The sequence below is a fragment of the Microbacterium lacticum genome, from assembly GCF_006716815.1.
In the GTDB taxonomy this organism is placed as follows: domain Bacteria; phylum Actinomycetota; class Actinomycetes; order Actinomycetales; family Microbacteriaceae; genus Microbacterium; species Microbacterium lacticum.
In genome coordinates, this window is record NZ_VFPS01000003.1 from 1 (window position 1) to 115,343 (window position 115,343).

A 115,343-nucleotide genomic window follows, 5' to 3' on the forward strand; every position below is an offset into this window, starting at 1 on the left:
TCTCGGCCGCAACGGCGCCGGCAAGACGACACTCATGTCGATCCTCACCGCGCAGAACTTCGCCACGTCGGGCACGGCGCGCGTGTTCGGCGCGGACCCGTATGAGAACGCCGTCGTGCTCCAGCGCATCTGCTTCGTGCGGGAGAGCCAGAAGTACCCCGAGGACGCCCTCCCGACGCACGCGTTCCGCATGGCGAGCCTGTTCTTCCCGAACTGGGATCAGGGCTTCGCCGACGAACTCGTCGCGGCGTTCGAGCTGCCGCTGAAGACCCGCATCAAGAAGCTCTCCCGCGGGCAGCTCTCGGCGGTGGGCGTCATCATCGGGCTCGCCTCGCGGGCCGAGATCACGTTCTTCGACGAGCCGTACCTCGGGCTTGACGCCGTCGCGCGCCAGCTCTTCTACGACCGGCTGATCGAGGACTACGCGGAGCACCCGCGCACCGTCATCCTCTCCAGTCACCTGATCGACGAGGTGTCGAACCTCATCGAGCGGGTCGTCGTCATCGACGGCGGTCGCATCCTCCTCGACGAGGAGACCGACGCGGTGCGCTCGCGCGCCGCCACGATCGTCGGCGACGCGGCGGTCGTCGAGGCGTTCGCCGCCGGCCGCGAGGTCATCCACCGCGAGAGCCTCGGACACGTCACGAGCGTCACGGTGCTCGGCGAGCTCACCGCCGCGGATCGGGCCGCCCTCCAGGCATCCGGGCTCGACCTCGCACCCGTGTCACTGCAACAGCTGATCGTCCGCCTCACCCAGCATGCCGCGCAGCCCGCGGCGGAAGGAGCACTCCGATGAGCCGCACGCTGAACGTCGTCCGCATGCAGCTGGCCAACCGCGAGACCTTCGTGTGGGTGCCGCTGCTCATCCTCGGCAGCTCCTTCGTGATCTCCCTGATCATCTGGGGAATCATCGCCGCCGGCGGCGTCACGACCAACATGTACGGCGGCGGCGCCCAGGCACCGCTGTGGTACTTCATCGCGGTGGGGGTGCAGGCCCTCACGCTGACGTTCCCGTTCTCCCAGGCGCTGAGCGTCACCCGGCGGGAGTTCTTCCTCGGCACGATGCTGACCGCGGCGCTGACGGCGGGCATCCTCGCCCTCATCTTCGTCGTCGGCGGGCTCATCGAGATCGCCACGAACGGCTGGGGCATCGGGGGCTACTTCTTCGCGCTCGACTGGCTGTGGGCGTCGGGGCCGCTCGCGGCGGGGCTGTTCTTCTTCACTCTGACGATGATGGTCTTCACCCTCGGGTTCTGGGCGGCGACCGTGTACAAGCGGTGGGGGTCGTTCCGGCTGACGCTCATCCTCGTGGGCATCGCCCTCGTGCTGCTCGCCGCTATCTGGCTGATCACCGTGACCCGGTCGTGGCCGGAGGTGATGGGGTTCATCGTCGAGTCGGGCGTCTGGGGGCTGACGGTCGTGCTCGCGGTGATCACGATCGCGCAGGCGCTCGGATCGGCCGCGGTCCTCCGAAAGACGACCGTCTGACCCTAGAGTGTGACGCATGGGCGAACCCGAACCGACGCCGTACCGCAGCTCCGCCGACGCGACCGCCGCCAGTGCCGCCACGAGCGCTGGCGGCGAGGCCGTTCCGACGCCCGACGCGACGACGGTCGCGCTCGAGAACCAGACGCCCGCGCGCACGATCTGGGCGAACCTCAACCATCCGTTCGTCATCGGGTTCTTCCTGACGTTCGGCGGCCTCGTGGCCTTCGCCCTCGGCATGGCGATCACGAGCCTCGTCACTATCTGGATCTACATCGCGTTCGCGATGTTCGCCGCGCTCGGACTCGACCCGCTGGTGCGGCGGCTGCAGGCGCGCGGCATGAAGCGTGCGTGGGCGATCACGGTGGTCTACTTCGTGTTCGCGCTCGTGATCATCGCGATCCTCTGGCTCATCGTCCCCACGGTCATCCAGCAGATCGCCCAGTTCATCCGCGACCTGCCCGGCATGATCGGCGACTTCCAGCGCTCCGACCTGTTCGCGTGGCTCGTCACCCAGTTCGGCGACCAGGCGCCCGACCTGCTCGCCGAGCTGCAGAAGTTCCTGACCGACCCGAACAACGTCGCCGCGATCGGCGGCGGCGTGCTCTCGATCGGGCTGAGCATCGGTACGACGATCTCGGGCATCATCATCATCATCGTGCTGAGCCTGTACTTCCTCGCCTCGCTGCCCGAGATCAAGCAGGCGTTCTACCGCCTGTGGCCGGCGCGTCTGCGTTCCACGACCACCGAGATCACCGAGCAGATCACCGAGTCGGTGGGCGGCTACCTCGGCGGCATGGTCGTGCTGGCATTCTTCAACTCGCTCGTCGCGTTCCTGCTGTATCTGTTCCTCGGCCTGCCGTTCCCCGCGCTGATGGCCGTCGTGGCCTTCTCGGTCACGCTTATCCCGCTCGTCGGTGGCGTGCTGTTCTGGGCGATCGGCACGGTGATCGCCCTCATCGCCAGCCCGATCGGCGGTCTCGTCTTCGCGATCGTCTACCTCGTGTACATGCAGATCGAGGCATATGTTCTGACGCCGAAGGTGATGAACAAGGCGATCTCGGTTCCCGGCTCGCTCGTGGTCATCGGCGCGCTCGTCGGCGGCACGCTGATGGGCCTCCTCGGTGCGCTCGTCGCGATCCCCGTGACGGCGTCGATCCTGCTGATCATCAAGAAGGTCTACATCCCGAAGCAGGATGCCGCGGTCTGAGGCTTCTGCGGGGGCGATGGTTCGGGCCGCGCGGGCGCGCGTCACGCGCGCCCGGCGCACCTGGGGTCAGCGGCGTCAGCGGTCGGCGAGCAGGGCCGTCGGCGTCGGGGCCTCGACGCGCCGGCGCACCCGGCCGGGAACGCCGGTGCGCTCGTCGAGGGTGAGCGAGGCGATCTCGGAGCTCCGCTGCCCGGCGACGAGCACGGTGTCGCGCGCGATCACGTGATGGCGCGGCCAGTCGACGCCCGACTCGACGAGGGCGACCGACGCGAGCGACCCGCCGTCGCCGTCGACCCGCAGGGACGCGAGCGTGTTGCTGCCGCGCACGCCGACGACGGCGAAACGGCCGTCGCGCGAGAGGGCGATCTCGGCCGGGAAGTCGACGCCGACCTCGGTGCCGACGAGGGGCGCACCGCCGACGAGCATCCACGCCCCGTCCGATCCGGGGCGCAGCACGAACACCTCGTTCGAGTACTCGGTCACGACGTAGAGGTGGCCGCTCGGATGCCACACCGCGTGGCGCGGGCCCGATCCGCGCGGCAGCGTGACCGTCTGGCGCAGCGCCGGCGCGGCGCGCTCGCCGGCGGACGGCGGAGACCACACCCGCACGCTGTCGAACCCGAGGTCGGTCGAGACGAACCCGCCGGGGACGAACGTCGCCTGGCGGGCGTGCGGTGCGCGCTCCTCGCCGAGCCCGGCGTGGGGGTCGACGGAGGCCGCGCCCGCGGCCGGAGCGCCCGGCGCCGCACCGGCGACGGTCGCGGGGGCGCCCGTGGCATCCACCGCCACGCGCACCACGCGGCCGTCGCCGTAGCACGAGGCGATCAGGCTCGCGCCGCTCGGTGAGACCGCGACGTGGCACACGGAGTCGCCGACCGGCACAGCAGGGCCCAGCGGGGCGAAGGTTCCGGGTCCGGTGCGGCGGAAGGCCTGCACGTCGCCGCGGCCCTCCTGCGCCGCGTAGACGACGTCGAGGGTCGGATGCCACGCGAGCCACGACGGCGATGCCGCGGCCGCGGCCGTGCCCGCCCAGGCCAGCTCGCCGCCGGCGAGGGCGTCATCCGGCGCGCCCGCGTGCAGCACGCCGATGCCGTCGGCGTCACCGCCCATGTCGGCGCCGTAGCCGCCGAGGAAGAAGCGCATCGCCGTCAGTCGACGAGGTCGTGGCGCACGATCACGGCGTCACGGGCGGGGCCCACCCCGATGACCGAGATGCGGGTGCCACTCATCTGCTCGAGTGCGAGCACGTAGTCCTGCGCCTCGAGCGGCAGGTCCTCGAACGTGCGGGCGGTGGAGATGTCCTCGCTCCAGCCGGGGAAGTACTCGAGGATCGGGGTGGCGTGGTGGAAGTCGCTCTGGTTGACCGGCACCTCGTCGAAGCGCTCTCCGTCGACGTCGTACGCGACGCACACGGGGATCTGGTCGAGACCCGTGAGGATGTCGAGCTTGGTCAGCACGAGGTCGGTGATGCCGTTGACGCGCGTCGCGTAGCGCGTGACGGGGGCGTCGTACCAGCCGACGCGGCGCGGGCGCCCCGTCGTCGTGCCGAACTCGAAGCCGCGCTTGCGCAGCCATTCGCCCTGCTCGTCGAACAGCTCGGTCGGGAACGGGCCCGACCCGACGCGCGTCGTGTACGCCTTGACGATGCCGACGATGCGGTCGAGCCGGTTGGGGCCGACGCCGGAGCCCGTCGAGGCGCCGCCGGCCGTCGCCGACGACGACGTCACGAACGGGTAAGTACCGTGGTCGACGTCGAGCATCGTGGCCTGCCCGCCCTCGAAGACGACGACGTCACCGGCATCCAGCGCGTTGTTGAGGAGCAGGCCCGTGTCGCAGACCATGGGGCGCAGGCGCTCGACATAGCTGAGCAGGTCGTCGACGACCTCGTCGACGGTGATGGCGCGGCGGTTGAAGACCTTCACGAGCAGGTGGTTCTTCTGGTCGAGCGCGCCCTCGACCTTCTGGCGCAGGATGTTCTCGTCGAAGAGGTCTTGGATGCGGATGCCGACGCGGTTGATCTTGTCGGCGTAGGTCGGGCCGATGCCGCGCCCCGTCGTGCCGATCATGCGCTTGCCGAGGAAGCGCTCGGTGACCTTGTCGAGCGTGCGGTGGTACTGGGTGATGACGTGCGCGTTGGCGCTGATGCGCAGGCGCGAGGTGTCGACGCCGCGGGCGTTCAGCGCCTCGAGCTCGCCGAAGAGCACCTCGAGGTCGACGACGACGCCGTTGCCGATGACGGCGTTGACGCCGGGGCTGAGGATGCCGGAGGGGAGCAGATGCAGGGCGTACTTCTCGTCGCCGATGACGACCGTGTGCCCGGCGTTGTTGCCGCCGTTGAACTTGACGACCCAGTCGGTGCGCGAGCCGAGCAGATCGGTGGCCTTGCCCTTGCCCTCATCGCCCCACTGGACGCCGACGATCACGATGCCTGGCATGGGTACTCCCCCGTTGTCTCGCGGTCGCACCGAAATGCCGGTGCACCCCATCCTATCGAGCGGGCCCCCGGCGGCGGCGGGGGTGTTGCGCACCCCTCCACCCCGGTTCGAACGCCCTCTCCATGCGCTCACTACAATCGAGACCATGTCGAAGGTCCTCCAGTCCCTGCCCGTCGGCGAGCGCGTCGGCATCGCCTTCTCCGGAGGTCTTGACACCTCGGTCGCCGTCGCGTGGATGCGCGACAAGGGCGCCGTGCCCTGCACCTACACGGGCGACCTCGGCCAGCCGGACGAGACCGACATCGCCGCGATCCCCGGCCGCGCGCTCGAGTACGGCGCCGAGGTCGCGCGGCTCGTCGACTGCAAGACGGCGCTCGTCGAGGAGGGCTTCGTCGCGCTGCAGTGCGGCGCGTTCCACATCCGCTCCGGCGGCAAGACGTACTTCAACACGACGCCACTCGGCCGCGCCGTGACCGGCACCCTGCTCGTGCGCGCCATGAAGGATGACGGCGTCGACATCTGGGGCGACGGGTCGACCTACAAGGGCAACGACATCGAGCGGTTCTACCGCTACGGCCTGCTCGCGAACCCGGCCCTGCGCATCTACAAGCCGTGGCTCGACGCCGACTTCGTCACCGAGCTCGGCGGCCGCCAGGAGATGAGCGAGTGGCTCGTCGCGCACGGCTTCCCCTACCGCGACTCGGCCGAGAAGGCCTACTCGACGGACGCCAACATCTGGGGCGCCACGCACGAGGCGAAAACGCTCGAGCACCTGGATGTCTCGCTCGAGACCGTCGACCCGATCATGGGTGTGAAGTACTGGGACCCGACGGTAGAGATCGCCACCGAAGACGTGACGGTCGAGTTCGAGGCGGGCCGCCCGGTCGCGCTCAACGGCGTGCGCTTCGACGACCCGGTGGAGCTCGTCTTCGAGGCGAACCGCATCGGCGGCCGCCACGGCCTCGGCATGAGCGACCAGATCGAGAACCGCATCATCGAGGCGAAATCGCGCGGCATCTACGAGGCGCCCGGCATGGCGCTGCTGTTCATCGCGTACGAGCGCCTCGTCAACGGCATCCTCAACGAAGACACCCTCGCGACCTACCACGAGCAGGGTCGCCGGCTCGGCCGCCTCATGTACGAGGGTCGCTGGCTCGAGCCGCAATCGCTCATGCTGCGCGAGTCGATCCAGAAGTGGGTCGGGTCGACGATCACCGGCACCGTCACCCTGCGCCTGCGCCGCGGCGACGACTGGACGATCCTCGACACGACCGCGCCGAACCTCTCCTACGCGCCCGAGAAACTCTCGATGGAACGCGTCGGCGACGCCGCCTTCGGCCCGACCGACCGCATCGGGCAGCTCACGATGCGCAACCTCGACATCGCCGACTCGCGCTCGCGCCTCGAGCAGTACGCAGGTCTCGGCCTCATCGGCGGCGCGACCGGCGAGCTCGTCGGCCGCGTGACGGCGGGCGAGGCGGGAGAGATCATCTCGTCGGCCGAGGGGCAGGACGCCGAGTCCGAAGCGCTGGCCGACGCCGTCGAGGCGGCGTCCGAGTCGGCGATGTACGACTTCGGCGCCGACTGACCGGCCGGGCCCGGCCTCAGCCCCCTCACACCGCGACCCACTCGACCCGCACCGCGCCTAACTGTACTGACCCAGATCGTTGTTGACGTAGGAGAGACCTCCGGGGTCGAGTTGGAGCTGTCTAAGTTCTTCAGCTCAAACGCACGGAGGTCTCTCTTGTCTCACGCTAATGCCCGGCTGACTCCGGCCGGCCGGTTGATCATGGTTCAGCGCATCCAGTCGGGGCGTGCGGTCGCGCATGTTGCCGCGGAAATGGGGATCTCCCGCACGACCGCGTGGCGGTGGTGGCGCAGGTTCCGGGAGTGCGGCCCGGCGGGCCTGATCGATCGTTCCAGCGTCGCCCGCTCCCACCCTCGCCAGACCAAAGCGTGCGTGGAGGCGAGGGTGCGGATCATGCGGCACCTCACTCGGCGTGGGCCGGTGTTCATCGCTGACAAGCTCGGCTTGCAGGCCTCAACGGTCGGTAGGGTGTTGCGCCGCCACCACGTGCCGTTGCTGCGGGAGCTGGACCCGGTCACGGGGTCCGTGATCCGCGCGACCCGCCGATCCGCGCAGCGTTACGAGCATGATCATCCCGGGTCCCTGATCCACGTTGATGTGAAGAAACTCGGCCGTATCCCCGACGGCGGCGGATGGCGTCTGCATGGCCGCGGGCAACGTCCTGCGCGCAAGCGGGGCCTGGGTTACGACTACGTGCACACCGTCATCGACGACCATTCCCGAGTTGCTTACGCGGAGATCCACGACGACGAGAAAGGCACCACCGCGGCGGGCGTCCTCGACCGCGCGATCGCGTTCTACGCGCGCCTCGGCGTCACAGTCGAACGCGTCATCAGCGACAACGCGTTCGCTTACCGCCACTCGGCCGCGTTCAAGGCCGTGGTCGACGCGCACGGCATCCGACAGCGGTTCATCAAACCGCACTGCCCCTGGACCAACGGGAAAGTCGAACGCCTCAACCGCACCCTCGCCACCGAGTGGGCCTACGCCCGCCCCTGGAGCTCGAACGACGACCGAAAAGCAGGGTTGACGACCTGGCTCGACTACTACAACCTAGACAGGCACCACCTCGGCATCGGAGGCAAAACCCCCATCGACCGAATCAACAACGGTCGAGGTCAGTACACCTAACCGCCCGCGCCGCGACCCAGTCGGCCGCGCCGCGACCCTCCGCGCGCGGCGTGCGCCGACACGTGCGTGCGCAATGCAGGAGATCCGGACGCGCGCCGCGGCGGTGACCCCGGAAAGACGCGGCACCCGCGCACCGGCGTGCGTGAATCTCCTGCATTGTGCACGGCCGCGCCCCGCGACCCGGCCCCACACCCGCCCACCCGGGACACGCCAGCCCCAATCAACCCCCGCCACCCAAGAACTTGCACACCGGTGTGCAGATTAGATGTACCATAGGTCGGTGCGCAAGAGTTTCCAAGTCTTCCGGCGTGATGTCACGCGGATCTTCCGCGCGCGCCGCACCTGGGTCATCGTGCTCGGGGTGCTGCTCACCCCGGCGCTCTACGCCTGGTTCAACATCACCGCGTTCTGGGACCCGTACGCGAACACCGGCAGCATCGGCGTCGCGGTCGTCAACCTCGACGAGGGCGCCCGCTCCGACCTGACCGGCCCCATCGACGTCGGCTCGCAGGTCGTCGACCAGCTGCACGACGACCACCAGCTCGGCTGGCAGTTCATGGGCGAGGACGAAGCCCGCGAGGCGGTGCGCTCGGGCGAGGTCTACGCCGCGATCATCATTCCGCGAAGCTTCAGCTCCGACCTGCTCAGCATCACGACGGGCACCTTCACCCAGCCCGCGCTGACCTACTACGTCAACGAGAAGGCCAGCGCGATCGCCCCGAAGATCACCGACGTCGGCGCCGCGGGCGTGAAAGACAAGATCAGCAGCGCGTTCATCGAGCAGGTCGCCGAGGCGGCGACGACCGAGCTGAAGGATGCCGGCGACGACGTGCAGCTGAAGCTGCTGAACGCCAAGAACGACGGCCTGAACGCGTTCGACCAGGCCTCCGCCCAGGTCGCCTCGGCCCGCCAGAGCATCACCGACATGAAGGGCGGGCTCGAACGCTCGCGCGGTTCGCTGAGCGGTGCGCAGTCGACCCTGTCCGACGTCGACACCACCCTCGGCGACGTGCAGACCGCGCTCGGCCAGGCGCAGACGATCATCGCGCAGGCGCAGCGCGACGTGCTCTCGTTCACCGACGCCGCCACCTCCGCCTACGTGCAGGGCGCGACGCTGCTGGCGGACGCCTCGGCGCAGGCGCACATCTCGGTCACCCAGGTCACGCAGACCCTCGGTCAGGCCTCGGCCCGCATCGACACCGCGATCGACGACGTCACCGCCGTCGCCGACGCCAACGCGGCGGCGATCGCGCAGCTGCAGACGCTCCTCGATCAGGGCGGACTCGACCCCGCCGTCGCCCAGCAGCTGCAGCAGGTGCTGACGGCCCTCGAGCAGCAGAACCAGGCCGACCAGCAGCTCCTCGCCGACCTGAAGGCGATGAACGACGACACCGCCTCGGCGGTGCAGGCCGTGCAGAAGACGGCGGATGCCGTGAACACGGCCGTCCAGGGCGCGCAGGCCTCGGCGACCGGCCTGCGCGACGCGCTCACCCAGTCGATCCCCGCGCTCACGAGCGCGATGGCGACGCTGTCGACGAGCGCCGGCGGATTCTCGGCCGCGATCGACGCGCAGCGCGCGCAGCTCACCCAGGCCGGCACGCTCCTGGCGGGACTCGACACCCAGCTCGTCGCCACCGGGGCGGCGCTCGACAGCCTCGACGGCACTCTCGGGGGGATCCAGACCGGGCTCGGCGATGCCCGCACCGACGTGCTCGCCCTCGGCTCGGCCTCGGCGTGGAACACCCTCGGCACCGTCACCGGCCTCGACCCGCAGCAGATCGCTCAGTTCATCGCGACCCCGGTCGACGTCGCCGAGCACGTCGTGTTCCCGGTCTCCTCGTACGGGTCGGCGATGGCGGCCCTCTTCACGAACCTCTCGCTGTGGATCGGCGCGTTCGTGATGATGGTCATCTTCAAGGTCGAGGTCGACACCGAGGGCGTCGGCCCGATCCGCGTCGGCGAGGCCTATGTCGGGCGCTTCCTGCTGTTCGCCTCGCTCGGGGTGCTGCAGGCGATCGTCGTGTGCGTCGGCGACCTCATCATCGGCGTGCAGACGGTGAGCGCGGTCGCGTTCGTCGGCACGGGCATCCTCATCTCGCTCGCCTACGTCAGCATCATCTACGCGCTGTGCGTGGCGTTCGGCCATGTCGGGCGGGGCCTGTGCGTGCTGCTCGTGATCATGCAGATCCCGGGCGCCTCGGGGCTCTATCCGATCGAGCTGATGCCGCAGTTCTTCCGCAACATCTACCCGTTCCTGCCGTTCACGTACGGCATCGACGCGATGCGCGAGACGATCGCCGGCTTCTACGGGGCACACTGGTGGCGCTTCATGGGCGCGCTCGCCATCTTCGTGGTGCTGGCCTGGATCGTGGGTCTCGTGCTGCGCCGTCGCCTGGCATACCTCAACCGTCTCTTCAACCGCGAGGTGATCGCGACAGATCTCCTCATCGGCGAGGACGTGCAGGTCGTCGGCCGCGGCTACCGCCTCACCGACGTGATCCACGCCCTCGCCGACCGCGGCGAGTTCCGCAACCGGCTCGACCGCCGCGCACGACCGTTCGTCGAGCGCTACCCGACCCTCCTGCGGATCGCCCTGCTGGCGGGCCTCGCGGGCATGGTCGTGCTCGGCCTCATCGCCTGGCTCCTGCACGAGCAGAGCGCGACGCTCCTCTTCCTCTGGATGCTGTGGTGCCTCATCGTCATCGCCTTCCTCGTCGTGCTCGAATACGTGAGCCACAGCTTCGAGGCCGCCGCCGAGCTCGCCGGCATGGGCGACGCGGAGCTGCGCCGCGCGATGCGCCACGACGGCGTGGCGACCGGCACGGCGACGGTGGTGGACACCGCAGAGGTGGATGCCTCCGCTGTGGATGCCCCGGAGACGGATGCCCCCGCGACGGATGTCTCTGAGACGAGCGAGTCCGCCGAGTCCGACGCGTCCGCGCAGTCCGACGAGCCGGACGGCGACGTGCTCACCCGCCTGTTCAGCCCGGCCGAAGCCGGCGCGGACGCCGTCGCGACGACGGAGCCCACCACCGAAACCGCCGACCCCACCCACACCGACGAACCCACCGACACCCCCGAGACCCGGCGCGAAGGAGGCGAGCAGGTATGAGAGGCATCCTGCATCTGATCCGCCGCGACCTGCGGCACTCGGTGATGAACGTCATGGCGATCATCGTGATGTTCGGGCTCGTGGTGATCCCGTCGCTGTTCACGTGGTTCAACGTGCTCGCCAGCTGGGACCCGTTCGGCAACACGAAGAACCTCACCGTCGCGGTCGCCTCGACCGACGAGGGGTACCAGAGCGATCTCGTGCCGATCCGCGTGAACGTCGGCGAGCAGGTGCTCTCGCAGCTGCGCGCGAACGATCAGCTCAACTGGGTGATCACCTCGGAGGACGACGCGATCGACGGCACCAAGTCGGGCCGGTACTACGCGGCGATCGTGCTGCCGCCCACGTTCAGCGCCGACATGCTGACGTTCTACGCCGACGGCGCCCAGCGCACCGAGCTGGCCTACTACACCAACGAGAAGAAGAACGCCCTCGCCCCGAAGATCACCGGCCAGGGCGCCGAGGGGGTCTCGGCGCAGATCAGCTCGGTGTTCACCGAAACGCTCAGCGATGTCGCTCTGAGCCTCATCTCCTCGCTGTCGGACTACCTGACCGACGCCGACACCCAGGCGGCGCTCGCCCGCGTCGAAGCCCGCGTCGGGTCGCTCGCGACACAGCTGCGCGCCGGCGCGCAGACCGCCGACATGTTCCAGACGCTCGTCCAGGGCACGATCCCGCTCGCGCAGAGCGCCTCGGCTCTCGTCTCGGGTGCGGGCGACGCGTTCGGCGACGCCTCCGACGCCGCGGGCAGCGGCGCGGGCGCCGCCCGGCAGCTGGGCGAGACGCTGCAGTCGGCGACGGGCGCGGTCGCCGACGCCCTCCGCACGACGGCGCAGGGATACGCCGCCGTCGGGACGAGCGTCGACGACCTCTACACGCAGGTCGGCAACCTCACGGGCAGCCAGGCCGACGCGCTCACCACCATCGCCGCGCGGGTGCAGAAGCAGATCGACGACGCGGCCGCTCTCCGCACGACGCTCGTCGACGACGTGCGGCCGCAGCTGCCCCCGGCGGCGCAGCCGGCGCTCGACGACGTGGTCGCCCAGCTCGACCGTGCGATCGCCCGCCAGCAGGCCGTGCACGACTCGCTCGCACAGGCCGCGGCCGACATCACCGCGGGGAACGCCGACGCCCAGGCATCCCATCAGAAGGTGAAGGACCTCATCGCGCAGGCGCAGCAGGCGATCGCGCAGGCGGAGGACTCCTACACGGGCACCCTGAAGCCGCAGCTGGATGCCTTGGGCGACACCCTCTCCGTCATCGACGACGACATCTCGGCGGTGCGCGGCGACCTCGCGCAGGCGGCGTCGGGGCTCTCCGGGGCATCCGATTCGATCGTCGGCGCGCTGCAGGGCGCCGAGCAGGTGACGGGGCGGCTCAGCACGGCCCTCACCGACGCCGCGGCGAAGTTCGACGCCGTGCAGCAGGCGATCGCGAACGCGGCGAAGACCGGCGACCTCGCCGGGCTCAGCGAGATCATCGGGTCGGACCCGAGCGTGCTGGCCACCTCGCTCGCCGAGCCGGTGCGCGTCGACCGGGTCGAGGTGTTCCCCGTGGTGAGCTTCGGCGCGGGCATGGCGCCGCTGTACATCGTGCTGGCCCTCTGGGTCGGGGCGCTCCTCATGACCGTCGCGATCCGCGTCGACGTGAGCCGCGACGCGCTGCCCGACGAGCCCGAGCTGTCGTCGACGCAGAAGTACCTCGGCCGGTACGGCATCTTCGCCGTGACCGGGCTCGCGCAGTCGACCCTCGTGATCCTGGGTCTGATCCTGTTCGTGCGGATCGAGCCCGCGCATCCGTTCCTGCTGCTTCTGGCGGGGTGGGTGACCTCGCTCGTGTTCACGCTCATCATCTACACGTTCGTCGTCGCGTTCGGCAATGCCGGCAAGGCGCTCGCGGTGCTGCTGCTCGTGATCCAGATCTCCGGATCGGGAGGTGCGTATCCGCTGCAGCTGCTGCCGGCGTGGTTCCAGAACGTCAGCCCGTTCCTGCCGGCGACGCACGCGATCTCGGCGATGCGCTCGGCGATCGCGGGCACGTACGGCGCCGACTTCTGGATCTCGATCGGGCTCCTCCTCGCCTTCCTCGTGCCGACGCTGCTGCTCGGGCTCGTGCTGCGGCGACCGCTCGTCTCGTTCAACCGCGGGCTCGTCGACGCGATGGCCTCGACGAAGCTCATGTGAGGGATGCCATGGCCCGAACCATCTCCACCGCACCCGGGCGTCGCCGCGACGCGACGGCGAACCGGGCGGCCCTCCTCGCCGCGGCGCAGACGGTGCTCGCGCGCGACCCGCACGCCTCGCTCGACGCGATCGCGCAGTCGGCGGGGCTCTCGCGCCGGGCGCTGTACGGCCACTTCTCCGATCGGGAGAGCCTCCTTCGCGAGGTGATCGCAATCGGCGCCGGGCGCTTCAACACGATCGCCGAGGCCACCGACGACCCCGACCCGCGGGTCGCGCTCGCGCACATGGCGGCGCAGCTGTGGCGCGAGGCATCCGCCGTGCGCGCCTCGGCGAACATCGCGCTCGACGACGCGCACGTGGCCCAGACGGTGCGCTCGCTCGCGCCGCTGCGCCGGCGGGTGCGCGAGCTGACCCGGGAGGGCGTCGCCTCCGGTGCGTTCCGCGGCGACGTGCCGCCGGAACTGCTGGCATTCCTCATCGAGGAGACCGCCCGCGCGACCCTCCGCGAGCTGCGGCTGACCACCGCGCACGCCGACGCGGCGGTCGTGCGGGTCGTGCTCAGCATCGTCGGTCTGTCGTGGCAGGAGCAGGTCGCCCTGCTCGACGCGCACCCGGAGATCCTCGGCGAGAGCTAAAGCGCCGCGCGCACCCGTGCCCACCAGCAGCGAGGGGTGCGCATAGGATGCCAGGACGGTCTGTTCTCCTGGGGGGCGCGGACCGTGCCGGCGCATCGGGCCCCGAAACCCGCAGCGCCGCGAAGCCCTGCCGCCTCCCGGACCCCGGCTGGAAAGCGCTGCGACGACGATGTCCGATCTCCCCTCCCTCACCGGCGCGAACCGCACGATCGCGCACCCCGCAGACTCCGAGCACGCGCCCACGCGGCGGCGCCGGATCGGCCGCCGCATCGGCATCATCGCCTACTCGGTGGTCGCGGGGCTCACCGTCATCGCCCTGATCGCGGCCGGTTTCGTCGTCTGGACGATCCAGCGCTCGTTCCCCCAGTTGGACGGCACCGTCACCGCGCCCGGCCTCGAGACGGACGTCTCGGTGTACCGCGACGACCTCGGCATCCCGACGATCGAGGCCGACTCGACCCACGACCTCTTCTACGCGCAGGGGTACGTGCAGGCCCAGGACCGGTTCTGGGAGATGGACTTCCGCCGTCACGTGACGAGCGGCCGGCTCGCCGAGCTCTTCGGCGCCTCGCAGCTGCCGACCGACCAGTTCCTGCGGACGCTCGGCTGGCGCCACGTCGCCGAGCAGGAGGTCGCCGCCCTCGACGACACCACCCGCGGCTACTACGAGGCCTACGCCGACGGGGTGAACGCGTACCTCGCCGACCATGACGGCGCCGCCGTCTCGCTCGAGTACGCCGTGCTGGGACTGCAGAACAGCGACTACGAGATCGAGCCCTGGTCGCCGGCCGATTCGGTCGCCTGGCTCAAGGCGATGGCGTGGGATCTCCGCAGCAACATCGAGGAGGAGACCGACCGGGCCCTTCTCGCGTCCCACCTCACGCCCGCGCAGATCGCCGACCTCTACCCCGCCTACCCGTACGCCGATCACCCCGTGATCGTGCCGACGATCACCGCCGATCCGCCCGCGGTGGCCGGAATGGATGCCACGGCCGCCGCCGGTGCCGTCACGGCGGGCGCCGCCACGTCCGGCGCCCCTGGCTCCGAAGCCGTCGGCGTGTCGTGGACCGAGGTCGGCTCGGTCGTCGAGGCCGCCTCCGCCCTGCTCGGCGATGTCGGCGAAGGCGTCGGATCGAACTCGTGGGTGGTCTCGGGCGCTCTCACCGAGAGCGGACTGCCGCTCCTCAGCAACGACCCGCACCTCGGGGCATCCCTCCCGAGCGTGTGGCACCAGATCGGGCTGCGCTGCCGCACCGTGAACGACGCGTGCGCGTTCGACGTCGCCGGGTTCGGGTTCTCGGGTGTGCCGGGCGTCGTCATCGGGCACAACGCCGAGATCGCCTGGGGGTTCACGAACCTCACCGCCGACGTCACCGACCTCTACCTCGAGCGCGTCGACGGCGACCAGTACTGGCGCGACGGCGCCCTCGTCCCGCTCGAGACCCGCACCGAGACGTTCCACGTCGCGGGCGGCGACGACGTCAGCCTCGAGGTGCGCTCGACGGTGCACGGCCCGATCGTGTCGGGCCTCACCGACGACTTCACCGCGATCGCGGACGACCCCGCCACCGGGTCGACCGACGACGTGCGAACCCTCGACGACGAGGCATCCACCACCGGCGGCGCGGACAGTGCCGACGCGACCACTGGCGCCACCGAGACCACCGTGCCGCCGGGCGAGTACGCGGTGTCGCTGCGCTGGACCGCGCTCGACGCGGGCACGACCGCCGCCGCCATCTTCGCGCTGAACACGGCGACCGATTTCGCGCAGTTCCGCGCCGCGGCGAGCCTCTTCGACGTGCCGGCGCAGAACCTCGTCTACGCCGACCGCGCGGGCAACATCGGCTACCAGGCGCCGGGCAGGCTGCCGATCCGCGGCGCCGGCGACGGCACCATGCCCCAGCCCGGCTGGGACTCGGCGTACGACTGGCGGGGCTTCATCCCCTTCACCGAACTGCCCGTCGTCTACAACCCCGACGAGGGCTACATCGTCACCGCGAACAACGCCGTGATCGGCACCGACTATCCGTACTTCCTCGGCTCCGACTGGGACTACGGCTGGCGGGCGGCGCGCATCGTCGACCTGATCGAGCGTGCCGCCGCACGCGGCCCGCTCACCGCCGACGACATGACCGCGATCCAGGCCGATCAGGAGTTCTGGATGGGCAAGCGCCTGATCGGCGCCTACGCCGACATCACCCTGCCGGACGAGAAGGCCCAGCGGGGCCTCGACCTGCTCGCCGGGTGGGATGCCCAGAACGGGGCCGACTCGTCGGCCGCCGCCTTCGCGAACGTGCTGTGGGACGAGCTCGCCTCCGACCTGTTCGCCCGGCGTGCGCACCCGGTCGGCCTGTCGGGGCAGAGCCGGCTGTTCGTCGTCGTCGACCGGCTGCTCGACGAGCCCGACTCGGACTGGTGGACCAACGACACGATCGGCGTCGACGGTCAGCGCGAGATGCTCGAACGGGCCGCGACCGACGCGTCCGCGCGGCTCGTCGCGCTGCAGGGCGACGACCCGGATGCCTGGAACTGGGGCTCGCTGCACGCGATCACCCTCACCAGCGGCACGTTCGGCAAGAGCGGCATCGCGCCGATCGAGGCCCTGTTCAACCGCGGGCCGTTCCCCGTCGGCGGCGGCGCCTCCGTCGTCGATGCGACCGGGTGGATGCTCGGCAGCGGCTCGTTCGCGACGACGACCGTGCCCTCCATGCGCATGACGATCGACCTCTCCGATCTCGACGCGTCGCGGTGGAACCACCTCACCGGCACGAGCGGTCACGCCTTCCACCCGAACGACGACGACCAGTTCGACGCGTGGCAGCACGGCCGCCAGACGCCGTGGCTGTTCACGCGCGAGCGCGTCGAGGCATCCGCGGTCGACACGCTCGTGCTGACACCGGGAGACTGACGCCCCGCGCGGCCGCGTCAACCCCCGCTCGGATTCCGGGTCCGCCCCGTAGCATCGAGAGGGACCGCCCCACCCGAGGAGGCCCCATGGCGACCGCCAGCGTGAGACTGTTCGACTGCACCCCTGACGACGTGTTCGCCGTGCTCGGCGACGGCTGGCTCTATCCGGTCTGGGTGGTGGGTGCCGCGCGTATGCGCGACGTCGATCCGGAGTGGCCGGCCGAGGGCGCGCACATCCACCATTCGCTGGGCGGGTGGCCGATCCTGCTGGACGACGACACCCAGATCGTGGAGTGGTCGCCGCCGCACCGGATGAAGCTGCGCGCGAAGGCGGGACCGCTCGGCCGCGGGGTCGTGGTCATCGAGGTGAAGCCCCGCGGCACCGGATGCGTCGTGCGGCTGGGCGAGGAACCCGTCGCGGGCACCGCGGCGAAGTTGCCGCGGTTCGTGTGGGCGCCGATGCTGCACCTGCGCAACGAGGAGACGCTGCGGCGCCTCGCCTTCCTCAGCGAGGGCCGACGGCGCGAGCGCGAGGCCGGGGAGAACTCGGCGCGCACGACGGTGCCGGATCCGGCCGAGGGCACGCCCGACGCCGAAGCCGCGGCAGACGTCGCCGCCGCCACGGATGCCGCCGCGGCGGCGTCGGGTGAGGGCCCCGCCGCATGACCGACGTCGAGATCGTCGGCTCCGGGCCGAACGGGCTCGCGGCGGCCGTGACCCTCGCGCGGGCGGGGCTCTCGGTGCGCGTGTACGAGCGGATGGCGCGGATCGGAGGCGGGGCGAGCACGCGCGAGGCCGTGGCGCCCGGCTTCTGGCACGACTCGTGCTCGGCGGTGCATCCGCTGGCCCTGGCATCCCCGTTCTTCCGCGCGTTCGGGCTCGCATCGCGCGTCGAGTTCGTCACCCCCGAGGTCTCGTTCGCCCATCCCCTCCCCGCCGCGGTCGGCGGCTCGGGCATCGCCTACCGCGATCTCGACCGCACGGTCGACGCGCTCGGCGCCGACGGCCCCGCCTACCGACGCCTGCTCGAACCCCTCGCCGCGCACGCGCGCGAGATCGCCCGGTTCACCGGCTCGTCGCTGCTGCGCGTGCCGCCTCATCCGGTCGTCGAGGCCCGGTTCGGTCTGCGCACGCTCGCGCAGGGCGGGCCGCTCTGGAACGCGGGCTTCCACGGCCGCGTCGCCCCGGCGATGATCACGGGCGTCGCGGCGCACGCGATCGTGCCGCAGCCGAGCCCGGTCGCCGCGGCGGCGGGGCTCGCCCTGCAGACGCACGCCCACGCCGGCGGCTGGCCGATCCCGATCGGCGGATCGCAGGCGATCTCGGACGCCCTCACCGCCGACCTCCTCGCCCACGGCGGCGAGATCGTCACGGATCACGAGGTGGGTTCGCTCGACGAGCTCACCGCGCGCGCGACCGTGCTCGATGTCACCCCGCGCGCGCTCATCCGACTCGCCGGAGGGCGGATGCCCGGGCGCTACCGGCGACGCCTCGAGCGATTCCGTTACGGCAGCGGCGCCTCGACGGTGCAGTTCGCGCTGTCCGGTCCGGTGCCGTGGTCCGACGAGCGCATCGCGCGCGCCGGCACGGTGCACATCGGCGGCACGCGCGAGCAGATCGCCGCCGCCGAGCGCGACGTCCTGGCCGGGCGGCACGCGGCATCCCCGTATGTGCTCGTCTCGCAGCCCTCGGTGTTCGACGCGAGCCGCGCCCCCGCGGGTGGGCACGCGCTCTGGACGTACACGCACGTGCCGACCGGGTCGACCCTCGATCAGACCGAGGCCGTCACCCGGGCGATCGAGCAGCATGCGCCGGGCTTCCGCGACCTCATCGTGGCGAGTCGTGCGCGCACCGCCGCCGAGCTGGCCGAGTACAACCCGAACTACGTCGGCGGCGACATCGCCGCGGGCGCCGCGACGCTCGGGCAGCTGCTCGCGCGGCCCGTGCTGAGCCTCGATCCGTGGCGCACTCCGATGCCGGGCGTCTACCTCACCGGCGCCTCGACCGTGCCCGGTCCCGGCGTCCACGGCCAGTCGGGCTGGTTCGCCGCCCGCAGCGTGCTGCAGCGCGAGTTCGGCATCCGCCGCACCCCGTCCGTCGCCCCCTGATCCCCCGGGCCGCCCAGCGTCGGCCGCGCCCGGCTTAGCCGCCGGCGGCGGGCGGGGTGCCGCGGGGCTCGGCGAGCTCGTCGACGTAGAGCGAGCGCTCGTCGATCGTGCCGTTGCGATACGCCTGGCGACCGACCATGTGCGCCGACAGGGGCGCGGATGCCAGCTGGATCAGCACGATCGGCACGAGGAAGGCGACCACGGGCCACGACCGCAGCGCCAGCGCGATCGCGATGCAGATGAGGATGAGCCCGAGCACCTGCGGCTTCGTCGCCGCGTGCAGGCGGGTGGGCACGTCGTGGAAGCGCAGCAGGCCGATCGCCGCCGTGATGCACAGCAGCCCGCCGATCAGCACGAGGACGAGCGCGACGGTGTCGAGGATCTCGTTCATGGGTCGGTGTTGTCCCTTCTCGCCACGAAACGGGCGATCGCGATCGAGCCGAACACGCCGACCGCCGCGATGATGAGCAGCGCCGGCAGCGACCGGGTGTGGTGGTTGATCACCATGTCGGCGCCGAGCATGCACATCACGAGGGTGAGCAGCACATCGGATGCCACGGCGCGGTCGAGGATCGACGGGCCGACGATGATCCGCCACAGCGTCAGCAGCGCCGCGACGGCGAACACCACGTAGATGACGACGATCAGCACACCGTTCATGACGCCGCCCCCTCTCCGCGCGGCAGGCGGGGATCGATGCCGCGGATCGCCGCCAGCTGCGCGCGCGATCCGACGGCGCGGACGATCCGCGCCTCCCAGACCTGCACCGCGCGCCGCTGCTTCTCGACGTCGGCGGCGGAGGACACCCTCAGCACGTGGAGGTACAGGATCCGCCGGTCGCGATCGATGTCGATGATGAGCGATCCGGGGATGAGCGACGCCGTGACGCCCACGTGGGCGAGGATCAGGTCGTCGTCGGTGCGCAGCGGCACCGCGATGATCGCCGTTCCCGGGTAGTGCCGCAGGTCGAGGGTCTGCCACGCCACGAGGAGCGAACCGCGCACCAGGGCGCCGAGAAAGGTGACGATGAAGAGGAAGCCGTACCAGAGGTTGACCCGGCCCGACAGCTCCACCGGCGGCAGCCGGAAGATCCGCGTGACGAACACCGCGACGATGAGCCCGGTGAGAGCAGCGAGCACCGTGAACTGGCCCCACAGCAGCATCCACAGGGCGATGAGCCACACGAGGAACGGCAGCTGACGCCACACGGCGCCCGCGATCGAGGTGGCCGGGCTCATGGCTGCGCCTCCTGGTCGAGCTGCACGAGGGTCACGGGCGTCAGCAGCGCGTCGCCGATGCTCGCGCAGAGCCGGTACAGCGGCCCGGCGAACACGGTCAGCGCGATCGTGACCGCGACCATGCCGGCGGTCGTGGCGGTCATGATGCGGGGGATGACCCGCCGGTCGCCCTGCTCGTCGGCGGCCGGCGCGTCGCTGAGGTACGAGATGCGCTCCACGACGGCGGGCTCCTCCGCGTGGTCGTCGTCCTCGCGCCAGAACGCGAGGTTCCACGCGCGCATGAGCGTGTAGAGCGTCAGCAGCGACGTCACCACGCCGCCCACGATCAGCACGTACATGAGCGGCGTGCCCACCTCGGCGGCGGCGTCGAACAGCGCGAACTTGCCGATGAAGCCCGAGAACGGCGGGATGCCCCCGAGGTTGATCGCCGGGATGAAGTAGAGCACCGCGATCACCGGCGCCGCGCGCATCAGCCCCTTGACCTTGAGGATCGACGTCGACCCGGCGCGGCGCTCGATGAGCCCCACCGCGAGGAACAGCGTCGTCTGCACGATGATGTGGTGCACCATGTAGTAGATCGTGGCGCCGAGGGCGAGCGGGGTCGCGATGCCGAGGCCGAACACGAGATAGCCGACGTGGCTGACGAGCGTGAACGACAGGATCCGTTTGAGCTCGGCCTGCGCGAGCGCGCCGAGCACGCCGACGATCATCGTCGCGAGCGCCACGATGAGCAGCAGCGTGTTCACGTCGTTGTCGCGGAAGATCTGCGTCTCGGTGCGGATCATCGCGTAGACGCCGACCTTGGTCAGCAGGCCCGCGAACACCGCCGTCACCGGCGTCGGCGCGGTCGGGTACGAGTCCGGCAGCCAGAACGACAGCGGGAAGACCGCCGCCTTGATGCTGAACGCGAGCAGCAGCATGAGGTGCAGCACCAGCTGCGTCGACTGCGGCAGCTGGGTCATCCGTTCGGCGAGCTGCGCGATGTTCACCGTGCCCAGTGCCCCGTAGATCGCGGCGATCGCGGCGAGGAAGAGGATGGATGACACCAGCGAGACGACGATGTAGAAGACGCCGGTGCGGATGCGCGACTCGGTCGATCCGAGCGTGATCAGCACGTACGAGGCGACGAGGAGGATCTCGAACCCGACGTAGAGGTTGAACAGGTCGCCCGCGATGAACGCGTTGAAGATGCCCGCCGCGAGGATCAGGTAGGTCGGGTGGAAGATCGTGACGGGGGTGTCGTCGTCGCCGTCAGCGGCGCCCTGGCCGACCGAGAAGAGGAGGACGCCGAGCAGCACGATCGCCGAGATCACGACGAGGAGCGCCGCGAGCCGGTCGACGTAGAGCACGATGCCGAACGGGATCGGCCAGCCGCCCACCGACACCGCGATCGCCTGCCCCGACGAGTCGACGGCGTACAGCAGCACGGCCGCGATCACCATGACGAGCGTGAGCGTCACGATCGAGACGCCGACCTGCACCCGGCGGCGGCGGCCGAAGATCAGCGCGACGCCCGCACCGAGCAGCGGCAACGTGACGAGCAGGGGGACGAGCGCGCTCATCGGGCGTCACCCCCGTCGCGGTCCTCAGATCGGCGGTCGGTGGGGGCGTCGTCGCGGATGCCGTCGACGTCGCGGTGGCGCAGCACGGTGATGGGGGCGGTATCCGTTCCGATGAAGTCGGTGGTGGCGTCGTCGTCCTCGTCCTCGATCGAGGTCTCATCGTCCATCTGCTCCTCGTCGTCCTCGGTGCGGGAGCGGACGGCGAGGTCGACCTCGTCGTCGTGCACCGTGTCGGCCTGGCCGAGCTGCCACGAGCGGTAGATGAGGGCGAGGAGGAACGCCGAGACGGCGAAGGTGATGACGATGGCGGTGAGGGTGAGGGCCTGCGGGAGCGGGTCGCTCATGTCTTCGGGATCGGCGGCGCCGTAGAACGGGGCGACGCCCGGCCGGCCCATCACGATCAGCAGGAACAGGTTCGCGGCGTTGCCGAGCAGCAGGAATCCGATCAGCACGCGGGTGAGGCTGCGCTCGAGCATCGCGTAGACGCCGGCGGCGAAGAGCACGCCCATGATGATGACGAGAACGAGGGAGACGGTCACGACGCGCTCACCCCCGGCATCCCGTGGGCCTGGCCGCCGCCCGGCGCTTCGCGCAGCGCCTGCGCCTGCCGGTCGACCTCGCCGCCGAGCGAGCGCAGCACGTCGAGCACGAGCCCGATCACCACGAGGTACACCCCGATGTCGAACAGCGTCGAGGTGACGAACTCGACGTGCCCGATGACGGGGATATCGGCCTCCCAGAAGTAGCTCGTGAGCGGCGCCGCGCCGAACAGCAGCGGCACGACGGCGCAGGCGATGGCGAGCGTCATCCCGGCGCCGAGCAGCCGCCCGGCATCCGTCGGCGCCGCCGCACCCAGCTCGTACCGGCCGCCCGCGATGTAGCGCATGACGAGCGCCATGCCGGCCACGAGGCCGCCCGCGAAGCCGCCGCCGGGCAGGTTGTGCCCCGCGAACAGCAGGTAGATCGACACGACGATGATGGTGTGGAAGAGCACCCGCACGATCACCTCGAGCATGATCGACCGGTTCTCGGGCCGCATGCGCTGTCCGCCGACGAGCCACGCCTGCCGCGAGTTGCTCGAGGTGCTCGTGCGCGTGCGCAGGCCCTCGGATGTCTCGATGAGCGGCCGCCGGGCGCGGGTGGTTCCGGTGGGGAGGGCCGAGATCGCGCTCGAGATGAGGTCGGAGCGGTGCGTCACGAACACGAGGGAGGCGACTCCGGTGGCGGCGAGGATGAGCACCGACAGCTCGCCCATCGTGTCCCAGCCGCGGAGGTCGACGAGCGCGACGTTGACGACGTTCTTGCCGTGCCCGAGGTCGTAGGCGAGGTCGGCGAAGGCGGTCGAGATGGGCTCGGCGACCCGCGCGCCGGTCGCCACGAGCGCGATCATCGACATCGTCGCGCCGACGGCGACGGCGAGCACCGTGCGCGCGACCGGCCACACCGACGCGTTGTGCTCGCCCATGCGGGCGGGGGTGCGCCGCAGCACCAGGGCGAAGGTGACGAGGGTCACCGTCTCGACGAGGATCTGGGTGAGCGCGAGGTCGGGTGCACCGCTCGTCGCGAACAGCGCGACCATGCCGAGCCCGGTCGCCGAGACGAGCACCACGCCGGTGTACCGCTTCTGCGCGCGCACGGCGACGATGCCCGCGATGATCATGATGGGCGCGACCACCAGCTGCATGGGCGTCTGCCAGGCGTCGAACGAGAGCCGCCACTCGGGGCTCGCGAGCAGCGCGGTGCCCTCGGCGGCGACGAAGACGACGAAGATCGTGCCGACGTAGACCGGCAGCGATCCGCGCTGGGTGAGGGTCGTCGTCCAGACCGCGACGCGGGCGATGCCGCGCAGGCACGCGTTGTAGACGTCGGCCGCGGTGAACGGCAGGATGCGGCGCGGGATGCTGCGCGTGCGCTGCGCGAACCAGAACAGGCCCGCGCCGAGCGCGATGCTCGCGAGCGACAGGAAGAGGGCCGGCTCCCACCCGTGCCAGAGCGCGAGGTGGTACGGATGCCCCTCATCGCCCGCGCTCGGCAGCGTGTCGGCGTATCCCGAGAACGCCACGTCGAGAAGCGGCGCCGCGAACCCCGCGATGAGCGTGAGGGCGGACAGCATGACCGGAGAGGCGATGAACCCCATCGGCGGATCGGGCCACGGCGTCTGCGGCATCTTCTCGCCCGACGCGTCGCGCTTGGTCCAGAACGCTCCCCAGATGAAACGCAGACCGTAGGCGGTGGTCAGCACCGACCCCAGCACGATGCCGATGAGCGGGATCACGGCATCCGGTCGCGAACCCCCCTCGATGAGCGAGGCGAGCACCGCCTCCTTCGCGACGAAGCCGACCGTGGGGGCGAGCCCGACCATCGAGCCGACCGCGACCATCGAGGCGATCGCGAGGGTGGGCGCCTGTCTGCCGACGCCGGAGAGCTCGCCGATGTCACGGGTGGACAGCTGCCGGTCGATCACGCCGACGACGAGGAACAGCGCCGACTTGAACAGCGCGTGTCCGACGAGCAGGGCGAGGCCGGCGAGCGCGGAGTTGCGCTCCCCGTAGCCGAGCACGACGGTGAGCATGCCGAGCTGGCTGACCGTGCCGAAGGCGAGGATGCGCTTGAGGTCGGATTCGCGCAGCGCCTGCAGCCCGCCGAGGAGCATCGTGAACAGGCCCAGGCCGATCACGATCGGCCGCCAGGGCTCGCTGTGCGCGAAGGCCGGCGCGAGGCGGGCGATCAGATAGATGCCCGCCTTGACCATCGCCGCCGCGTGCAGGTAAGCGCTGACCGGGGTGGGCGCGGCCATCGCGCCCGGCAGCCAGAAGTGGAACGGGAAGATGGCCGACTTGCTCAGCGCGCCCACGAGCAGCAGCACGATCGCCGTGTTGATCAGGGCGCTGCCGGCGAGCGCCGACCCGGCGGCCGTGTACGCGGCGAGGATCTCCGACAGGCTCGTCGTGCCGGCCTGCACGACGAGGATGACCGCGCCGACGAACATCGCGAGCCCGCCGAGCGTCGTCACCAGGAGCGCCTGCAGGGCGGCTCGGCGGCTCGCGCCACGCGCGTGGTAGAAGCCGATGAGCAGGTAGGACAGGATGCTCGTGATCTCCCAGAACATCACGAGCACGATGAGGTCGTCGGTGAGGACGAGGCCGTACATGGCGCCCGCGAAGGCGAGCAGGCTCGCGGCGAACATGCCGACGCCGGGCTTGACCCGCTTCTTCCGCGCGCTGCCCGCGGTGGCCGTGGCGCCGGCGGTGCCCTGGGAACTCTTGGCGCCCTTGGAGCTCTTGGCGCCGGCATCCTTCGTCGTGTCGGCGAAGTACCAGCGGCAGTAGATCATGACGAGCGCGCCGACGCCGGTGACGATGAGCGCCATCAGCCAGCCGAGCGTGTCCATGCGCATCGACAGCGAGAGCCCGAGCGACGGGATCCAGGCGTACGACTCGGTGAGCACCTCGCCCGAGACGACCCGCGGCGTCTGCAGCGCGGTGTACACGAACGCGATGATCGGCACGAGCGCGGCGACGAAGAAGCCGCGCGGTCCGAGCCTGCCCATCAGCCACGGCAGCGCCAGCGGCAAGACCGCGAACGCCACCAGAAGCACCAGCAAGCAGGCCTCCTGACTGTCACGGGGGGTCGGACTCCCAGTCTACCGGGGTCGGGACAGCGGTCCGGTCATCGGACCCGCTACGGCCGGAGCATCCCGTGCGCCCGGGCGTGCGAGACGGCGGCCGTCCGCGAGGTCACGCCGAGCTTCGTGAACACGTGCACGAGGTGCGACTTCACGGTCGCCTCGGTGATGTGCAGCCGCGCGGCGATCGCGCTGTTGGTCGCCCCGTCGGCGACGAGCTGCAGCACCTCGAGCTCGCGCCCCGACAGGGCCGCCTGCGGGCTCCGCATCCGCGACAGCAGCCGGCCGGCGATGGCGGGGGCCAGGGCACTCCCGCCCGCAGCCGCGGCGCGCACGGCGGCGAGCAGCTCGTGCGGCGGGGCATCCTTCAGCAGGTATCCGCTCGCCCCCGCCTCGACGGCGCTGAGGATGTCGCCGTCGCTGTCGTAGTTCGTCAGCACGAGCACGGGCGGGGCCAGGTCTGCGGCGCGGATGCGCGTGGTGGCGTCGGCACCGGTCGTCGCCTGCCCGAACTGCAGGTCCATCAGCACCAGGTCGGGAGTCAGCTCCGCGGCGGCCGCGACCGCCTCGTCGGGGGTCGTCGCCTCGCCGACGACGACGATGTCTTCGGCGGCTTCGAGCAGAGCGCGAAGGCCGGCGCGCACGACCGGATGGTCGTCGGCGATGACAATGCGGATCATGCGGAGCCTCCGTGCAGAGTGACGGTGAGGGTCGTGCCCTGGCCGGGGGCGCTGTCGATCGTGAGCTCGCCGCCGAGCTGCTCGACCCGCTCGGCGATCGCGCGCAGACCGAACGACCCGGCGGCCGCCGCCCCGGCTCGCACCTCCGCGGGGTCGAACCCGACGCCGTCGTCGCGGACGACGAGGATGGTACCTTCAGGCGCGGCGTCGAGGACGAGCTCGATCGTGTCGGCGTGGGCGTGCTGCCCGATGTTGGCGATCGCCCCCTGCGCGATGCGCAGAAGCGCGGTCTGCTCGTCCATCCGCAGCACGGACTCATCGCCGGTGACCTCGACGCACACCGTGCGGCCCGCCTGCGCTCCCTGCGCGCCGAGCCGCTGCAGTGCCGCGGCGAGGCCACCTTCGAGGGTAGGCGGGACGAGTTCCCGGATGAAGCGGCGCGTGTCGGCCAGTCCCTCGGCCGCCGTCTCGCGGGCGAGGCGGATGTGCTCGATGCCGGGCCGGTCGCCGTCGGCCGCCTCGGCCGCGTGCAGCAGCATCTGGATGCTCGACAGGCCCTGCGCGACGGTGTCGTGGATGTCGCGCGCGAGACGCCCCCGCTCGGCGAGCACGCCCTGCTCGCGCTCGGCTGCCGCAAGCCGGTCGCGCGTGCGAATGAGCTCACTGAGCAGCGCCTCGCGTTCGGCCGCCTCACGCGCGAGTGCGCGGTAGCCGAGGCCGATCAGCAGAGCCACCCCCGCCCCGACGAGCGGCCCGACGACCCCGCCCATCGTGAAGCCGCCGTGCAGACCCAGGGCGACCACGGCGATGAGGGTCGTGACGACGACCGCGATCGGTCCGGCGGCACCCCGCAACACGTGCAGATAGAGGAAGAACAGCGGGAAGACCAGGTACGCCGCTTCGGGCACGAGGATCAGCAGCGCGACCCAGCACACGGTCAGCGCGACGATCCACGCGGCTCCCGCCGCCGCTCGGCGGCGCGGCGCCAGAGCGGTGATGCGCGCTCCGAGCAGGTACAGCACGGCGAAGCATCCCGCGAGCGCCAGCGCCGCGCCCATCGTGCTCGGCCGGACGATGAGCACGCGCACGACGACCACCGCGAGCAGGGCCGCCGACAAGAGGTGCAGACCTGTGCGCAACCCGACGAAGACGGGGGTGAGGGTGCGGTGCGCCATGTCGGTCTCAGCGTACGTGCGGAGCCCCGCGCGCGTGATCCATCGAAAGTCGGATCGACACCGTGAACTATGCGGCGATGACCGGGCGCGACGAGATGACGAGGCTGGATGTCGGCGGCGGGAGATCCCCGATCGCAGAAGGGAGACACCGTGTTCGTCGCTTGGCGAGACCTGCGCGTCGCGCGCGGACGCTTCGTGCTGATCGGTTCCGTCGTCGCGCTCATCACTCTGCTCGTCGGCTTCCTCGCCGGCCTGACCGGTGGCCTGGCGGCGCAGAACGTGTCGGCGGTGCTCGCACTACCCGGTGATCGACTCGTGCTGCAGGCACCCGACGCGGGCACGCGGGCGTCGTTCTCGCAGTCGGCGCTCGATGACGAGACCGTGTCGGCATGGCAGCACGCCGAGGGCGTCGCCCAGGTCACTCCGATCGGGATCGTGCAGGGGCGGGCGGCGCGCGCGGATGCCTCCGACGCGGGCGGGTCCGCGGCGGGCGTCGCGCTCTTCGGCATCCCGGGCGATGCGGCGCCGTCGACCGTGACCGCGCTGGCTCCCCGTGCCGACGACCACGCGGGCCTGTCGGCCGGCGCGGCGAAGGCGCTCGATGTCGCCGTCGGCGACCACATCACCGTCGCCGGCACGAGCTTCGTCGTCGACACCATCGGCGGGGATGCGTGGTACAGCCACACGCCGGTCGTCGCGCTCACCCCGGTGGCGTGGGCCGACACCGACCGCCGCCTGGGCGGCGACGGCGACGCTACCGTGCTCGCCGTGTCGGGATCGCCCGACTGGGATGCCACGGTGGCGCGCACGCACACCACCGCCGCTCCTGCTGTGCAGAGCCTCACCGCACTGGAGACGTTCACGTCGGAGGTCGGATCGCTGGCCCTGATGATCGCGATGCTGTTCGGCGTCTCGGCGCTCGTCGTGGGCGCGTTCTTCACGGTGTGGACCATGCAGCGCGCCGGCGACATCGCCGTGCTGAAGGCGCTCGGCGCGTCGACCGGCTCGCTCGTGCGCGATGCGCTCGGCCAGGCCCTCGTCGTCCTCGTCGTCGGGATCGGTGTCGGCATCGGCGTCGTCGCGGTGCTCGGCTCTCTCGCCGGCGGCGCGCTCCCCTTCCTGCTCAGCCCCCTCACCACCGTGCTGCCCGCGACGATCATGGCCGCGCTCGGCCTCGCTGGCGCCACGGTCGCCCTCCGCACCGTCACCCATGCCGACCCCCTCACCGCGCTCGGGAGCAGCCGATGATCACCCTCGACGACGTCACCCTCACCTTCCCCGATGGCGATTCGCGCATCACCGCGGTCGATCACGTGTCGCTGAGCGTTGCGGCGGGTCGGGTCACCGGGATCACCGGCCCCTCCGGTTCGGGGAAGTCCTCGCTGCTCGCGGTGGCGGCGACCCTCATCCACCCCGACTCGGGGAGCGTGCGCATCGGCGGGATCGAAGCGGCGACACTGAGCCGCGGCGAGGCGACGGCGCTCCGACGCGAGCGCATCGGCATCGTCTTCCAACAGTCGAACCTGCTCCCCTCGCTCACCGCGCGCGAGCAGCTGCTCGTCATGGGTGAGCTCGGCGGTTCGGCGGCCGGCCGCCGGGCCGCGATCCGCGAGCGAGCCGACGAGCTGCTCGACGCCGTGGGGCTCGCGGCGCACGCCGGCAAGCGCCCCGCGCAGTTGTCGGGCGGTCAGCGTCAGCGAGTCGCGATCGCGCGCGCTCTCGTGCACGGACCCGACGTGCTCCTCGTCGACGAGCCGACGAGCGCGCTCGATCAGGAGCGGGGCGCCGACATCATGGACCTCATCGCCCGGCTCACCCACGAGCGCGGCACGGCGACCATGCTGGTCACCCACGACCTCGTCCACCGCGAGTCGCTCGACGACCTGGTCACGGTGGTCGACGGAGCGATCACCGCACCGGCCGCGCCCCGGCACCCGACGGACGCGGTCGCCGTCGGGTGACGCGCCGGCATCGGACCGGCGAAGTCGCGCTCAGCGGGGGAGCGGTCCGGTCGTATTCCCCTCGCGGAACGTGCACGTGAAGAGCACGGATGCCGGGGCGCGGCCGTCGAGCATCGCCGCGACGGCGGCGCCCGCCGCGCGGCCCTTGTCGGTCGGCGCCTGCACGAGCGTCGTGAGCTCGTAGGGCGACAGACCGTCGACGGGCACCCCGTCGAAACCGGTCACGCTGACGTCCTCGGGGACGCGGAGGCCCGCCTCTTCGGCGGCGCGGATGACGCCCGCGGCGAGCAGGTCGCTCTGGGCGATCACAGCGGTCGGGCGGCGCTCCGGGTCGGCGAACAGCACCCGCCCCGCGAAGACGCCCTGGTCGATCGAGCTTCCCGCCGTCGCCAGCGCGGGGGCATCCGGGTAGACATCGCGCGCGCCGTCGAGCCGTTCACGGGTGACGTCGATCGTGATCTCCGCGTCGGGCTCGATCCATCCGCCCGCGACCGCCGCGCTCGTGCGCAGGGTGACGACCGCCACGTCGGTGTGGCCGAGGCCCCGCAGGTGCGCGGCGGCGGTGCGCTGCGCCTCGCGGTTGTCGAGCAGGATGCGGGGCACGTCGTCGCCCGCGTCGCCCTCGATCACGACGATCGGCAGCCCGCGCAGGTGTGCGGTCTCGAGCGAGGCGCGCAGCGGTGCATCGCAGCCGATCAGCACCGCGGCATCCACCGGCACGGTGAGCAGAGTCGGCGCGTTCTCGATCTCGGGCGATGAGCGCAGCAGCAACAGACCGGCGCCGAACGGCGCGACCGCCTCGGCGAGGCCGTCCATCATGAGCCGTTGCACGGGGTCGAGGAACAGGTGGTTGAGGGTCGATCCGACGACGACGCCGACGATGCCGCTGCGTCCGCGCCGGAGGGATGCCGCGCGGGGGTCGGGCCCCGTGTACCCCAGCCGGGTCGCCGCCTCGGTGACGCGTCGACGCGTGGCATCCGAGACGGGGGTCTTTCCGCTGAACACCACGGATGCCGTCGAGGGCGAGACCGCCGCCTCGCGCGCGACGTCGGCGATGGTGGCTCGACGACTCGTCACCCTTGAATGGTAACCCGCCCACGCGCCGGGGCGTCGAATCGATTCGGTAGACTGTGTCGGTGACCGCTTCCTCCACCCTCGGCCGCCCGCAGCTGGTGCACTGGCGCACGGCGATCTTCACGCTGTTCCTCCTGTGCGGGCTCACCTTCGCCTCGTGGGCGTCGCGGCTGCCGGCGGTCAAGCAGAATCTCGGCATCGACGACTTCGAGGTCGGCGTGCTGCTGTTCGCGATGGGGGCGGGCTCGCTCATCGGCGTCATGTCGGCGAACGTCATCGTCGCGCGCTGGGGTGCGCGGCGCGGGCTCTCGGTCACCCTCGTCGGCGTCGCGATCGGCCTGTTCGTCGCCGCGCTCGGGGTCGACGCGCTGGGGTCGTACCCGGTCGCGGTCGTCGGGCTCGCCCTGATGGGGCTGTCGTTCGGAGCCACCGACGTGATGATCAACGTCGAGGCCGCCTCGGTCGAGCAGCCCTTCGGCCGCACCCTGATGCCGCTCTTCCACGCGTTCTTCAGCCTCGGCACGGTCGCCGGCGCCGGCATCGGCGTCGCGATGGCGGCGTGGGGCGTCGGGGTCACGTGGCACCTCGGCGTCGTCGCCGTCGTGTGGTTCGTGATCACGGGCGTCGCTCTGCGCTTCGTTCCGGCGTCCGAGCGGATCGCCGAGAAGGCGGTCGGCGCCATGTCGCCGCGGCGCGAGCGGATGCACGCGGCGCTCGAGGTGTGGCGCGACCCGCGCACCTACGCGATCGGCGCGATCATCCTTGGCATGGCCTTCGCCGAGGGCAGCGCCAACGACTGGCTGACGATCGCCGTCGTCGACGGCCACGGCGAGACCGAGGCGACGGGCGCGATCTTCCTCACGGTGTTCTCGGTGTCGATGACGGTGTTCCGCGCGATCGGCGGACCGCTGGTCGACCGGATCGGCCGGGTGTGGACGCTGCGCGCCCTCTCGATCGCCGCCGGGATCGGCCTCGTGATCTTCATCCTCGCGCCGAACCTGCCGATCGCGTTCGTCGGCGTCGCCCTGTGGGGCGCCGGCGCCTCGCTCGGGTTCCCGCTCGGCATGTCGGCCGCGGCGGACGATCCCACCAAGGCCGCGGCATCCGTCTCGGCGGCGGCGACCATCGGCTACGTCGCGTTCCTCTGCGGCCCGCCCGTGCTCGGCTGGATAAGCCACCAGATCGGCATCCTCAACACCCTCTGGATCATCGTCGCCCTCATCGCGATGAGCGGCCTCGCCTCCGGCGCCGCCAAGCCGATCGCCGGGTCGAAGGTCGGCACCGGCCACCACTGACCCCGTCGCGCGTCGCGGCCCGGCGGCTCGCCCGCGCCCGCGCCCGCGCCCATGCCGCCCGTGCCCGCCCCCGCCCGTGCCGTTTGCAGGAGTTTCACGCCGCCGCGGTCCCCAGAACCCGGCTCGCCCGGCGTGTCGTGTGGTCTGATCCTGCAAACGGCACGCCCGGTCGCCGCAAGTCCCACCGCAACCCGCCCCCGCGCGGCAAAGCCGGGCCGGGGAACTGCGAGACTTGTCGGGTGCGTCTCATCGTTGCCCGCTGCTCCGTCGACTACTCCGGGCGGCTGAACACCCACCTCCCCCTCGCGACGCGGCTCATCATGATCAAGGCCGACGGCACGGTCGCGTTCCACCGCGACATCCAGCACGCGCCGCTCAACTGGATGAGCCCGCCGTGCACGCTGACCGTCGAGCAGCCCGATGAAGAGTCGGCGTCGGCCGGCGTCATCGAGCACTGGCGCGTGACGCACGCGAAGACGGGGGATGCCCTGCTCGTGCGCATCTATGAGGTGCTGCACGACTCGGCGCACGAGCTCGGCGTCGACCCGGGGCTGCAGAAGGACGGCGTCGAGGCCGATCTGCAGCGGCTGCTGGCCGAGCAGGTGGATGTCATCGATCCGCGCGCGACCCTCGTCAGGAGGGAGTTCCCGACCGCGATCGGCCCGGTCGACCTGCTGCTGCGAAACCCCGACGGCGGCACGATCGCCGTCGAGGTGAAGCGGCGCGGCGACATCGACGGCGTCGAGCAGCTGACCCGCTACCTCGAGCTACTCAACCGCGACCCGCACCTCGCGCCGGTGGCCGGCGTCTTCGCCGCGCAGGAGATCAAGCCGCAGGCGAAGGTGCTGGCCGGCGACCGTGGCATCCGGTGCGTCATCCTCGACTACGAGGGCATGAAGGGCACCGAGTCGGGTGCCCCGCGCCTGTTCTGATCCGGGCACCGCGGGGCTGGATAGGCTGGATGCCATGACGTTGCGATCGCCCTGGACCTGTGTGCTGTGGGATGTCGACGGCACGGTGGTGGATGCCTCGGAGGGAATCCTGCGCCGCCTCGCGATCGCGCTCGAGCACTTCGGCAAGCCGGCCGCGACCCGTGAGGAGCTCGTGCACTGGATCGGGCCGCCGATGTTCGAGTCGTTTCAGACGAACGTCGGCATGACCCCCGACGAGGCCTCGGAGGCGGTGGCCTACTACCGTATGATCGGCAAGGCCGACGGATACACGACCGGCGCGAAGCTGTACCCGGGCATCGGCGAGCTGATCTCCGATCTCGATGCGGCCGGCGTCGCGCAGGCGACGGCGAGCTCGAAGCCCGAGAACCAGGTGTCGGCGCTCGTCGATCATTTCGACCTCGCGCCGCATCTGCAGGCCGTGGTCGGGGCGACGCCCGACGAGAAGACGTTGGCCTCGAAGTCCGACATCGTGGCCGAGGCGCTGCGGCGGCTGCAGGCCGCCGGCGCCGACACCTCGCGCCCGGTCCTGATCGGTGATCGCCACCACGATGTCGAGGGCGGGGCGACGCAGGGCGTTCCGGTGATCTTCGTGCGCTGGGGCTTCAGCTGGCCGCACGAGAGCGAGGGTGCGGCCGCAGCCGTCGACACCCCCGAAGAGCTGCGCGCGCTGCTCCTCATCGAGGACTGAGAAGCTCGCCCCCAGGCCCGGCCCAGGCCCCGGCACCAGCCCCGGGCGCCGGGTACGCGAAAGGCGCCGCGGTCCGGGTGGACCACGACGCCTTCAGCGATCGTTGAGAGCTCGCGCTGGCGCGAGCCGTCACAAGATCAGAGGGGTCGGATGTTCTCCGCCTGCAGGCCCTTGGGGCCCTGGGCGATCTCGAACTCGACGCGCTGGTTTTCCTCGAGGGAGCGGTAGCCGCTCGACTCGATGGCGGAGTAGTGAGCGAAGACGTCTGCGCCGCCCTCATCGGGAGCGATGAACCCGAAGCCCTTCTCCGAGTTGAACCACTTGACGGTGCCCTGCGTTGCCATGAACTGCCTTACTGACGTGCGATGACGACGCGATTGCGCCGACACCGACAAACCTAGCCGTGGGAGGCACTTTCCGCGTCATCCTTTTGTCTAAGGTGACACAAACGTTGCAACATCCCGTCACGTTCGACCCGCTCGCCACGCCCGGAAACCATTCGACGCCCGGGCGCATCGCGCTTGGCGCGTCGCCCGGGCGTCGACGGATCCCCCCGGATCGGTCACGCTCAGCGTGACATGGCCCAGACTACTGATATATCGGGGCGGTCAGGAGGTCCTGTGGGTGGGAATCCGCCCAGAGATCGTGCAGGAGTCGCGCCATAACGCGACCGGATTGCACGGCCGGCGACACGGCGTTTCAGCTCCGGCACTCGTAAACTGTCGGGCGATGAGAGCAACGCTTGACCCGATCCGCCTGAACGGCGGCACGATCCTCAGCGACGAGGTCTACGCGCGCATCGGGGCGGCTATTCTCGACGGCACGCTTCCGGCCGGAGCGCGGCTGCGCGACGTCGAGCTCGCCGAACAGCTCGGGGTCTCCCGCACGCCGGTACGCGAGGCGCTGCAGCGCTTGGAGCGCTTCGGCCTGGTCGAGGTGGCCGTCGGCCGGTACACGCGGGTGTCGGAGCCGAGCGATCGGCTGCGCGAAGAGACCGTCGAGTTCACCGCCTACTTCATGGGCAACGCCCTGCGCATCGCGCTGCAGCGGTGCAGCGACGATCAGATCGCCGCGATCGTCGAAGCGGCGGATGCCGTGGTCGCAGCCGCCCGGCGCGAAGACGGGCTGTCGCTGTTCGAGGCATCCACGACGATGTTCCAGCAGGTGACGCGGGGCACCGGAAACTCGGTGTTCATCGGGTTCATCCGCGAGGCCGCGCTCGCGATCGAACGGAATCTGCGCGGCTGGCAGCCGTTCATCGGATGCCCGATCGCGCCTGCCGACGGATATCAGGAGCTGCGCACGTGCATCGCGGAGCGCGACGCCGACGGCGCCGAACGGATGCTGCGCCACCTGCACGGCCTGGCCTGAGCGCGCCCAGGCTGATCGAGCCGCGCGTCATCGGAGTGAACGCGCGGATCACGGGCGATGTTCTCGTCCTGAGCCGCGACTCGTTCATCGACGATGTCGCGACTCAGGACCTGTGGTGCGCGAGGGGGGACTTGAACTCTTGCCCCCGCCCGGACAGGCACCCACGCTAGGACGCAGAAACCCGCATGAAAGCAACGGTTTCCGGGGTAGCGAAGGCATGCGCCTACCTCTCGATACGCGCAGAAACGTACTTGGTGCCCCATCGTTTGCCCCATGAGCACAGCCCCCGCGTGACGATGGTCCTCCTCGTCGCAGGTATCGTCCTTCAGAAACGTTTCAGTCTGAGAACGCGTCAGAGAAGTAGCCCAAGTTCGGGTCATCCAGAGTGCCGATCACGAGACCTCGATCGAGGAACCGATTGAATTCCTCACAGCTGGTCTCGGGGAGGAGCCCACAGGCGTGACACGCCGCAAGGTTGCAGGAGTCCGGCCCCTGCCCCTTCTCGCCTGCATCCATACACACCGGATCAGTCGAGCACCAGTGAGCGTCCGCCAGTGCAGAGGCAAAAACTTGCCGTAGGTTGTCCGGGCGTGCCATGCGAACAAGTCCACCCATCGTCCCTTCTGAGTCGCCCGCCGCTGTGTAGATCAGTACGCCGGCCATGTTCCGACCAGCCGAGTCAGAGACGTAGAGACGCTCCCGGAGCGAAGCCGAGCTGTAGCCGCAGGCGAAGATGAATTCGTTGATCAAAAGATGCGACAGCGTATGCAGCAGCACGAACCTTGGGCTAATCGTCCGCCCCTGCAACCCACGCTGGCTTGCCACTGATCCGTAGTGATCGGTGATCCGCTGAGCGCGCGCCTGAACCTCCGCACGCCCCTCCCAGCCTGCAAGGCGTGCCCCATCGAGTTCGAAGTAGATTCCTTCACCCTTGACCACATAGGCCGGCAGCCAATCCTGTGCAGGGGTCAAGCTGGCACGCCTGAGCATCGCTTTCCCCTCCGTCAGCTTCAGCTCGCCGTCGCGAACCCGCGTAAACCCCCGCAACGCGCGCGTCTCCCGAAGCACATCGATCGACCTCACGCGAGAGAGGTGGCTTGCTAGATCAGCGTGAACACCCGGGTCGGATGCCGCGAGGAAGTCATCTTTCGGTGTCTCGCGAATCTTCACGTATTCCGGATGCCGCCAGATGTCGTCGCTCGTCAGGCTCTCCGCGTCGACCGGAGTCTCGGCTGGCTCCTCCCCGCTGCTCGTGCCGCCCTACTCGACCGGTGGAACACGCCGAGGAACACCTCCGATCAGTTCCCCGAATCACCTTCCGCATGCAGACCCCGACGAACCCTCTCCCGGACGACGCCCGAAGAACTCCCCCCGCGACCTCCCTACCGTCCAAGGCCTCTCCGACACTCTCGACCTCCTCCTCCTACCTCCTATCCCTCCCCAGAGAATGGACGTATGTTACCATGGTAGATACATAGGGCGTGCTACTAGACACAGAGGTGTATCATGAAGGGCGGTGTGATCCTGTTCCGGGGCACCGGGGCGGATGCGCTGCGCTATCTGGAGTCCGACCGCACCAGGGCTGACGAGTATTACCTGGAGGCGGGCACCGCGCTGGCGGAGTTCACCTCTGTCGATGCCGAGGGGCGGGTGATCGGTGAGGTCGCGCTGTCGGCGGACGAGTACCGCCAGTGGGTCGATTGGGTAAACGCGCTCACCGGGAGTCAATGGGCAAGCCTCGACTGCCGGGCGATGGGCGGCGTGGGTCGCCTCGGTTCGCGGAGATGGTCGTGAACGTCTCCAAGTCCCTCTCCGTCGCCGCCGCGCTGCATCCCGAGGTGTCGGAGGCGCTGGACGCGGCGCAACGCGACGCTGTGGCCGGGATTCGCTCCTGGCTCGGACAGCACTCCGTCACGAGGGTCGGACCGCGCGGCGCCCAGGAGGTCGTGCCAGTCGAGCAGTTGGAGACGGTGGCCGTCTCGCACAAGACGAGCCGAGCGGGTGATCCGCACCGGCATATCCATTTCCAGATCGGCACCCGCGTCTGGACGGATGGTGCGTGGCGGGGTCTGGATACGGCGGCGTTGTTTCGGCAGCAGGGCGCGATCCGCGCGCTCGGCACCGCGGTCATCGCGGCGCACCCGCAACTCGCCGCCATGCTCGATACGCACGGACTCACCCTCGATCCCGTGGCTGGGGAGGTCGCGGAGCTGGAGCCGTGGAATGCGCTCATGTCGAAGCGCGGCGCCCAGGTGGCGAGCAACCTGGCGAAGTTCACCGCCGAGTGGGAGGCGGCGCGTCCCGGCGAGGAGCCGGGGCCAGTGGTGCGCGCCAGGCTGCACGCGAAGGCATGGGACCACGAACGGCCGAACAAGAAGCCGTCGCAGCTCGGCTCCGAAGCAGGCTGGCGGCGCGAGCTGCAGGACGCCGGCTACACGCCGGACCTGCCGCGCGCCACCGTGCAACCCGCGCGCACGCTCGATGAGCTGGCCGTGCAGCAGATCGCGTCCCGAGCGCTCGACCGGGCCGCGGCTGCTGCATCGGCCTGGACAGTGCATGACGTGCAGGAGCAGGTGACGCGCATCGTCACCGAAGCCGGCGTGCGCGCCACCCCGGACGAACTGCGTGAGTTCATCGGCATCACGACGCGGCTGGCGACGGGCGACTGCCTCTCGATCCTTCCGCCCGGCGCACCGACGCCGGAGCATGTGGCGCACCTGACGACGTTGCACGTCGTCACGGTCGAGACAGAGCTGCGCGACCGGCTCGTTGCACGCGCCACGGCGCGCGCGTCCGGCACAACCCCGTCCGTGCGCGAGCCGGGATTGGACGCGGACCAGGCGCGCGCCGCTGCCGCGGTCTCCTCATCCCGGCCGCTGGTCGTGGTCGAGGGCGCGGCCGGTGCAGGCAAGACCACCATGCTCGGCGCGGCGACCCGCACCGCCGAGCGCGACGGCCGGAGCGTGCGGGTCATGACGCCGACGAAGAAGGCCGCCGAGGTCGCCGCGGTCGAGCTCGGCGTGCCGACCGACTCGGTTGCCGCGCTCGTTCACGCGTACGGATTCCGGTGGAACACCGATGGAGTCTGGACACGACTCGCGCCCGGTGACGCCGACCCGGAGACGGGCGCGGCCTACCGCGGCCCGGCGAAGGAGAACCGCCTGGCTCATGGCGAACGGATCGTGGTGGACGAAGCCGGGATGCTCGACCAGGACACCGCCCTCGCCCTCCTGACCGTCACGGACGAAGCCGGCGCGACGCTCGCCCTGGTCGGGGACCGGGCACAGCTCCCCGCGGTCGGACGCGGGGGGCGTGTTCGACATCGCCGCCGCGCTCGTGCCGCGAGTGTTCGACCTGACGAGCCTGCACCGTTTCACCGATCCCGAGTACGCGCAGCTCACCCTCGACCTCCGAACCGGCCGTGACCCGCCAGGCTGTTCGACCGGCTGCATGCGCTCGGCCTGGTCGTGCTGCACGAGGACACCGAAACGCTACGCGCCGCGGTCGCAGCCGACCGGATCGACGAGGCCGCGATCACCGCGGCGACGAACGACGAGGCCCGTGAACTGAATGCCCTGATCCGAGAGAACCGGGTACGCGCCGGGTTGGTCGACGACGCCCGCACCGTCGAAGGCTCCGACGGGTTGAGCATCGGGCGGGGCGACCTAATCCAGACCCGCCGCAACGACTCGGAAGCGGGCGTGACGAACCGGCAGACCTGGATCGTCCAGCAGGTCGGCAGAGACGGCGACCTGTGGGTACGGGACACCGCCTCCGACCGGAAGCAGCAGCGCACGGTGCGACTGCCCGTGGAGTACGTCGCGGAGCACGCGCACCTGGCCTACGCTGCGACCGCCTACGGCGTCCAGGGCCTCACAGCGCCGGAGTCCCACACGATCCTCTCCGACGCCCTCAGCGCGGCCGGCGTCTACGTCGGCCTCACCCGCGGGCGGGAGACGAACCGCCTGCACGTCGTCGCCGCCGACCTCGGGGACGCCCGCGAGCAGTTCACGGCCTCACTCGAGCGGGACCGCGCCGACCGTGGACTTGTCGAGGCGACGCAGCGGGCACAGGTCGCAGTGTCCGGGCTCACCGACGACGGGCCAGTGCAGGAGGTGAACGCCGAGCGTGCTCGCCTCAGCAAGCAAATCGAGAAGGCCGAACGCCTCGCCGCGAGATGGGAGCAGGCAGCCGCGGCCTTCACCGACCTGGCGAAACGACACAAGGCCGAGGAGGACGAGCAGACCACGATCCTCGCTACGGTCGAGAACGAGGCACAACGAGTGCGGGCGGAAGTCTTCGGACCGCTCGTCGTCCAGGCGGCAGATGATGGCACGGCCGTCGTAACCGCGCAGTCGCGACTGTGGCAAGCGTCGCGCGCGAAGGACGCAGCACGGGGGTTCCGCAAGCGCAGCGCCGCCCGTGCGCTATACGCCGCGACCAGGGAACGCGAGACCGTCGAGATGACCGCCCGGCGCAGGTGGGGCAGCATCCCCGCCGCAGCCACGAGTGTCGAGCCGTGGGCCGAGTCCGTCACCAGCCGCGAGGCTGACGCGCACCCACGCGTGATCGAGCAGCGGCAGCTCGTAGACGCGGCCCGGAAAGCACAGCGGGAACTCACCGCCCAGCACATGGAGGAACGGCGCAGGCTCATCCACGACGTGTTCGGAGACCTCCGCCTGGGCAATCCACGCGAGTACGCCGCGACGTGGCGACAGCACGCCGAACGCCGCACGCCGCACCCTCGACACCATCGAGGCCCTGCCCGTCACTGAGGCCGCGCAGCTCATCCGCGACCGCGCCGCGCAAGATCAGGCACGACGCGACGCTGCGGAGCGCGCCGAGACCGCACGGAAGGCACGCGCTGCGAAGCTCCACGACTTCACCAAGCGGCCCTCCCGCTCCGGCCCGACACCGCCCAGCCGGGGGCTTGGGCTTTAGTCGGGAGTGTGTCGTCTACTCGGGCTTCGTCCAGGTCAGGGTGTAGCGGTACCAGAACCGACGGCGCACCCGACTGGCTGGCAGTACCTTGCTGGAGATGCGCCTGATCTCGGCGAGTGATTCCGAAGGACGCGCGACAGCCATGCCGGGGTAACCCGATTCACCGCGGAGCTTGCTCAGCAATCGGATGGGGAGCACGTGCACCCCGGACACGATCCAGTCCCAGGCAGTCTTGTTCGCTGACAAGCCGACGATGCAGAGACCGCCCCCCGGCTTGAGCTTCGCGTTCATCTGTTCGAGAGCGGCGAACAGGGGCATGTGGTGGAGCGTGGCGACGCAGGTGATGAGGTCGAAGCTTTGCCCATCCAGCTCCGGTGCGGTCAGGAATGAGCCGAGGACGACCTGGGCGTTCGGCGTCTCGGTCAGGCGTCGTCGTGCTTGGTTGATCGCGCGTGGATCAGGGTCCAGGCCGATCACCCTCGTGGCTTTGGTTGCGAGCTTCTCGACCAGGAGGCCGTCTCCGCAGCCGATGTCGAGCACATCCCCGCCTGATGGCGGCACGGCGTCCAGCAGCTCCGCGTGGTAGGCGGTGTTGTGGTTCCAGTAGTCGACCATCGGTCTCGTCGCCTTACAGGCCGGGCGCGTCGCGTCGCGTGGTGGACACCTGGCGTCGTGCGCCGAACTGGCTCACGTCCGGCAGCGCGGGCCCGAGTCGCGGTTTGCGCCCCTGGGTGTCCCCACCGCCGACGCGATTGCTGCGCTCGGTGAGCGCGACGAGGGCCAGGTGGCGGTCTGCGGTCCAGCAGACCAGACGTCCGCGCTGATCCTTTGTGCGGCCGAGAATGCCCGCCTCGGACAGCTCGGTCAGTGCCCGGTGCGCTGCGGCCGGTGAGACAGACAGGCGTGTGCTGACGAATTCGGCGGTGAGCACCGGATCGGAGGCGAGCGTGTCGAGGATACGCAGCACGACCGCATCCCGCCGCGGCACCGCGGGGTTCAGGCCCCGGTCACGACGGAAGGCTACGAGTCGGTCGTACACGTCCCGGTCCAGCGCGGCGATGTCCTCCGCGAGCCTCACCGCGTTCCCGGCTGCCTTCTCCGCGGCCTGCGCGAAGCCGATCACCCATTCATCGAGCGCGGGCGGATCGGAACGGTAGTCGGTGAGGCCCGCGATGTAGGCGTCAGTGTCGCCGGCGAAGACGGTACTGATCGGGATGAGCGCGTTCCGCAGCGCGTCGCCGCGGCGCAGAACCGTGTGGATGAGTGCGCGCCCGGTACGGCCGTTGCCGTCGATGAACGGGTGGATCGTCTCGAACTGCGCATGCGCGATCGCCGCCCGCACCACCGGGTTTCCGGCGGTGTCGGTGACGAACCGCGCCAGGTCCGCCACGAGGCGGGGCACCTCGGTCTCCGGCGGCGGGACGAATGCGGCTCGTAGTGGCGACCAGCCGGGCCCGCCGACCCAGTTCTGCTCCTGCCGCACCCCACGCTCAAGTCGGGGCTCGATGACGTGCTGGAGGTCCACGATGTCGGAGGTCTCGATGGTGCGTGTATGGTCGGCCAGCTCAGCGATAGCTGACTCGGTCGCGCGTACGTTCGCCACGACGTCGAGCGCCTGACGCGGTCCCTGGTGCAGCAGCTCCGCGATCGCCAGGCGCTTGGGCGTGACCCGGTTTCCCTCGATCCACGAGGACGAGATGGACTCCGAACGGATCAGCAGGTGATTCAGGTAACGGCCCCGCGCTCCGATCCGCTCATCCGCGCGGGCAAGGACCGCCAGTGCGTCCTCCGCCGCTCCCTGCGCCTCGGCGCCCAGCATCGGGAGGCTGTCGCCCAGTTCGTCGGGCACGTAAGCGAGGTAACGACCGGGCGCGCGATCCTTGCGGCTCAGACCGCCCGCATCCTCGGGATGCCACAGACGCTCGACGTACCCACCCATCACAGCCTCCCTTCCGTCGTCGCTATTTCTACTTTAAGTGCACTAGCCGAGAAATAGCAGGCACCGAGCCGCGGTTAGTCAGTCGGCAGTCGTGTCGTCCGCGAACCGGGCGAGGAACTTCTCTCGCGGGATGACGACGCGGCGGCCGATCTTCACCGAGGGGATGGTGCCGTCCTCGATGCCAACCGTGATCGTGCGGGGATCGACGCCGAGGGCTTCGGCGGCCTCCTGACGGGTGATGACGAGGCTGCGAAGGCGGCGAAGGTCGTCGATGCCGAGAGTGCTCTGCCGCATATCGCACCATCCGTTTCGTTGCCGCGCGAGAGAAGAAGGGTGCAATCCACGGTAGAAGCCCAGAGTTGCGTTGTCAAGTACAGCGTTGTATGTTCTCACTATGGAAACAGAGCGAGTGAGGGGCAACCCTCCCGGCATCACCAATGCACACGTCGCCGCGAACATCCGCGCCGCCCGTCAGGCGATCGGCATGGACCTGCGCACCATGTCCGACGCTCTCGGCGCCGCAGGCCGAAAGCTGTCACCGTCGGGCATCAGCAAGCTGGAGAACGGGGATCGCCGCGTGGACGTGGACGACCTCACCGTGATCGCCTACCTGCTGCGCACCAGCCCCGCCGCACTCCTGACGCCCCCAGATGAGCAGACGACGCTGACCGGGGTACCGGAGACGTACCTGCCGGAGGAAATCGAGAAGTGGGCGCGCGGAGAACTCGTCCTCACCAGCGACGGACTGCTGGCCTACTGGCAGCAGGAATGGGTGCAGAACCTCAACCGCATCCAATACTTCGAGAGCGCGCTGCGCCACGGCAGCCCGAACCAGGCCAGCCACGACGACTACACGAAGCGCCTCGCGGACTTGAAGGAACGCCAGCGGCTCATCCGGGAACGGGGCGTGCAGATCGACCCGACCGGGCGCGTGTTCGACGCCGCCGACTACCTCGACCGCTTCGGCCCCGCCGAGTAGCCGAGCCGCAGAGAGGAAGGAGCCGGAATCATGGCACCACGCGGAACGCCAGCGGAACGAGCAGCCGACGCTGCCGAGACGTCGCAGAAAGCGCAGGCACGTCGCTCGCGAACCCGGCGTCGTGGCCGCGGGTCGATCCAGTCGTACCAGACCGCCGCAGGGAAGCGGTGGCGGTATCAGATCTGGGTGCCCGTCGACCCGGAGCAGCCCGACCTCGGGGAGAAGAAGTTCAGCCGGGGCGGATTCTCAACCGCCGCCGATGCGGACGCCGCGTTGCAGGACGCCCTCAAGCAGCGGGATCAGCAGGAGAAGTTCGGCGGGAAAGTACCCACTCTCGGCGTCTACGCCGACGCCTGGGTGGAAGGGCTCAAGCTCGCGGACTCCACGATCGCCGGGTACAACAAGATCATCCGCAATCACCTCCGCCCGCAGCTCGGGCACTATCCGCTCGACAAGCTCACCCCTACCCGGATCGCCCGCCACTACCGCGACCTGGAACAGCACGGACGGAAGGACGAGCAGGACAAGGGCGGGCCGCTGTCGGCCAACACCGTCCACAAGGCTCACGTCGTGCTCGGCGCGATCCTCGACGCCGCGATCGAGGACGGGCATATCGCCACCAACCCCGCCAAGCGGAAGGCGGCAAAAGCGCCGACCACGAACCAGATGCGGGCAGAGAAGCCCGAGCTGGTGACGTGGACGGCCGATCAGCTCGCCGCGTTCCTCGCGTGGGATCGCGACGAGCTACAGGACGAGTTGTTCGCGCTGTGGTGGGTGATCGCGAACACCGGGATGCGGCGCAGCGAAGCCCTCGCGCTCAAATGGGGCGACCTGAACACGAAGACATCGCAGGTCAGCATCCGGCGTGCGATCAACACCGAGGACTGGACGAAGACGAAGACCACCAAGACCGGCAACGCTCGCGTCATCGACGTCGACGCCGCGACCTTGAAAGCGATCGCCTCCTACAAGGTCGCTCGCGCCGAGCTGTCTTTCGAGCTGGCGAGGGCCGATGCCTACATCTTCGGAGACGACGATGGCCAGCCCCGCTCACCCGACGCGATGACCAGCCGCTGGGATCGCCGCCTCAAGTGGGCCGTCAAGGTCAAGAGGTTCGAGCACCTGCCCCGCGTCACGCTCAAGGGCTTGCGGCACACGCATGCGACGATCCTCATGGAACTCGGCGTGCCGCCCAAGGTCGTGCAGGAACGCCTCGGGCACTCCACGATCACCACGACGATGAACATCTACAGCCACGTCACCCCGACGATGCAGAAGAACGCCGTCGACCGGTTCGCCAGCCGCCTCGCCGGGACATGAGCCTCGCGATGGGGCACGCCGAGGCGCTTGCCCCATATCTCGCCCCATGATAACGAAATAGCCCCTCACCTGGATCATAAAATCCCTGGTGAGGAGCCACTTTCGTTCTGTGCGCGAGGGGGGACTTGAACCCCCACGCCCTTGCGGGCACTGGCACCTGAAGCCAGCGCGTCTACCTATTCCGCCACTCGCGCGTGTCGATGCAGGCATCGACCCAACTTCCCGAGAATATCACGTCGCCGAGGGCGCATCGAACCCGTCTACCGGGTGTTTGCCGCGTCCGCTCAGACTCTGCAACTAGCATGTACGCACCGGTCGCCAGCCTGAGGAGCCCCGTGGGACTACTTGACAGCTTCGAGAAGGGACTCGAGCGCGCTGTGAACAGCGCGTTCGCCAAGTCCTTCCGCAGCGGCATCCAACCGGTCGAGATCGCGGCGGCGCTGCGCACCGAATTGGATGCCAAGGCCGCCGTCGTCAGCCGCGACCGCATCCTCGCCCCGAACGCGTTCGAGGTGCGCATGTCGCCCGCCGACGCCGAGCGGATGCGCTCGATCGGCAGCACCCTCGACACCGAGCTGCACACCCTCGTCGAGAAGCACGCCGCGGCGCAGGGCTTCAGCTTCGCCGGGCCCGTGACGATCGCCCTCTCCGCCGACGAGCAGCTGCCCACCGGCACCCTGCGCGTGCTGTCGCAGACCGCCGCCGGAACCGTCTCCTGGCGCGGCGTCGTCGAGATCGCGGGAACGAGGCATCCACTCGTCGCGAGCCGCACGGTCATCGGCCGCGGCAGCGACGCCGACATCACGATCGCCGACGCGGGAACGAGTCGCCGGCACGTCGAGATCCTGTGGGACGGCGAGCGCGCCATGGTGCGCGACCTGGGCTCCACCAACGGCACGCAGCTCGACGGGCGCAAGATCACCGAGGCCCCGCTTCCGCCCGACGGCATCATCACGATCGGCCGCACCGACATCACCTTCCGCGTCATCGCGCAGGCGAGCCCGCCGCGGCCGACGACCTCGGCCGCCGACGCCACGCGCACGTTCGGGATCGGCGGGCTGTCGTGAGCGAACTGACCCTGCTGCTGCTGCAGGTCGGCTTCCTGATCCTGCTCTGGTTCTTCGTCTTCGCCGTCGTCTACTCGCTGCGCGCCGACCTGTTCGGCGTGAAGGTGCGAAAGCTCGCCGACCCCGCCGCAGCCGCCGCGACACCCGCCCCCGCGCCCGCCGCGGCGAGCGCCGCGACCGCCCCGGTCACCCCGCGACCCTCGCGATCCGCCGACGCACCCGCGCGGAACGACACCCGCGGCAACACCCGCCCGGCCGGCCCGCAGCAGGCCACCCGCGACAGCGTCAGCCGCATCGTCATCACAAGCGGCCCGAAGGCGGGCCTCGAGCTCCCCCTCACCGGCGAGCCGCTCACGATCGGCCGCTCCAGCGAATCGGGCCTCGTCATCCGCGACGACTACACGTCCAGCCACCACGCCCGACTCCTCCTGTGGGGCGAGCAGTGGATGCTGCAGGATCTCGACTCGACCAACGGCACCTGGCACGACGGGGCGCGCGTCGCGACGCCCGTGCCCGTGCGGATCGGCGCCCCGATCAAGGTCGGCGCGACGACGTTCGAGCTGCGGAAGTAAGCGGACGCGGTCATGGTCTTCGAGGGGTCGAGCGTCGCCATCTCCCATACCGGGAAGGTGCGCTCCAACAACCAGGATTCGGGGTACGCCGGCTCGAACCTGTTCGTCGTCGCCGACGGCATGGGCGGCCACGCCGGCGGCGACGTGGCCTCGAGCATCGCCGTGCACCGGCTGAAAGACCTCGACCACCCCTTCGCCACGCCCACCGAGGCGGAGGTCGCCCTGCAGCAGGCGATATCGGTGACGGCGACCGTGCTTATCGACACCGTCTCCGAGCGCCCCGAGCTCGCCGGCATGGGCACCACCGTCAGCGCCCTCGTCATGGTCGACGACTACGCGGTCATCGCCCACATCGGCGACTCGCGCATCTACCTGTACCGCGACGACGCGCTCACCCAGATCACGACCGACCACACGTTCGTGCAGCGCCTCGTCGACTCGGGCCGCATCACCCCGGAGGAGGCCCGCTACCACCCGCGCCGCTCCGTGCTGATGCGCGTGCTCGGCGACATGGATCCCGATCCGCAGATCGACACGTTCATCATGCCGACCCAGCCGGGCGACCGCTGGCTGCTGTGCTCCGATGGCCTGTGCGGCGTCGTCGACGACGCGCACATCTCGAAGACCCTCGGCCAGGGCCTGCCCCCCGGGCGCACCGCCGACCTGCTGCTCAAGCAGGCGCTCGACGCGGGCGCGCCCGACAACGTCACGGTCGTGATCGTCGACGTCGGCGGCAGCCACCCGATGTTCAGCGGCGCCGGCACGATCGTCGGGTCGGCCTCGAACCCCCGCGGCGTCGAGGTGCCCGCCGCCCGCCCCGGCCGCACCAGCTGGCTGCACCCCGGCCGCCAGGCCGCGAACGAGCCCACCCACTTCGAGCCGGCCGCCGAGTTCCTCGAAGAGCTCATCGAAGAAGACCGCCGCCGCGCCCGTCGCCGGCGGGTCTGGTGGATCGTCGGTCTCGCCGTGATCCTCGCGGTGCTCGCCGCGGCGACGCTCGGCGCCTACTCGTGGACCCAGTCGCGCTACTTCGTGGGCGCCGACGACGACACGGTCGTCATCTTCCGTGGCATCCAACAGGACCTCGGCCCCATCTCGCTGTCATCGCCCTATGAGGACACCGGCATCGAGCTCGTCGACCTGCCGTTCTATCAGCGCCTCGCCGTGCAGCAGACGATCTCGGCGCGCTCCCTCGCCAACGCCGAGGCGATCGTCGAGACGATGCGCCGAACGCTGGAGGATGCCCCGTGACCGCCACCGCCGGGGCGGTCACGACCGACACGACCGTCGTGAAGGCGCTGCGCAGAATCCGGATGCCGCAGACCCAGCGCAACCGCGAGCTCGGGCTGCTGCTGTTCGCGTTTCTCATCAATGGCGCGGCCGTCGCCCTCGTGCAGCTCGGGGCCACCGGACACATCGACTGGACGTTCCTCTACTACTGCGGCGGGCTCACCGTGCTCGTGCTCGGGCTGCACATCGTGCTGCGCTACCGCGCGCCGCAGGCCGATCCGTTCGTCGTACCGATCGCGACGGTGCTGTCGGGTCTCGGCCTCGCGATGATCTACCGCATCGACATCGAAGACGGCGACACCGGCTGGGCGGCGCTGTCGACCCGCCAGCTGGTGTGGCTCGTGATCGCGATCGGCGCGGCCGTCGCGATCGTCGTGCTACTGCGCAACTACCGCGTGCTGCTGCGCTACACGTACGTATTCGGCCTGGCCGGCATCGTGCTGCTGCTGCTGCCGTTCATCCCGGGCCTCGGCACCGACGCGGGCGCGGACGTCTGGATCTCCATCGGCGGCATCTTCTCGTTCCAGCCGGGCGAGCTCGCCAAGATCTGCCTCGCGATCTTCTTCGCCGGCTACCTCGTGCGCACCCGCGAGTCGCTGACCTCGGTCGGCACCCGGTTCCTCGGCATCACGTGGCCGCGCGCCCGCGAGCTCGGGCCGCTCCTGCTGCTCTGGGCCGGCGCCATGGCGATCATCGTGCTGCAGCGCGACCTCGGCACCGGGATGCTCATCTTCGGCATGTTCGTCGCGATGCTCTACGTCGCCACCGGCAAGACGAGCTGGGTCGTGATCGGCCTCACCCTCGTCGGGATCGGCGTCGCCCTCGCGACCACCGTGCTGCCCTACGTGCAGGCGCGGTTCACGAACTGGCTGCACCCGTTCGACCCCGACACGATCAACGACTCGAGCTATCAGCTCGCCAGCGGCATCTTCGGCCTCGCCCACGGCGGCCTCATCGGCACGGGTCTCGGCCACGGCCGGCCGGGCCTCACCCCGCTCTCGCAGAGCGACTACATCTTCCCGAGCCTCGGCGAAGAGCTCGGGCTCATCGGGGTGTTCGCGATCCTCTGCCTCTACATGGTGTTCACGAGCCGTGGCATCCGCATCGGCATGGCGGGGCAGGATGACTTCGGCAAGCTGCTCGCCACGGGCCTGTCGTTCACCCTCGCGCTGCAGGTGTTCATCATGGTCGGCGGCGTGACGGGGCTCATCCCGCTCACCGGACTCACCACCCCGTTCCTCGCCGCGGGCGGCTCGTCGCTCATCGCGAACTGGATCATCGTCGCGCTGCTGCTGCGCATCTCCGACGCGGTGCGCTCCCGGCCCCGGGTGGTGATCGGATGACTCGCGAGCTCAGGCGCCTCAGCATCATCATGGTGGTGATGTTCTTCGGCCTGTTCGGTGCCACCAGCTGGATCCAGGTGGTGCAGGCGCAGACCCTCGCCGAGAACCCCGAGAACCGCCGCACGCTGTACGACTCGTTCGAGGTGCAGCGCGGCTCGATCATCGCGGGCGACGAGGTCATCGCCTCGTCGGTGCCCTCCGACGACATCTACAGCTGGCAGCGGCAGTACGCGGATGCCCCGATGTGGGCCCCCGTCACCGGCTACATCAACCCGGTGCTGCAGTCGGCCACCGGCATCGAGCAGGCGATGAACCGGGAGCTGTCCGGCGCGGCGAGCTCGCAGTTCCTCTCCCGCGTCGACCAGATCATCACGGGCCAGCCGCCCCGCGGCTCGAACGTGCTGCTGACTCTCGACCCCGCGCTGCAGCGCGTCGCGACCGAGGCGCTCGGGTCGTACCAGGGCGCCGTCGTCGCGATCGAGCCGTCCACCGGCCGTGTTCTCGCGATGGTGACGAGCCCGAGCTATGACACGAACACCCTCGCGGTGCACGACTCGGCGGCGGTCAACACGACCTACGACGAGCTGCTGAACGCCGCGGTCGATCCGCTCGCCAACCGCACGATCGACACGCTGAACCCGCCCGGGTCGACCTTCAAGCTCGTCGTCGCCTCCGCCGCGCTCGCGTCGGGCAAGTTCACTCCCGACTCGACGTTCGCGAACCCGTCGAGCTACGTGCTCCCGGGCACCTCGACCGCGATCCACAATTTCGACGGCAACACGTGCGGCCCGGGCGACCAGGTGTCGCTCGCGACGGCGCTCCGCCTCAGCTGCAACATCCCGATGGCCCAGCTCGCCGTCGCGCTCGGCGACGACGCGATCCGCGACGAGGCGAAGAAGTACGGGTTCAACACGCGCTTCGACATCCCGCTCGCCGTCTCCGCCTCGAACTACCCCGAGGGGTCGCTCTCCGACGACCAGACCGCGCAGACCGGTTACGGCCAGCTCGACGTGAAGGCGACGCCGCTGCAGATCGCGATGGTGTCGGCGGGCATCGCCAACCACGGCATCGTGATGAACCCGCGCATGGTCGACCGGGTCGTGGCGCCCGACCTGACCGTGCAGCAGACCTTCGAGAACACCGAGTTCGGCCGCGCGCTGAGCGAGCAGGACGCCGCCACCATGACGAGCCTCATGATCGCCAATGTCAGCAACGGCGCAGCGAGCGGTGCAAGAATAGAGGGCGTCGACGTGGCCGGGAAGACCGGCACGGCCGAGCACGGTCCCGGTGATCCGTACACCCTCTGGTTCACCGGCTTCGCTCCGGCCGACGACCCCACAGTGGCCGTCGCGGTGATGATCGAGGACGGCGGAGGGCTCGGGCAGTCCGGGACGAGCAACGGGATCGCGGCCCCCATCGCGAAGAAAGTTATAGAGGCGGTACTGAGCAGATGAGACCGACGCAGGGTGTGAGCTTCGGCGGGCGCTACGAGCTGGTTTCGCGGATCGCGATCGGTGGCATGGGCGAGGTCTGGGAGGCGACCGACCACGTCATCGGACGTACGGTCGCGATCAAGATCCTCAAAGACGAGTACATGGGCGACCCCGGGTTCCTCGAGCGCTTCCGCGCCGAGGCCCGTCACGCCGCGCTCGTCAACCACGAGGGCATCGCGAGCGTGTTCGACTACGGCGAGGAGAACGGCTCCGCCTTCCTCGTGATGGAGCTCGTGCCCGGTGAGGCGCTGTCGACCATCCTCGAGCGCGAGGGGTCGCTGTCGACCGACAAGACCCTCGACATCGTCGCCCAGACCGCCTCGGCCCTGCAGGCTGCGCACGCGGCGGGCCTCGTACACCGCGACATCAAGCCCGGGAATCTCCTGATCACCCCCGACGGCCGGGTGAAGATCACCGACTTCGGCATCGCCCGCATCGCCGACCAGGTGCCGCTGACCGCGACCGGTCAGGTGATGGGCACCGTGCAGTACCTCTCGCCCGAGCAGGCGTCGGGCCACCCGGCATCCCCGGCGACCGACATCTACTCGCTCGGCATCGTCGCCTACGAGTGCCTCGCCGGAAAGCGTCCCTTCACCGGCGAGTCGCAGGTGGCGATCGCGATGGCGCAGATCAACGACGCGCCGCCGCCGCTGCCGGCGACGATCGCCGAGCCGGTGCGCAACTTCGTGATGTCGATGATCGCCAAGAAGCCCGAAGACCGCCCCGCGACCACCTCGGCGGTCGCCCGTGCGGCCACGGCGCTTCGCCGCGGCGACGTCGCCGGCGCGGTGGCGATCATGCCCGCGATCGCCGGGTCGGGATCGGACGACGCGACGCGTCTGCTCACCTCGACGGGCGACGACGGCACGACCCGGATCATGGAGACCACGACGGTCGTCGGCCCCGGCGACGAGGTCGAGGCGCTCGTGGGCGACAAGCCGAAGAAGAAGCAGAGCCCGTGGACGTGGCCGCTGATCGCGCTGATCGTGCTGCTGCTGCTCGTGCTCGGCGGCACGCTGTTCGCCCTGTTCGCGAACCAGGGCGCGAGCCCCGCGCCGACCTCGAGCAGCGCGACCGCGGCCCCCACGCACACGACCGCGCCGCCCTCCCCGACGCCGTCGGCCACGACGCCGTCGGCCACGACGGTCGCACTCGCCGACCTCGGCTTCGTCGGCAAGACGTGCGACGAGGCGCTGCAGATCGCGAACGACCACGGGCTGACCGGCGTGACCTGCGAACGCGGCACGGCCGCCCCGTCGCCCGACCAGGTGGGCCTGATCTACCAGACCAACCCGACCGCCGGAAACGTGCGACTCGACCAGCAGATCGTGCTGACGTTCTACGACGAGCAGACGCCTATGGAGACGCCTGCCGCGCCGACCGTCACGAACGACCCGGCCGGTTCGCAGACCTTCACGATCACGTGGGACGCGTTCTCGTGCCCCGCGGGCTCGTCGGTCACGGCGTACAACTTCACGGTGATCAACGGCACCTTCGACGCGAACCGCGGCACGACGTACCAGGCGCCGGCGAGCCCGCGGAGCCTCAAGGTCACCGCCGACCCCGGTGCGCCGCCCGGCTCGCTCATCCGCGTCAAGTACACCGCTCAGTGCGGCGACCGCGAGAGCGCCCCGTCGAACGAGGGCCAGGCGCCGATCCCCAGCCAGTCCACGTCGACGCCGACCACCGCGCCGTAACGGGCGGTCGATTAGGCTGGCTGTCGAGCCGGTCCAGGGAGAGATGTGTCTGCAGAACGTCGTGTGCTGTCCGATCGCTATGAGGTCGGCGAGGTCATCGGCCGCGGCGGCATGGCGTCGGTCTACCGAGGCCGCGACCTGACGCTCGGCCGCGAGGTCGCGATCAAGATCCTCGAGAGCGATCTGGCCGCCGACGCGACGTTCCGCACCCGGTTCCGCCTCGAGGCGCAGGCCGCCTCTCGCATGTCGCACCCGACGATCGTGCGCGTCTACGACGCCGGCGAAGACGTCGAGACCGACGCCGACGGCACGACGCGCGCCGTGCCGTACATCGTCATGGAGCTCGTCTCGGGCCAGACGCTCAAGGAGATCATCGCGGCCGGTCCGGTCTCGATCGACGACGCCATCCACTACACCGACGGCATCCTCGAGGCCCTCGAGTACTCGCACCGCGCCGGCGTCGTCCACCGCGACATCAAGCCGGGCAACGTCATGGTCACCTCGGCCGGCCAGGTGAAGGTGATGGACTTCGGCATCGCCCGCGCCGTCTCCGACTCGTCGTCGACCGTCGCCGAGACGACGCAGATCCTCGGCACGGCCGCGTACTTCTCGCCCGAGCAAGCCAAGGGCGAACCGGTCGACTCGCGCGCCGACGTGTACTCCGCCGGCGTCGTGCTCTACGAGCTGCTCACCGGCCGCCCGCCGTTCCGTGGGGAGTCGCCCGTCGCGGTGGCCTACCAGCACGTCAGCGAGACGCCCGTCGCACCGTCGGAGATCGTCGACACCGTGCCGCGGTCGTTGGATGCCGTGGTGCTGCGCGCTCTCGCCAAGGACCCGTATCAGCGGTATCAGGATGCGGGCTCGTTCCGCGCCGCACTCGACGCGACCCGCGACGGTCGCACGCCGAGCCGCAAGCAGGTCGGGGCGTTGACGAGCGAGCTGTACGGCGCGAACCCGCGGCAGGCCGCCGAGACGGCGCGCTCACTGCGTCAGCTCTCGACCGACACGACCATGCGGCGCACGCAGGCCGGCCCTCCGGCCGCCTGGATCTGGGCGGGCATCGCGGTGATCGCCGTCGTGCTCATCTCGGTGCTCTTCTGGGTGCTGAACAACCGCCCCGGGACCACCGTGCCGGACAACGCGCGTGTCGTGCCCGACGTCGTCACGATGACGTGGGACCGCGCCAACGAGCTGATGTTCGAGCAGGACCTCGACACCGAGCGCCTCGACGAGCGCAACGACCAGATCGCCGAAGGCAACGTCATCCGCACCGACCCCGCGGCCGGCACGACGGTCGCACCGGGCCAGCTCGTGAAGGTGTACGTGTCGACCGGCCAGAAGATGAGCACCGTGCCCACCCTCGCCGGGCTCAGCACCGATGCGGCCACGACCGCGCTGACGAGCGCCGGTCTCACGCTCGGCGCGGTCACGACCCGCAACGATCCCGACCTCACCGCCGACACCGTCATCTCGGCCGATCCGGCGGAGGGCTCGGAGATCGCGGTCGGCAGCGCGGTGAACCTCGTCGTCGCGAGCGGAAAGGTGACGCTCGTCGACGTCGTCGGCTACACCGCCGAGGCCGCGCAGCGCGCCCTCTCCGCCGACACGCTGAAGCTCGTTCCGACGATCGTGGAAGATCCCGGATGCCCCGCGAACCCGGGCCGTCCGACGGTCGCCGCCCAGTCGCTCGCGCCCGGCGATGTGCCGATCCACTCCACCGTTGAGCTGACGGTCTGCACCGGCCGCTGACCCGCGCAGACGAGGCGCGCGCGCTAGGGGCGCCGGTGCGGTGACAGCGCCGCGCCGCGCGCGGCCGCACCGGGGCATCCGACCCGCTCGAGCCAGTTGCCGAGCAGCCGGTACCCGCCCTCGGTCAGCACCGCCTCGGGGTGGAACTGCACGCCCGCAAGCGGCAGCGTGCGGTGCGCGAGCCCCATGACGACGCCCGACGCCGTCGCCGCGGTCGCGACGAGTGGCGTACCGCGCAGAGAGGCGGGTTCGACGGCGAGCGAGTGGTAGCGCGTCGCGGTGAAGGGGGAGGGCAGCCCCGCGAACAGGTCGTCGCCGTCGTGGCGCACCTCGCTCGTGAGTCCGTGCATGAGCTCGGGAGCCTCCGACACCCGCGCGCCGAAGGCGACGGCGAGCGCCTGGTGGCCGAGGCACACACCGAGCAGGGGTGTGCCTCGCCGCGCCGCCGCACGGACGATGTCGATCGACGCGCCGGCGCGCTCCGGCGTGCCCGGCCCGGGGGAGACGAGCACGCCCGCGAAGCCCGCGATGGCGGCGTCGGCGTCATCGACGGCATCCGCCTCGATCATCACCGTCTCGGCGCCGAGCTCGTGCAGGTATCCCACGAGGGTGTGCACGAAGCTGTCGTGGTTGTCGACGACGACGACCCGCTCAGCCACCGACGGTGGACTCCTGCGGGGTGACGAACTGCGAGATCCACGGGAAGACGTACCAGAACAGCCCGTACAGGATCGCGGCGACGAGGATCAGCAGGATCAGCACGCGCACCCACGCGGGGCCGGGCAGAACGCGCCAGAGTGCGGCGTACATCAGGCGGAGGCTCCTTGCGTCGGCGCCGCGAGCGAGGCAGGGGGTCCGGATGCCGCGGGGGTGAAGTCCTCGAACACGGCGTAGGCGATGATCCGTTCGAGCATGTTGAGCTTGGGGGCGCAGCTGGTGAGGGTCAGGTAGCGTCCGTTCGCCGCGACGCCGACCTGCTGCGGCACGGGCAGCAGCACCTCGACCTGGGTGTCCTGCACGTACTCCAGGGTGCGGAACCGGTAGGTGTACCAGCCGTCCGGGGTCTGGATGACGATCGCGTCGCCGATGACGAGCTTGTCGATCGGGTCGAAGGGGGCGCCCGAGGTCCATCGGTGCGCGGCGTAGACGGTGTTGCCCACCCCGCCGGGCATGGCGGTGTCGTTGTAGTGGCCGATCTCGCCCTGGTCGAGGATGTCGGTGCGCGAGGTGCCCGACGCGATCGTGAACTGCCACTCCGGGCCGAATCGCGGCACGAACATCACCCCGAACTGCGTGCCGTGCTCCTGCTGATCCTGCACCGGGATGACCGGGTCGGCCGGCGCCGTCGGGGAGTCGCTCGGGGCGGGGGTGGGGGAGTCGGATGCCTCGGGAGTCGCCGGCGCCGGGCTCGGGGTCATCCAGCTCTGCGAGAGGGCACTGGCCTCCTTGTGCTTCTCGGCGCCGATGATCCAGTCGCCGATCCACATCTGCCAGCTGACATAGAGCAGCGCGACGACGCCGGCTGTGATGAGCACTTCGCCGAGCACTCCGAGGATCGAGACCCGGCGCCGCGGTGCCGCGGCTGCGGCGGAACTCCCGGCTTCGCGGTGCACGCGTCGCGTGCGCGGCTGAGTGTCCCCCATAGTCGGATTCTCGCACAGCACGGCTGGGGCGCGGCTGGCAGGTAGAATCACCGCATGGCACGTTCTGGCAACGACGACGAGCAACTCATCGGGCGCAGCGAGGGTGAAGCGACCCCCAACCCGGTGTGGTTCAAGCCCATCATGCTGGGGCTGATGATCCTGGGGCTGCTCTGGGTCATCGTCTTCTACCTCAGCGGCCAGGCTCTGCCCATCCCCGGCATCGGCGGCTGGAACCTCGTGATCGGCTTCGGCATCGCGTTCATCGGGTTCTTGATGACCACCCGCTGGCGCTGATCTTTGTCCACCGCCCTCTCCCGAGGGTGTGAATTACACCGGTGTGATTCATCCCCATCTGTGGAGAGAGGTGTGGATAACTCGCGCTCTCCCCAGCCGTCCTAGCGGTAGACGAGGAGCGGAACGCCGAGCAGGGCGAGGAGCCCGACGGCCACCGCGATGAGCAGCCAGATCTGGGTGCGGCGCTGACGCACCGCCCGCGTGCGGGCGAAGATGAACCCGATGAGCGCGCCGACGAGGCCGCCGCCGATGTGCGCCTGCCAGGCGATGTTCGACTCCGGCAGGAACGTGATCGCGAGGTTCAGACCGAGGATCACCGCGATGGCGGTGACGTTCGCGCCCAGGTGCCGCCCGATGACGAACATCGCGCCGAGCAGTCCCCACACCGCCCCCGATGCGCCGGCGACGACCGCCGTCGGCGCCAGCAGTGCGGTGAGCACCGAGCCGCCGAGCGCGCTCAGCAGGTACAGCGCGAGGAAGCGCCACCTGCCGAGGAGGGGCTCGAGGCTGCGACCGAGCGCCCACAGCGCCAGCATGTTCAGCGCGACATGCCAGATGCCCTGGTGCACGAGCGTCACCGTCACGAGCCGCCACGGCTGCGTGTACGTCAGCGGCAGGTAGAACACCAGCATGCTGCGCAGCGCATCGCCGAACCCCGGGATCATCCCCAGCAGGTAGAAGAAGATCGTGACGCCCATGATCGTGTACGTCACGACCGGCGTGCCGCTGGAGACGCGCGCGGATGCCCCGCCGCGCGACGACCCGCGCCGACGAGGCATCCGCGTCACCGTCGCCTGCTGCTGCTTCTGCTGCTCGGCCAGGCACTCCGGACAGATCACGCCGACCGGCATCTGCGTCTGGCACTCGGGGCAGATGGTGCGCAGGCACCGCTGGCAGAGCACGAAGCTCTGCCGGTCGGGATGCCGGTAGCAGAAGTTGTTCGGATTGGCCTGGAACGAGGTGTCGGTCACGGGTCGGGTCGGTCTGTCAGCCTGTCGAGGGCGTCAGACCTGCGCGATGTCGATCGAGCTGATGACGACGGGCTCGACCGGACGGTCACCGGCGCCGGTGCGGACGGCCGCGATCTCGTCGACGACGGCCTTGGAGGAGTCGTCGGCGACGGCGCCGAAGATGGTGTGCTTGCCCTGCAGCCACGGGGTCGGGTCGGTGGTGATGAAGAACTGCGAGCCGTTCGTGCCCTCGGCCTTGCCGGTGATGGCGTTGTGGCGCAGGCCCGCGTTGGCCATCGCGAGGATGTAGGGGTCGTTGAAGTTCAGCTCGGGGCTGATCTCGTCGTCGAAGTTGTAGCCGGGGCCGCCGACGCCCTGACCGAGCGGGTCGCCGCCCTGGATCATGAAGTTCGGGATGATGCGGTGGAAGATGACGTCGGAGTAGAGCGGGCCCTCGCCGGGCTTGCCGGTGGCCGGGTCGGTCCACGCCTGCGAGCCGTCGGCGAGGCCGACGAAGTTCGCCACGGTGCGCGGTGCCTGGTCTCCGAAGAGGTTGACGACGATGTCGCCGTGGTTCGTGTGGATGGTCGCTACGGCGGTGTGGATCGTCATGCTCATTATTCTGCCACCTGTCAAGGCCTTCCGTACCCCGTGGGGTCTGGCAAGATGGGGACAAACGACCCGGATATCAGGGAGGGCCCCGTGAGCCTCAGCCGCAAGCGCAAGAAGGAACTCCGCAAGCTTCAGGACCAGGCGACCACGCTGTGGGAGTCGCAGCAGGTGCTGCTCGGCCAGGCCGGCAACGTCGCCCGTGAGGCCAGCCGCCAGTTGGGCAACTACAAGCGCGAGCAGGTGGTGCCGACGGTGCAGCACACGTACGAGAAGTACGCGGCGCCGTATGTCGACCAGTCGGTGCAGACCTCGAAGAAGGTCTACAACGACAAGATCGTGCCCGCGGTCGGCGCCGTCATCGGCTCCGCGCTGTCGGTGTGGGATGCCGCGAAAGAGAAGCGCGACGACCTCGCGGCCGGTCGGGGGTTCACGCCTCTGAACGTCGGCAAGTACCAGAAGAAGGCCGAGAAGTACGGCAAGCAGGCCTCGAAGCACCTCGCGGTGAGCACGGCTCCCGCGCGTAAGGGCATCGGCGCCGGCGGTGTGATCGCCATCCTTCTGGGTGTCGCCGCCGCGGCGGGCGTGCTGTACGCCGCCTGGCAGACGCTTCGCGCCGACGACGAGCTGTGGGTGGCCGACGACCCGCTGCGCGCCCCGGATGCCTGATCCGCTGGATCGCGTTCGTACCGCCGCGGCCGCCCGGGGGCTCGAGATCGAGCTCCGCGAGCGGCCGTCGGCGTCGAGCCTCGACGAGGCGGCGGCGCTTCTCGGTCTGCAGCCGACCGACATCGTCAAGACGCTCGTGGTCAAGCGCGCGGACGACACGTATCTGTTCGCGCTGATCCCCGGCGACCTGGCGATCTCGTGGCCGAAGCTGCGGGCGCTCGTCGGTGTGAACAAGCTGCGCCTGCCGGAGCCCGAGCTGGCGCTCGCGGCGACCGGCTACGAGCGGGGCACGATCACGCCGATCGGCAGCTCGACCGACTGGCCGGTCTACGCCGACGCGTCGATCGTCGGTCGCCGCATCGCGATGGGTGCCGGGGCGCACGGCTACAGCCTGTTCGTCGACGCCGACGAGCTGATCGCCGCCTACGACGCGACAGTCGCCGACATCTCGCAGCCAGCCGCGGCTCGCTGAGCGGGGCCGGTCGCTGAGCGGGTCGCGGGCCGGGCCTCAGAGCCCGGCCATCTCGATCCCGATGTCGACGAGCTGCACGTGCTGCACCGCCGGCAGCTCGCCGAGCGCGAACCAGTCGGCCTCGTCGGTCGAGCCGCCGACCTCGTTGCGCAGCCGTCCGCCGGTGACGTGGGCGCGGTAGACGATGCGCAGCGTGTGCAGCGGGGCATCCGCGTCGGGAGTGATGCGCTGGCGCACCGGAATCACGCGGGAATGGATGCCGAGCAGCTCGTCGATCTCGACGCGGAAGCCGGTCTCTTCGCGCACCTCGCGCCGCACAGCGTCGGCCGGGTCTTCCCCGTCCTCGAGTCCGCCGCCGGGGAGGGTCCAGGCGGCGCGGCGCCCCTCGTGCCAGTGGGCGAGCAGGATGCCCCGCTCTTCATCGAAGACGACGGCGTATGCCGCGACACGCAGGTCCATCCGGTCAGCCTAACGGGCGGGCATCCACCGGCCGTCTGTCGAAAGCTGAGGAGATGGCGGATGCTGAGGATGAACTGTGGAGCCTAGGAGATTCGAACTCCTGACATCCTGCTTGCAAAGCAGGCGCTCTACCAACTGAGCTAAGGCCCCCGGTGCGGTGAAGGTGGGGTGGTGGGGCTACCAGGACTTGAACCTGGGACCTCTTCATTATCAGTGAAGCGCTCTAACCGCCTGAGCTATAGCCCCGTCTGGAGACCGGCGTCGCCGCCGTCAACCTCCAAGACTTTACCCGACTCGCGGGCAATCCGAAAATCGGATCAGTTCGAGGTGAAGCCGACGAGCAGTCCGCCGGTGACCTTCACCATCAGGTTGTAGATGCCGGCAACGACCGCGCCCAGCACGGTCACGACGATGAGGTTCAAGATCGCGACGATCGCGGCGAAGGCCATCACCTGCGGCAGGTTGATGTAATCGCTCAGCGTGAAGTTGCCGTCGAACGCCTTGAACAGGTCATCCAGACGGGTGATCATGCCGGTCGTCTGCAGCACCATGTAGACGAGGAACGTCGCCACGACTGTGACGATCGCGAGAGCGACCGCGGCCAGGAAGGACAGCTTCACGGCCGACCAGAAGTCGACGTAGACGAGGCGCAGGCGCACCTGCTTCGCGCTGGTCTTGCTGGAGGACTTCTTCGCCAGCTTGTCGGCTACCGTGCTCATGCGTCAGTGTCACTCTCTTCGGGGCTCGCGGGCGTGGTCTCGTCTGCGGCGGCGGGGGGCTCTTCCGTCTCGGGAGCCTGGCCCAGCGTCCGCTCTCCGTTGCGGGCGATCGCGAGGATGCGATCGTCGTCATCGGGACGGGCGAAGACGACACCCATGGTGTCGCGACCCTTCGCTGGGACCTCGGCCACGGCAGAGCGTACCACCTTGCCGCTGGCAAGAACCACCAAGACCTCGTCGTCCTCGGACACCATCAGACCGCCCGCGAGATCACCGCGATCCTCGCTCAGTTTGGCGACCTTGATGCCCAGTCCGCCGCGCCCCTGCAGCCGGTACTCGCCGACGCGGGTGCGCTTGGCGTAGCCGCCCTCGGTGACGACGAAGACGTACGCGTCATCCTTCGCGACGGATGCCGACAGCAACGAGTCGCCCTCGCGGAAGCTCATTCCCTTCACGCCCTCCGTCGCCCGGCCCATCGGGCGCAGCGACTCGTCGGTGGCGGTGAAGCGCAGCGACATGCCGTGCCGGGAGATCAGCAGGATGTCGTCGGTGTCGTCGACGAGGAGCGCGCTGACGAGCTCGTCTCCGCCCTCTTCGTCGTCCTGCCCACGCAGGCGGATTGCGATGATCCCGCCCTGGCGGTTCGTGTCGTACTCGCTCAGGAAGGTCTTCTTCACCTTGCCGTCGCGCGTGGCGAGCACGAGGTGGGTCGCGGCCTTGTAGTCGCGGATGTCGAGGATCTGTGCGATCTCCTCACCCGGCTGCAGCGCGAGGAGGTTCGCGACGTGCTGACCCTTGGCATCCCGCCCGGCCTCGGGCACCTCGTACGCCTTGCAGCGGTAGACGCGACCCTTGGTGGTGAAGAACAGCAGCCAGTGGTGCGTCGTCGTGACGAAGAAGTGCTCGACCACGTCATCGGCGCGCAGCTGCGCGCCCTTCACGCCCTTGCCGCCGCGGTGCTGCGAGCGGTAGTTGTCGCTGCGGGTGCGCTTGATGTAGCCCGCCCGCGTGATGGTGATGACCATCTCCTCTTCGGGGATGAGGTCTTCCATCGACATGTCGCCGTCGAAGCCGTGCAGGATGTTCGTGCGACGGTCGTCGCCGAACTTGTCGACGATGCCCTGCAGCTCTTCCGAGATGATCGTGCGCTGGCGGGCGGGCGTGGCGAGGATGTCGGTCAGGTCGCCGATGCGCTCTTCGAGCTCGGCGGCCTCGTCGATGATCTTCTGGCGCTCCATCGCGGCGAGGCGACGCAGCTGCATCTGCAGGATCGCCTCGGCCTGCACGTCGTCGATCTCGAGGAGCGACTTCAGGCCTTCGCGGGCCTCGTCGACGGTCGGGGAGCGGCGGATGAGCGCGATGACCTCGTCGAGCGCGTCGAGCGCCTTGAGGTAACCGCGCAGGATGTGCATCCGCTTCTCCGCCTCGCGCAGGCGGTATCGCGTGCGGCGGACGATGACCTCGACCTGGTGCTCGATCCAGTACGTGATGAATCCGTCGAGGGCGAGCGTGCGCGGCACGCCGTCGACGATCGCGAGCATGTTCGCGCCGAAGTTCTCCTGCAGCTGCGTGTGCTTGTACAGGTTGTTCAGCACGACCTTCGCCACCGCGTCGCGCTTGAGCACGATCACGAGGCGCTGACCGGTGCGGTCGCTCGTCTCGTCGCGGATGTCGGCGATGCCGGTGAGCTTGCCGTCGCGGGCGAGGTCGCGGATCTTCGCCGCGACGTTGTCGGGGTTCACCTGGTAGGGGAGCTCCGTGACGACGAGGCAGGTGCGACCGTGGATCTCCTCGACGTTCACGACGGCACGCATCGTGATCGATCCGCGGCCGGTGCGCTGCGCCTCGCGGATGCCCTTCGTGCCGAGGATCTGCGCCCCGGTCGGGAAGTCGGGGCCGTGCACCCGCGCCATCAGCGCTTCGAGGAGCTCTTCGCGTGTGGCATCCGGGTGCTCGAGGGCCCACAGGGCGCCGTCGGCGACCTCGCGCATGTTGTGCGGCGGGATGTTCGTGGCCATGCCGACCGCGATGCCGACCGACCCGTTGACGAGCAGGTTCGGGAAGCGCGCCGGCAGCACCGTCGGCTCCTGCGTCTTGCCGTCGTAGTTCGGCTCGAAGTCGACGGTGTCCTCATCGATGTCGCGCACCATCTCCATCGACAGCGGCGCCATCTTGGTCTCGGTGTATCGCGAGGCGGCGGCGCCCATGTTGCCGGGCGTGCCGAAGTTTCCCTGACCCTCGGCCAGCGGGTAGCGCAGCGACCACGGCTGCACGAGACGCACGAGCGCGTCGTAGATCGCGCTGTCGCCGTGCGGGTGGAACTGGCCCATCACGTCGCCGACGATGCGGGCGCACTTGTTGAAGCCCTTGTCGGGGCGGTATCCGCCGTCGTACATGCCGTAGATCACGCGGCGGTGCACGGGCTTGAGGCCGTCGCGCACGTCGGGCAGCGCACGCCCGACGATGACGCTCATCGCGTAGTCGAGGTAGCTGCGCTGCATCTCGACCTGGAGGTCGACCTGGTCGATGTTGCCGTGGTTGTAGTGCGCGTTGGGATCGGGGCGCTCGTCAGTCATGTCGTCGTCTCTCAAATGTCCAGGAACCGGACGTCTTTGGCGTTTCGCTGGATGAACCCGCGGCGCGACTCGACGTCTTCACCCATGAGGATGGAGAAGATCTCGTCGGCCGAGGCCGCATCGTCGATCGTCACCTGGCGAAGCGTGCGCGTGTCGGGGTCCATCGTGGTCTCCCACAGCTCTTTGGCGTTCATCTCGCCGAGACCCTTGTAGCGCTGCACGCCGTTGTCCTTCGGGATGCGCTTGGCGGCGGCGGCGCCCGCCTCCAGCAGCGCGTCGCGCTCGCGGTCGCTGTACACGTACTCGTGCGGGGAGTTCGACCACTTGAGGCGGAACAGCGGCGGCATGGCGAGGTAGACGTAGCCCGCCTCGATGAGCCCCCGCATGTAGCGGAAGAGGAGGGTGAGCAGGAGCGTCGTGATGTGCTGGCCGTCGACGTCGGCATCGGCCATCAGCACGATCTTGTGGTACCGCGCCTTCGTGACGTCGAAGTCTTCGCCGATGCCCGTGCCGAACGCGGAGATCATCGCCTGGATCTCGGTGTTGCCGAGCGCACGGTCGAGGCGCGCCTTCTCGACGTTGAGGATCTTGCCGCGCAGCGACAGGATCGCCTGCCGCTCCGGGTCGCGACCCGACACGGCCGAGCCGCCGGCGGAGTCGCCCTCGACGAGGAAGATCTCCGAGATGGACGGGTCCTTGCTCGTGCAGTCCTTGAGCTTCTCGGGCATCGAGGCCGACTCGAACACGCTCTTGCGACGGGCGGTCTCGCGGGCCTTCCGTGCGGCGAGGCGCGCGGTCGCGGCATCCACCGCCTTCATGATGACGCGCTTGGCCTGCACGGGGTTGCGGTCGAGCCAGTCGGTGAGCTGGTCGCCGACGACCTTCTGCACGAACGCCTTCGCCTCGGTGTTGCCGAGCTTGGTCTTCGTCTGTCCCTCGAACTGCGGCTCCGACAGCTTCACGGAGATGACGGCGGTGAGACCCTCGCGGATGTCATCGCCGGTGAGGTTGTCGTCCTTCTCCTTGAGAAGGCCCTTCTCGCGCGCGTACTTGTTGATGTACGTCGTCATCGCGGCGCGGAAGCCCTCTTCGTGCGTGCCGCCCTCGTGCGTGTTGATCGTGTTCGCGAAGGTGAAGACGTTCTCGGTGTAGCTCGTCGTCCACTGCATGGCGAGCTCGAGCGAGATGTGCCGCACGGTGTCCTCGGCCTCGACCTCGATGATCTCGTCGTTGACGACATCGGCCTTGCGGATCTTGTTGAGGTACTCGACATAGTCGACCAGGCCGCGCTCGTAGTGGAACTCGTCGTGCGGCTGACGCTCGACCGACTGGCCGTCCTCGGTGTCGACCACGTACGCGGACGACGGACGCAGGTCGCTCAGCGTGATGCGCAGGCCCTTGTTCAGGAATGCGGTCTGCTGGAACCGGGTGCGCAGCGTGTCGTAGTCGAAGTCGACCGTCTCGAAGATCTCGGCGTCGGGCCAGAAGGTGATGACGGTGCCCGTCTCGACCGTCTCTTCGCCCTGGGCGAGCGGCGCCTGCGGCTTGCCGCCGCCCGCGAACGATTGGCGCCACACGAAGCCCTGGCGCCGGATCTCGACGTCGAAGCGGGTCGACAGCGCGTTGACCACCGACGAGCCGACGCCGTGCAGGCCGCCCGAGACCGCGTATCCGCCGCCGCCGAACTTGCCGCCGGCGTGCAGCACCGTCAGCACGACCTCGACCGTCGACTTGGTCGGGTCGGACGCGTGCGGGTCGACCGGGATGCCTCGGCCGCGGTCGATCACGCGGATGCCGCCGTCGGGGAGGATCGTCACGTCGACGAGGTCGTTGTGCCCGGCGAGCGCCTCGTCGACGGAGTTGTCGACGATCTCGTACACGAGATGGTGGAGGCCGCGCTCACCGGTCGAACCGATGTACATGCCGGGGCGCTTGCGCACCGCCTCGAGGCCTTCGAGCACCTGGATGGCGTCGGCCCCGTAATCGTTCTCGACTTTGTGTGCGGGCGGCGTGTGCTTCTCGGGAAGCTCTTCGGGAACGCTGTCGGGGGTATCGGACGTCATAGGTTTCGAGCGCTCCCGGGTCGATAGTCAGGGTCGATCAAGTCTATCGTGTTCCGGGCCGCTCCGTCGGCTGAATGGCCCTGTGCCGCGCTGGAATCGCGTCGGATGCCGGTGGACGTGGCTCAGCCATAGGTATCGCGAGGACCGCGCCCTGGAACGGCTCTGGGGCCCCATTTCCAGGAGGGGACGTCGGGGCCGACGAAACGGACGTTCTCGACGCCGGCCTCGGGGAAGCGCCGGATCAGCTGCGTGACGATCTCGCCGCGCATGAGTTGCAGGTTCTTCGCCCATGCCGTCGAGTCGCACTGCACGGTCAGCAGTCCGCCCTCGAGGGCGACGGGGCGGGCGTGCCGGGCGGTCTCGGCGCCGGTCACCTCCTCCCACTGCAGCACGAGGTCTTCGCGGGCGAGCTGCGAGTCCCAGCCGGACTGCCGGGTGAGGTCGCCGAGCACGTCGCCGAGGCCCTTCGGGTCGCGACCGGGCGCGAACGGGAGCTTGTCGTCGTCCTGCTCGGCTCGGCGCCTCCGTCGGCGGGCGGCACGGGGCGATGGGTCGAGGCCGCGCAGGCGCAGGTAGGTGCCGATCGTCTCGGGAACGTCGTCACTCATCGGCATCCTCCGCCTGGATCGTGCCGGCGACGACCCGCACCGTGCGGGCGCGGAGCGCCTCGGGCACGTCGTTCTCGACGGCGGCGGTCACGACGACCTGCTCGAACCCGCCGACGAGGGCGGCGAGGCGCGCCCGGCGGTCGGCGTCGAGCTCGGCGAACACGTCGTCGAGGATGAGGATCGGGTCGCCCAGCTGCGACTGCGCACGCAGCAGCTGCGCCGAGGCGAGCCGCAGCGACAGGGCCACCGACCACGACTCGCCGTGCGAGGCGTAGCCCTTGACCGGCAGCCCGCGCACCCGCAGCAGCAGGTCGTCGCGGTGCGGGCCGACGAGCGTGAGGCCACGGTCGAGCTCGGCGGCGCGCTTGTCGGCGAGGGCGGCGCGGAACTGCGCCTGGATCTCGGCGGTCTCGGTCGACGCGGCGGGGGCGGTCGCCGGGCCGGTGCCCGCAGCGCCGGACGGTGCGTCGGCGTCGTCTTCGGGGTCGCGGCCGCCGATCGAGAGCATCCATTCCAGTTCGGGGCGGTGGTCCTCGCCGGCGATCGCGGTGTACGCGTCGGCGACGGGGCCGGCGAGGTCGGCCGCGAGCGCGAGGCGTGCCCGGATCACCTCGGTGCCGAGCTGGACGAGCTTGTCGTTCCAGACATCCAGCGTCGACAAGGCATCGCCGCGGATGCCTCGCGCTCGCGCCGACTTCAGCAGCGCGGTGCGCTGCTTGACGACCCGGTCGTAGTCGGCGAGCACGCCCGCCATGCGAGGGGCGCGCTGGATCAGGAGCTGATCGGCGAAGCGGCGGCGCGCGGACGGGTCGGCGCGGACGATCTGCAGGTCTTCCGGCGCGAACAGCACCACCTGCGCGTAGCGCGGGAGCTCGGCGGTCTTCACCCCCGCGCCGTTCACCCGTGCCTTGTTGCTGCCGGTGCGGTTCAGCTGCGCCTCGAGCAGCACGCGGCGTTCGCCGTAGGCGAGGCGCATGCGCACGACGGCCGCGTCGGCACCGTCGCGCACCATCGGGGCATCCTGCGACACGCGGTGCGAACCGAGCGTCGCGAAGAAGCCGATGGCCTCGGCGAGGTTCGTCTTGCCCTGACCGTTCCGGCCCACGAACACGTTGGCACCCGCGCCGAGCGCCACGTCGACGGCCGCATAGTTGCGGAAGTCGACGAGACTCAACTGCTCGACGATCACCGAATCAGCCTCCCACGAAGGTCGGACCCGCGACCTCGGTGCGGCCGGCGACGGACGGGTCGTCAGCGGAACGGATCAGCGCAGCAGCAGGTTCGGCTGCAGCAGGTACTTGAAGCTCACCGCGTTGGCGTCGCCGCCCGAGGTCTGCGGCGTGATGAGCACGGGGCTGAGCTTGTTCGCGTTCTCGCTCGAGGTGAACGTGATGCGGGCGAACTCGCTGCGGACGGCGCCGAGCGCCTCGAGGAGGTACTGCGGGTTGAGGCCGAGGGTGACCTCCTCGCCGGCGAGGGTCGCGTCGACCGACTCGGTCGCGCGGGCCTGCTCGGTGCCCGAGGCATCCATCGACACGCCGTCCTCGGTGAACGTGAACCGCAGCGGCGCGGAGCGGTCGAGCACGAGCGACACGCGGCGCACGGCTTCGGCGAGGTCGGACGTCGAGACCACCGCGTAGTGGTCGGTCTGCTCGGGGAAAAGGCGGCGGACCGGGGGAAAGTTGCCCTTGATCAGCAGCGAGGTGACGGTCTTGTTGCCCGAGGTGAAGGCGATGATCTCGCGGTCGCCCGAGCCCGAGAACGCGACCTGGATGTCGCCGGAGTGCGCGAACGTCTTGCCCACCTCGGTGAGCGTGCGCGCCGGCACGAGTGCCGTCGTGGGCTCGTCGCCCGAACCAGTGCCGCCGTGGTCGCCGAAGTCCCACGAGACCTCGCGCAGCGCGACACGGTAGCGGTCGGTCGCGACGAGGCTGAGCTGCGTGCCGGCGACCTCGAGCTGCACGCCCGTGAGCACCGGGGTCACATCGTCGCGGGAGGCGGCGAAGGCGACCTGCGCGATCGCCGTGGCGAACTCCTCGGCGGGAACGAGACCGGATTCGCCGGTGACCTCGGGGATCGCGGGGTATTCCTGCACCGGCATGGACGCGAGCGTGAACCGCGCCGAGCCGCAGGTGAGCACGATCCCGTCGTCCTCGCCGACCTCGATCTGGATCGGGGCGTTCGGCAGCCGGCTCGCGATCTCGGACAGCAGACGCCCGTGCACGAGGATCGTTCCCGGCTCGTCGACCGTCGCCTCGATCGTCGTGCGGGCGGATGCCTCGTAGTCGAACGCGGCGAGCGAGAGTCCTTCGTCGGATGCCTCGATGAGTACACCGGCCAGGATCGGCTGGGGGTTGCGCTGCGGCAGGAGCTTGACGACGAACGACACGGCCTCGCTGAACACGTCGCGATTCACGTGAAACTTCACTGGCGCTCCCTTGAGATCGGCATGGGCGTCTCCATGCTAGTGCCCGACCCGGTGATTCTCGCAGGGCGGGTTCGCCGCGCACCGGTCGCCGTCATGGTGATCGAACCGGGATTTTCTGAGAGAAATATTTGTCATGGTGTTAACGGCTGTGGAAACTGTGGATAACCGGCGCGATGCCGCTCGGGGAGCGGGAACCACACGCGTGTAAGTTGTGGGCGGGCTGCGGATGCCTGTGTTCTCCTGGCCTGGAGCGGGGCGCCATGACATCCGTTCGTCCACAGGATCGGTCGATCCGCTCACAGTTGTCCGACGACGACACGAAGTTATCCACAGCCTGTCCACACTGTGCAGAACGCGCATGATGGGGCAGACGCGGCGCAACTGTCAAGTGGAGCGCGGCGCGCCGCGTCACAGGGGGTCGAAGCGAGGTTGCCGCGACGTCGCCGCGCGGGGGTCAGCGGGACGCGCGACCGAGCTGCGTCGTGATCTCGGAGACCTGGTTGTAGATCGATCGGCGCTCTTTCATCAGCTGCGCGATCTTCTTGCACGCGTACATCACCGTCGTGTGGTCGCGATTGCCGAACAGCTGCCCGATCTTCGGGAGCGAGAGGTTCGTGCGCTCGCGGCACAGGTACATCGCGATCTGCCGCGCTGTCGCGACCGACTGCGAGCGGCTCGAGCCGTAGAGGTCGTCGACCGACAGCCGGAAGTACTGCGCCGTCGCGGCGATGATGTCGGTCGGCATGATGACGTTGGCGTCGTCGGTGTCGACGATGTCGCGCAGCACCGTCTGGGCGAGCGAGATGTCGAGGTTCGAGCGGTTGAGGCTCGCGAAGGCCGACACGCGGATGAGCGCGCCCTCGAGCTCGCGGATGTTGCTGGAGACCTTCGTTGCGATGTACTCGAGCACCTCGTCGGGGACGAGCAGGCGCTCGGACTGCGCCTTCTTGCGCAGGATCGCGATGCGCGTCTCGAGGTCGGGCGCCTGCACATCGGTGATGAGACCCCACTCGAAGCGGCTCCGCATGCGGTCTTCGAACCCGGTGAGGTGGCGAGGCGGCACGTCGCTCGTGATCACGACCTGCTTGTCGTGGTCGTGCAGCGTGTTGAACGTGTGGAAGAACGCCTCCTGCGTCTCGGCTTTGCCCTGCAGGAACTGGATGTCGTCGATCATCAGGATGTCGACGTCGCGGTAGCGGGCCTGGAAGGCGGAGCCGCGGTTGTTCGCGATCGAGTTGATGAAGTCGTTCGTGAACTCTTCGCTCGAGACGTATCGCACGCGGATGCCCGGGAACAGGTCGATCGCGTAGTTGCCGATCGCGTGCAGAAGGTGCGTCTTGCCGAGGCCCGAGTCGCCGTAGATGAACAGCGGGTTGTAGGCCTTGGCGGGGGCCTCGGCGACGGCGACCGCCGCCGCGTGCGCGAACCGGTTGGACTGGCCGATGACGAAGTTGTCGAAGGCGTACTTCGGGTTCAGGCGCGTGTCGCTGCGCGAGGGCGCGGCGACCGGGTCGGGCGTCTCGTCGACCGCGGGCCGCACGATCGGCACCGCGGAGAGGGTCGCCCCCGACTGGATCGGGATCGGCGCCGTCAGATGCGCGTCGATCAGCTCGGGGTTGACGACGACGCGGAAGGTCGTCGCGGCCGGCTCGGCGTCGACGTGCGCGATGGCCTCCATGATGGGGCCGCGCAGGCGCTTGTTGAGCGTGTCGGCGGTGAGCGAGTTCGGCACGTCCAGGTACAGGGTGCCGCCCATCACGCCCTGTGCGACGGCGAGGCTCAGAAACCCCTGCATCTGGGGCGTGACGCGCTCATCGCCGTCGAGGTGCTCCAGCACGGCCGTCCACACCGGGACATCCGGAACATCGTGCTGAGACATCGAACCCCCTGTGGATAACTACCCGAGCCACGGTAACGAGGGACCTCGCCGAGAGCAAAATCCACTGTAGTTCCGGGCCGCGTTTCCCTGCCAGTGTGCATCCACAGGCGGTGGATAATGACTTGTTCGCCGAGCCTCCCGCGTCGCTGGTTTGAGGTCTCGGCCGTCTCGACGTATTCTTAGTCGGTTGACTTATGCCCACACGGGCAGTCCCCTGTACCTGTGTCCCCGGTCTAGAGCGTTCGGGTGACCGCCGATCCGGAGTGATCCTCATGAGCAAGCGCACGTTCCAGCCCAACAACCGTCGCCGCGCCAAGAAGCACGGCTTCCGCGCCCGCATGCGTACGCGTGCCGGTCGCTCGATCCTGTCGGCGCGCCGCGCCAAGGGTCGCACCGAGCTCTCGGCCTGACCTCTTTCACAGTGCTGGCGCGCGGGAATCGCATCACCCGCGGGGCGGAGTACAAAGCCGTCGTCCGTGGGGGTGCCCGGTGCGCCGCCGCACACACGGTGACCTACGTGGTCGCCACCGCCGAAGACCGCCCAGCGCGGTTCGGCTTCATCGTCAGCAAGCAGGTGGGATCGGCCGTGACGCGCAACACCGTGCGGCGCCGGCTCAAGGCGGTCTGCGCCGAGGCACTCCCGCAGGTGCGGCCGGGCGCCGATGTCGTCATCCGCGCTCTGCCGTCGGCGGCCGCGGCCGATTTCGCCGCCCTCCGCACCGAGGTCACCCGCTGCCTCAGCCGGCGAGCAGCCGCGTGAGCGCGGCCACCCTGCCGTCGTACTCCGTCGGCACCGGGCATCTGGAGGCATCCGGCGTTCTCTCCGCCGTGCCGCTCATCCCCCGCAATCTCGGGCTCGCGGTGCTGCAGGCCTATCGCACGGTGGTCTCGCCCCTCTACGGCGACGTCTGCAAGTACTATCCGTCATGCTCGGCCTACGCCGTCGGCGCCGTGCAGCAGCACGGGCTGCTGAAGGGATCGGCGCTCACCGCCGCCCGCCTGGCGCGCTGCCACCCGTGGGCGCGGGGCGGCGTGGATGATGTGCCGCTGCACCGCCACTTCCGACACGAACTGACCCGGTACGGCTTCGTCGTGCCCTCCACTGACGAGGCATCCGTGGGTTCCTCGCCGAGAAAGGACTGATCCGTGCTGGATCTTCTGTACCGCGTGGCCGCCGCCACGCCGACGCCGGTCGTGCCGACGCCGACGACGCCGGCCCCGTCGACGAGCCTCGACTTCTTCAGCACCATCATGTGGCCGTTCAAGTGGATCGTCGAGGCGATCCTCGTGTTCTGGCACTGGATCTTCACGTCGCTGGGCCTGCCGGCCGATGCCGGCCTCACCTGGGTGCTGTCGATCATCGGCCTCGTGGTGGTCGTGCGCTCGGCGCTCATTCCGCTCTTCGTGCGGTACATCAAGGGCCAGCGCAAGATGATGGAAATCACCCCTGAACTGCGAAAAGTTCAGGAGAAGTACCGCGGCAAGAAGGATCAGCTCTCTCGCGAGGCGATGAGGCGCGAGACGATGGCGCTGTACAAGAAGCACGGCACCACCCCGGTCTCGAGCTGCCTGCCGATGCTGGTGCAGATGCCGATCCTGCTCGGCATGTTCTACACGCTCTCCGACGTGAAGAAGCACGCCGAGTGGGGTGTGGGCGGGGTCGGGCTCCTCAACAAGGAGCTCACCTGGCAGTTCTACGAGGCGAAGCTGTTCGGCGTCGCGCCGCTGCACACGAGCCTCATCGAGGCCGTCAACCAGAAGCCCGACGGCTGGGAGGCGACGGTCACGATCCTCGTGATCCTCGTCATCCTGATGATCGCGTCGCAGTTCATCACGCAGCTGCAGATCATCTCGAAGAACCTCTCCCCCGAAGCCAAGACCGGCCAGGCCTACCAGATGCAGCGCATCATGCTGTACATCCTGCCGCTGGCCTTCATCTTCTCGGGTGTGTTCTTCCCGCTGGGTGTCGTGCTCTACTGGTTCACCTCCAACATCTGGACGATGGTGCAGCAGTTCCTCGTCATCCGGAACCTGCCGACGCCCGGTTCCGAGGCCGCAAAGGCTCGTGAGGAGCGGCTCGCGCGCAAGGGCAAGGCGATCGACGCGCAGGGCAAGATCGTGCCCCTCGAGAAGTACCAGGCCGAGCAGCAGCGTCTGTACGAAGAGGCGCAGCGCGCCAAGGAGCAGGCACCGAAGCGTCAGCAGCCCACCGGCAAACAGCGCGCGAAGAAGCAGGCTCAGAAGAACAAGCCGGCGAACGAGCCGAACAAGCCGGGCGCGGCGAACGAGCCCAAGAGGCCGGGGACCGGCGAGGCGAAGCCCGGCGGCGGCGCGAAGCCCGGCGACGCCGAGCCGACCGACAACGCCTGACCGACGAAGCGAGGACGATGATGAGCACCAACGCCGACCAGACCAGCACCGACGTCGCGACCGACGCCCGCGCGGTCGCCACCGTGGAGCAGCTCGAGCAGGAGGGCGACGTCGCCGCCGACTACCTCGAGGGGCTGCTCGACATCGCCGATATCGATGGCGACCTGACCCTCGATGTGCGCGCCGGCCGGGCCTACGTGTCGGTCGAGAACGACGACCAGGACGCCCTTCGACTCCTCTCCGACCCCGACACCGTGCAGGCGCTGCAGGAACTGACCCGCATCGCCGTGCAGACGCAGACCGGTCGGTTCTCGCGGCTGATCCTCGACGTTGGCGGGTCGCGCGATGCGCGCCAGCTCCAGCTGGAGAAGCTCGTCGACCGCGCGATCGCACGACTCGACGAGGGCGCGTCGCAGGCATCCCTGCCGGCGATGTCGAGCTACGAGCGCAAGCTCATCCACGACATCGTCGCCGATCGCGGGCTCGTGTCGGAGTCGTACGGCGAGGGCAGCGACCGTCACACGGTCATTCGTCGCGCCTGACCGCGCCGACGTCACCCCGTCAATGTTTCACGTGAAACATCGCCATGATCGAGACTGAGCCCACCGAGGCCTCCGCCGTCTTCGGAGAGAACCTCGAACGCGCCCGCCGGTTCACGGCGGCGCTGGGCGAGCACGGTGAGGAGCGCGGGCTGATCGGTCCGCTCGAACCGGCGCGACTCTGGTCGCGACACATCCTGAACTCCGCCGTCGCCGCTCCGCTGTTCGCGTCCGGTGCGCGTGTGGGCGACGTGGGATCGGGTGCGGGACTGCCTGGAATCGTGCTGGCGATCACGCGCCCCGACGTTCAGTGGGTGCTGATCGAACCGATGGAACGGCGCGTGACCTGGTTGCAGGAGCAGAAGGATGCCCTGGGGCTGGACAACGTCGAGATCGTGCGCGCTCGCGGCGAGGAGTGGACCGAGGGTGCGGTGCTCGACGCCGTGACCGCACGCGCGGTGAGCGCCTTGAAGACGCTGATCCCCCTGACGGCGCCGCTCGTGCGCGTGGGGGGTGAGTTGGTCCTGTTGAAGGGCGCGAACGCGGCCAACGAGATCGACGCCGCCGCAAAGCAGATCAGGAAGTACGGCCTCGACGACATTCGCGTCGAGGTGGTCGGTGACGGCGTGATCGCCGAGCCGACGCGCGTGGTCCGGGCGACGCGCACGCGCTGACCGGATGTTTCACGTGAAACATCGCGAGGGGCCGCAGTCCTGATGTTTCACGTGAAACATCGCGTGAGCTGGTGGGGGTGGTCTCGACTACAGTGGAGTGGTTGGCGAAAGACAGGAGTTGATGGTGCCGGAATCGGAGAAAGCGACCTCTCCCGCACCCTTCTCTCTCGACGACAGTCCCATCGCCCGTGAACTGGCCGATCTCACCTCGCGCCGCAAGGCGCTCGAGGGCATCTCGTTCGATTTCACCGGCGACACCCGCGTTCTGACGATCTCCAATCAGAAGGGTGGCGTGGGAAAGACCACCACGACCGTGAACATGGCTGCCGCCCTGGCATCCCTCGGTGCACGCGTGCTGGTGATCGACCTCGACCCGCAGGGGAACGCCTCCACGGCGCTCGGTGTGCCGCACACCGCCGGCATCCCCAGCATCTACGATGTGCTGATCGACGAGTTCCCGCTCGCCGACATCATCCAGACGAGCCCGGAGTCGCCGAACCTCTTCTGTGCGCCCAGCACCATCCACCTGGCCGGCGCGGAGATCGAGCTGGTCTCGCAGGTCGCGCGCGAGCATCGCCTGCGCACCGCGCTGGAGGAGTACCTCGCGACCACCGAAGATCGACTCGACTTCGTGCTCATCGACTGCCCACCGTCGCTCGGGCTGCTCACGATCAACGCCTTCACGGCCGCCGGCGAGCTGATGATCCCGATCCAGTGCGAGTATTACGCGCTCGAGGGTCTCAGCCAGCTGCTCGGGAGCATCCGGATGATCCAGAAGCACCTGAATCCGGCGCTGCACCTGTCGACGATCCTGCTCACCATGTACGACGGGCGCACACGCCTCGCACAGCAGGTCGCCGACGAAGTGCGCGCGCACTTCCCGAACGAGGTGCTGCACACCGTCATCCCCCGCTCGGTGCGCGTGTCGGAGGCGCCGAGCTTCGGGCAGACGGTCATCGCGTACGACGGCCAGTCGGTCGGCGCGGTCTCGTACCGCGAGGCCGCGGTGGAACTGGTGCATCGACAGCAGTCGGCAACGAAAGAGGGAGCACTCTGATGGCGAAGCGAACCGGACTGGGCCGGGGGATCGGCGCGCTGATCCCGACCACCGAGACCGCCGAGGCGCGGCCCGTCGACGTCTTCTTCCCGGGCGCTTCGTCGACGGTCCGCACCAGGGCGGGTGCCACGGACGTCGTGGATGCGACAGACACCCCGGATGCCCCGGATGCCGCGACCGCCGACCTCGTCGCGGTTCCCGGGGCGCGGCTCGTCTCCGTCGACCCGAACGAGATCATGCCGAACCCTCGGCAGCCGCGGACGAACTTCGACCCCGACGACCTCGCCGAGCTCGTGCACAGCATCCGCGAGTTCGGTGTGCTCCAGCCGGTCGTCGTCCGCACCAACGAGGACGGCGCCTACGAGCTGATCATGGGCGAGCGGCGCACGCGCGCCGCACGGGAGGCGGGTCTCACCTCGATTCCGGCGATCGTCCGCGACACCGCCGATGAAGACCTCCTGCGCGATGCGCTGCTCGAGAACCTGCACCGCTCGCAGCTGAACCCGCTCGAAGAGGCGTCGGCCTACCAGCAGTTGCTCGACGACTTCGGCATCACCCAGGAGCAGCTCGCGACCCGTATCGGCCGGTCGCGTCCGCAGATCAGCAACACGATCCGCCTGCTCAAGCTGCCCGTCCCGGTGCAGCAGCGCGTCGCGGCGGGGGTGCTGAGCGCCGGGCACGCGCGCGCGATCCTCTCGCTCGACGACGCGACGTCGATGCAGCGCCTGGCCGACAAGATCGTCAACGAAGACCTCTCCGTGCGCGCCGCCGAGGCGGCCGCGAAGACCGCGGATGCCGGTGACCACCGCGCCCTGCGCCCGAAGGCCGGCGCCCGTCGCGCCCACCTCGATGACGTGGCGGAGCGGCTCGGCGACCGGCTCAACACGAAGGTCAAGATCTCGCTCACCGCAAGAAAAGGCCAGATCAACATTGATTTCGCCACGATCCAGGATCTCAACCGGATCCTCGCCGAACTTGGCGAAACGGAGTACGGCGCGCTCTGACCGGCGCGAGCCGACGTAGGCTGGAGGGGTGACCGACCGCCCCGCCCTGCCCCGACGCGCCAGCCTCGAGCTGCTGCGCGCGGAGGCATCCGATGAGCTGTCGGTGCTCATCGAGGAGCGCATCCGCGACGGCGAAGACCCGTGGGACTTCATGGAGGACCTGCCGACGGTCGACGAACTCGTCGTGCTGACCCTGCGTGCGGAGAACATCGCCGCCGACGGCGGCAACCGGCCGACGGTCGCGCGCAACTACCGCGTGCTGCGGCAGATCTCGCTCGACTACCCGGCGCTCACGGGCGCGGTGTGGCGGCTGCTCGGCAGCGAGCCGCACCGCACGTGGGATGCGTCGGTGCGCGTGGAGGCGTCGTAACAGCGCTCCACGCGCACCTGTGCGGTGCAGAGAGGCGGATCGTCAGCCGATGTAGGCGGCGAGGTCCTGCTCGAGCGCGAACTTCGGCTTGGCGCCGATGATCGTCTTCTCGACCTGACCCCTGTTGAACACCTTCATCGCCGGGATCGAGGTGATCTGGTACTCCATGGCGAGGTTCGGGTTCTCGTCGACGTTGAGCTTCAGGACGGTGAGCTTGTCGCCGTTCTCGCTCTGGATCTCGTCGAGGATCGGGCCCACCATGCGACACGGTCCGCACCAGGCGGCCCAGAAGTCGACCAGCACGGGACCGTCGGCGTCGATGACGTCCTGCTGCCAGCTGCTCTCGCTCGTTGCCTTCGCAGTCATGTTCTTCTCCTTACAGAAGCGGTAATCGCTACAACAGGGATGCGCGCGGGATTGTTCCGCGAGGCCCGGTCAGGCCGTGGCGGTGTCCGCGTCGCCGTCGGCGTCGGTGAGGTGGTCGATCTCCGAGGCATCCGGAGCGGGGGCACCGGCGTCGCCCAGAGCGGCGAGGTAGTGCTCCACGTCGAGCGCGGCGGTCGCGCCGCTGCCGGCGGCGGTGACGGCCTGGCGGTAGGTCGGGTCGACGACGTCGCCGGCAGCGAATACGCCAGGCACCGAGGTGCGCGACGAGCGCCCGTCGACCCACACGGTGCCGTGCTCGGTGATGTCGAGCTGGTCGTGCACGAGGTGCGTGCGCGGGTCGTTGCCGATCGCGACGAAAACGCCCGTGACCGGGAGTTCCCGGGTGGATCCGTCGACGGTGTCGCGCAGCAGCAGGCCCGTCACCGCGTCGTCGCCGACCACGTCGACGATCTCGCTGTTCCAGACGAACTCGATCTTCTCGTTGGCGAACGCGCGGTCCTGCATGATCTTCGACGCGCGCAGCTCGTCGCGGCGGTGGATCACGTAGACCCTCGAGGCGAACTTGGTGAGGAAGATCGCCTCCTCCATGGCCGAGTCGCCGCCGCCGACGACGGCGATCTCCTGCTCGCGGAAGAAGAATCCGTCGCAGGTCGCGCAGTACGACACGCCGTGGCCCGACAGGCGCTGCTCGCCGACGACGCCGATCTTGCGCGGCGCCGACCCGGTGGCGAACACCACGGCAGGCGCCTCGTGCACCGCGCCGCTGCCGAGCGTCACCGTCTTCGTCCGACCGGTCAGGTCGAGCGCGGTGACGTCGTCGTAGAGCACCTCGGTGCCGAACTTCTCGGCTTGCTCCTGCATCCTCGCCATGAGGTCGGGGCCCTTGATGCCCTCGGGAAAGCCGGGGAAGTTCTCCACCTCGGTGGTGTTCATCAGTTCGCCGCCGGCTTCGACGGAGCTCGCGATCAGCAACGGGCTGAGGTTCGCCCGCGCCGCGTAGATGGCGGCGGTGAACCCCGCGGGTCCGGAGCCGATGATGATGACCTGTCGCACGTGCTTCCCCTTCATCTGCGGATGCCCAGTGGCGGGCCCCAGCGCATTCAACCCATGGTAGCCGCGGGGCATTCCACGGGCGTGTGGGCGGAAGGGTGTCGGCGCCGTCAGCGGGGCGGTCAGCGTCCGAGCAGGCGGCGGACCGTGCGGGTCGCGATGGCGAGCTCGGGCGCGCGCAGCACCGCGAGCGCGGCGACGTAGACGAGCAGCGTGACGCCGCCCACGAGGGCAGCGCCGATCGCGCCGAGGAGCTTGTCGCTGGCCGCCCAGCCGTCCGTCCCGCCGAGGAGGAGGAACGTCGCCCAGCCGGCGGCGAACGCGGGCACCGCCGCGACGGCGAACCGGCCGAGAGCCCGCCAGGTGCTCCGGAGCGCTCCGGTGTCGGTGTGCCGCCGCAGCAGGCGCACCGCGAACGGCAGCTGCACGAACGTCGCGAGCGACTGCGTGAGCGCGACGCCGACCGCGAGGAAAGCCAGCGGCAGGAGGTCGAGGGCGACGGCCGCGAGGGCGAGCAGCGCGCCGAGCGCGGTGAGCACGGCCTGGGTGACGCCGAAGAAGAACGGCGTGCGGGTGTCTTGGAACGCGAAGAACGCCCGGCGGATCACCATGAGCACCCCGAACGGCACGAGGGCGACCAGGTAGGCGCAGACGACCCACGCGGTCGCGACGGCGCCGTCGGTGGTGTTGCTGAAGACGCGGGAGAGGGGTACGGAGGCCGCGGCGATCGCCGCCGTGAAACCGAACCCGAACACCGAGATCGCCCGGATCGACTCGTCGAGATTTGGGCCGACCGCGTCGAGCCGGCCCTCGGAGACCTCCTCCGCGAGCCGCGTGAAGTACGTGGTGGAGATCGACATCGCGACGATCGAGTGCGGCAGCATGAAGATCAGCCAGGCGTAGCCCATCACCGCGGTGCTCGCTTTGCCCGACGCCGCGCTCACGACCTGCGTCTGCACGATGTAGGCGAGCTGGCCGACGACGACGGCGAGGAACGTCCACCACGCGAGCGTGCCGATGTGGCGGAGACCGATGCCGCGCCAGCCGAAATCGGGGCGGATCCGCAGCTTCGTGCGCTTCCAGAAGAACAGCAGCACGACGGTCTGCAGCGCGATGCCGAGCGTCGCGGTGCCGCCGAGAAGCGCGATCATCGTGGGCGTCCAGTCGGAGATCTGCGTGTGCGGGCCACCGAAGACCACGAGGAAGATCGTGAAGCCGGCGATCGAGACGAGGTTGTTGACCGTGGGAGCCCAGCTGTACGGCCCGAACACCCGTCTCGCGTTCAGCGCTTCACCGAGCAGAGCGTAGAGACCGTAGAACAGCAGCTGCGGCAGCAGCCAGTACGCGAAGGCGACGGCCAGCGCGTGCTGCTCCGGAGGGTACGTCGCGGCGTACATCCAGATCAGCACGGGCGCGAGCGCCATGACGACCGCGGTCGCCCCGACGAGCACGACCGTCCCGAGGGTGAGCAGCTTCGAGACGAACCGCGATCCCCCGTCGGAGTGCGCGGCGGCCTTCACGATCTGCGGCACGATGATGCCCGTGATCACACCGGCCGCGAGCAGCTCGTAGACGTTCGTCGGCAGCGTCGCGGCGATCGCGAAGGCATCCGCCGGCCGGCTCATGTACGAGCCGATCACCGCGACGAGCAGGATCGAGCGGACGAGACCCGTCAGTCGCGAGACCAGCGTTCCCCCCGCGATGATGGCGCTGGCGCGACCGAGACTAGCCATCCGAGTCCTCCTTGCGGCGGCGCATCTTGCGCACCGTGCGCACGATGCCGATCACGATCATCGCGCCGACGAGGGTCGCCATCACGATGAGCCCCACCGACTCCCACTCGGCGCGCACCGTCACGTGCACGGGGACCGTGTCGCCGATCGCGACCATCTCCGGGCTCCGCAGCTGCAGGGAGAGCGTCGACTCGCCGCTGCCGACCCGCGCCTCCACGGGCACCTGCACGCGCGTGTTCTGCTCGGGCCCGGCTTCGACCTCGGTCGTGTTCTGCACGACGAGCCGCGGGTCGTTCGGGGTGGCGATGAGGCGCAGCGAGACCGGCCACGGTAGGTCGTTGCGCACCGAGAAGGTGAGCGGCGCGCTCGTCGCGGCGAGTGTGATGTCGCTCGGCGGCACGACCGCCACCGCCTCGAGCGTCTCCTGCGTCTGAGTGCGGTGGGCCTCGAGGGCGGCCGCGGCCTGCGCCGGCTGGGCGCGCCAGCCGTTGCCGAGGAGCTGCAGGATCGACGCGCGCTCGCGTGCGGTGATGAGCGCGGGGTCGGCGAGGATCGTCGCGAAGTCGGTCAGCTCGTCCTCACCGGCGAGGAGCGCCGTGAGGTCGGCGGCGCGGTCGGTGGGCACCTCGCCACCGGCGATCGAGAGCGTCGCGGCGGGGGCGGCGGTGAGCGTGGCGAGGTCGGTCGCGGCACGGCCGGCGAGATGCGTCCCCGCGACGACGGCGGCGCGGGCGCCCGCTCCCGTGACTTCGCTCGGCCGGTCGAGCGCGACGAGGAGGGGAGCGCTCGGGTCGGCCGCGACGGCGAGGGCGGCGTAGGCGGATGCCTCGGCCAGCGCCTCGGCGCGGGTGAGGGGCGTGTCGGTGGCGGCGGCCGTGGCGAGTGCGCGCGAGGCATCCGCGTCGTAGACGAGCACCTGGGCGCCGTTCGCTGTCCCTCGGGCGCCGGCGGCAGCCTGCGTCTCGGAGCCGGTGACGGTCTCGGAGTCGACGAGGGTGATCGAGGCGATGTCGTCGACGGTGAGCGCGCCGAGGGCGGCGACGACGTCGGCCGTCGCGGTGCCCGAGGCGGGCCAGAACACCGAGCCGGTGCCGGCGCCGATGTCGGTGAGCTGTGCGAGGGTGGGCAGCGTCGGGCCGGTGCCGGTGCCGGTGTTGCCGGTCGGGGTGGGCGTGGGGGCGGGGTCGCCGGTGGGGCCGGGCGTCGGGTCGGCGGTGGGGTCGGCGGAGCCGGAAGGAGCGGGGCTGGGGGTGATGCCGGTGAAGTCGGATTCGGTGAGATAGGGGGCGAGGGTCGACACCGTGAGGGGCGTCGACTGGCCGGCGGCGACCTGCGCGGCGAGGTCGGCGTCGCCGAACTGCAGCGCGAACCGCGAGTTCGGCAGCTGCAGGAGATCGGCGAGCCACCGGGTGGCGCTCGCCGGTGCAGACGTGCCGAGCACACGGATGGCGGCGACGATCGCCGGGTCGACGGCGAGGATGGCGGCGGTGCCGGAGACGGCGTCGAGCTGCGCGCGCAGCTCGCCGTCCGGTGCGGTCAGTTCGGCGAGCTCGGTGCTCGTGAGGAGGCCCGTGGACTGAGCGGGTGCGGTGAGGGGGGCGACGAGCCCGAGGGCGCCGGTGCCGGCGTCGCCGGGCACGACGAACACGCTCACGGCCGTGGTGGTCGACGCTCCGCTGCCGTAGTCGGCGCGCAGCGGGTAGACGCCGGGCGCGAGCGCGGCGAGGGCGGTCGCATCGAGCGAGAGCGTCGCGCTGCCGACACCGAGCGGAACGATCGAGGGCACCTCGCCGTCGGCGACCGCAAGTTCGGTGCGTGCGGCGTCGGCGGCCGGTGCGGCGAGCCACGCTTTCACGTCGGCCCGCGTCGCGAGCGCCTGCGTCGACGTGGTGAGGTGCACCGACGACGCCGGCACGGTCGATCCCGTCGCGTTGCGCGCCGACACCGACACGGCGAGCGGCTGCCCCGCGGTGACGACGCCGTCCGCCGACGGGGCGACCGCGAAGGTCACCGTCGACGCGTCGCCGGTGGCGGCCGGGGCCGTGGTCGCGGTCGCGGTCGCTGGCGACGATGCGCTCGGCGCCGCCGCGGCCGGGCCGGCCAGCGCGAGCGTCAGCAGTGCCGAGAGCATCGCCGGAGCGGCGGCGAGTCGGCGCAGGCGGTGGCGCACAGAAGCGGAGAGGCTGGGGGTCATGACGCGAATCGGGTCGGGTGCGATCCATGCCGCACGATCAGCTGCGATTCTAGGGTGACACCCCTGTGCGCGCCCCGAGACCGGCCGCACGTGCCCGAATGACGACGATGGGATGCCCCGGTGAGCAGTGACCTCGCGCCCGAACCCGACCCGGCGCTCGTCGCCCGGCTGCGCGCCGATCTCTCGGACGCCGGCTACACCGCCGACGCCGTGCGCGAGGCGTGGGGGCCGCTCGCCGACGAGGCCGTGGGGCACGGACTGCACGGTCCGGCGCTGACCGCGCTCGCCCGTCTCGACCCGGATCCGGCCGCCGATCCCGCCCCCGACCCCACCGCTGCTGGCGCGCGCGACGCGGTGGCCGTGCTCGCGCGACTGCTGTTCCTGGGCGTGCCGACGTCACGGGCATCCGTCGACCGCGTGCTCGTGCGCACCGGCGCCGGCGGGCTCGCCGCGCTCGGGCTCGCCGAGATCGACGGCGACGAGGTGCTGCCCCGCGCGCTCGTGCGGCCGCAGGACTTCGCCGACGACGGGGCCGGTGCCGCCGCCGGCGATGACACCGGCGAACGGACGGGCCAGTGGTGGATCGCGAGCGACCTCGACGAGGCCGCCCTGGGTGGGGCGCTGCCGATCGGGCACGTGCTCGGTGTCGGAGGTGCCTCGCTCACCCTCGCCGGGCTGCAGCTGCCGACCCACGCCGAGCGGGTGCTCGACCTGGGCACCGGGTGCGGCATCCAGGCGTTGCGCGCGCGGCGGTTCGCCGAACGGGTCGTCGCGACCGACGTGTCGGAGCGCGCCCTCGCCTTCACCCGCCTGAACGCGCTGTTGAACGGCGTCGACGGCATCGAGACGCGGCTCGGCAGCCTGTTCGAGCCCGTGCGTGGCGAGGTGTTCGATCGCGTCGTCTCGAACCCGCCGTTCGTCATCACGCCGCGGGTCGCCGGGGTGCCCGAGTACGAGTACCGCGATGCGGGGCTCGCCGGCGACGACCTCGTCGCCGCGTTCGTGACCGGTGTCGGCGAGGTGCTCGCGCCCGGCGGCACCGCGCAGTTGCTCGGCAACTGGGAGTACCGCGACGGCGCCGATGGCTTGGGTCGGGTGCGCGCGTGGGTGGATGCCTCGCCGGTGCCGCTCGACGCGTGGATCGTCGAGCGCGAGCAGCTCGACCCGCTCGCCTACGCCGAGCTGTGGGTGCGCGACGGCGGTACCGCGCCGGGAACGCCCGGCTACGGCGCGCTCGTCCAGGCGTGGCTCGCCGACTTCGCCGCGCGCGGCGTCACCGCCGTCGGGTTCGGGTACCTGCTGCTGCGGCGCGTGCCGGAGGGCGCCGACGCGCCCGCGCTCCGCCGCTTCGAACGGCTCACGCAGCCCATCGGCGCGCGTGAGGGCGGCCTCGGCGCACACCTGGCGGCCGCGCTCGAGGCATCCGATGCGCTGTCCGCGCTCGACGACGACGCGCTCGCCGCGGCGCGACTCGTGGTCGCGGGCGACGTGACCGAGGCGCGCCACCACCTGCCCGGGGCCGAGGCGCCGAGCGTCATCGAACTGCGCCAGGGCGGCGGTTTCGCCCGCACGCTCGAGGTCGACCCCGCGCTCGCCGCGCTCGTCGGGGCATCCGACGGCGAGCTGCCCGTCGGTGTGCTCGTCGACGCGATCGCGGATCTGCTCGAGGTGGATGCTGCGGCGCTCCGCGCCGACCTGCTGCCGCGCGTGCGCGAGCTCGCCGTGATGGGGTTCCTGCGCCCGGTCGCGTGAGCTGTCCCCACTCCGGGCGCGCGCGGGCGCCGGGTACGCTGGAATCCATGCTCAACATGGCCGCGGGCCTCGACCGACTGGGGGCGCTCGCGACCTCGCCGATCGTCGCGCGCCTGGGCGCCGCCTTCGCCGAGGCGGGCTTCGAGCTCGCGATCGTCGGCGGCCCGGTGCGCGACGCCCTGCTCGGCCGCCCCGTGAACGACCTCGACTTCGCGACCAACGCACGCCCCGACGAGACCCTGCGGATCGTGAAGCCCCTGGCATCCGCCACCTGGGACATCGGCCGCGCGTTCGGCACGATCGGCGCGAAGGTGCCGGGGCCGGACGGCACGTTCGAGCAGGTCGAGATCACCACCTACCGCGCCGACAGCTACGACGGCGTCACCCGCAAGCCCGTCGTCGCCTTCGGCGACACCCTCGAGGGCGACCTCGCACGACGCGATTTCACCGTCGGCGCGATGGCCCTGCGCCTGCCGGTCCCCGCGCTCGTCGACCCGACCGGCGGGGTCGAGGACCTCATCGGCGGCGTCCTGCGCACGCCCGGCGACCCCGACGTCAGCTTCGGCGACGATCCGCTCCGGATGCTGCGGGCCGCGCGGTTCGCCGGCCAGCTCGGGTTCGACGTCGCCCCCGACACCGTCGAGGCCATGGCGCGGCTGCGCGAGTCGATCCGCATCGTCAGCCCCGAGCGCGTGCAGGGCGAGCTCGTGAAGCTGCTCGCCAGCGACGATCCGGTGCGAGGCATCCGCCTGCTCGTCGACACCGGACTCATGGCCGAGATCGTGCCCGAGGTGCCGGCCCTCCGGCTCGAGATCGACGAGCACCACCACCACAAGGACGTCTACGAGCACTCGCTGACCGTGCTGCGGCAGGCGATCGACCTCGAGCACGAGCGGCACCCCGGCGAGGCCCCCGACGTGACGCTGCGCCTCGCGGCGCTGCTGCACGACATCGGCAAGCCCGCGACCCGCACCCTCGAGCCGGGGGGCGGGGTCAGCTTCCACCACCACGACCTCAAGGGCGCGCGGATGGCACGCAAGCGCCTGCAGGCGCTGCGGTTCGACTCCGACACGATCGGCGCCGTCAGCCAGCTGATCGAGCAGCACCTGCGCTTCTTCGGCTACTCGGAGGGCGCCTGGACCGACTCGGCCGTCCGCCGTTACGTGCGCGACGCGGGGGATCAGCTCGAGCGGCTGCACATCCTCACCCGCGCCGACGTCACGACCCGCAACCGCCGCAAGGCCGCGCGACTCGGCGCGGCCTACGACGACATCGAGCGGCGCATCGCCGAGCTCGCCGCGCAGGAGGAGCTCGACGCGATCCGCCCCGAGCTCGACGGCAACCGCATCCAGGAGGTCCTCGGCATCGGACCGGGTCGCGAGGTCGGTGCGGCGTACCGGTTCCTGCTCGACCTACGCCTCGACGAGGGGATCATCGGCCCGGATGCCGCCGAGGAGCGCCTGCGCGCCTGGTGGACCGCCCGCGCCTGACCGGTACGCGCGCGACCGCCGCGCTCGCCGCGCCGTCGCGTGACGAATGCAGGAGATCCGGCCGCCGGCTGCCCGAAATCGCCCGCCTGCGCCGCCCGCGCCACGAAACTCCTGCAATCGTCACGCGACCCACCTAGACTCGCTGGCATCCCATCACCGCCGATCGGAGGCGCCGTGCCCTCGCCATGGTCGTCGCGGCGCGAGGTCTCGCCCGAGACATCGCGCCTGCTGATCGAGCGCGCACACGACGAGTTCGTCGGCGGGAATGACGCCGACCCGCGGCTGCGGCAGGTGCGCGGGCTCGTGCAGGACTCGTGGCGCCGTTCGTTGGCCCACCTCGTCGGACCCGACGGCACGCCACCGCTCGACCTCACGTCCGAGGAGCTCGAGGCCTACCGCAGCGCGCATCCGCTCGCCGGCGCGATCGACATGATCCGCGCCCTGCTGCTGCCCGGGGGCGACCCCGAGGCCGACGCGGGCGTCGTGGTCGCCGTCGGCGACGCCGAGGGGCGGCTGCTCTGGGTCGAGGGCGATCGGCGCGTGCGCGACCTGACCGGCGCCATGGGCTTCGTCGCCGGGGCGAACTGGTCGGAGGCGGTCGTCGGCACGTCCGCGCCCGGCACCGCCGTCGCCCTCGGGCGGTCGGTGCAGATCCACGGCGCCGAACATTTCAACCGGCACGTCGCTCCGTGGTCGTGCACGGCGGCGCCGGTGCACGATCCCGAGACCCGGCGCCTGCTCGGCGTCATCGACGTGACGGGCGACGCCGAGGCGGCGACGCCGCAGGCGCAGCTGTTGGTGGATGCCACGGCGAGGGCGATCGAGGGCGAGCTGCTCGTCGCGCGCCTGCGCGCTCGGGCCGCCGCGACGGCGGCGCCGATCCCGGTGCGTCGCGGCGGCGCGCGACGAGCGACGCGGGCCCCGCGCGCGCCCGAGACGGCGACCCTGCGCGTGCTCGGACGCGATCGGGGACTGCTGGAGGTGACCGGCGCGGGCGGCGAGACGATCGCCGAGCTGTCGGGTCGGCACGCCGAGATCCTGCTGCTGCTCGCGATCCATCGCCAGGGCCTCTCCGCCGATCGCCTCACCGAGCTCGTCTACGGACCGGGGGGCGGTGACGGCACGCTCCGGCCCGAGATGGTGCGGCTGCGGAAGGTGCTCGAGCGGACGGCCCCGCACCTCGTGCCCTCCTCGCGCCCGTACCGGCTGCAGGCCGAGCTCGACACCGACGCGCACCAGGTCATCTCGCTGCTCGACCGGGGCGCGCACCGCGTCGCCCTCTCGGCGTACCGCGGGCCGGTGCTGCCGGACTCGACCGCGCCCGGCGTCGAGGAGTTCCGCGAGTCGGTGCGCCAGGCGCTGCGCGAGGCGCTCCTCACCGAGGCATCCGTCGACGTGCTCCTCGCCTACGCCGACACCGCCGACGGCCAGGACGATGCGGAAGTGCTGCGGCTCGCCCTCGAGATGCTGCCCGCGCGCTCGCCGCGCCGCGCCGGACTCGTCGCCCGCCTGGAGAAGCTCGAGGCCTGAGGCGCGACTATTTCCGGCCCGCGCCCGTGCCGCGACGCGGCGGTTCCTGGCATGATGGCGGGGACGGAGGCATCCATGACCGATGACAGCCCCACCCCCGACCTCGCCCGGCTCGCCGAGGCGCACGGCATCGCGACGGAGTACTGGTCGTTCTTCGGCGACCGCGTGCAGGTGCCCGCGCCGACGCTGCGCGCGGTGCTGACCGCGATGCACGTCGACACGAGCACGGATGCCGCGGTCGCGGCCGCTCTCGCCGAGGCCGACATCGCGCCGTGGCGGGCGCTCCTGCCGCCCTCGTTCGTCTCGCGCCCCGGCGCCCGCCCGCTGCCGGTGCACGTGCCCGACGGGCACGATGTGCGCCTCGTCGTCGCCCTCGAGGACGGCTCGTGGCGCGACCTGCCGATCCCGAACCAGCAGCCCGTCGCGCGAGAGGTCGACGGCGTGACCGTGTGGCGCATCGAGGTGCCGCTGCCGGGCGACTTCCCCCTCGGGTGGCACACCGTGCACGCCTTCCTCACGCCGTTCGGCTCCGCGGAGGAGACGGCGGCCGCCCACGCAGGCCTGGTCGTCACCCCCGAGCGCATGCCCGACCCGCCGACGCGCCGCGGCCGCTCCCGCGGGTGGGGACTCATGGCGCAGTTGTACTCGGTCCGCTCGCATGCCTCGTGGGGCATGGGCGATTTCGCCGACCTGGGCGACCTCGCCGCGATCGCCGGGCGGGAGGGTGCCGACTTCCTGCTCGTGAACCCCGTGCACGCCGCCGATGTCACGAGCCCGATCGAGCCGTCGCCGTACCGGCCCGCGTCGCGCCGGTTTATCGCACCGCTGTACGTGCGCCCCGAAGACATCCGCGAGGTCGCCTACCTGACCCCCACCGAGCGCGCCGTCGTCGAGGCGGCGCGCACGCCGGTCGCCGCGTCCAACGACGACCCGACCCGGATCGACCGCGACGCCGTATGGGCGGCCAAGCGCGTCGCGCTCGAAGCGATCTTCGTCGTGCCGCTGAGCGCCGGCCGGCAGGCCGAGCTCGACGCGTTCGCCGCGGGCGAGGGGCAGCCGCTGCAGGACTTCGCCCTCTGGTGCGCGCTCGAAGAGCACTACGAGGGCGCCGAGCGGCCCGCCGAGGCGTGGGACATCGACTCGCCGCTCGTCGAGGCGCTCCGCGCTCAGCTCGCCGATCGGGTGCGGTTCCACGTGTGGCTGCAGTGGATCTGCGATCAGCAGCTCGAACGCGCGCAGGCCGCAGCCCAGGCATCCGGCATGCCCATCGGCGTCATGCACGATCTCGCCGTGGGTGTGCATCCGCAGGGGTCGGATGCTTGGTCGCTCCGCCCCATGTACGCGCAGGGGATGGCCGTGGGCGCGCCGCCCGACATGTACAACCAGCAGGGGCAGACCTGGAATCAGCCGCCGTGGCTGCCCGCCGCGCTCGCCGCGAGCGGGTATGCGCCGCTGCGCGACATGATCCGGACGCTCCTGCGGCACGCCGGAGCGCTGCGGATCGATCACGTGATCGGGCTGTTCCGGCTGTGGTGGATTCCCGAGGGCCTCTCACCCGCCGCCGGCACCTACGTGCGCTACGACCACGAGGCGATGATCGGGGTGCTGATGCTCGAGGCGCAGCGCGCCGGGGCGGTGCTCATCGGCGAGGATCTCGGCAACGTCGAGCCAGGGGTGCGCGATTACCTGTCCGATCGGGGGATTCTCGGAACCAGCGTGCTGTGGTTCGAGCGCGAGGGCGACGGCTTCCGTCCGCCCGAGCAGTACCGCCGGTCGGTCCTGGCGACCGTGAACACGCACGACCTGCCGCCGACCGCCGGGTACCTCGCCGACGAGCACGTGGCGCTCCGCGCCCGGCTGGGCCTGCTGACCCGCCCCGTCGAGGAGGAGCTCGCCGACGCGGACGCCGAGCGCACCGCCATGCTCGACCTGCTCCGGCAGCGCGGGCTGATCGGCGATGCGCCGACCGAGGCCGAGGTCATCGAGGCGCTGTACGCCCTCAACACGCAGACCCCGTCGCAGCTGATCGGGGTGGCCCTCGTGGATGCCGTGGGCGAGCGCCGCACGCAGAACCAGCCCGGCACCGACACCGAGTACCCGAACTGGCAGATCCCGCTCGCCGACGGCGAGGGCCGGGCAGTGCTGCTCGACGACCTGGCATCCGATCCGAGGTTCACTCACCTGACCGCCGCCGTCGACGCCGCCTTCTGAGTCGCGCCCCCGCCGGGCGCCGTCGCGAGTCGTCGGACCGGTGGTGCTCGTGTTGCCAGAAAAGCCGCCGTAGGCAACACCAGCACCACCGATCCGACGCCTGATGACGGCCCGCCCCACCCCGCAACGGAATGCAACGTTGCGCGGCGTAGTGTCCCCGGCATCCGAACCGCGGCAAGGGATGCCGCAGATCATGAGCGTCGAAGGAGACAGCATGACCATCGTCGAAGAGGGCGTCTCGAGCGTCTATGCGGCACCCGGCCAGCGGGGCGCCGTCGCCGACTACCGCCCCCGGTACGGCCACTACATCGGCGGCGAGTTCGTCGAGCCCCTCAAGGGCGGCTACTTCGAGAACATCACCCCCGTGACCGGAAAGCCATTCACCGAGGTCGGCCGCGGCACCGTCGAGGACATCGACCGCGCGGTGGATGTCGCCTGGAAGGCGTTCGAGTCGTGGAAGAAGACCACGCCCGCCGAGCGCGCCAACATCCTCAACAAGATCGCCGACCGCATGGAGGCGAACCTCGAGAAGATCGCCGTCGCCGAGACGTGGGAGAACGGCAAGCCCGTCCGCGAGACGCTCGCCGCCGACATCCCGCTCGCGATCGACCACTTCCGCTACTTCGCCGGCGTGCTGCGTGCCCAGGAGGGCACGCTCAGCCAGATCGACGAGAACACCGTCGCTTACCACTTCCACGAGCCGCTGGGCGTCGTCGGCCAGATCATCCCGTGGAACTTCCCGATCCTCATGGCCACGTGGAAGCTCGCCCCGGCGCTCGCCGCGGGCAACTGCGTCGTCCTGAAGCCCGCCGAGCAGACCCCGGCATCCATCCTGTTCCTCTTCGAGATCATCGGCGACCTGCTGCCGGCGGGCGTCGTGAACATCGTCAACGGCTTCGGCATCGAGGCGGGCGCCCCGCTCGCGCAGCACAAGGGCATCCGCAAGGTCGCGTTCACCGGCGAGACGACGACGGGCCGCCTCATCATGCAGTACGCGTCGCAGAACCTCATCCCGGTGACGCTCGAGCTCGGCGGCAAGAGCGCGAACATCTTCTTCGAGGACGTCGCACGCCAGAAGGACTCGTACTACGACAAGGCGCTCGAGGGCTTCTCGTTCTTCGCCTTCGACCAGGGCGAGGTCTGCACCTGCCCGAGCCGCGCACTCATCCAGCGCTCGATCTACGACGGCTTCCTCGCCGACGGCCTCGACCGCGTCGGCAAGATCGTGCAGGGGAACCCGCTCGACCCGGCGACGATGATCGGCGCCCAGGCATCCAACGACCAGCTGGAGAAGATCCTCAGCTACATCGAGATCGGCAAGGCGGAGGGTGCGAAGCTCCTCGCCGGCGGCGAGCGGGTCGACCTCGGCGGCGAGCTGTCGGGCGGCTACTACGTCGCGCCGACGGTCTTCGAGGGGCAGAACTCGATGCGCATCTTCCAGGAGGAGATCTTCGGGCCGGTCGTCTCGGTGACGTCCTTCGACGGGTTCGACGACGCGATCTCGACGGCCAACGACACCCCGTACGGCCTGGGTGCGGGCGTCTGGAGCCGCTCCGCCGACACGATGTACCGCGCGGGTCGCGGCATCGAGGCCGGCCGCGTCTGGACGAACACTTACCACCAGTACCCCGCGCACGCGGCGTTCGGCGGCTACAAGCAGTCGGGCATCGGGCGTGAGAACCACCTGAAAATGCTCGACCACTACCAGCAGACGAAGAACCTGCTGGTGTCGTACGCCGAAGGCGCGATGGGCTTCTTCTGAGATGCACTCCCCCACCAGCAGGGTCGCCGTGACACCAGACGCGGCGGCCCTGCTGCGCCAACTGACGGCGCAGCACGGCCCGCTCATGTTCCACCAGTCGGGGGGATGCTGCGACGGCAGCGCCCCCATGTGCTACCCCGTCGGGATGTTCCTGACGGGGCCCTCCGACGTGCTCCTCGGCACGATCGACGCGGGTCTCGACGACCCGATCGAGGTGTACATGTCGGCGTCGCAGTTCGAGCACTGGAAGTACACCCACCTCACGATCGACGTCGTGCCCGGCCGCGGGGCGGGGTTCAGCGTGGAGGGCCCGACGGGCCTGCGGTTCCTCATCCGCAGCAGGATGCTGGATGCCGCCGAGCTCGAGGCCTTCGGCCTGGCATCCCCCACCGGCGCCGACTGACGGCGGCACGCGTCACCTGCCTCCGTGAGGACGGAGCGAGCCGTCAGAGCCACCCGTTCTCATCGGCGATGCGGGCGGCGTCGGCGCGGTTGCGGCCGAGGGCGGGGTCGACGACGCGCAGCCCCTGCGCGACGCGGCGCACGGCGTCGGCGAGCTGCGCGGCGGGGGTGTCCTTCACGACGAAGCCGGCGGCGCCCGCCTGCATCGCGCGTTTGAGAGAGCCCGGACGGCCGAACGTCGTCACGATGATGACCCGACACGTCGGCACGGCGGTGCGCAATTCCGCCGCGGCCTGGATGCCGTCGATGCCCGGCATCTCGATGTCGACGAGGGCGACATCGGGGAGCGCCGCGCGCGCAGCATCCACGACCTCATCGCCTCGCCCGACCTCGGCGACCACCTCGATGTCCCTCTCGAGACCGAGGAGTGCCGAGAGGGCGCCCCGCACGAGCGCCTGATCGTCCGCGATGAGCAGCCGGATGCCGCCGAGGGCGCCGATGAGCAGCCGGATGCCGCCGAGGGCGCCGCCAGTCACAATCGCACCCGCAGTCGCGCCCCGCCGAGATCGCTTCGCCCGACCGACAGCACGCCGCCCGCCGCCGTCACGCGCTCCCGCAGTCCGGCGAGCCCGTTCCCGCCGCTGCTGACCGCCCGAGCACACGCCGACGAGGCGCTCGGCGATGTCCGTGACGCCGGCGCGCTGCATGACCTCGTCGGTCGGGCGCGTGTCAGCGAACATGCTCCCGGTCAGCGCGAGCGTCTCGCGCACGGTGATGTCCTTCAGCAGCCCTCCGGTCTGGAGCACCGCCGACACGAGTCCGTGCGCGATCGCGGCGCGCGGCGACTGCCCGAACACGGCGACGCGACCGCCGTCCGGTTCAGACAGGCCGAGCAGCATGTCGATCGTGGTCGTCTTGCCCGCGCCGTTCGGTCCTAGGTGTACTGACCTCGACCGTTGTTGATTCGGTCGATGGGGGTTTTGCCTCCGATGCCGAGGTGGTGCCTGTCTAGGTTGTAGTAGTCGAGCCAGGTCGTCAACCCTGCTTTTCGGTCGTCGTTCGAGCTCCAGGGGCGGGCGTAGGCCCACTCGGTGGCGAGGGTGCGGTTGAGGCGTTCGACTTTCCCGTTGGTCCAGGGGCAGTGCGGTTTGATGAACCGCTGTCGGATGCCGTGCGCGTCGACCACGGCCTTGAACGCGGCCGAGTGGCGGTAAGCGAACGCGTTGTCGCTGATGACGCGTTCGACTGTGACGCCGAGGCGCGCGTAGAACGCGATCGCGCGGTCGAGGACGCCCGCCGCGGTGGTGCCTTTCTCGTCGTCGTGGATCTCCGCGTAAGCAACTCGGGAATGGTCGTCGATGACGGTGTGCACGTAGTCGTAACCCAGGCCCCGCTTGCGCGCAGGACGTTGCCCGCGGCCATGCAGACGCCATCCGCCGCCGTCGGGGATACGGCCGAGTTTCTTCACATCAACGTGGATCAGGGACCCGGGATGATCATGCTCGTAACGCTGCGCGGATCGGCGGGTCGCGCGGATCACGGACCCCGTGACCGGGTCCAGCTCCCGCAGCAACGGCACGTGGTGGCGGCGCAACACCCTACCGACCGTTGAGGCCTGCAAGCCGAGCTTGTCAGCGATGAACACCGGCCCACGCCGAGTGAGGTGCCGCATGATCCGCACCCTCGCCTCCACGCACGCTTTGGTCTGGCGAGGGTGGGAGCGGGCGACGCTGGAACGATCGATCAGGCCCGCCGGGCCGCACTCCCGGAACCTGCGCCACCACCGCCACGCGGTCGTGCGGGAGATCCCCATTTCCGCGGCAACATGCGCGACCGCACGCCCCGACTGGATGCGCTGAACCATGATCAACCGGCCGGCCGGAGTCAGCCGGGCATTAGCGTGAGACAAGAGAGACCTCCGTGCGTTTGAGCTGAAGAACTTAGACAGCTCCAACTCGACCCCGGAGGTCTCTCCTACGTCAACAACGATCTGGGTCAGTACACCTAGGAAGGCGACGATCTCGCCGGGTCGTATCGACAGATCGACGCCGTCGACGGCGCGGACGCCGCCGAAGCTCTTGCGCAGCCCCACGGCATCCACCGCGAGCAGTCCCTGGTTCTGATCCATACCTCGACGCTCTCGCAGAGTGGAAGCGGATGCCTCACACGCGCGTCACGTCCCCCTCATGACATCCGTCACGGTTTCGGTCTCGTTACAAAACGCCGTTGCGGCACGCAAGTCGGGGGCGCCGGGTGAAAGATAGCCGGAACGGATCGCGCGTCCCGTCGCGGTCGTCTTCACACAGCAGAGGTAACAGGTATGGCACTGCATCACTCCACGCGCGTGCGCCTTCTGGGCGCCGCGTCGGCGCTCGGCGTCGCGACCCTCCTCCTCGCCGGCTGCGCCGGCGGCGGTTCATCGGACCAGACCGGCGACGCGTCGGGTGAGGCGCTGATCGTCGGCACCACCGACAAGGTCACGACGCTCGACCCGGCCGGTTCGTACGACAACGGTTCGCTCGCCGTGCAGACCCAGGTCTTTCCGTACCTGGTGAACACCGACTACAACTCCACCGAGGTCGTGCCCGACCTCGCCGAGTCGGCCGAGTTCACCGCGCCGAACGAGTACACGGTGAAGCTCCCCGCCGGGCTCAAGTGGTCGAACGGCCACGACCTGACGAGCTCCGACGTGAAGTTCTCCTTCGACCGCAACATCAAGATCGCCGACCCGAACGGCGCCTCGAGCCTGCTGTACAACCTCGACAGCGTCGAGACCCCCGACGACACCACCGTCGTCTTCAAGCTGAAGACCGACAACGACCAGGTGTTCCCGTTCATCCTGACGAGCTTCCCGGGCGCGATCGTCGACGAAGAGGTCTTCTCCGCCGACGCGGTCACCCCCGACCAGGACATCGTGGATGCCGACGCGTTCGGCGGCCCGTACAAGATCACCTCGTGGGACTTCAACAAGTCGGTCGAGTTCACGCCGAACGAGAACTACCAGGGCCTGCTCGCGGCGCCCGTCAACGCCGGCGTCATCCTCAGCTACTTCGCCGAGTCGTCGAACCTGAAGCTCGCCGTGCAGCAGGGTGACATCGACGTGGCCTACCGCAGCCTGTAGGCCACCGACGTCGACGACCTGAAGGGCAACGACGACGTGAAGGTCGTCGACGGCCCCGGCGGCGAGATCCGCTACATCGTCTTCAACTTCAACACGCAGCCGTACGGCGCGACCACCGCCGAGGCCGACCCGGCCAAGGCGCTCGCCGTCCGCCAGGCCGTCGCCGACCTCGTCGACCGCGAGGCGATCAGCGACCAGGTCTACAAGGGCACCTACACCCCGCTCTACTCCTACGTGCCCGAGGGCTTCACCGGTGCGACTGACGCGCTGAAGGGCCTGTACGGCGACGGCAACGGCGCGCCGGATGCCGCGAAGGCGAAGGCCACGCTCGAGGCCGCCGGTGTCACGACGCCCGTCAAGCTCAGCCTGCAGTACAGCCCCGACCACTACGGCCCCTCGTCGGGTGACGAGTACGCGCTCGTCAAGTCGCAGCTGGAGAAGGACGGCCTGTTCACCGTCGACCTGCAGTCGACCGAGTGGGTGCAGTACTCCAAGGACCGCACCGCCGACGTGTACCCCGCGTACCAGCTCGGCTGGTTCCCGGACTACTCCGACGCCGACAACTACCTGACGCCGTTCTTCCTCGAGAAGAACTTCCTCGGCAACCACTACGTCAACCCGGAGGTCAACGACCTGATCCTCCAGCAGGCGGTCGAGCCGGATGCCGCGAAGCGGACCGCGGAGATCGAGAAGATCCAGGAGCTCGTCGCCGGCGACCTCTCGACGGTGCCGCTGCTGCAGGGCGCACAGGTGGCCGTGACCGGAGCGGATGTCAGCGGGGTGACGCTCGACGCGTCGTTCAAGCTGCGCTTCGCGCCGATCACGAAGTAACACCGCGTATCGACTCGCTCGCTCGGCGACCGGTGGGGTCCACCCCCGGTCGCCGAGCGGGCATCGCCCGGCGAGTCGACGCGCCCTGTCGCACGTAAGGTAAACACCCATGACCACCGATGCCGCGGCGGCCCTCGTCGCCGAGCCGCCTCCCGCCATGGAGGTGCCGCGCCGCCGTCCCGGCAGCGGCGGCCAGCTCTGGCGCTACATCCTGCTCCGCTTCCTGCTGATCGTCCCCACCGTCCTGATCCTCGTCACGCTGGTGTTCTTCCTCATCCGCATGACGGGCGACCCGATCACCGCCGCCCTCGGCGGGCGCCTGCCGGCCGATCAGCTCGCCGAGCGCATCCACGAAGCGGGCTACGACCGCCCCATCTTCGTGCAGTACCTGGAGTACCTCGGGCAGATCGCCCGCTTCGACTTCGGCACCACGATCACCGACAAGCAGCCGGTCGTGCAGGTGATCGCGACCTACGGCCTGGCCACTTTCGAGCTGGTCGTGTACTCGCTCGTCGTCGCCTTCATCGTCGGCATCCCGCTCGGCATGGTCGCCGCGGCGCTCCGCGACCGGTGGCCCGACGCGATCCTGCGCGTGAGCGCCATCCTCTTCTACGCGACGCCCGTCTTCTTCGCGGGCCTCGTCGCCAAGCTCGTCTTCTCGGTGTGGCTCGGCTGGCTGCCGGTGTCGGGACGGGCGAGCGCCCGCACCGAGATCGCGCTGAACCGCGGGGGCGGCGGCACGGGCATCTATCTCATCGACGCGATCGCCAGCGGCAACCCGAACTACGTGTGGGATGTCCTCTCGCACGCGGTCCTGCCCGCGCTGACGCTGGGCCTGCTGACCGCGGGCATCTTCCTGCGCCTCGTGCGCACGAACGTCATCGGCACCTACAACATGCCCTACATCGACGCGGCGCGTTCGCGGGGTGTGCGGGAGCGGCGCCTCGTGCGCACGCACGCCTACAAGCCCGCGCTCATCCCGATCATCACCGTGATCGGCCTGCAGATCGCGCTGATGCTCGGCGGCGCGGTGCTCACCGAGACGACGTTCGAGTGGAAGGGCCTCGGCTTCCAGCTCGCGGCCTACCTCTCCGCGCGCGACTTCGTGGCGGTGCAGGGCATCGTCGCGATGATCGCGATCATCGTCGCCCTCACCAACTTCGCGGTGGATGTCATCGCCGCCTTCATCGACCCGCGAGTGAGGTACTGACATGGCGCAACGCCGCCTGATCGACCGCTCGAGGCTCGAGCGGCTCCCCGTCATCCATCAGCTGCGCCAGAGCGTGGGTCTGCAGCGCGGCATGCTCGTGGCGGGCCTCGTGCTCACCGGGATCTTCCTGCTGTGCGCGCTCCTCGCCCCGTGGATCGCGCCCTACAGCTACAGCCAGCTGAGCGGCGCCGACGGCGCCAACTTCGGCGCGCAGCAGCCGCCGAGCGCGGCGCATCCGCTCGGCACGACCGTCGGCGGGTACGACGTGCTCTCGCGCGTCATCTGGGGTGCGCAGACCGCGCTCATGGTGGTCGTCGTCGCGATCGCGATGTCGGTCGTCCTCGGCATCGTGCTCGGTCTCGTCTCGGGGTACCTCGGCGGCTGGGTCGACCGCGTGGTGGTCGTCGTGGCGGATGCCATCTACGCGTTCCCGACCCTGCTGCTCGCGATCGTCGTGGCCATCGCCATCAACAACGGCCAGTCGGGCCTCTGGCCCGGGATCATGGCGGCCGCGGCATCCATCACGGTCGTCTTCATCCCGCAGTACTTCCGCGTCGTCCGCGCTGAGGTCGTGCGGGTCAAGAGCGAGGCGTTCGTCGAGTCGGCGCGCGTGATCGGGGCATCCACGCCGCGCATCATGTTCCGGCACGTGCTGCGCAACTCCACCCGCACGCTGCCGCTCATCGTGACGCTCAACGCCTCCGAGGCGATCGCGACGCTCGCCGCGCTCGGCTTCCTCGGCTTCGGCATCCAGCCGACCGTCGCGGCCGAGTGGGGGTTCGATCTCAACAAGTCGACCTCCGACGTCGCGGCGGGCATCTGGTGGACGGCGATCCCGCCCGGCATCGCGATCGTGCTGACGATCCTCGGCATCACGCTGATCGGTGAGAGCCTCAATGACCTCGCCGATCCGCGGCTGCGCGCGCGGCGCCGGTCGAAGGCGTCGCAGACCCCCGCCGACGCGGTGGCGGCGCACCAGCCGACCGCGCAGGAGTTCATGGGAGAGGTGCAGTGATGGCCCCGGATGCAGGCAGCGGCCTCGCCGTCGAGATCCGCGATCTCGACGTCACCTTCTCGATCGACGGCGGCGACGTGCACGCGGTGCGGGACGTCTCGCTCGACGTGCGGCCGGGCGAGGTGCTCGCGATCGTCGGCGAATCGGGCAGCGGCAAGACGGTGACCGCGCGGTCGATCCTCGGGCTCCTGCCCGAGACGGCGACGACGCGCGGCGCGGTGATCCTCGACGGGACCGAGGTCGTCGGGCTGTCGGGCGAGCGGCTGCGCGAGATCCGCGGTACGAAGGCCGCGATGATCTTCCAGGAGCCCTCGACGGCGCTGAACCCCGTGTTCACCGTCGGCTGGCAGCTCGCCGAGGGTCTGCGGGCGCACGGCGCGTACTCGAAGAAGCAGGCGCGGGCGAAGGCGATCGAGATGCTCGAGCGGGTCGGCATCCCCGAGCCCGCGCGGCGGGTCGACGACTACCCGCACCAGTTCTCCGGCGGTCAGAAGCAGCGGATCGTCATCGCGATGGCACTCGCCCTCGGCCCGTCGGTGCTGCTGGCCGACGAGCCGACGACCGCGCTCGATGTCACCGTGCAGGCCGAGATCCTCCACCTGCTGCGGCGTCTTCGCGACGAGACCGGCACGGCGATCGTGCTCATCACGCACAACATGGGCGTCGTCGCCGATCTCGCCGACCGCGTCGCGGTCATGCTGAACGGCGAGGTCGTCGAGACGGCGCCCGTCGTCGAGCTGTTCGCCGCGCCGCAGCACGAGTACACGAAGCGCCTGCTCGCCGCCGTGCCGCGCGTGCAGCTGGTCGACCGGCCGCTGCCCGCATCGGCGGATGCCACGGCGACGCCGGTCGTCGAGGCGAAGGGTCTCGTGATCGAGTATCCCGGCCGGCTCGGCAGCCCGACGTTCCGCGCCGTGCAGGGCATCGACTTGTCGATCCGACCCGGCGAGGTGCTGGGGCTCGTCGGCGAGTCGGGCTCCGGCAAGACGACGATCGGGCGGGCGATCGCGGGCCTCACGCCCGTTGCCGGCGGGTCGCTGCGGGTGCTCGACACCGAGATGAACGGGGTGCGGGAGCGGCAGTTCCGGCGACGCCGCAAAGACCTCGGATTCGTCTTCCAAGACCCGGCGACGAGCTTCAACCCGCTCCTGACGATCGCGCAGTGCGTCGCCGAGCCGCTGATCGTGCACGGCGGGGCACGGAGCGCGGCCGACGCGCGGGACAAGGTCGACGAGCTGCTCGAGGCGGTGCAGCTGCCGAAAGCGTATGGCGACCGCTTCCCGCACGAGCTGTCGGGCGGGCAGCGTCAGCGCGCGTCGCTCGCGCGTGCGCTGGCGCTCGACCCGAAGCTGCTCGTCGCCGACGAGCCGACGAGCGCCCTCGACGTGTCGGTGCAGGCGCGGGTGCTCGACCTCTTCGCCGAGCTGCAGGACCGGTTCGGGTTCGCGACGCTGTTCATCACGCACGACCTGGCCGTCGTCGACATGCTCGCGCACCGCGTGATCGTGCTGCACCAGGGCCGGATCGCCGAGGAGGGACCGACCGCCGAGGTGCTCGGCAACCCGCACGACGACTACACGCGCCGGCTCATCGCCTCGCTCCCCGTCCCCGATCCGACGCTGCAGGCCGAGCGCCGCGAGGCCTGGCGGGCGGAGCAGGCCCAGCGGGGCTGAGGGCTGGGGTCGGGGCTGTTGCCCAGGCATCCACCCCCTCACCGACGCAGGAGAAATCACCGAGGCAGGACGGATGCCGGAGCAAACGTCCTGCCTTCGTGATTTCTCCTGTCTCCGTGATGCGGGTCGCGGGGCGACCCCGCGGTCAGCGCGCCGCCGGCTGAGCCCGCGCGATCACCTGGTCGCCGATCCAGCGCCGGTACCGGTCGGGCTGCCATCCGCTCTGGGCGACGAGCTGCTGGTATCCCTCCGGCGACATGAGGAAGGACAGCTCGTCGGCCAACGCGTCGGGGTCTCCCTGAGCCGGGATGACGCTCCGCCGAGCGAGCTCGGCGACGAGTCGGCGGTAATCCGCTCTGCGCCGGGCGAGCATCTCCTCGAGCGCGCCGGCGACCAGTTCGTCCGCTCCCGCGGCGCCCAGCAGGACCGTCCACAGTGCGTAGGCACGCGCGTTGGCGGCGACGATGCGCTCGACGATCGCGTCGAGCACGACGTCGTCGGGCAGGTCCATCAACCCGGCCCCCGCCCCGGTGTCGGTGAGCGAAGGGGCCGACTCGGTGCCGGCGAACCTCATCTCGAAGGCGGCGATCAGCAGCGCGGACTTGCTGCCACCGACCTTCACCGTCTCGGCAGAGATGCCGGCTTCGGCGGCGATCGCGGCGAACGTCGTGGCGTGGTAGCCGCGGGTCGCGAACAGTCGGGCGGCGGCGTCGAGCACGCGATGGCGAGTCTGCGCCGCCTGGGCGCTGCGCAGCGCGGATCGGTAGGGACGGGATGAATCCACTAGAACGCCGCCTCGTAGATCGCATCGGCTTGGGCGATCACCTCGTCTTGGCCCGGGAATGTCGTCGACGGGACGTCGCTGACGGCGTAGACCCCGTCTTCGTGCGGGTCGCTGCACGGCACGACGGGAAGTCGGTCGACTTCGTCGGAGGTGACCGCCGACGAGTTCACGCAATCGCCGACCTGCAGCTCGAACACGTCGGCATTGTCGTCGGCCTGCGTGATGGCGCCGTCGCGCTCGGGCAGCGTCGGTGCGGCGAAGGAACAGCCCGCCAGGGAAAGCGCGAATACCGTGGGCTCTCCGCGATATTCAGTGGTGCAGGCGGCCTCGCTCCGTGTTCTTGGCCGCCTCCTGCGCCCGGCGCTCCGCCGCGGGCGCCGCATCCGCTAGACTGTTGTGGTTGTCCGTCTGTCTGCGCCCCTCCGGCGTGCGCGGCGGGCACGTGCATCAACCCTCCTGATGCCGGGAAATGCCCGGCATCCGTTCTAGTCCGAAGGAGGTGGGTTAGTGACGCACTCATACCAGTACGAGCTCATGGTCATCCTCGACCCCGAGATCGACGAGCGTCAGGTCGCCCCCAAGCTCGACGGATTCCTCAAGGTGATCACCGGTGACGGTGGCACGATCGAGAACGTCGTCGTCTGGGGCAAGCGCCGCCTGGCATACGAGATCCAGAAGAAGAACGAGGGCATCTACGCCGTCGTCAACTTCACCGCCACGAGCGAGGCCACGCAGGAGCTCGACCGTCAGCTCAAGCTGAACGAGCAGATCATGCGCACCAAGGTGCTCCGCGCCGAGGAGGCGATCGCTCAGGTCGCCGCCGAGAAGGAGCGCGCCGAGGCCAAGGCCGCCCGCAAGGCAGCGAAGGCGTAACGGACGATGGCCGGCGAAACCTTCATCACCGTCGTGGGCAACCTCACGGCAGACCCCGAGCTGCGGTACACGCAGAACGGCCTGCCCGTCGCGAACTTCACGATCGCGTCGACGCCCCGCACGTTCGACCGTCAGGCGAACGAGTGGAAGGACGGCGAAGCGCTGTTCCTCCGCGCGTCGGTCTGGCGCGACTTCGCCGAGCACGTCGCAGGTTCCCTCACGAAGGGGATGCGCGTCGTCGCGACCGGTCGTCTGCGCCAGCGCAGCTACCAGGACCGTGAGGGCCAGAACCGCACCGCGATCGAGCTGGAGGTCGACGAGATCGGCCCGTCGCTGCGGTACGCGACGGCCCAGGTCACCCGCGCCGCCTCGAGCGGTGGCGGCGGTGGCGGCGGTCAGCAGGCGCGCCCGCAGGTGCAGCAGGAGGAGCCGTGGGCGACCCCTGGTTCCGCCGCTCCGGATGCCTGGTCGGCTCCGGGCTCCTACGGCGACGACACGCCGTTCTGATCCGCACGCGCGGCTCGGAAACCGTACAGATCTCGGATGCCTCGGCATCCACACAACGCTAAGGAAAAACAATGGCTGGAAAGGCTACCGGCGATCGCCGCAAGCCGCGGAAGGGCGCGAAGAACGCCGCTCCCGCGAAGGCGATCCGCGTCGGCGTCATCGACTACAAGGATGTCGCGACGCTTCGCAAGTTCATCTCGGAGCGCGGCAAGATCCGCGCCCGTCGTATCACCGGTGTCTCGGTGCAGGAGCAGCGTCTGATCGCCAAGGCGATCAAGAACGCGCGCGAAATGGCGCTCCTGCCTTACGCCGGCCCTGGCCGCTAAGGAGCACCCATCATGGCAAAGCTGATTCTCACGAACGAGGTTGCCGGGCTCGGAAGCGCCGGTGACGTCATCGAGGTCAAGAACGGGTACGCCCGCAACTACCTCATCCCCCAGGGCTTCGCCGTGGCCTGGACCCGTGGTGGCGAGAAGCAGGTGGCATCCATCCGTGCCGCCCGTGACGCCCGCGCGATCCACGACCACGAAGAGGCCGTCGCGCTCAAGGACGCCCTCGAGTCGGACAAGGTCAAGCTGTCGGTCAAGGCCGGCAAGGAAGGCCGCCTCTTCGGCGCCGTCAAGACCGCCGACGTGGCCGACGCCGTCAAGGCCGCCGGTCTCGGCGAGCTCGACAAGCGCAAGATCCACATCACCGCGCCGATCAAGGCCACGGGCGAGCACGAGGCGACCGTTCGCCTGCGTGACGACCTGACTGCCGTGATCACCCTGCAGGTGGTCGCCGCGAAGTAACCCTTCGCCGCCGGCACGGATGCCGCGGCCCTCCCCCTCTCGCAGGGGCGCGGGTCGCGGCATCCGTCGTCTCCGGCATCCTGTTCTATCGGTGTCGTCGCGGGGCCTCTCGCGACGGGCTCGCCCGTTCCGCCATAATGCAGACCAGGGAAGCCACCGTGGCAGATTCGGGAACGACGCCGGGGAAGTTCGTCGCGCGGCTGGTCTGGGTGGTCATCGGCGTGCTGGTGATCGGTCTCGGCAGCGGGCTGCTGAAGGCGATCAACGTCGGCGTCGACCCGTACACGGCCGCGAACATCGGCATCAGCAACTTGATCGGGTGGGATCTCGGCAGCTATCAGCTGCTGAGCTCGTGCCGGATGACCCGGCGCCGGTCGTGACGATGGTCCTCTTCGTCGTCGGCATCTGCGTGTTCGCGCTCGGGGCGTCGCTGTACATGACCGCTGCGCTGGGCACGGCCCGTACGATGCGCTGGCACCGATGATCGTGGATGCCTCGGGCGCGAAGTACCGCGTCGTCCGCACGGCGCAGGATGTGGTGTTCCTGATTCTGGCGGTCGTCTTCCACGGGGCGATCGGTATCGGCACGATCGTGACCGCGTTCTTCACCGGGCCGCTGATCGAGTTCTTCACGCAGCGCGTGTCGACGCCGCTGATGGCCTCCGTGCTGCCGCCGGCGACCGCCGACGAGCCGGTGACGACGGCGGCCGGCGTGGACGAGACGACGGGCGGCGAGGGCTCCGACGCCGCCGGCGACGGCTTCACCGCGCGCGAGAACTGACGCTCACAGGGTATTGACAAACTCCCCGATCGTTCGGGGAGTTTTCCGCAGGGTTGTCCCCAACTCGGTGATGCACACAAAACCTTCAACCCACACTTCAACCACATTGTGCATCCACAGGGTGTGAAGAAGGAAAGCCCTGGTCGAGATCGCTTAAATAGTCGGTCTGAGGATATATCTCGGGCGTTTTCCACAACCCTTGTCCACATGCGCGGCGGCGTTTCGCGCAGATTCTCCACACAGTTATCCACAGGGTGGTTTGCGAGTGTCGGAGGTCGTCCTTAGCGTGGCCTGTGGCCCGGCGAGCGGGGCCGGGGGACACGTGAAGAGAGGCGCTGCATGTCGATCGCTGACATCTCTGACGACCGTCTGGGCGGTTCTCCCGACCGACGCAACGAGCGCACGCCGCCGCACGATCTGCTGGCCGAGCAGTCGACGCTCGGAGGCATGCTGCTGTCCGCCGATGCGGTCGCCGACGTCGTCGAGTCGATCCGCGGCACCGACTTCTACGTGCCCAAGCACGAGCTCATCTTCGAGGCCATCCTGAGCCTCTATTCGCACGGCGAGCCGACCGACGTCGTCGCCGTCACCGACGAGTTGATCAAGACCGGCGATCTCATGCGTGCCGGCGGTGCCGATTACCTGCACTCGCTCACCTCCATCGTGCCGACGGCGGCGAACTCCGCCTACTACGCATCGATCGTGCGTGAGCGTGCGCTGCTGCGGCGACTCGTCGAGGCTGGTACCCGCATCGTGCAAATGGGGTACAACGGTCAGGGCGAGGCGCTCGACCTCGTCAACAATGCGCAGGCCGAGATCTACTCGGTGACCGGCGCCGAGCAGGCCGAAGACTATGTCGCCCTCGAGGTCGCCGTGGGCGCGGCGATCGAGGAGATCGAGGCGGCGCGGGGCCGCGACGGTCAGATGACGGGCATCCCGACCGGCTTCGCCGGCCTCGACCAGCTGACGAACGGTCTGCATCCGGGGCAGATGATCGTCGTCGCCGCGCGCCCCGCGATGGGTAAGTCGACGCTCGCGCTCGATTTCGCGCGGGCCGCGGCGATCAAGCACAACCGTCCGACGATCTTCTTCTCGCTCGAGATGGGGCGCAGCGAGATCGCGATGCGCCTCATGAGCGCCGAGGGCGCCGTGCCCCTGCAGTCGATGCGCAAGGGGTCGCTCGACTCGCGCGACTGGACGACGATCGCGTCGACCCGCGGGCGCATCAACGACGCTCCGCTGTACATTGACGACTCGCCGAACATGACGCTCGTCGAGATCCGCGCGAAGTGCCGCAAGCTCAAGCAGCGCGTGGGTCTCCAGATGGTCGTGCTCGACTACCTGCAGCTGATGACGTCGGGCAAGCGCGTCGAGAGCCGCCAGCAGGAGGTCTCGGAGTTCTCGCGCGCGCTCAAGCTGCTCGCGAAAGAGCTGCAGGTGCCGGTCATCGCGCTGTCGCAGCTGAACCGTGGTCCCGAGCAGCGCGCCGACAAGAAGCCCGCGATCAGCGATCTGCGCGAGTCGGGCTCGATCGAGCAGGACGCCGACATGGTGATCCTGCTGCACCGCGAAGCCGCCTACGAGAAAGACAGCCCCCGCGCCGGCGAGGCCGACCTGATCGTCGCCAAGCACCGCAACGGCCCGACCGACACCGTGACGGTGGCCTTCCAGGGCCACTTCTCCCGGTTCACGGACATGGCGCCGGGGGACTTTGGGTAGTTGTAGGTTCCGGTCAGAGTTGTCCATTTCGCAAACGAAATGTCCACGGTGTGTCCATCTGGACATTTCGACCGGGCGCCGCGAGCTCTGAGAGTATTGGCGGATGGCATTCATGATCAGGGAGCCGCGCTCAGGAGAGGCGTCCGCGATCGCCGATGTTTACGTCGCGACGTGGAAGGAGGCGTACTCCGATCTGCTCCCCGAGGACTACTTCTCGGAGGAGTACGTCGCGGGTCGTCACCGGATGTGGCAGCACGTTCTGACGCACCCGCGTGACGACATGCTCGTTCGAATAGCCGAGGCCGGTGGCGAGATCGTCGGGTTCGCTTGGGTAGGTCCGGGTGAGGGTGTCAATGGCGAGAAGGCACCTCGTGAGCGTCTCCTCTACGCGATCTACGTTCTGGCTGCGCACTACGGGACGGGGATCGGCCAGGCGCTGCTGGACGAGGCGCTGGGGGATGGTCCGGCGATGCTGTGGGTGGCCAAAGAGAATCCGCGCGCGACGGCGTTCTATCTCCGCAACGGGTTCCGTTTCGACGGCGTCGAACAGATCGATCCTCACGCCCCGTTGATCACCGACGCGCGGATGCTGCGATAGCCGTGTGGGAGACCGGCGACCGGTTCGACGCCGTCAAGGCTGCGGAATTGGCACTCCTCGACAGTGAGGTCCGTCGCGACCCGGATCGAGTGCGCGAGCTCCTGCATCCCGAGTTCGTCGAGATCGGACGCTCGGGTCGACGCTGGACGAGGAGCGCGACGATCGCCGCTCTCGAGTCGGAGCACGAGCGCGTGGCGCCCGAGACCGATGAGTGGTCGTTCAACGAGGTATCGCTTTCACTGGTCTTGGTCACGTACCGCATCACCGGGGGAGCCGGCAGCAGCAGACATGCCTCGCTGTGGGACGTCAGCGGCGCCGTTCCGATGATCCGTTATCACCAGGGCACACTGATTCGCTCGGACGATGTCGAGCGAATCAGTGTCGATCGGCCGGAGATCGTGTGCATCTGCGGTTCTGCGCGGTTCCTTCCGCAGATGCGCGATGTGAACCGCGACCTGACGCTCTCTGGAGTGATCGTCCTCGCGCCGGGCGAAGCGGAGGGCGTCGTTTCGGTCGAGCAGAAGACCGTGCTCGACGCTCTGCACCTACGCAAGATCGATCTCGCTGATCGCGTCCTCGTGGTCAACCCCGGCGGGTACATCGGGGAGTCCGCGGGTCGGGAGATCGCCTATGCCCGCGCCGCGGGCAAGGCCGTCTCCTTCACTGACCCCGCCTGAATCGGACAGGTCCACCCGTGCTTGGAGACCTTCGCGGTGGACAATTCCCCCGTTGGGGCCGCCTCAGTTGCGACCACCAGGTGGACATCGGGCTCTTCGGACTTTAGGTGGGGGTGGGTGATGTGCGGGGCCGCGTGGTGACGGGGTGGGGCGGGTCGAGGCCCCGAGGATCGGTAGCGACCAAGCTTCCTTTCCGTTCGGAGACCTCGACCCGTGCCCGATGCTACGGGGTGCGCCGCTGCGTGCCCGTCTTCTGCTGTCTACTGTGATCGCTGCGATGTGCTCGTCGGCCTCGGCGGGCTGCACGTGGTGGCTGTCGAGCGCTGCCGCGACGGCGTGCTCCTGATCGACGTCGAGTCCCCGCCGGGGCCGGTCGGGTGCCCGGGGTGCGGGCAGGTCGCCGAGTCGCGGGGCCGGAAGGCGCTCGTGCTGGTCGATGCGCCGATGAGCGCCGCTGCGGTGCGGGTCCGGTGGCGCAAGCGCAGGTTCCGGTGCGCTGATGAGGCGTGCCCGAGGGAGTCGTTCACCGAGCAGAACGCTCTGGTCGCCGCGCCTCGCGCCAAGCTCACGGCCCGAGCGGTGATCTGGGCGGTGGGGCAGATGCGGAGGGAGAACGCGTCGGTGCAGGGCGTCGCCCGCCAGCTCGGGGTGTCGTGGCGCACGGTCTGGCGACACGTCAGGCCGGTGCTCGAGACGCGCGCCGCGGACGGGTCCCGCTTCGACGGGGTCACCACGCTCGGCGTCGACGAGCACCTCTGGCACCACGTGTCCACCAGACCCGTCGCCGATGGCGGGCGGGGTCCGAAGGAACTGACCGGGATGGTCGACCTGTCGCGCGATGCGTCCGGGCGGGTGAGGGCCCGCCTGCTGGACCTCGTGCCCGGGCGCAGCGCGAAGGCCTACGCCGACTGGCTGCAAGAGCGCGGGCAGGAGTTCCGCGACGGGGTGCAGGTCGCGACGCTGGACCCGTTCGCCGGCTACAAGAAGGCCCTCGACGACGAGCTCGACGATACCGTCGCGGTGCTCGACGCGTTCCACGTCGTCAAGCTCGGCACCACCGCGGTCGATGAGGTCCGCCGCCGCGTCCAGCAAGACACCCTCGGGCACCGCGGACGCAGAGGTGATGCGCTCTACGGGATCCGCAACATCCTCCGCGCCGGGCAGGAACGACTCACCGACCGGCAGAAGGCCCGGCTCGATGCCGCGTTCACGCAGCGCGAGGAGCACGTCGAGGTCGACGTCGCCTGGCAGGCCGCGCAGCAACTCCGCGACGCCTACCGGCATGCCGACCTCGCCACCGGGCGCAAGATCGCCGAGCACGTGCTCGAATCGCTCCCGACCTGCCCGATCCCCGAGATCGCCCGACTCGGCCGCACCCTGCGTCAGTGGCGGGCCGCGTTCCTGTCCTACTGGGATACCGACCGGTCATCCAACGGCGGCACCGAGGCCGTGAACGGCCTCATCGAACTCGCCCGCCGCGTCGCCCGCGGCTTCCGCAACTACGACAACTACCGACTCCGCATGCTCCTCATCGCCGGCGGCCTCGACCCCACCACCCCCACCTAAAGTCCGAAGAGCCTTAGTGGCTCTTCGGACTTTAGGTGGGGGTGGGTGATGTGCGGGGCCGCGTGGTGACGGGGTGGGGCGGGTCGAGGCCCCGAGGATCGGTAGCGATCAAGCTTCCTTTCCGTTCGGAGACCTCGACCCGTGCCCGATGCTACGGGGTGCGCCGCTGCGTGCCCGTCTTCTGCTGTCTACTGTGATCGCTGCGATGTGCTCGTCGGCCTCGGCGGGCTGCACGTGGTGGCTGTCGAGCGCTGCCGCGACGGCGTGCTCCTGATCGACGTCGAGTCCCCGCCGGGGCCGGTCGGGTGCCCGGGGTGCGGGCAGGTCGCCGAGTCGCGGGGCCGGAAGGCGCTCGTGCTGGTCGATGCGCCGATGAGCGCCGCTGCGGTGCGGGTCCGGTGGCGCAAGCGCAGGTTCCGGTGCGCTGATGAGGCGTGCCCGAGGGAGTCGTTCACCGAGCAGAACGCTCTGGTCGCCGCGCCTCGCGCCAAGCTCACGGCCCGAGCGGTGATCTGGGCGGTGGGGCAGATGCGGAGGGAGAACGCGTCGGTGCAGGGCGTCGCCCGCCAGCTCGGGGTGTCGTGGCGCACGGTCTGGCGACACGTCAGGCCGGTGCTCGAGACGCGCGCCGCGGACGGGTCCCGCTTCGACGGGGTCACCACGCTCGGCGTCGACGAGCACCTCTGGCACCACGTGTCCACCAGACCCGTCGCCGATGGCGGGCGGGGTCCGAAGGAACTGACCGGGATGGTCGACCTGTCGCGCGATGCGTCCGGGCGGGTGAGGGCCCGCCTGCTGGACCTCGTGCCCGGGCGCAGCGCGAAGGCCTACGCCGACTGGCTGCAAGAGCGCGGGCAGGAGTTCCGCGACGGGGTGCAGGTCGCGACGCTGGACCCGTTCGCCGGCTACAAGAAGGCCCTCGACGACGAGCTCGACGATACCGTCGCGGTGCTCGACGCGTTCCACGTCGTCAAGCTCGGCACCACCGCGGTCGATGAGGTCCGCCGCCGCGTCCAGCAAGACACCCTCGGGCACCGCGGACGCAGAGGTGATGCGCTCTACGGGATCCGCAACATCCTCCGCGCCGGGCAGGAACGACTCACCGACCGGCAGAAGGCCCGGCTCGATGCCGCGTTCACGCAGCGCGAGGAGCACGTCGAGGTCGACGTCGCCTGGCAGGCCGCGCAGCAACTCCGCGACGCCTACCGGCATGCCGACCTCGCCACCGGGCGCAAGATCGCCGAGCACGTGCTCGAATCGCTCCCGACCTGCCCGATCCCCGAGATCGCCCGACTCGGCCGCACCCTGCGTCAGTGGCGGGCCGCGTTCCTGTCCTACTGGGATACCGACCGGTCATCCAACGGCGGCACCGAGGCCGTGAACGGCCTCATCGAACTCGCCCGCCGCGTCGCCCGCGGCTTCCGCAACTACGACAACTACCGACTCCGCATGCTCCTCATCGCCGGCGGCCTCGACCCCACCACCCCCACCTAAAGTCCGAAGAGCCAGTTTAGTGCCCCACGCCCGGCCGGAGTGCGGCGATGATGTCGGCGGCTTCCCCCGTTGGCGGGGTGGTCGCGGTGAGTTCGTGTCCGTCGATGGTGATCGTGACGTCACGCAGCGGGCGCAGCGCGCGGACGATACGGCGGACCGTCACGCCGGTGGTCTTGTAGAGGTGCCGGCTGATCGCGAGAGCGCAGAACACGACGGTGAGGTGCGCGTGGATCGAGTCCGCGGTCGACGCGAACATCGGCCTCGCCCGCAGGTCGGTCTTTGCCATCCGGAACGTCGCCTCGACCTGGAACAGGTCATGGTAGGCCGCCACGATCTCTGCAGCGGAAGCCGTCGCGGTGCTGAGGTTGGTGACGTACCCCTTGAGGCCGATGTATTCGCGGGCCTTCTCGACTCTTGCCCAGTTCACGCCGGGCCCCGTGCCGAGGGTGACGAACCGGTCCTTCTTCGCCGGGCGGGTGCCGGCAGCGATCTGCTCGGCGCGTTCGATCTGCTTGTTCAACGTGATGTTGTCGCGGATCTTCCGCTTGTGGGAGTACTGCCACACCACTCGCCGCTCCCGCGCGTTCACACCCGCACCCATGGTTCGGGTGGTCTCGACCGTCTCCCCATCGGTGACGATGTTCCCGACGGTCGCGTAGTGCTCGGCGAGATCGTATGGCGCGGAGGAGGTGCGGGAGCCGACGATGAAACCGAACCCGGCGTCCTCCAGCCGGTTCAGGTTCGCTGCGGACAGCATGCCGGCGTCCGCGACGACCACGACCTCGGTCGCGGAGTGACGTTCGCGGAACTGGTCGAGGACGGGCAGCAGGGTGAGGGTCTCGCCCCTGTTGCCCGCGAACTCGTGGACTTCGAGGGGGAACCCGCCCTGGTCCACGAGGAGGCCGACGAGGATCTGCGGGTCGACGCGGCGCTCTTTGCTCATCCCGACCTTGCGGAGCTTGTCTTCACGCTCCGCCTCGAAGTAGAGGGTGGTGACGTCGTAGAGCACGACGGTGAGCGGGCCAGATCGGGTCGCATGCGCGTAGGCTGCGGCGGCGATCTTCGACCGCCAGTCCTGCTCAACGCTGCGGGCGAGGGTCCGCCACACGGTCGACAGCGACGGCGCACCCGGGACACCGAGCTCGTCCCACACCCGCAGCGTGTCCGCCTTGCTGGTCGGCTCGACGACGCGGGCCAGGACCAGCTTCTTGAATGTGTCGTTGCCGACCGCGTCGAACCCGAGACGGGCGTAGGCGTCCTCGAGGACATCCCACAACAACCTGGACCTCGACCCGGTCACCGTCGGCGCGGTCGTGGCCGGCGGCGTCGCGCCCAGCCCGTCCAGATCGAACGGGACATGCCCGGCCAGCTCCGCGATCCGCTCCCGCGCGATCGCGACCAGCACCGCGAGCTGCTCATCGTCGTGCGCGGAGCCGAGGTGCTCCACGATCGTCCGCACACCACGGGTCTTCGACGCGATCTGCACCGCCGTCGCACCCGACGCGGTGCGCACCTTCCGCACGAACCACCCCACCGAGCGAGTCTAGATCGACGCCGTTAGTGCCCCGCACGAGGCACCAACACCCCCGGAAAATCAAGCCTCAACGATCCTCAACCCGCGAAATCACCCGACGGTGACACGATCCAGGCGTCCCGGGGCCGCCGCCAGCCAGGCGTAGAACGACGACCTCGCGATCTGAATGACCTCACACAACCGCTTCACGCCGTAGGCGTCCTTGTGATCCTCAACGAACTGGAAGCGGTTCACCAGTTCGTCTCCCCGGCGAAATACTTCGCCGCCTGACGAAGGATGTCCCGCTCCGTCTGAAGCTTCAGCTTCTCCGCTTCCAGCCTCGCGTTCTCGGCCTCCAGCCGGAGGACCTTCGCCGCCTGTGACTCCGCCCGCGCCGGCGCGCGCGTCGACGCTGTGCTGGTGGTCGTGATCCCCGAGCCGTGCTTCTCGACCCACTCCCGCAGCGCACCGCGGGAGATCCCCAGATCCGCCGCGATGCCCTTCAACGTCGCACCCGGCGTGGACGCGAACAAGTCCACCGCCCGCTGCCGGAACTCGTCCGTGTAGTTCTTCCTTGCCATCCCTTGGATTCTCGCTTCCCCAGCAACGTGCTGGAATCAGCGTGTCCAAGATCAGGGGTCAAGCGCCCTATGAAGCCGTGAAGGCCGACGTGAATGCCTCGATGCAGGAGGTTGTCGATTTGCTGCCAGAGGGTACCCAGGTCTCGCTTCGTCCCGAGAGCACCCCCTACCCATGCGAAGACAAACTGTCGCTGGGTTCGGGGAAGGGTGTCTTCTACACCGGGCAGCTCGAAGCTACGCTTCCACCCACCGCCGATGCATCACATGTCGTCGACGATTTGCCTGCGCGTTTGGGAGAGCAGTGGAAAGCGAGCAAGACCGGCGTCGCGCTCTCAAGTTCAGCTGTGATCTTGACAGACATCAAAAGACAGGTCCAGCTGAACGTGATGGATGTCTCCAAAGCGTACGGAGGGACTTCAGTTATCGACATAACGGGGATCTCTCGCTGCGCCACCTCACCAACGAACTAGTGCAGCGCAACGTGAGATTGCGCAAGAGCGGTGTTTTGCAAGCCCTCGCGAAATCAACGACCTCACAGTCGGCGCCATCGGAAGTAGCCGCATCCTCCTGGATCGTGTCAGATTAGTGCCCCACGCCCGGCCGGAGTGCGGCGATGATGTCGGCGGCTTCCCCCGTTGGCGGGGTGGTCGCGGTGAGTTCGTGTCCGTCGATGGTGATCGTGACGTCACGCAGCGGGCGCAGCGCGCGGACGATACGGCGGACCGTCACGCCGGTGGTCTTGTAGAGGTGCCGGCTGATCGCGAGAGCGCAGAACACGACGGTGAGGTGCGCGTGGATCGAGTCCGCGGTCGACGCGAACATCGGCCTCGCCCGCAGGTCGGTCTTTGCCATCCGGAACGTCGCCTCGACCTGGAACAGGTCATGGTAGGCCGCCACGATCTCTGCAGCGGAAGCCGTCGCGGTGCTGAGGTTGGTGACGTACCCCTTGAGGCCGATGTATTCGCGGGCCTTCTCGACTCTTGCCCAGTTCACGCCGGGCCCCGTGCCGAGGGTGACGAACCGGTCCTTCTTCGCCGGGCGGGTGCCGGCAGCGATCTGCTCGGCGCGTTCGATCTGCTTGTTCAACGTGATGTTGTCGCGGATCTTCCGCTTGTGGGAGTACTGCCACACCACTCGCCGCTCCCGCGCGTTCACACCCGCACCCATGGTTCGGGTGGTCTCGACCGTCTCCCCATCGGTGACGATGTTCCCGACGGTCGCGTAGTGCTCGGCGAGATCGTATGGCGCGGAGGAGGTGCGGGAGCCGACGATGAAACCGAACCCGGCGTCCTCCAGCCGGTTCAGGTTCGCTGCGGACAGCATGCCGGCGTCCGCGACGACCACGACCTCGGTCGCGGAGTGACGTTCGCGGAACTGGTCGAGGACGGGCAGCAGGGTGAGGGTCTCGCCCCTGTTGCCCGCGAACTCGTGGACTTCGAGGGGGAACCCGCCCTGGTCCACGAGGAGGCCGACGAGGATCTGCGGGTCGACGCGGCGCTCTTTGCTCATCCCGACCTTGCGGAGCTTGTCTTCACGCTCCGCCTCGAAGTAGAGGGTGGTGACGTCGTAGAGCACGACGGTGAGCGGGCCAGATCGGGTCGCATGCGCGTAGGCTGCGGCGGCGATCTTCGACCGCCAGTCCTGCTCAACGCTGCGGGCGAGGGTCCGCCACACGGTCGACAGCGACGGCGCACCCGGGACACCGAGCTCGTCCCACACCCGCAGCGTGTCCGCCTTGCTGGTCGGCTCGACGACGCGGGCCAGGACCAGCTTCATGAATGTGTCGTTGCCGACCGCGTCGAACCCGAGACGGGCGTAGGCGTCCTCGAGGACATCCCACAACAACCTGGACCTCGACCCGGTCACCGTCGGCGCGGTCGTGGCCGGCGGCGTCGCGCCCAGCCCGTCCAGATCGAACGGGACATGCCCGGCCAGCTCCGCGATCCGCTCCCGCGCGATCGCGACCAGCACCGCGAGCTGCTCATCGTCGTGCGCGGAGCCGAGGTGCTCCACGATCGTCCGCACACCACGGGTCTTCGACGCGATCTGCACCGCCGTCGCACCCGACGCGGTGCGCACCTTCCGCACGAACCACCCCACCGAGCGAGTCTAGATGTACTGACCCAGATCGTTGTTGACGTAGGAGAGACCTCCGGGGTCGAGTTGGAGCTGTCTAAGTTCTTCAGCTCAAACGCACGGAGGTCTCTCTTGTCTCACGCTAATGCCCGGCTGACTCCGGCCGGCCGGTTGATCATGGTTCAGCGCATCCAGTCGGGGCGTGCGGTCGCGCATGTTGCCGCGGAAATGGGGATCTCCCGCACGACCGCGTGGCGGTGGTGGCGCAGGTTCCGGGAGTGCGGCCCGGCGGGCCTGATCGATCGTTCCAGCGTCGCCCGCTCCCACCCTCGCCAGACCAAAGCGTGCGTGGAGGCGAGGGTGCGGATCATGCGGCACCTCACTCGGCGTGGGCCGGTGTTCATCGCTGACAAGCTCGGCTTGCAGGCCTCAACGGTCGGTAGGGTGTTGCGCCGCCACCACGTGCCGTTGCTGCGGGAGCTGGACCCGGTCACGGGGTCCGTGATCCGCGCGACCCGCCGATCCGCGCAGCGTTACGAGCATGATCATCCCGGGTCCCTGATCCACGTTGATGTGAAGAAACTCGGCCGTATCCCCGACGGCGGCGGATGGCGTCTGCATGGCCGCGGGCAACGTCCTGCGCGCAAGCGGGGCCTGGGTTACGACTACGTGCACACCGTCATCGACGACCATTCCCGAGTTGCTTACGCGGAGATCCACGACGACGAGAAAGGCACCACCGCGGCGGGCGTCCTCGACCGCGCGATCGCGTTCTACGCGCGCCTCGGCGTCACAGTCGAACGCGTCATCAGCGACAACGCGTTCGCTTACCGCCACTCGGCCGCGTTCAAGGCCGTGGTCGACGCGCACGGCATCCGACAGCGGTTCATCAAACCGCACTGCCCCTGGACCAACGGGAAAGTCGAACGCCTCAACCGCACCCTCGCCACCGAGTGGGCCTACGCCCGCCCCTGGAGCTCGAACGACGACCGAAAAGCAGGGTTGACGACCTGGCTCGACTACTACAACCTAGACAGGCACCACCTCGGCATCGGAGGCAAAACCCCCATCGACCGAATCAACAACGGTCGAGGTCAGTACATCTAGATCGACGCCATTAGTGCCCCGCACGAGGCACCAGCACCCCCGGAAAATCAAGCCTCAACGATCCTCAACCCGCGAAATCACCCGACGGTGACACGATCCAGGTCTCAAGTTCAGCTGTGATCTTGACAGACATCAAAAGACAGGTCCAGCTGAACGTGATGGATGTCTCCAAAGCGTACGGAGGGACTTCAGTTATCGACATAACGGGGATCTCTCGCTGCGCCACCTCACCAACGAACTAGTGCAGCGCAACGTGAGATTGCGCAAGAGCGGTGTTTTGCAAGCCCTCGCGAAATCAACGACCTCACAGTCGGCGCCATCGGAAGTAGCCGCATCCTCAGCCAGCTTCAGAAGTCGGACTATCTCGAACGGGTCATGTCAGGCGCGGTCCAGCTCTACCTCTAGCAACCCGACCAAGATCGCATAGTCGAGATGATCGGCAACCCGAGCGCGTCGACGACGCATGCCATCACCTACGTGCCCGGCATATTCAGCAACCAATACTCCTTCTACGGTGGCGAGGTGCAGCAGGTCGGTAGCTGGTTGAACGGTGACGGCGCTCACTGAAGTTCCCCACTTCTGCTCGGCGGGTTCCAGCGGTCGCTGAAAATCCCCACCCTGGGTCGCTCCGCCGCATGAGGCGGCCTTCCTCGATGCTGGTGGTCTCTGACCACACACCAGCTTCCGAGGGAGGCCCTCTTCTCATGCTTTCAGAGAGGAGCAGCGTGGACATCCACGCGCTGAAACGGCAGGGGATGACGATCAGCGAGATCCGCCGCACCCATCACGACCGTAAGACGTTTCGCGCGTATTTGAGCGGGGAACGCACCCCGGGGCAGCGGGAACGCGCCGCGCCGGACCCGTTCGACGCGTTCGTCGACTACGTCACCGCTCGGCTGGCCGAGGACCCGCACCTGTGGGCGGCTACGCTACTCGACGAGCTGCGGTCGCTGGGCTGCGACGGCGCGTATCCGACGCCGACCCGGCAGATCCGGGATCGCGGGCTGCGTCCGGCATGCACGGCCTGCGCGCACGTTACGCAGCGGCCGAACGCGATCATCGATCACCCGCCGGGCGACGAGACGCAGTTCGACTGGCTCGAGCTGCCAGATCCGCCGGAGCACTGGGGGTTCTCTATCGTGGGCTCGCCGACTTCATCTCCTCGCTGAGCGACGACGACGCGTACTTCCAGCATTCGGTCCTCGTTGGCCGCCCCTCGCACGGGCACTTGTAGACGTTGTTCGCATACCGGACGAGATCACCAACAGACGCTGAATCGGCCTGACTTTCGTTTCCGTGCTCCACCCAGCTCCGAGCAGGGATGTCGCGCGAGGACGAGCATGTCCCGACCCGCCTCTAGGTGTACTGACCTCGACCGTTGTTGATTCGGTCGATGGGGGTTTTGCCTCCGATGCCGAGGTGGTGCCTGTCTAGGTTGTAGTAGTCGAGCCAGGTCGTCAACCCTGCTTTTCGGTCGTCGTTCGAGCTCCAGGGGCGGGCGTAGGCCCACTCGGTGGCGAGGGTGCGGTTGAGGCGTTCGACTTTCCCGTTGGTCCAGGGGCAGTGCGGTTTGATGAACCGCTGTCGGATGCCGTGCGCGTCGACCACTGCCTTGAACGCGGCCGAGTGGCGGTAAGCGAACGCGTTGTCGCTGATGACGCGTTCGACTGTGACGCCGAGGCGCGCGTAGAACGCGATCGCCCGCTCGAGCACACCCGCCGCGGTGGTGCCTTTCTCGTCGTCGTGGATCTCCGCGTAAGCAACTCGGGAATGGTCGTCGATGACGGTGTGCACGTAGTCGTAACCCAGGCCCCGCTTGCGCGCAGGACGTTGCCCGCGGCCATGCAGACGCCATCCGCCGCCGTCGGGGATACGGCCGAGTTTCTTCACATCAACGTGGATCAGGGACCCGGGATGATCATGCTCGTAACGCTGCGCGGATCGGCGGGTCGCGCGGATCACGGACCCCGTGACCGGGTCCAGCTCCCGCAGCAACGGCACGTGGTGGCGGCGCAACACCCTACCGACCGTTGAGGCCTGCAAGCCGAGCTTGTCAGCGATGAACACCGGCCCACGCCGAGTGAGGTGCCGCATGATCCGCACCCTCGCCTCCACGCACGCTTTGGTCTGGCGAGGGTGGGAGCGGGCGACGCTGGAACGATCGATCAGGCCCGCCGGGCCGCACTCCCGGAACCTGCGCCACCACCGCCACGCGGTCGTGCGGGAGATCCCCATTTCCGCGGCGACATGCGCGACCGCACGCCCCGACTGGATGCGCTGAACCATGATCAACCGGCCGGCCGGAGTCAGCCGGGCATTAGCGTGAGACAAGAGAGACCTCCGTGCGTTTGAGCTGAAGAACTTAGACAGCTCCAACTCGACCCCGGAGGTCTCTCCTACGTCAACAACGATCTGGGTCAGTACATCTAGGCTGTAACCGACATGGATCTCGACGAAATCGACCGACTGCGGGAGCGGCATCCCGCTTGGCGATTGCTGCGGGCGCACAACGCGCCGCTCATCCTCGCATTCCTCGGCGGGAGATTCATTGAAGGCAACCGCGGCGCGGTGCCCGCCGGCGAGCTTGTGTCCGCGCTGGACGACTTTCTCTACGCAGTGCATCGCACGGAACCCGAGCGCTATGTCGCCGATCCGGCCGCGTATCTCGATGACTGGGCGACCCCGGAGGCGGGCTGGCTGAGGCGGTTCTACCCCGCGGCATCCGATGAGGTGCACTACGAAGCCACGCCCGCGCTCGAACGGGCCTACGCGTGGATCCAGAGCCTACGCAGTCGCGCATTCGTCGGCACTGAGTCGCGCTTGCAGACCGCCGTCGACCTGCTCCGTCAGATCGTGCACGGTTCCGAGACCGACGCAGACCAGCGCATCGCCGAGATCGAGCGTCGCCAGGCGGCGATCGAGGCCGAACTGGCCGCGGCCCGCCGAGGACGCTTCGACACGCTCGACGACACCGCGCTGCGTGAGCGCTACCAGCAGTTCGCCGCGACCGCCCGAGAACTGCTCAGGGACTTCCGTGAGGTCGAGGAGAACTTCCGTAGCCTCGACCGATCGGCGCGCGAGAAGATCGCCGGCTGGGGAGGCGGCAAGGGCGAGCTGCTGGCCGACCTCGTCTCGAGCCGTACGGACATCACGGCGTCCGATCAAGGACGCAGCTTCCAGGCCTTCTACGACCTGCTGCTCTCCGAAGAACGCCAGAGTGAGCTGACCGATCTGCTCGGGGCAGTGCAGTCGCTGCCGCAGCTGCCCGTCGACAGCCGACTGCGCGGCGTCCACCATGATTGGGCGGATGCCGCCGAACGGACCCAGCAGACGGTGCGGAACCTGTCCGAGCAGCTGCGCCGGTTCCTCGAAGACCAAGTATGGGTCGAGAACCGGCGTGTTCTCGACCTCGTGCGCACAGTGGAGGCGGCCGCCCTCGCCGCACGCGAGACTCCGCCGCTCGATATCGGGCTCGTTGTGGACCAGCCGGGGGTGCCGATCGCCCTGCCCTTCGAGCGTCCGTTGTACGATCCCCAGCCGGACGTCGCCGTCGACAGCCTGCCCGCCCCCGCCGAGCTCGATGTCACGGAGCTCGACGGCCTGCTCACCCAGCGGTTCGTCGACACCGAGCGGCTCACCGAGAACATCCGGGCGGTCGTGCCGCCGCGGACCTCGGTCGCACTCGACGAGATCATCGCTCTCTACCCTGTGGAGGAGGGCATCGCTG

107 protein-coding genes, 3 tRNA genes and 3 pseudogenes (1 of these 113 running past the window's edge) are annotated in these 115,343 nt (G+C 69.6%); 67 read left to right on the forward strand and 46 right to left on the reverse strand.

Annotation, left to right across the window (positions count from 1 at the left end):
- From FHX68_RS08710 to FHX68_RS08720, 3 genes are all read left to right on the forward strand, one after another.
- A partial coding sequence (locus FHX68_RS08710) for an ATP-binding cassette domain-containing protein (protein WP_141920169.1) occupies window positions 1-796 on the forward strand: 796 nt, incomplete at its 5' end.
- A complete protein-coding gene (locus FHX68_RS08715) occupies window positions 793-1,488 on the forward strand; it encodes a hypothetical protein (protein WP_141380792.1) in 696 nt (231 codons plus the stop codon). The genes FHX68_RS08710 and FHX68_RS08715, both read left to right, overlap by 4 nt.
- Before the next feature lie 16 nt (window positions 1,489-1,504).
- On the forward strand, window positions 1,505-2,695 hold the full coding sequence (locus tag FHX68_RS08720; protein ID WP_141380793.1) for an AI-2E family transporter: 1,191 nt from the start codon (window positions 1,505-1,507) through the stop codon (window positions 2,693-2,695).
- A gap of 75 nt (window positions 2,696-2,770) precedes the next feature.
- On the opposite strand, the gene FHX68_RS08725 is transcribed toward FHX68_RS08720, so the two are convergent.
- Window positions 2,771-3,838: a lactonase family protein gene (locus FHX68_RS08725; RefSeq protein WP_141380794.1), complete on the reverse strand. Its 1,068-nt coding sequence runs from the start codon at window positions 3,836-3,838 to the stop codon at window positions 2,771-2,773.
- Window positions 3,839-3,843: 5 nt separating this feature from the next.
- On the reverse strand, window positions 3,844-5,130 hold the full coding sequence (locus FHX68_RS08730; RefSeq protein ID WP_141380795.1) for an adenylosuccinate synthase: 1,287 nt from the start codon (window positions 5,128-5,130) through the stop codon (window positions 3,844-3,846).
- A 145-nt stretch (window positions 5,131-5,275) separates the two neighbouring features.
- Between FHX68_RS08730 and argG the strand changes: the two genes are divergently transcribed.
- From argG to FHX68_RS08770, 8 genes are all read left to right on the forward strand, one after another.
- Window positions 5,276-6,718: an argininosuccinate synthase gene (gene argG / locus FHX68_RS08735; RefSeq protein WP_141380796.1), complete on the forward strand. Its 1,443-nt coding sequence runs from the start codon at window positions 5,276-5,278 to the stop codon at window positions 6,716-6,718.
- A gap of 156 nt (window positions 6,719-6,874) precedes the next feature.
- Complete coding sequence (locus tag FHX68_RS08740; protein ID WP_141920038.1) at window positions 6,875-7,849, forward strand: IS481 family transposase; 975 nt, start codon at window positions 6,875-6,877, stop codon at window positions 7,847-7,849.
- A 280-nt stretch (window positions 7,850-8,129) separates the two neighbouring features.
- A complete protein-coding gene (locus FHX68_RS08745; RefSeq protein ID WP_141379314.1) occupies window positions 8,130-10,961 on the forward strand; it encodes a YhgE/Pip domain-containing protein in 2,832 nt (943 codons plus the stop codon).
- The gene (locus FHX68_RS08750) at window positions 10,958-13,144 is read left to right on the forward strand and encodes a YhgE/Pip domain-containing protein (protein ID WP_141379316.1); all 2,187 of its coding nucleotides are present in this window, start codon (window positions 10,958-10,960) and stop codon (window positions 13,142-13,144) included. The genes FHX68_RS08745 and FHX68_RS08750 overlap by 4 nt, the downstream gene beginning before the upstream one ends.
- Window positions 13,145-13,152: 8 nt before the next feature.
- The gene (locus FHX68_RS08755) at window positions 13,153-13,779 is read left to right on the forward strand and encodes a TetR/AcrR family transcriptional regulator (protein ID WP_141379318.1); all 627 of its coding nucleotides are present in this window, start codon (window positions 13,153-13,155) and stop codon (window positions 13,777-13,779) included.
- A 169-nt stretch (window positions 13,780-13,948) separates the two neighbouring features.
- A complete protein-coding gene (locus FHX68_RS08760) occupies window positions 13,949-16,687 on the forward strand; it encodes a penicillin acylase family protein (RefSeq protein ID WP_141379320.1) in 2,739 nt (912 codons plus the stop codon).
- 86 nt (window positions 16,688-16,773) lie between these two features.
- Window positions 16,774-17,352, forward strand: a complete 579-nt coding sequence (locus FHX68_RS08765) for an SRPBCC family protein (protein WP_141379322.1) — start codon at window positions 16,774-16,776, stop codon at window positions 17,350-17,352.
- On the forward strand, window positions 17,349-18,794 hold the full coding sequence (locus FHX68_RS08770; RefSeq protein WP_141379324.1) for a phytoene desaturase family protein: 1,446 nt from the start codon (window positions 17,349-17,351) through the stop codon (window positions 18,792-18,794). Before FHX68_RS08765 ends, FHX68_RS08770 begins: the two co-directional genes overlap by 4 nt.
- Before the next feature lie 34 nt (window positions 18,795-18,828).
- Here FHX68_RS08770 and mnhG read toward each other — a convergent pair whose 3' ends face one another.
- The 8 genes from mnhG to FHX68_RS08810 all read right to left on the reverse strand — a co-directional run bounded on the left by mnhG (window position 18,829) and on the right by FHX68_RS08810 (window position 27,074).
- Window positions 18,829-19,185 carry a monovalent cation/H(+) antiporter subunit G gene (mnhG, locus tag FHX68_RS08775; protein WP_141379326.1) on the reverse strand — a complete coding sequence of 119 codons (357 nt, stop codon included), beginning with the start codon at window positions 19,183-19,185 and terminating at the stop codon, window positions 18,829-18,831.
- Window positions 19,182-19,454, reverse strand: coding sequence for an MrpF/PhaF family protein (locus FHX68_RS08780; protein ID WP_141379328.1), 273 nt, complete (start codon window positions 19,452-19,454; stop codon window positions 19,182-19,184). The genes mnhG and FHX68_RS08780 overlap by 4 nt, the downstream gene beginning before the upstream one ends.
- Window positions 19,451-20,032: a Na+/H+ antiporter subunit E gene (locus FHX68_RS08785; RefSeq protein WP_141379329.1), complete on the reverse strand. Its 582-nt coding sequence runs from the start codon at window positions 20,030-20,032 to the stop codon at window positions 19,451-19,453. Before FHX68_RS08785 ends, FHX68_RS08780 begins: the two co-directional genes overlap by 4 nt.
- Window positions 20,029-21,594 carry a Na+/H+ antiporter subunit D gene (locus tag FHX68_RS08790; protein ID WP_141379331.1) on the reverse strand — a complete coding sequence of 522 codons (1,566 nt, stop codon included), beginning with the start codon at window positions 21,592-21,594 and terminating at the stop codon, window positions 20,029-20,031. Before FHX68_RS08790 ends, FHX68_RS08785 begins: the two co-directional genes overlap by 4 nt.
- Window positions 21,591-22,133 (reverse strand): Na(+)/H(+) antiporter subunit C, encoded by a 543-nt coding sequence (locus tag FHX68_RS08795; RefSeq protein WP_141379333.1) that lies wholly within the window; start codon window positions 22,131-22,133, stop codon window positions 21,591-21,593. Before FHX68_RS08795 ends, FHX68_RS08790 begins: the two co-directional genes overlap by 4 nt.
- On the reverse strand, window positions 22,130-25,198 hold the full coding sequence (locus tag FHX68_RS08800; RefSeq protein WP_141379335.1) for a Na+/H+ antiporter subunit A: 3,069 nt from the start codon (window positions 25,196-25,198) through the stop codon (window positions 22,130-22,132). The genes FHX68_RS08795 and FHX68_RS08800 overlap by 4 nt, the downstream gene beginning before the upstream one ends.
- Window positions 25,199-25,275: 77 nt before the next feature.
- A complete protein-coding gene (locus FHX68_RS08805; protein WP_141379337.1) occupies window positions 25,276-25,899 on the reverse strand; it encodes a response regulator in 624 nt (207 codons plus the stop codon).
- Complete coding sequence (locus FHX68_RS08810; protein WP_141379338.1) at window positions 25,896-27,074, reverse strand: sensor histidine kinase; 1,179 nt, start codon at window positions 27,072-27,074, stop codon at window positions 25,896-25,898. The genes FHX68_RS08805 and FHX68_RS08810 overlap by 4 nt, the downstream gene beginning before the upstream one ends.
- Before the next feature lie 150 nt (window positions 27,075-27,224).
- On the opposite strand from FHX68_RS08810, the gene FHX68_RS08815 reads away from it, so the two are divergent.
- Together FHX68_RS08815 and FHX68_RS08820 are read left to right on the forward strand one after the other, a co-directional pair.
- Entirely contained in the window at window positions 27,225-28,322 is a 1,098-nt protein-coding gene (locus FHX68_RS08815) for an FtsX-like permease family protein (protein ID WP_141379340.1), read from the forward strand.
- Window positions 28,319-29,035, forward strand: coding sequence for an ABC transporter ATP-binding protein (locus tag FHX68_RS08820; RefSeq protein ID WP_141379342.1), 717 nt, complete (start codon window positions 28,319-28,321; stop codon window positions 29,033-29,035). The genes FHX68_RS08815 and FHX68_RS08820 overlap by 4 nt, the downstream gene beginning before the upstream one ends.
- A 30-nt stretch (window positions 29,036-29,065) precedes the next feature.
- On the opposite strand, the gene FHX68_RS08825 is transcribed toward FHX68_RS08820, so the two are convergent.
- Window positions 29,066-30,112 carry a LacI family DNA-binding transcriptional regulator gene (locus FHX68_RS08825; RefSeq protein ID WP_141379344.1) on the reverse strand — a complete coding sequence of 349 codons (1,047 nt, stop codon included), beginning with the start codon at window positions 30,110-30,112 and terminating at the stop codon, window positions 29,066-29,068.
- A gap of 59 nt (window positions 30,113-30,171) precedes the next feature.
- Between FHX68_RS08825 and FHX68_RS08830 the strand changes: the two genes are divergently transcribed.
- From FHX68_RS08830 to FHX68_RS08840, 3 genes are all read left to right on the forward strand, one after another.
- Window positions 30,172-31,404, forward strand: coding sequence for an MFS transporter (locus FHX68_RS08830; protein WP_141379346.1), 1,233 nt, complete (start codon window positions 30,172-30,174; stop codon window positions 31,402-31,404).
- A gap of 239 nt (window positions 31,405-31,643) precedes the next feature.
- Window positions 31,644-32,336: an endonuclease NucS gene (gene nucS / locus FHX68_RS08835; protein WP_141379348.1), complete on the forward strand. Its 693-nt coding sequence runs from the start codon at window positions 31,644-31,646 to the stop codon at window positions 32,334-32,336.
- Between the two features lie 34 nt (window positions 32,337-32,370).
- Window positions 32,371-33,045, forward strand: coding sequence for an HAD hydrolase-like protein (locus FHX68_RS08840; protein WP_141379350.1), 675 nt, complete (start codon window positions 32,371-32,373; stop codon window positions 33,043-33,045).
- A 137-nt stretch (window positions 33,046-33,182) separates the two neighbouring features.
- Here FHX68_RS08840 and FHX68_RS08845 read toward each other — a convergent pair whose 3' ends face one another.
- The gene (locus FHX68_RS08845; RefSeq protein WP_018173742.1) at window positions 33,183-33,389 is read right to left on the reverse strand and encodes a cold-shock protein; all 207 of its coding nucleotides are present in this window, start codon (window positions 33,387-33,389) and stop codon (window positions 33,183-33,185) included.
- A 385-nt stretch (window positions 33,390-33,774) separates the two neighbouring features.
- Between FHX68_RS08845 and FHX68_RS08850 the strand changes: the two genes are divergently transcribed.
- Window positions 33,775-34,416, forward strand: coding sequence for a GntR family transcriptional regulator (locus FHX68_RS08850; protein WP_141379352.1), 642 nt, complete (start codon window positions 33,775-33,777; stop codon window positions 34,414-34,416).
- 336 nt (window positions 34,417-34,752) lie between these two features.
- Here FHX68_RS08850 and drmB read toward each other — a convergent pair whose 3' ends face one another.
- Entirely contained in the window at window positions 34,753-35,586 is an 834-nt protein-coding gene (gene drmB, locus FHX68_RS08855) for a DUF1998 domain-containing protein (RefSeq protein WP_229661436.1), read from the reverse strand.
- A gap of 336 nt (window positions 35,587-35,922) precedes the next feature.
- Here drmB and FHX68_RS15865 point away from each other — a divergent pair, with 336 nt between their 5' ends.
- Genes FHX68_RS15865 through FHX68_RS15875 form a run of 3 tightly spaced genes read left to right on the forward strand, consistent with a single transcriptional unit; the run spans window position 35,923 to window position 39,191 of the window.
- Window positions 35,923-36,210 (forward strand): hypothetical protein, encoded by a 288-nt coding sequence (locus tag FHX68_RS15865; RefSeq protein WP_229661437.1) that lies wholly within the window; start codon window positions 35,923-35,925, stop codon window positions 36,208-36,210.
- Window positions 36,144-37,841: a MobF family relaxase gene (gene mobF / locus FHX68_RS15870; RefSeq protein WP_280525031.1), complete on the forward strand. Its 1,698-nt coding sequence runs from the start codon at window positions 36,144-36,146 to the stop codon at window positions 37,839-37,841. The genes FHX68_RS15865 and mobF overlap by 67 nt, the downstream gene beginning before the upstream one ends.
- A 42-nt stretch (window positions 37,842-37,883) precedes the next feature.
- Complete coding sequence (locus FHX68_RS15875) at window positions 37,884-39,191, forward strand: hypothetical protein (RefSeq protein WP_229661439.1); 1,308 nt, start codon at window positions 37,884-37,886, stop codon at window positions 39,189-39,191.
- Between the two features lie 181 nt (window positions 39,192-39,372).
- On the opposite strand, the gene FHX68_RS08865 is transcribed toward FHX68_RS15875, so the two are convergent.
- The 3 genes from FHX68_RS08865 to FHX68_RS08875 form a co-directional block, all read right to left on the reverse strand.
- Window positions 39,373-39,972 carry a class I SAM-dependent methyltransferase gene (locus tag FHX68_RS08865; protein ID WP_013160123.1) on the reverse strand — a complete coding sequence of 200 codons (600 nt, stop codon included), beginning with the start codon at window positions 39,970-39,972 and terminating at the stop codon, window positions 39,373-39,375.
- 13 nt (window positions 39,973-39,985) lie between these two features.
- Complete coding sequence (locus FHX68_RS08870; RefSeq protein WP_141379356.1) at window positions 39,986-41,296, reverse strand: Fic family protein; 1,311 nt, start codon at window positions 41,294-41,296, stop codon at window positions 39,986-39,988.
- 78 nt (window positions 41,297-41,374) lie between these two features.
- Complete coding sequence (locus FHX68_RS08875) at window positions 41,375-41,590, reverse strand: helix-turn-helix domain-containing protein (RefSeq protein WP_141379358.1); 216 nt, start codon at window positions 41,588-41,590, stop codon at window positions 41,375-41,377.
- 100 nt (window positions 41,591-41,690) lie between these two features.
- Between FHX68_RS08875 and FHX68_RS08880 the strand changes: the two genes are divergently transcribed.
- Window positions 41,691-42,275 (forward strand): helix-turn-helix domain-containing protein, encoded by a 585-nt coding sequence (locus tag FHX68_RS08880; protein ID WP_141379360.1) that lies wholly within the window; start codon window positions 41,691-41,693, stop codon window positions 42,273-42,275.
- Between the two features lie 186 nt (window positions 42,276-42,461).
- Complete coding sequence (locus tag FHX68_RS08885; RefSeq protein WP_170214185.1) at window positions 42,462-43,595, forward strand: tyrosine-type recombinase/integrase; 1,134 nt, start codon at window positions 42,462-42,464, stop codon at window positions 43,593-43,595.
- 110 nt (window positions 43,596-43,705) lie between these two features.
- On the opposite strand, the gene FHX68_RS08890 is transcribed toward FHX68_RS08885, so the two are convergent.
- Window positions 43,706-43,789 (reverse strand) — tRNA-Leu (locus FHX68_RS08890).
- 141 nt (window positions 43,790-43,930) lie between these two features.
- Here FHX68_RS08890 and FHX68_RS08895 point away from each other — a divergent pair.
- The 7 genes from FHX68_RS08895 (at window position 43,931) to pknB (ending at window position 52,806) form a co-directional block, all read left to right on the forward strand.
- Entirely contained in the window at window positions 43,931-44,662 is a 732-nt protein-coding gene (locus tag FHX68_RS08895; RefSeq protein ID WP_141379364.1) for an FHA domain-containing protein, read from the forward strand.
- A complete protein-coding gene (locus FHX68_RS08900) occupies window positions 44,659-45,234 on the forward strand; it encodes an FHA domain-containing protein FhaB/FipA (RefSeq protein WP_141379366.1) in 576 nt (191 codons plus the stop codon). Before FHX68_RS08895 ends, FHX68_RS08900 begins: the two co-directional genes overlap by 4 nt.
- 12 nt (window positions 45,235-45,246) lie before the next feature.
- Window positions 45,247-46,485 carry a Stp1/IreP family PP2C-type Ser/Thr phosphatase gene (locus FHX68_RS08905; protein ID WP_141379368.1) on the forward strand — a complete coding sequence of 413 codons (1,239 nt, stop codon included), beginning with the start codon at window positions 45,247-45,249 and terminating at the stop codon, window positions 46,483-46,485.
- Window positions 46,486-46,547: 62 nt separating this feature from the next.
- The gene (locus tag FHX68_RS08910; RefSeq protein ID WP_141379432.1) at window positions 46,548-47,867 is read left to right on the forward strand and encodes an FtsW/RodA/SpoVE family cell cycle protein; all 1,320 of its coding nucleotides are present in this window, start codon (window positions 46,548-46,550) and stop codon (window positions 47,865-47,867) included.
- Window positions 47,864-49,321: a peptidoglycan D,D-transpeptidase FtsI family protein gene (locus tag FHX68_RS08915; protein WP_141379370.1), complete on the forward strand. Its 1,458-nt coding sequence runs from the start codon at window positions 47,864-47,866 to the stop codon at window positions 49,319-49,321. Before FHX68_RS08910 ends, FHX68_RS08915 begins: the two co-directional genes overlap by 4 nt.
- The gene (locus tag FHX68_RS08920) at window positions 49,318-51,057 is read left to right on the forward strand and encodes a serine/threonine-protein kinase (protein ID WP_141379372.1); all 1,740 of its coding nucleotides are present in this window, start codon (window positions 49,318-49,320) and stop codon (window positions 51,055-51,057) included. The genes FHX68_RS08915 and FHX68_RS08920 overlap by 4 nt, the downstream gene beginning before the upstream one ends.
- Before the next feature lie 45 nt (window positions 51,058-51,102).
- The gene (gene pknB, locus FHX68_RS08925) at window positions 51,103-52,806 is read left to right on the forward strand and encodes a Stk1 family PASTA domain-containing Ser/Thr kinase (RefSeq protein WP_141379374.1); all 1,704 of its coding nucleotides are present in this window, start codon (window positions 51,103-51,105) and stop codon (window positions 52,804-52,806) included.
- A 23-nt stretch (window positions 52,807-52,829) separates the two neighbouring features.
- On the opposite strand, the gene FHX68_RS08930 is transcribed toward pknB, so the two are convergent.
- The 3 genes from FHX68_RS08930 to FHX68_RS08935 are packed head-to-tail and all read right to left on the reverse strand — an operon-like array spanning window position 52,830 to window position 54,449.
- Complete coding sequence (locus FHX68_RS08930; RefSeq protein WP_141379376.1) at window positions 52,830-53,465, reverse strand: anthranilate synthase component II; 636 nt, start codon at window positions 53,463-53,465, stop codon at window positions 52,830-52,832.
- The gene (locus FHX68_RS15195; RefSeq protein ID WP_170214186.1) at window positions 53,458-53,616 is read right to left on the reverse strand and encodes a hypothetical protein; all 159 of its coding nucleotides are present in this window, start codon (window positions 53,614-53,616) and stop codon (window positions 53,458-53,460) included. The genes FHX68_RS08930 and FHX68_RS15195 overlap by 8 nt, the downstream gene beginning before the upstream one ends.
- Window positions 53,616-54,449: a class E sortase gene (locus FHX68_RS08935; RefSeq protein WP_141379378.1), complete on the reverse strand. Its 834-nt coding sequence runs from the start codon at window positions 54,447-54,449 to the stop codon at window positions 53,616-53,618. Before FHX68_RS08935 ends, FHX68_RS15195 begins: the two co-directional genes overlap by 1 nt.
- A 54-nt stretch (window positions 54,450-54,503) precedes the next feature.
- On the opposite strand from FHX68_RS08935, the gene FHX68_RS08940 reads away from it, so the two are divergent.
- Entirely contained in the window at window positions 54,504-54,743 is a 240-nt protein-coding gene (locus FHX68_RS08940; RefSeq protein WP_141379380.1) for a cell division protein CrgA, read from the forward strand.
- Window positions 54,744-54,844: 101 nt separating this feature from the next.
- Here the strand turns inward: FHX68_RS08940 and FHX68_RS08945 are convergent, their stop codons facing one another.
- Both FHX68_RS08945 and FHX68_RS08950 read right to left on the reverse strand, forming a co-directional pair.
- A complete protein-coding gene (locus tag FHX68_RS08945) occupies window positions 54,845-55,714 on the reverse strand; it encodes a rhomboid family intramembrane serine protease (RefSeq protein WP_141379382.1) in 870 nt (289 codons plus the stop codon).
- Window positions 55,715-55,747: 33 nt separating this feature from the next.
- Complete coding sequence (locus FHX68_RS08950; RefSeq protein WP_141379384.1) at window positions 55,748-56,305, reverse strand: peptidylprolyl isomerase; 558 nt, start codon at window positions 56,303-56,305, stop codon at window positions 55,748-55,750.
- A 90-nt stretch (window positions 56,306-56,395) separates the two neighbouring features.
- Here FHX68_RS08950 and FHX68_RS08955 point away from each other — a divergent pair, with 90 nt between their 5' ends.
- Both FHX68_RS08955 and FHX68_RS08960 read left to right on the forward strand, forming a co-directional pair.
- A complete protein-coding gene (locus FHX68_RS08955; RefSeq protein ID WP_141379385.1) occupies window positions 56,396-56,971 on the forward strand; it encodes a DNA helicase in 576 nt (191 codons plus the stop codon).
- Window positions 56,964-57,443 carry an aminoacyl-tRNA deacylase gene (locus FHX68_RS08960; RefSeq protein WP_141379387.1) on the forward strand — a complete coding sequence of 160 codons (480 nt, stop codon included), beginning with the start codon at window positions 56,964-56,966 and terminating at the stop codon, window positions 57,441-57,443. Before FHX68_RS08955 ends, FHX68_RS08960 begins: the two co-directional genes overlap by 8 nt.
- A 36-nt stretch (window positions 57,444-57,479) precedes the next feature.
- Here the strand turns inward: FHX68_RS08960 and FHX68_RS08965 are convergent, their stop codons facing one another.
- From FHX68_RS08965 to dnaA, 10 genes are all read right to left on the reverse strand, one after another.
- Window positions 57,480-57,902 carry an NUDIX hydrolase gene (locus FHX68_RS08965; protein WP_141379389.1) on the reverse strand — a complete coding sequence of 141 codons (423 nt, stop codon included), beginning with the start codon at window positions 57,900-57,902 and terminating at the stop codon, window positions 57,480-57,482.
- A 77-nt stretch (window positions 57,903-57,979) separates the two neighbouring features.
- Window positions 57,980-58,052, reverse strand: a tRNA-Ala gene (locus FHX68_RS08970).
- Between the two features lie 19 nt (window positions 58,053-58,071).
- A tRNA-Ile gene (locus tag FHX68_RS08975) sits at window positions 58,072-58,148 on the reverse strand.
- 71 nt (window positions 58,149-58,219) lie between these two features.
- Window positions 58,220-58,621 carry a DUF3566 domain-containing protein gene (locus FHX68_RS08980; protein ID WP_141379391.1) on the reverse strand — a complete coding sequence of 134 codons (402 nt, stop codon included), beginning with the start codon at window positions 58,619-58,621 and terminating at the stop codon, window positions 58,220-58,222.
- Complete coding sequence (gyrA, locus tag FHX68_RS08985; RefSeq protein WP_141379393.1) at window positions 58,618-61,197, reverse strand: DNA gyrase subunit A; 2,580 nt, start codon at window positions 61,195-61,197, stop codon at window positions 58,618-58,620. The genes FHX68_RS08980 and gyrA overlap by 4 nt, the downstream gene beginning before the upstream one ends.
- 11 nt (window positions 61,198-61,208) lie before the next feature.
- Window positions 61,209-63,260: a DNA topoisomerase (ATP-hydrolyzing) subunit B gene (gene gyrB / locus FHX68_RS08990; protein ID WP_141379395.1), complete on the reverse strand. Its 2,052-nt coding sequence runs from the start codon at window positions 63,258-63,260 to the stop codon at window positions 61,209-61,211.
- A 122-nt stretch (window positions 63,261-63,382) separates the two neighbouring features.
- Window positions 63,383-63,868 (reverse strand): DciA family protein, encoded by a 486-nt coding sequence (locus FHX68_RS08995; RefSeq protein ID WP_141379397.1) that lies wholly within the window; start codon window positions 63,866-63,868, stop codon window positions 63,383-63,385.
- Entirely contained in the window at window positions 63,861-65,057 is a 1,197-nt protein-coding gene (gene recF, locus FHX68_RS09000) for a DNA replication/repair protein RecF (RefSeq protein WP_141379399.1), read from the reverse strand. Before recF ends, FHX68_RS08995 begins: the two co-directional genes overlap by 8 nt.
- A gap of 75 nt (window positions 65,058-65,132) precedes the next feature.
- Complete coding sequence (gene dnaN / locus FHX68_RS09005; protein WP_141379401.1) at window positions 65,133-66,296, reverse strand: DNA polymerase III subunit beta; 1,164 nt, start codon at window positions 66,294-66,296, stop codon at window positions 65,133-65,135.
- Window positions 66,297-66,750: 454 nt separating this feature from the next.
- Window positions 66,751-68,175: a chromosomal replication initiator protein DnaA gene (gene dnaA / locus FHX68_RS09010; protein ID WP_141379403.1), complete on the reverse strand. Its 1,425-nt coding sequence runs from the start codon at window positions 68,173-68,175 to the stop codon at window positions 66,751-66,753.
- 272 nt (window positions 68,176-68,447) lie between these two features.
- Between dnaA and rpmH the strand changes: the two genes are divergently transcribed.
- The 9 genes from rpmH to FHX68_RS09055 all read left to right on the forward strand — a co-directional run bounded on the left by rpmH (window position 68,448) and on the right by FHX68_RS09055 (window position 74,189).
- Window positions 68,448-68,585 carry a 50S ribosomal protein L34 gene (rpmH, locus tag FHX68_RS09015; protein ID WP_005054680.1) on the forward strand — a complete coding sequence of 46 codons (138 nt, stop codon included), beginning with the start codon at window positions 68,448-68,450 and terminating at the stop codon, window positions 68,583-68,585.
- A gap of 11 nt (window positions 68,586-68,596) precedes the next feature.
- Window positions 68,597-68,935 (forward strand): ribonuclease P protein component, encoded by a 339-nt coding sequence (rnpA, locus tag FHX68_RS09020; protein ID WP_141379405.1) that lies wholly within the window; start codon window positions 68,597-68,599, stop codon window positions 68,933-68,935.
- Window positions 68,932-69,318, forward strand: a complete 387-nt coding sequence (gene yidD / locus FHX68_RS09025) for a membrane protein insertion efficiency factor YidD (RefSeq protein ID WP_141379407.1) — start codon at window positions 68,932-68,934, stop codon at window positions 69,316-69,318. Before rnpA ends, yidD begins: the two co-directional genes overlap by 4 nt.
- A gap of 3 nt (window positions 69,319-69,321) precedes the next feature.
- A complete protein-coding gene (gene yidC, locus FHX68_RS09030) occupies window positions 69,322-70,545 on the forward strand; it encodes a membrane protein insertase YidC (RefSeq protein ID WP_229661440.1) in 1,224 nt (407 codons plus the stop codon).
- A gap of 20 nt (window positions 70,546-70,565) precedes the next feature.
- Entirely contained in the window at window positions 70,566-71,087 is a 522-nt protein-coding gene (locus FHX68_RS09035) for a Jag family protein (RefSeq protein WP_141379434.1), read from the forward strand.
- Between the two features lie 44 nt (window positions 71,088-71,131).
- Window positions 71,132-71,758, forward strand: a complete 627-nt coding sequence (gene rsmG / locus FHX68_RS09040) for a 16S rRNA (guanine(527)-N(7))-methyltransferase RsmG (RefSeq protein ID WP_141379409.1) — start codon at window positions 71,132-71,134, stop codon at window positions 71,756-71,758.
- 124 nt (window positions 71,759-71,882) lie between these two features.
- Entirely contained in the window at window positions 71,883-72,815 is a 933-nt protein-coding gene (locus FHX68_RS09045; RefSeq protein WP_141379436.1) for a ParA family protein, read from the forward strand.
- Window positions 72,815-73,819: a ParB/RepB/Spo0J family partition protein gene (locus FHX68_RS09050; protein WP_141379411.1), complete on the forward strand. Its 1,005-nt coding sequence runs from the start codon at window positions 72,815-72,817 to the stop codon at window positions 73,817-73,819. The genes FHX68_RS09045 and FHX68_RS09050 overlap by 1 nt, the downstream gene beginning before the upstream one ends.
- 28 nt (window positions 73,820-73,847) lie before the next feature.
- Window positions 73,848-74,189 carry a tryptophan synthase subunit alpha gene (locus tag FHX68_RS09055; protein WP_141379413.1) on the forward strand — a complete coding sequence of 114 codons (342 nt, stop codon included), beginning with the start codon at window positions 73,848-73,850 and terminating at the stop codon, window positions 74,187-74,189.
- Between the two features lie 42 nt (window positions 74,190-74,231).
- Here FHX68_RS09055 and trxA read toward each other — a convergent pair whose 3' ends face one another.
- The 4 genes from trxA to FHX68_RS09075 form a co-directional block, all read right to left on the reverse strand.
- Window positions 74,232-74,555 carry a thioredoxin gene (gene trxA, locus FHX68_RS09060; protein ID WP_141379415.1) on the reverse strand — a complete coding sequence of 108 codons (324 nt, stop codon included), beginning with the start codon at window positions 74,553-74,555 and terminating at the stop codon, window positions 74,232-74,234.
- 69 nt (window positions 74,556-74,624) lie between these two features.
- The gene (gene trxB / locus FHX68_RS09065) at window positions 74,625-75,629 is read right to left on the reverse strand and encodes a thioredoxin-disulfide reductase (protein ID WP_141379438.1); all 1,005 of its coding nucleotides are present in this window, start codon (window positions 75,627-75,629) and stop codon (window positions 74,625-74,627) included.
- A gap of 119 nt (window positions 75,630-75,748) precedes the next feature.
- On the reverse strand, window positions 75,749-77,359 hold the full coding sequence (gene murJ, locus FHX68_RS09070) for a murein biosynthesis integral membrane protein MurJ (protein WP_141379417.1): 1,611 nt from the start codon (window positions 77,357-77,359) through the stop codon (window positions 75,749-75,751).
- Window positions 77,352-79,553, reverse strand: a complete 2,202-nt coding sequence (locus FHX68_RS09075; protein ID WP_141379419.1) for a DUF6049 family protein — start codon at window positions 79,551-79,553, stop codon at window positions 77,352-77,354. Before FHX68_RS09075 ends, murJ begins: the two co-directional genes overlap by 8 nt.
- Window positions 79,554-79,673: 120 nt before the next feature.
- On the opposite strand from FHX68_RS09075, the gene FHX68_RS09080 reads away from it, so the two are divergent.
- From FHX68_RS09080 to FHX68_RS09105, 6 genes are all read left to right on the forward strand, one after another.
- Window positions 79,674-81,305, forward strand: a complete 1,632-nt coding sequence (locus tag FHX68_RS09080) for a DUF7059 domain-containing protein (RefSeq protein WP_141379421.1) — start codon at window positions 79,674-79,676, stop codon at window positions 81,303-81,305.
- A 47-nt stretch (window positions 81,306-81,352) separates the two neighbouring features.
- Window positions 81,353-82,795, forward strand: a complete 1,443-nt coding sequence (locus tag FHX68_RS09085) for a CCA tRNA nucleotidyltransferase (protein WP_141379423.1) — start codon at window positions 81,353-81,355, stop codon at window positions 82,793-82,795.
- 174 nt (window positions 82,796-82,969) lie between these two features.
- Window positions 82,970-84,325 (forward strand): helix-turn-helix domain-containing protein, encoded by a 1,356-nt coding sequence (locus tag FHX68_RS09090; protein ID WP_141920172.1) that lies wholly within the window; start codon window positions 82,970-82,972, stop codon window positions 84,323-84,325.
- A gap of 75 nt (window positions 84,326-84,400) precedes the next feature.
- Window positions 84,401-86,536: a 4-alpha-glucanotransferase gene (malQ, locus tag FHX68_RS09095; RefSeq protein WP_141379427.1), complete on the forward strand. Its 2,136-nt coding sequence runs from the start codon at window positions 84,401-84,403 to the stop codon at window positions 86,534-86,536.
- Between the two features lie 214 nt (window positions 86,537-86,750).
- Window positions 86,751-88,298, forward strand: coding sequence for an acetaldehyde dehydrogenase ExaC (gene exaC, locus FHX68_RS09100; protein ID WP_141920174.1), 1,548 nt, complete (start codon window positions 86,751-86,753; stop codon window positions 88,296-88,298).
- A 1-nt stretch (window position 88,299) separates the two neighbouring features.
- Window positions 88,300-88,701, forward strand: coding sequence for a DUF779 domain-containing protein (locus tag FHX68_RS09105; protein ID WP_141379431.1), 402 nt, complete (start codon window positions 88,300-88,302; stop codon window positions 88,699-88,701).
- Between the two features lie 43 nt (window positions 88,702-88,744).
- On the opposite strand, the gene FHX68_RS09110 is transcribed toward FHX68_RS09105, so the two are convergent.
- From FHX68_RS09110 to FHX68_RS09125, 3 genes and pseudogenes are all read right to left on the reverse strand, one after another.
- Window positions 88,745-89,236 (reverse strand): response regulator, encoded by a 492-nt coding sequence (locus FHX68_RS09110; RefSeq protein ID WP_425325864.1) that lies wholly within the window; start codon window positions 89,234-89,236, stop codon window positions 88,745-88,747.
- Window positions 89,237-89,329: 93 nt separating this feature from the next.
- Window positions 89,330-89,638: pseudogene (locus FHX68_RS09120) on the reverse strand (ATP-binding cassette domain-containing protein); the annotation flags it as partial.
- Window positions 89,635-90,609, reverse strand: coding sequence for an IS481 family transposase (locus FHX68_RS09125; protein WP_141920038.1), 975 nt, complete (start codon window positions 90,607-90,609; stop codon window positions 89,635-89,637). The pseudogene FHX68_RS09120 and the gene FHX68_RS09125, both read right to left, overlap by 4 nt.
- Before the next feature lie 411 nt (window positions 90,610-91,020).
- Between FHX68_RS09125 and FHX68_RS09130 the strand changes: the two are divergent.
- The 4 genes and pseudogenes from FHX68_RS09130 (at window position 91,021) to FHX68_RS09145 (ending at window position 96,550) form a co-directional block, all read left to right on the forward strand.
- A pseudogene (locus FHX68_RS09130) lies at window positions 91,021-92,652 on the forward strand (ABC transporter substrate-binding protein).
- Between the two features lie 109 nt (window positions 92,653-92,761).
- Entirely contained in the window at window positions 92,762-93,862 is a 1,101-nt protein-coding gene (locus FHX68_RS09135) for an ABC transporter permease (protein WP_141381372.1), read from the forward strand.
- A 1-nt stretch (window position 93,863) separates the two neighbouring features.
- Complete coding sequence (locus FHX68_RS09140; protein ID WP_141381371.1) at window positions 93,864-94,877, forward strand: ABC transporter permease; 1,014 nt, start codon at window positions 93,864-93,866, stop codon at window positions 94,875-94,877.
- Window positions 94,877-96,550, forward strand: a complete 1,674-nt coding sequence (locus FHX68_RS09145; RefSeq protein ID WP_141381370.1) for an ABC transporter ATP-binding protein — start codon at window positions 94,877-94,879, stop codon at window positions 96,548-96,550. The genes FHX68_RS09140 and FHX68_RS09145 overlap by 1 nt, the downstream gene beginning before the upstream one ends.
- 145 nt (window positions 96,551-96,695) lie before the next feature.
- Here FHX68_RS09145 and FHX68_RS09150 read toward each other — a convergent pair whose 3' ends face one another.
- Window positions 96,696-97,268, reverse strand: coding sequence for a TetR/AcrR family transcriptional regulator (locus FHX68_RS09150; protein WP_229661635.1), 573 nt, complete (start codon window positions 97,266-97,268; stop codon window positions 96,696-96,698).
- A gap of 65 nt (window positions 97,269-97,333) precedes the next feature.
- Window positions 97,334-97,717, reverse strand: coding sequence for a hypothetical protein (locus FHX68_RS09155; protein ID WP_141381368.1), 384 nt, complete (start codon window positions 97,715-97,717; stop codon window positions 97,334-97,336).
- A 151-nt stretch (window positions 97,718-97,868) separates the two neighbouring features.
- Between FHX68_RS09155 and rpsF the strand changes: the two genes are divergently transcribed.
- From rpsF to FHX68_RS09210, 12 genes are all read left to right on the forward strand, one after another.
- The gene (gene rpsF, locus FHX68_RS09160; RefSeq protein WP_373288721.1) at window positions 97,869-98,207 is read left to right on the forward strand and encodes a 30S ribosomal protein S6; all 339 of its coding nucleotides are present in this window, start codon (window positions 97,869-97,871) and stop codon (window positions 98,205-98,207) included.
- A 6-nt stretch (window positions 98,208-98,213) separates the two neighbouring features.
- On the forward strand, window positions 98,214-98,714 hold the full coding sequence (locus FHX68_RS09165; protein WP_141381366.1) for a single-stranded DNA-binding protein: 501 nt from the start codon (window positions 98,214-98,216) through the stop codon (window positions 98,712-98,714).
- Window positions 98,715-98,785: 71 nt separating this feature from the next.
- Window positions 98,786-99,040: a 30S ribosomal protein S18 gene (rpsR, locus tag FHX68_RS09170; protein ID WP_141381365.1), complete on the forward strand. Its 255-nt coding sequence runs from the start codon at window positions 98,786-98,788 to the stop codon at window positions 99,038-99,040.
- 12 nt (window positions 99,041-99,052) lie between these two features.
- Window positions 99,053-99,505, forward strand: a complete 453-nt coding sequence (gene rplI / locus FHX68_RS09175; RefSeq protein ID WP_141381364.1) for a 50S ribosomal protein L9 — start codon at window positions 99,053-99,055, stop codon at window positions 99,503-99,505.
- A gap of 158 nt (window positions 99,506-99,663) precedes the next feature.
- The gene (locus FHX68_RS09180) at window positions 99,664-99,885 is read left to right on the forward strand and encodes a DUF6198 family protein (RefSeq protein WP_141381363.1); all 222 of its coding nucleotides are present in this window, start codon (window positions 99,664-99,666) and stop codon (window positions 99,883-99,885) included.
- Window positions 99,858-99,989 (forward strand): hypothetical protein, encoded by a 132-nt coding sequence (locus FHX68_RS16150; protein ID WP_280525033.1) that lies wholly within the window; start codon window positions 99,858-99,860, stop codon window positions 99,987-99,989. Before FHX68_RS09180 ends, FHX68_RS16150 begins: the two co-directional genes overlap by 28 nt.
- The gene (locus FHX68_RS09185) at window positions 99,986-100,285 is read left to right on the forward strand and encodes a DUF6198 family protein (protein WP_141381362.1); all 300 of its coding nucleotides are present in this window, start codon (window positions 99,986-99,988) and stop codon (window positions 100,283-100,285) included. Before FHX68_RS16150 ends, FHX68_RS09185 begins: the two co-directional genes overlap by 4 nt.
- Window positions 100,286-100,624: 339 nt before the next feature.
- Window positions 100,625-102,004, forward strand: a complete 1,380-nt coding sequence (gene dnaB, locus FHX68_RS09190; protein ID WP_141381361.1) for a replicative DNA helicase — start codon at window positions 100,625-100,627, stop codon at window positions 102,002-102,004.
- 103 nt (window positions 102,005-102,107) lie between these two features.
- On the forward strand, window positions 102,108-102,602 hold the full coding sequence (locus FHX68_RS09195; RefSeq protein WP_141381360.1) for a GNAT family N-acetyltransferase: 495 nt from the start codon (window positions 102,108-102,110) through the stop codon (window positions 102,600-102,602).
- 2 nt (window positions 102,603-102,604) lie between these two features.
- Window positions 102,605-103,279: a nuclear transport factor 2 family protein gene (locus tag FHX68_RS16360; protein WP_211345078.1), complete on the forward strand. Its 675-nt coding sequence runs from the start codon at window positions 102,605-102,607 to the stop codon at window positions 103,277-103,279.
- Window positions 103,280-103,492: 213 nt separating this feature from the next.
- Window positions 103,493-104,845, forward strand: coding sequence for an ISL3 family transposase (locus tag FHX68_RS09205; protein ID WP_425325858.1), 1,353 nt, complete (start codon window positions 103,493-103,495; stop codon window positions 104,843-104,845).
- A gap of 141 nt (window positions 104,846-104,986) precedes the next feature.
- Complete coding sequence (locus FHX68_RS09210) at window positions 104,987-106,339, forward strand: ISL3 family transposase (RefSeq protein ID WP_425325858.1); 1,353 nt, start codon at window positions 104,987-104,989, stop codon at window positions 106,337-106,339.
- Between the two features lie 16 nt (window positions 106,340-106,355).
- On the opposite strand, the gene FHX68_RS09215 is transcribed toward FHX68_RS09210, so the two are convergent.
- Window positions 106,356-107,873, reverse strand: coding sequence for an IS1634 family transposase (locus FHX68_RS09215; protein WP_141920091.1), 1,518 nt, complete (start codon window positions 107,871-107,873; stop codon window positions 106,356-106,358).
- A gap of 105 nt (window positions 107,874-107,978) precedes the next feature.
- Window positions 107,979-108,433: pseudogene (locus FHX68_RS09220) on the reverse strand (transposase); the annotation flags it as partial.
- 41 nt (window positions 108,434-108,474) lie between these two features.
- Here FHX68_RS09220 and FHX68_RS09225 point away from each other — a divergent pair.
- Entirely contained in the window at window positions 108,475-108,903 is a 429-nt protein-coding gene (locus tag FHX68_RS09225; RefSeq protein WP_141920176.1) for a hypothetical protein, read from the forward strand.
- Window positions 108,904-109,015: 112 nt separating this feature from the next.
- On the opposite strand, the gene FHX68_RS09230 is transcribed toward FHX68_RS09225, so the two are convergent.
- The gene (locus tag FHX68_RS09230; protein ID WP_141381636.1) at window positions 109,016-110,533 is read right to left on the reverse strand and encodes an IS1634 family transposase; all 1,518 of its coding nucleotides are present in this window, start codon (window positions 110,531-110,533) and stop codon (window positions 109,016-109,018) included.
- A gap of 108 nt (window positions 110,534-110,641) precedes the next feature.
- Here FHX68_RS09230 and FHX68_RS09235 point away from each other — a divergent pair, with 108 nt between their 5' ends.
- Window positions 110,642-111,616 (forward strand): IS481 family transposase, encoded by a 975-nt coding sequence (locus tag FHX68_RS09235; RefSeq protein ID WP_141920012.1) that lies wholly within the window; start codon window positions 110,642-110,644, stop codon window positions 111,614-111,616.
- Window positions 111,617-111,994: 378 nt separating this feature from the next.
- Here FHX68_RS09235 and FHX68_RS15210 read toward each other — a convergent pair whose 3' ends face one another.
- Entirely contained in the window at window positions 111,995-112,180 is a 186-nt protein-coding gene (locus tag FHX68_RS15210; RefSeq protein ID WP_170219056.1) for a hypothetical protein, read from the reverse strand.
- Window positions 112,181-112,341: 161 nt separating this feature from the next.
- Here FHX68_RS15210 and FHX68_RS09240 point away from each other — a divergent pair, with 161 nt between their 5' ends.
- The gene (locus FHX68_RS09240; protein WP_229661663.1) at window positions 112,342-112,785 is read left to right on the forward strand and encodes a hypothetical protein; all 444 of its coding nucleotides are present in this window, start codon (window positions 112,342-112,344) and stop codon (window positions 112,783-112,785) included.
- Window positions 112,786-112,972: 187 nt separating this feature from the next.
- Here FHX68_RS09240 and FHX68_RS09245 read toward each other — a convergent pair whose 3' ends face one another.
- Entirely contained in the window at window positions 112,973-113,947 is a 975-nt protein-coding gene (locus tag FHX68_RS09245) for an IS481 family transposase (RefSeq protein ID WP_141920178.1), read from the reverse strand.
- 111 nt (window positions 113,948-114,058) lie between these two features.
- On the opposite strand from FHX68_RS09245, the gene FHX68_RS09250 reads away from it, so the two are divergent.
- On the forward strand, window positions 114,059-115,343 hold the 5' portion of the coding sequence (locus FHX68_RS09250; RefSeq protein WP_141380975.1) for a DUF3375 domain-containing protein. 140 nt of this gene lie beyond the right edge of the window; 1,285 of the gene's 1,425 nt are visible here — the first part of the coding sequence; the start codon lies at window positions 114,059-114,061; its stop codon lies off the right edge, out of view.

Coding starts and splice junctions, on each gene's coding strand:
- FHX68_RS08715 (WP_141380792.1), top strand. CDS start 793: ATGAGCCGCACGCTGAACGTCGTCCGCATGCAGCTGGCCAACCGCGAG.
- FHX68_RS08720 (WP_141380793.1), top strand. CDS start 1,505: ATGGGCGAACCCGAACCGACGCCGTACCGCAGCTCCGCCGACGCGACC.
- FHX68_RS08725 (WP_141380794.1), bottom strand. CDS start 3,838: ATGCGCTTCTTCCTCGGCGGCTACGGCGCCGACATGGGCGGTGACGCC.
- FHX68_RS08730 (WP_141380795.1), bottom strand. CDS start 5,130: ATGCCAGGCATCGTGATCGTCGGCGTCCAGTGGGGCGATGAGGGCAAG.
- argG (WP_141380796.1), top strand. CDS start 5,276: ATGTCGAAGGTCCTCCAGTCCCTGCCCGTCGGCGAGCGCGTCGGCATC.
- FHX68_RS08750 (WP_141379316.1), top strand. CDS start 10,958: ATGAGAGGCATCCTGCATCTGATCCGCCGCGACCTGCGGCACTCGGTG.
- FHX68_RS08755 (WP_141379318.1), top strand. CDS start 13,153: ATGGCCCGAACCATCTCCACCGCACCCGGGCGTCGCCGCGACGCGACG.
- FHX68_RS08760 (WP_141379320.1), top strand. CDS start 13,949: ATGTCCGATCTCCCCTCCCTCACCGGCGCGAACCGCACGATCGCGCAC.
- FHX68_RS08765 (WP_141379322.1), top strand. CDS start 16,774: ATGGCGACCGCCAGCGTGAGACTGTTCGACTGCACCCCTGACGACGTG.
- FHX68_RS08770 (WP_141379324.1), top strand. CDS start 17,349: ATGACCGACGTCGAGATCGTCGGCTCCGGGCCGAACGGGCTCGCGGCG.
- mnhG (WP_141379326.1), bottom strand. CDS start 19,185: ATGAACGAGATCCTCGACACCGTCGCGCTCGTCCTCGTGCTGATCGGC.
- FHX68_RS08780 (WP_141379328.1), bottom strand. CDS start 19,454: ATGAACGGTGTGCTGATCGTCGTCATCTACGTGGTGTTCGCCGTCGCG.
- FHX68_RS08785 (WP_141379329.1), bottom strand. CDS start 20,032: ATGAGCCCGGCCACCTCGATCGCGGGCGCCGTGTGGCGTCAGCTGCCG.
- FHX68_RS08790 (WP_141379331.1), bottom strand. CDS start 21,594: ATGAGCGCGCTCGTCCCCCTGCTCGTCACGTTGCCGCTGCTCGGTGCG.
- FHX68_RS08805 (WP_141379337.1), bottom strand. CDS start 25,899: ATGATCCGCATTGTCATCGCCGACGACCATCCGGTCGTGCGCGCCGGC.
- FHX68_RS08810 (WP_141379338.1), bottom strand. CDS start 27,074: ATGGCGCACCGCACCCTCACCCCCGTCTTCGTCGGGTTGCGCACAGGT.
- FHX68_RS08820 (WP_141379342.1), top strand. CDS start 28,319: ATGATCACCCTCGACGACGTCACCCTCACCTTCCCCGATGGCGATTCG.
- FHX68_RS08840 (WP_141379350.1), top strand. CDS start 32,371: ATGACGTTGCGATCGCCCTGGACCTGTGTGCTGTGGGATGTCGACGGC.
- FHX68_RS08845 (WP_018173742.1), bottom strand. CDS start 33,389: ATGGCAACGCAGGGCACCGTCAAGTGGTTCAACTCGGAGAAGGGCTTC.
- FHX68_RS08850 (WP_141379352.1), top strand. CDS start 33,775: ATGAGAGCAACGCTTGACCCGATCCGCCTGAACGGCGGCACGATCCTC.
- FHX68_RS15865 (WP_229661437.1), top strand. CDS start 35,923: ATGAAGGGCGGTGTGATCCTGTTCCGGGGCACCGGGGCGGATGCGCTG.
- mobF (WP_280525031.1), top strand. CDS start 36,144: ATGGGCAAGCCTCGACTGCCGGGCGATGGGCGGCGTGGGTCGCCTCGG.
- FHX68_RS08865 (WP_013160123.1), bottom strand. CDS start 39,972: ATGGTCGACTACTGGAACCACAACACCGCCTACCACGCGGAGCTGCTG.
- FHX68_RS08870 (WP_141379356.1), bottom strand. CDS start 41,296: ATGGGTGGGTACGTCGAGCGTCTGTGGCATCCCGAGGATGCGGGCGGT.
- FHX68_RS08875 (WP_141379358.1), bottom strand. CDS start 41,590: ATGCGGCAGAGCACTCTCGGCATCGACGACCTTCGCCGCCTTCGCAGC.
- FHX68_RS08880 (WP_141379360.1), top strand. CDS start 41,691: ATGGAAACAGAGCGAGTGAGGGGCAACCCTCCCGGCATCACCAATGCA.
- FHX68_RS08905 (WP_141379368.1), top strand. CDS start 45,247: ATGGTCTTCGAGGGGTCGAGCGTCGCCATCTCCCATACCGGGAAGGTG.
- FHX68_RS08910 (WP_141379432.1), top strand. CDS start 46,548: ATGCCGCAGACCCAGCGCAACCGCGAGCTCGGGCTGCTGCTGTTCGCG.
- FHX68_RS08915 (WP_141379370.1), top strand. CDS start 47,864: ATGACTCGCGAGCTCAGGCGCCTCAGCATCATCATGGTGGTGATGTTC.
- FHX68_RS08920 (WP_141379372.1), top strand. CDS start 49,318: ATGAGACCGACGCAGGGTGTGAGCTTCGGCGGGCGCTACGAGCTGGTT.
- FHX68_RS15195 (WP_170214186.1), bottom strand. CDS start 53,616: ATGTACGCCGCACTCTGGCGCGTTCTGCCCGGCCCCGCGTGGGTGCGC.
- FHX68_RS08935 (WP_141379378.1), bottom strand. CDS start 54,449: ATGGGGGACACTCAGCCGCGCACGCGACGCGTGCACCGCGAAGCCGGG.
- FHX68_RS08940 (WP_141379380.1), top strand. CDS start 54,504: ATGGCACGTTCTGGCAACGACGACGAGCAACTCATCGGGCGCAGCGAG.
- FHX68_RS08950 (WP_141379384.1), bottom strand. CDS start 56,305: ATGACGATCCACACCGCCGTAGCGACCATCCACACGAACCACGGCGAC.
- FHX68_RS08960 (WP_141379387.1), top strand. CDS start 56,964: ATGCCTGATCCGCTGGATCGCGTTCGTACCGCCGCGGCCGCCCGGGGG.
- FHX68_RS08965 (WP_141379389.1), bottom strand. CDS start 57,902: ATGGACCTGCGTGTCGCGGCATACGCCGTCGTCTTCGATGAAGAGCGG.
- FHX68_RS08980 (WP_141379391.1), bottom strand. CDS start 58,621: ATGAGCACGGTAGCCGACAAGCTGGCGAAGAAGTCCTCCAGCAAGACC.
- gyrA (WP_141379393.1), bottom strand. CDS start 61,197: ATGACTGACGAGCGCCCCGATCCCAACGCGCACTACAACCACGGCAAC.
- gyrB (WP_141379395.1), bottom strand. CDS start 63,260: ATGACGTCCGATACCCCCGACAGCGTTCCCGAAGAGCTTCCCGAGAAG.
- FHX68_RS08995 (WP_141379397.1), bottom strand. CDS start 63,868: ATGAGTGACGACGTTCCCGAGACGATCGGCACCTACCTGCGCCTGCGC.
- dnaA (WP_141379403.1), bottom strand. CDS start 68,175: ATGTCTCAGCACGATGTTCCGGATGTCCCGGTGTGGACGGCCGTGCTG.
- rpmH (WP_005054680.1), top strand. CDS start 68,448: ATGAGCAAGCGCACGTTCCAGCCCAACAACCGTCGCCGCGCCAAGAAG.
- FHX68_RS09035 (WP_141379434.1), top strand. CDS start 70,566: ATGAGCACCAACGCCGACCAGACCAGCACCGACGTCGCGACCGACGCC.
- rsmG (WP_141379409.1), top strand. CDS start 71,132: ATGATCGAGACTGAGCCCACCGAGGCCTCCGCCGTCTTCGGAGAGAAC.
- FHX68_RS09050 (WP_141379411.1), top strand. CDS start 72,815: ATGGCGAAGCGAACCGGACTGGGCCGGGGGATCGGCGCGCTGATCCCG.
- trxA (WP_141379415.1), bottom strand. CDS start 74,555: ATGACTGCGAAGGCAACGAGCGAGAGCAGCTGGCAGCAGGACGTCATC.
- murJ (WP_141379417.1), bottom strand. CDS start 77,359: ATGGCTAGTCTCGGTCGCGCCAGCGCCATCATCGCGGGGGGAACGCTG.
- FHX68_RS09075 (WP_141379419.1), bottom strand. CDS start 79,553: ATGACCCCCAGCCTCTCCGCTTCTGTGCGCCACCGCCTGCGCCGACTC.
- FHX68_RS09085 (WP_141379423.1), top strand. CDS start 81,353: ATGCTCAACATGGCCGCGGGCCTCGACCGACTGGGGGCGCTCGCGACC.
- malQ (WP_141379427.1), top strand. CDS start 84,401: ATGACCGATGACAGCCCCACCCCCGACCTCGCCCGGCTCGCCGAGGCG.
- exaC (WP_141920174.1), top strand. CDS start 86,751: ATGACCATCGTCGAAGAGGGCGTCTCGAGCGTCTATGCGGCACCCGGC.
- FHX68_RS09105 (WP_141379431.1), top strand. CDS start 88,300: ATGCACTCCCCCACCAGCAGGGTCGCCGTGACACCAGACGCGGCGGCC.
- FHX68_RS09135 (WP_141381372.1), top strand. CDS start 92,762: ATGACCACCGATGCCGCGGCGGCCCTCGTCGCCGAGCCGCCTCCCGCC.
- FHX68_RS09140 (WP_141381371.1), top strand. CDS start 93,864: ATGGCGCAACGCCGCCTGATCGACCGCTCGAGGCTCGAGCGGCTCCCC.
- FHX68_RS09145 (WP_141381370.1), top strand. CDS start 94,877: ATGGCCCCGGATGCAGGCAGCGGCCTCGCCGTCGAGATCCGCGATCTC.
- FHX68_RS09155 (WP_141381368.1), bottom strand. CDS start 97,717: ATGCGGCGCCCGCGGCGGAGCGCCGGGCGCAGGAGGCGGCCAAGAACA.
- rpsF (WP_373288721.1), top strand. CDS start 97,869: ATGGTCATCCTCGACCCCGAGATCGACGAGCGTCAGGTCGCCCCCAAG.
- FHX68_RS09165 (WP_141381366.1), top strand. CDS start 98,214: ATGGCCGGCGAAACCTTCATCACCGTCGTGGGCAACCTCACGGCAGAC.
- rpsR (WP_141381365.1), top strand. CDS start 98,786: ATGGCTGGAAAGGCTACCGGCGATCGCCGCAAGCCGCGGAAGGGCGCG.
- rplI (WP_141381364.1), top strand. CDS start 99,053: ATGGCAAAGCTGATTCTCACGAACGAGGTTGCCGGGCTCGGAAGCGCC.
- FHX68_RS09185 (WP_141381362.1), top strand. CDS start 99,986: ATGATCGTGGATGCCTCGGGCGCGAAGTACCGCGTCGTCCGCACGGCG.
- dnaB (WP_141381361.1), top strand. CDS start 100,625: ATGTCGATCGCTGACATCTCTGACGACCGTCTGGGCGGTTCTCCCGAC.
- FHX68_RS09195 (WP_141381360.1), top strand. CDS start 102,108: ATGGCATTCATGATCAGGGAGCCGCGCTCAGGAGAGGCGTCCGCGATC.